Raw genomic sequence first — 111,754 nt, forward strand, 5'->3', positions numbered from 1 at the left:
CTCTTCGCCATGCTCCGAGACGGAACCCTCTACCAGGAGCCGGAACCACGAAACCACCCCGCAGCGGCTTGACGAAAACCATAGAGGCACCCCCCAAGATTCCTTTCCAGCCCCGGAGATTCCCGATGACTTCAACCGTTCTTCCCACCGTCCACCAGGACGATGCAGACCTGACGTCCCTTGGCTACCAGCCCACCCTCCACCGAAAGCTCGGCCGCTACGCTTCCTTTGCCGCCGGCTTTTCCTTCGTTTCCATCCTCACCACCATCTTCCAGCTCTTCGCCTTCGGCTACTCATTCGCAGGTCCCGCGTTCTTCTGGACGTGGCCCGTTGTCCTGGTGGGCCAGCTGCTGGTGGCGCTGAACTTCGCCGAACTCGCCGCCCGCTACCCACTCTCCGGAGCTGTCTACCAGTGGGCCCGGCGCGTCGGAGGAGAAGGCGTAGGCTGGTTCGCCGGCTGGTTCATGGCCATCGCGCAGGTGGTGACCGCCGCCGCGGCCGCCATCGCACTGCAAGTGGTCCTGCCCCAGCTCTGGGACGGGTTCCAGATCATGGGTGGCGACCCGGGACTCAACACCGTGACCGGGGCTTCGAACGCAGTGATCCTGGGCGCAGTCCTGCTCGTGGCCACCACCATCATCAACTCCCTGGGCGTGAAGCTCATGGCGCACGTGAACTCCGTAGGCGTCACCTGCGAAATCGTCGGCGTGGCAGCGGTGATCCTGGCGCTCGTCAGCGCCGCCCAGCGCGGACCGGACGTGGTTGCGGACACCACCGTCCTGCAGGGCTCCGACCTGGGCGCCGTGGGAGCCTTCCTGGTCTCCGGGCTGATGGCCGCCTACGTCATGGTGGGCTTCAACTCCGCCGGCGAACTGTCCGAAGAAACCAAGGACCCGCGCCGCACCGCCCCGCGCACCATCCTCTCCGCCCTGCTCATCTCCGGCATCGGCGGCGCCCTGATGATCATCACCGCCCTGATGGCCGCCCCCAGCCTGGACGACGGCCGCCTCGCCACTGAAGGCCTGCCCTACGTCCTCACCGCGGTCCTGGGCACCTTCTGGGGAAAGGTCCTGCTGGTGGACGTGGCCATCGCCATCTTCGTCTGCACCCTGGCGATCCAGACCGCCGGGTCCCGCCTGGTGTTCTCCATGGCCCGTGACGGCAAGCTCCCGGCCTCCCGCTTCCTCTCCTCCGTCCACCCCAGCCGCGGAACCCCCATGTGGCCCTCCATCGTGATCGGCGCCCTCGCCGTCGCGGTGCTGGCCATCAACGTGGGCAATGCCGCCCTGTTCACTACCCTCTGCAGCGTCTGCATCGTGATGGTCTACATCGCCTACCTACTGGTCACGGTCCCGCAGCTGATCAACCGCCTCCGCGGCGACTGGGCCCGGGTGGGACAGACGATGCCCGCGGACCTCTTCTCGCTGGGCCGCTGGGGCCTTCCAGTCAACATCCTGGCCGTCCTCTACGGCGGTGTGATGGTGGTCAACCTCGCCTGGCCGCGACCCGAGGTATACGACCCCTCCGGCGACAGCGGGCTCCTCCTGTGGTCCGCGCCGCTGATGGTCGTCGCCGTCCTGCTCCTGGGCCTGTGGGTCCGGCGCCGGAACCTGGCAGCCAGCAAGGCCTGACGGGCCGCCCCAGCTTTCCCAAGAACTTCCACGACAGCCAGGACTGACATGACACAGACCATCGAAACACCAGCCACCGGTACCGCCACCACGGCCGGCGCCCGCGCCCACGCCCGGAAGCAGCACGGAAAGACAGCGGAGACCATGCGCTTCGTCCCGGCCTCCTCCGCGCCGGGCCGCCTGCTGGCAGGAATGCCCGACGACGTGTCCCCCACATGGGTGGAGTCCCTCGCCTTTGGCCGCTACACCACCATGGCGCTGGCGCGCGGCACCCGGATCCGGCTCACCGACACCGAAGGCGATGCCTGCGTCCACACCCTCCTTTACCGGACGGGAGCCGTGCACGAACGCCTCAACACCGCCGACACCGTCAAGGTCCCCTGGCAGGCATACCCCGGCGCCGGCCACCCGCTGCTGTCCGATGCAGGCCGCCTGATGGCCACCATCATCACGGACACATCCTCCCGCCATGACGCCCTGACCGGTGCCACCACCCTCGCTGGCAACACCGCTAAATACGGGGCCGGGACCGTCCACAGCGCCTCACCAGCCGCCCGTGAACTGCTCACGCTCGGCGCCCTGAAGAACGGCCTGGGCACCCGGGACGTGGCACCGTCGCTGTCCCTCTTCAAGGGCATCGCCGTGGACCCGGCCGGAAGCATCACCTTCACCGGAAGCGCCGGGCCGGGTGCCGCCGTCGAACTCCTGCTCCAGATGGACGCAGTGCTGGTCCTGGCCAACACCGCGCACCCGCTGGACCCCCGCCCGGACTTCACCGGGACCGCCGTGGATATCGTCGCCTGGCATGCGCCGCAGGACCTCGGCGGACTCGAATCAGGCCGCCTGGTTGGCCAACTCAGCCCGGAACACCTGCAGGCCCTCCGCAACACCGAACACGACCTCACCGCAAGGAACATCCGATGAACGCCACCATTAATACCCGCCAGGACGCCGCAGACACCGCGCTCGCCGGCGGCACCGTGATCCTGGATGAATTCGTCGAGGCCCGCGGTCCCTGGTCGGCCGTGGTGGCCGCCGGGGACGTGCTGACCATCGTGGACCTGGAAGGCAACCAGGCCGTGGACTGCCTGCTCTACGCCGCGGCGGACACCACCGTCCGCTACTCGGCCCCCGCAACCATTGCCGCCCAGCGGTCGATTGTCCTCACCACGGGCTCCGTTCTGCGGGCGGACACCGGAGCGCCCCTGATGACCGTGATCGCTGACGAAGTGGGCGTCCACGACACTATCGGCGGTGCCTGCTCGCAGGAATCCAACACCCTCCGCTACGGCCAGCACACCCGCGAACAGCACGCCTGCGTGGAGAACTTCCTGGTCGAGGGCTCGCGCTGGGGCCTGGGCAAGCGGGACTTGGTGTCCAACATCAACTGGTTCATGAACGTTCCGGTGGACCCGGACGGAGCCCTGGGCATCGTGGACGGACTGTCCGCCCCCGGAAAGCGCGTCGCGTTGCGGGCCGAAGTGGACACCTTGGTGCTCGTCTCCAACTGCCCGCAGATCAACAACCCCTGCAACGGCTTCAACCCCACTCCCGTCCGCATGATCGTCACCCGGCCGGAGGCTGCGCTGTGAGCAACAACCTGAACACCTTCGACACCCTGCTGGTCGCCAACCGGGGCGAGATCGCCTGCAGGATCATCGCCTCAGCGAGGAAGCTGGGCCTGCGCACCGTTGCTGTCTTCTCCGAGGCTGACCGGGGCGCCAAGCACGTCCGCCTCGCCGACGAAGCGGTGCTCCTGGGCCCCGCCCCGGCCAAGGAGTCCTACCTGCGGATCGACGCCATCCTGGGCGCCGCCAAGGCAACCGGCGCAGGTGCCATCCACCCCGGCTGCGGCTTCCTTTCGGAGGACGCCGCCTTCGCTGAGGCTGTGGAAGCCGCAGGTCTCGTCTTTGTTGGCCCCACGCCCGAGCAGCTGCGCATCTTCGGCACCAAGCACACAGCGCGCGACGCCGCCCGGGGGGCCGGGGTGCCCATGATCGCCGGTTCCGGGCTGCTTGAGGATGTGGAAGCCGCCGTCGAAGCTGGCAGGACGATCGGGTTCCCGCTCATGCTCAAGGCCACCGGCGGTGGCGGCGGCATCGGCATGACGGTCTGCCGTTCCGAAGCCGAGCTCGCGGAAAGCTTCCCGCGGGTGGCGCGGCTTGCCGGCGCCAGCTTCGGCACCGCCGGCGTCTTCGCCGAGCGGTACGTCGAGAATGCTCGTCACGTCGAGGTCCAGGTCTTTGGCGACGGCGAAGGGCGGGTTGTGAGCCTGGGCGACCGCGACTGCTCGCTGCAGCGGCGCCACCAGAAGGTCCTGGAGGAAGCCCCGGCGCCAGACCTGCCCGAAGAACTCCGCGCGGAGCTCCACCGCACCTCCCGCGCACTCTGCGCCTCGCTTAACTACCGCTCCGCCGGCACGGTCGAGTTCGTCTACGACTCCGGGCGCCAGGAAGCCTCCTTCCTGGAAGTCAACGCCCGGTTGCAGGTGGAACACCCGGTCACCGAGGCCGTCACCGGCGTGGACCTGGTGGAATGGATGCTCCGCCTGGCCCAGGGCGGCCAGGAAGCGCAGGCGGTCCTCGCAGAGGTACCGGACGCACTTCCCGTGGCTGGCCATGCCGTAGAGGCCCGCGTCTACGCCGAGGACCCGGCCCGCGGCTTCCAGCCCAGCGCCGGAACTGTCACCAACGCGGCCTACCCCGGGGCGGGAGAAGCGCGGGTTGACGCCTGGGTGGAAACCGGCACGGAAGTCTCCACCAACTACGATCCCCTCCTGGGTAAGATCATCACCTCCGGGGCCAACCGCGCAGAGGCCTTTGACCGCCTGGCCGCAGCCCTGGAGAACACCCGCATCGACGGCATTGAGACCAACCTGGGCATGCTCCGTGCCGTCGGCGGCATGGGTGTGGTCCGCAGCGTGCAGCACTCCACCAGCACCCTGGACTCCGTGGGCGACCCGGAACCGCGCATCACGGTGAACCGCCCCGGCCTGCAGACCAGCGTGCAGGACTGGCCGGGCCGGACCGGCCTTTGGCAGATCGGTGTCCCGCCCAGCGGCCCCATGGACGACCTGTCCTTCCGGCTCGGCAACACCGCCCTGGGTAACCCGGAGGGCGCTCCGGGCCTGGAGTTCACCGTGACCGGCCCCAGCCTGACCTTCACACACGCCACCACCGTCTGCGTCACCGGCGCTGAAGTGACAGTGACCGTTGACGGTACGGAGGTGCCCGCATGGACGCCCGTGACAGTCCCGGCTGGGGGAACGCTCGACGTCGGCACGGCAGCCGGCAAGGGCCTGCGCGGCTACATCCTCTTCCAGGGCGGCCTGGACATCCCGGAGTACCTGGGCAGCGCCTCCACCTTCACGCTGGGCCAGTTTGGCGGCCACGCAGGGCGGGTCCTCCGGGCAGGCGACGTGCTCCGCGCCGTCAAGGGCCCCGCGGGTCAAGCCACGGAAACCGCAGTACCCCTGGACAGCCGTCCCGCAGTCACCTCCACCTGGGAACTGGCCGTGGCCGAAGGTCCGCACGGTGCCCCGGAGTTCTTCCAGCGCGAAGACATCGACGAGCTGTACAGCGCGGAGTACGAGGTGCACTTCAACTCCGCCCGCACCGGCGTCCGCCTCATCGGCCCCAAACCCCGCTGGGCACGGACCGACGGCGGCGAGGCAGGCCTGCACCCGTCCAACATCCACGACACCGCCTATTCGGTAGGCGCCCTGGACTTCACCGGCGACACCCCCATCCTGCTCGGCCCGGACGGACCCAGCCTGGGCGGATTCGTCTGCCCCGTCACGGTGGTGACGGCCGAGCGCTGGAAGCTGGGCCAGCTCCGTCCGGGGGACAAGGTCCGGTTCGTGCCCATCAAAGCCAGCCAGGCGCCGTCGTCCAAGGATCTGGGACCCGGGCGGCAACTGGCGCTGCCCGGCGGCGCCGGATGGTCGGCGAACCCAAGTGCGGCGGCTCCCGCTGTTGGGGCGGGCCGGCTCCGCGGGGATGGCGACGACGGCGTACTGGGCCGGGTGCCGGAAGGTTCCGGGCGGCCCGCGGTCACCTACCGCCGGTCCGGCGATGACAACCTGTTGGTCGAATACGGCGACATGGTGCTGGACCTTGGCCTGCGGTCCCGCGTCCACGCCCTGCATCAGCACATCGAGGCGCTCCGCGTGCCCGGCGTCGTGGACTTGACCCCAGGGATCCGGTCGCTGCAGATCAAGGTGGATCCGTCCGTCCTGTCCACCACGCGGCTGCTGGACCTGGTCCGGGAAGTCGAAGCCGCACTGCCCGCAAGCTCCGAACTGGTGGTGCCCAGCCGCACCGTCCGCCTGCCGCTGTCCTGGGACGATCCCGCTACCCGGGAGGCAATCGAACGGTACATGGCAGGCGTCCGGGACGACGCGCCCTGGTGCCCGTGGAACATCGAGTTCATCCGCAGGATCAACGGTCTGGACTCCGTCCACGATGTGTTTGACACCGTCTTCAACGCCGAATACCTTGTCCTTGGCCTGGGCGACGTCTACCTGGGTGCGCCGGTGGCCACCCCCCTGGACCCGCGGCACCGCCTGGTAACCACCAAGTACAACCCCGCCCGTACCTGGACGCCGGAGAACGCGGTGGGCATCGGCGGCGCGTACATGTGCATCTACGGCATGGAAGGCCCCGGCGGCTACCAGTTCGTGGGCCGCACCACCCAGGTGTGGTCGCGCTACGCGGATTCCGCCCCATTCGAGCCAGGATCGCCGTGGCTGCTCCGCTTCTTCGACCGGATCTCCTGGTACCCCGTCAGCCCCGAGGAACTCCTGGACCTGCGTGCCGACATGGCCGCTGGACGCGGCCGGGGCGTGGAGATCGAGGACGGCACCTTCTCGCTGGCCGAGCACGAGGCATTCCTGGCGGAGAACAGTGGGTCGATCGAGCTGTTCCGGGAAAAGCAGGGCGCCGCCTTCGCCGTGGAACGGCAGGCCTGGGCCGACGCCGGCGAGTTCGACCGGGCGGAGGCGCTCGCCGCCGTCGTGGCCCCGGCGGTGGACGACGTGGAGGTCCCGGAAGATGGTTTCCTCGTCTCCGCACCCTTCGCCGCCAGCGTCTGGAAGGTGGACGTGGCGGCCGGCGACCGGGTGGCCAAGGGCCAGCCGCTGGTGTCGCTGGAGGCCATGAAGATGGAGACCGTCCTGGAAGCACCCTGCGACGGCGTGGTACTCCGCGTCCTGCCGACGGCAGGTTCGCAGGTGGTTTCCGGTGAGGCAGTGGTGGTCCTGGGCGCCGCCGACCCCGATCCCGCTGGGCTGGACACACTGGAACTGGAAGGGGCAACAGTATGAGCACCACAAGCACCGGCAACGCCACCCGGCGCGTGAAGGCAGCGCTCGCCGCCATCGACGCAGTGGACCGGCCCGAAATCTGGATCACCCTGCGCGGCGCGGACGATCTCCTGGCCGAGGCAGCCGCCATCGACGCTGCGGTTGCCGGTGGCGCCGACCTCCCGCTGGCCGGACTCCTGCTCGCGGTCAAGAACAACGTGGACGTGGCAGGCATCCCCACCACGGCAGCTTGCCCCGCCTTTGCTTACGTCCCTAACAAGGACGCCGAAGCCGTGGCCCGGCTGCGGGCCGCAGGTGCCCTGGTCCTGGGGGCCACCAACCTGGACCAGTTCGCCACCGGGCTGGTCGGCACGCGGAGCCCCTATGGAGCTGTCCGCGACTCCCGCCGCCCGGACCACATCTCGGGCGGGTCCAGTTCCGGGTCAGCCGTGGCCGTGGCACTGGGCCTGGTGGACATCGCGATTGGTACTGACACGGCCGGCTCCGGCCGCGTGCCTGCCGGGCTGCAGGGCATCGTGGGCATCAAAGCCACCCTGAACGTGGTCTCCACGGCCGGGGTAGTGCCCGCCTGCCGGTCCTGGGACGCCGTCACCATCTTTGCCCGGCACCTGGACACCGCCGAACTCGCCATGGGTGTCATGGCAGGCAACTCCCGGGCGTGGCCCGCGGACGTCCGGCTGGCCGCGCCATCAACCCCCCGGGTGGCGTATCCGACCACCCTGCCGGCCCTTCCGCCGGCATGGGCGGCCGAGTTTGGCCGGCAGGTCGACCGGCTCACTGCCTCCGGCGTGGAAGCAGCCCCCATCGAGTTCGACGACTTCCTCCAGGCAGCACGGCTGCTGTACGACGGCGGCCTGGTTGCTGAACGCCACGCCGCCGTGGGCGGCTTCCTTGCGGCGTACGACGCCGGCGCGGAAAGCCAGGCAGGGATTGATCCCACAGTGGGACGCATCATCCGTGCGGCCGGCACGGTGCCGGCGCACCGGTATGTTGCCGACACGGCCCGGCTTGAGGAGCTCAAGGCCCAGGCCATGGCCCGACTGGAGGGTTTCGACGCCTTGCTGGTTCCCACGGCACCGTTCCACCCGACGCTGGCCGAGGTCGCCGGGGACCCGGTGGGCGTGAACTCCGTGCTGGGCACCTATACCAACTTCTGCAACCTGTTCGATCTCTGCGCCGTGGCAGTCCCTGCCGGGGAAGTGGACGGCGCCCAGTTCGGACTCACGGTGGTGGGCCGGACCTTCGATGACGCCCTGGCCGCTGACATCGCCCGCCGCATCGAAGCGACTCCGGCCCCGCCGGCGCTCTTCGCCGCCGCGGCAGTGCCGGGCGGTGCAGGACCGGAGGCAACCGCAGCGGCCGGCCAGCCGTCGTCGTCCATCCCCTGGCCCCTGGCCGCGGGGGCTGGTGCCGTACCTCTGGTGGTGGTGGGTGCGCACCGCAAGGGGCAGCCGCTGGCGCCGCAACTGGAGGAGCTCGGCGCATTCTGGGATGGCCCGGTCCGGACGGCTCCGCGCTACCGGATGGTGGCCCTGGACACGGTGCCGCCCAAGCCGGGCGTGTACCGGTCCGACGACGGCGCCGAGCTGGTGGGGGAGCGGTGGCTGCTGTCCCCGGCCGCCCTGGGGACGTTCCTGGCAGCACTCCCCGAACCCATGCTGCTGGGGTCCGTTGAGCTCGCTGATGGTTCCACCGCTGTCGGGTTCGCCTGCGACGCCGTTGCCGCCCGGCACGGGGAAGACATCACCGCATGGGGCGATTGGCTGGCCGACCGCAGTGTGGCACCGAACCCGCGGACTGTGTGGCGGGGCCTCGGAGAGGTTGCGCTCGCCGGGTTCAGCCGCGGGGAACGGGGATAGCGTCAGGGGCGTCCGGGCGGGGATTCCCGCCCGGACCTTCGTCCTTGAAGTACGCCGAGATGTCCGCCACCAGTTCCTTGACGGCAGCCGGAATGGAACCGTGGACGCATTTGGGGGACAACTGGAAGGTACTCCCAGGGACCGCTGCGTGGAGCCGTTCCGCCGTCGCCTTGTAGTAGCTGGGGCTTTTTCCGCCAGCCATGAAGTGGGTGCCGGGAGGCAGCACGCTGAAGTCCCTTGCGTGGTCCTTCTCGTCGTACGCGGCCCTCAGCTCGCCCACGCCGCTGGGCATGACCTGGCGGAACATCCTGTTGACCTTGGTGCGGGAAAGTACCGCCATCAGGCCCGCCAGGACCGGTTCCGGGATCCTGGCCATGGCGGATCCCGCGCTGGTTGCCTTTTTCATGTGGGCCAGTGCGTGGCCCACCCTGCCGTTGTTCACGGCATCCTCGAAACCGTCCAGCCACCTGGTGTCGATGCTGCCGTCAATGTTCACCGCCGCGTCATAGACCGCCAGCTTGTCCGGTACAAAGCCGCTCCCGGTGAACTCCTGCACCGCGTTCAGCGCCACGGATCCGCCCAGGCTGTGGCCCAGGATGTTCCGTGCGCCGGTGGCGGCGAGGACGGTCCGGACATCCTCGATTTCCGTCGCCATGGAATAGTCCGGGGGCTGTTCGGTCGAATTGCCGCGGCCCCGGCGGTCATAGACGTCAACCGCCCAGCCTTCACCCAGGCCCTTCGCCAGCTCGATCGAGAACGGACGGTAGATCAGGGCCGTAAGGAACGCGCCGCCGATCAGCAGCACCCGCTGTTCCCCGGGCGCATCCTCCGTGCCGTAGCTGTATAAAGCCAGCCTGCCGCCGTCGTGCGTTGGAAGTAGCCGTTCTTTCACCCGCCCAATCGTAGGGCCCCAGCCTGCGGGGCAGCTGGGAATCCGGGTTTTGAAGTCCCGGTAAACTTGATGATTGTGACTTCCCAAAACACCCCCGCGCCCAAGAACGCCCCAGAGCCCGTAGACGCCAGCGAGCAGATGCGGATCCGCATGGAAAAGCGCGCCAAACTTCTTGAGCGCGGCGCGGAGGCGTACCCCGTGGGAGTGGAGCGGACGCATTCCCTCGCCGAGATCCGGGAAAAGTACGCCCACCTCGAGGCGGACGACACCACCGGGGACATCGTGGGCGTCACCGGCCGTGTGGTCTTTGTCCGCAACACCGGCAAGCTCTGCTTCGCCACCCTGCAGGAGGGCGGCACCGACGGCAAGGGAACGCGCCTGCAGGCCATGCTCAGCCTGGCCAACATCGGCGAGGAAGCCCTCGCCGACTGGAAGGCCCTGGTTGACCTTGGCGACCACGTTTTCATCAAGGGTGAGGTCATTTCCTCCCGCCGCGGCGAGCTGTCCATCATGGCCGACTCCTGGTCCATGGCCTCGAAGGCCCTTCGCCCGCTGCCGGTGCTGCACGCGGACCTCAACGAGGAAACCCGCGTCCGGCAGCGCTACGTGGACCTGATGGTCCGCGATGAGGCGCGCGAAATGGTCTACACCCGCGCCGCGATCACCCGCTCCATCCGCGAAACCCTGTTCCGCCACCGCTACGTGGAGGTGGAAACCCCCATCCTGCAGCTGGTGCACGGCGGCGCGCTGGCGCGTCCGTTCGAGACCCACATGAACGCCTTCGACCAGAAGATGACCCTGCGCATCGCCACCGAGCTGTACCTCAAGCGTGCAGTGGTGGGCGGCATCGACCGCGTCTACGACATGGGCCGCGTATTCCGCAACGAGGGCGTGGACTCCACCCACAGCCCGGAGTTCACCACCCTTGAGTGCTACGAGGCCTGGGCCGACCAGTTCATCATGGCCGAGCGGATCAAGGAGATCATCCTCGACGCCGCCGACGCCGTGGGTGCGGGGCGCGTCCTGCAGACCGAGGCGGGGGAGATCAACCTCGACGGCGACTGGGCCTGGCTGCCGGTCTACCCCGGACTGTCCGACGCCGTGGGGCTGGAGATCACGCCGGACACCTCCGCTGAGGTGCTTCGGGAGATCGCAGCCAAGCACGACGTCAAGGTGGATCCCAAGTGGGACGCCGAGAAGCTGGTGGTGGAACTCTTCGGCGAAATCGTGGAGCCCACCCTGCTCAACCCCACCTTCGTCTACGACTACCCGCCCTCCGCCCAGCCGCTGGCCCGCCCGCACCGTGAGGATGGGCGCCTGATCGAGGCCTGGGACCTGATCATCGGCGGCATGGAGCGCGGCACCGCCTTCTCCGAGCTGATCGACCCCGTCATCCAGCGCGAGCGGCTCACCGAGCAGTCCCTGCACGCGGCCGCCGGCGACGTGGAGGCCATGCAGCTTGACGAGGACTTCCTGCGCGCCCTGGAGTACGGCGCTCCTCCCATGGGCGGCATCGGCCTGGGCATCGACCGGCTGGTGATGCTGTTCACCGGCGCCGGCATCCGCGAAACCATCCTGTTCCCCCTCCTGAAGCCCGAAGGGCACTGACCATGGAATACGTAGCAGTCATCCTTCCCTCCCTGGTGGTGGGCCTGCTGTTCTGGTTCGCCATGAAGGCGATCTTCAACGCGGACAAGGCCGAGCGGCAGGCGGAGGCCGCTGCCCAGGCCGAAGCAGATGCCCGTCCGGTGCCTCCCGCGGACCGGCCGGACCCCGAATCCAAATAACAAAACCCCCTGTTTCCACGGTTTATCCCCAGGGAACCATTAGGCGCTTTGACGCGTTGCCAAGATAAGAGTCATACTTTTTTTGGGAAACATCCTGCTTTTCTGAAAACCGACTTTCCAGCAAGAGGAAGACCTTAATGGCACAGAAAGTAAACATCATCCTCGTTGATGATTTGGATGGGGGATCCGCGGACGAGAATGTTAAGTTTGGCCTCGACGGGGTCAACTACGAGATTGACCTGTCGGCAGCCAATGCCGCTGAACTTCGGTCTTCACTGGAGAGGTTCATCAACGCAGCACGCAAGGCGTCCGGCGGCGGCCGTGCGCAGCGGGCAAAGGCACCAGCCGGTGGCCGCAGCCACGATTCGGCGCAAATCCGGCAATGGGCGCGGGATAACGGCTACACCGTTAACAGCCGCGGCCGAATTCAAGCCGAAATCCAGGAAGCCTACCAAAAGGCAAATTCCTAGGGCTGCCTTCGGCTCCACTGAAACCCCGCTTACCGCCGCAAGGCGGGGCGGGGTTTTCAATTTTGATATGGGAAGCTGCACGTGCAACCGGCGGTTGTTCATAATGACGCCATTCGGGCGTTTCCCGGCTGTCCAAACCCCGCAGCCCTATTCCATGCGGTGCGCGGTTCAATAGCTGCCCTGCCCTGCTATTTTCTGCGCCTGCGGGCCCGGTCCGCCGTGCTGCAGCTTCCTGCGGCCGGTATTCCCGCAAGACGCCCGGTTTCCCCTGTGGCGAACACGCTCCACAACTCAGGACCGGCCACGTAGCATCAAAGTACGTCGTAGCTAGGAGTGTGGCGAAATGTTTGAGCGATTTACGGACCGTGCCCGTCGCGTAGTTGTGCTTGCCCAAGAAGAGGCACGCATGCTGAACCACAATTACATCGGTACCGAACACATCCTCTTGGGTCTGATCCATGAGGGTGAGGGTGTTGCCGCCAAAGCTCTTGAGTCTTTGAGCATTTCGCTCGACGGCGTTCGCGAGCAGGTGCAGGAGATCATCGGGCAGGGCCAGCAGGCTCCCTCCGGCCACATCCCCTTCACCCCACGTGCCAAGAAGGTACTGGAGCTCTCGCTGCGCGAAGCCCTCCAGCTGGGCCATAACTACATCGGCACGGAGCACATCCTGCTCGGCCTGATCCGCGAAGGTGAAGGCGTTGCCGCCCAGGTGCTGGTCAAGCTCGGCGCCGACCTCAACCGGGTCCGCCAGCAGGTCATCCAGCTCCTCTCCGGCTACCAGGGCAAGGAAACCACCGGCGCAGGCGTAGGCGGCGGACAGCCCGAGGGCGCACCCGCCGGCTCCGTGGTCCTGGACCAGTTCGGCCGCAACCTGACCCAGGCTGCGCGCGAGAACAAGCTGGACCCGGTCATCGGCCGCGAGCAGGAAATGGAACGCGTCATGCAGGTCCTTTCCCGCCGCACCAAGAACAACCCTGTCCTCATCGGTGAGCCCGGCGTCGGCAAGACCGCCGTCGTCGAAGGCCTTGCCCAGGCGATCGTACGCGGCGACGTTCCGGAGACCATCCGGGACAAGCAGCTCTACACCCTGGACCTTGGTTCGCTGGTGGCAGGTTCCCGTTACCGCGGTGACTTCGAAGAGCGCCTGAAGAAGGTACTCAAGGAGATCCGCACCCGCGGCGACATCATCCTGTTCATCGACGAGATCCACACCCTTGTGGGTGCCGGTGCCGCCGAAGGCGCCATCGATGCAGCCTCGATCCTGAAGCCCATGCTGGCCCGCGGCGAGCTGCAGACCATTGGCGCCACCACCCTGGACGAGTACCGCAAGCACATCGAAAAGGACGCCGCCCTGGAGCGCCGCTTCCAGCCGATCCAGGTCAAGGAACCCTCCGTGGCGCACGCCATTGAGATCCTCAAGGGCCTGCGCGACCGGTACGAGGCACACCACCGCGTCACCATCACCGACGGCGCCCTGGCCTCCGCCGCCAGCCTCGCCGAGCGCTACATCTCGGACCGCTTCCTGCCGGACAAGGCGATCGACCTGATCGACGAAGCCGGCGCCCGGCTGCGCATCCGCCGCATGACCGCTCCGCCGGAGCTCAAGGCAATGGACGAGCGGATCTCCAAGCTGAAGATGGAGAAGGAATCCGCCATCGACGCCCAGGACTTCGAAGGTGCAGCTTCGCTCCGCGACAAGGAGCAGAAGATGATCTCCGAGCGCGCGGAGAAGGAACGCCAGTGGAAGTCCGGCGGCATGGACGACATCTCGGAAGTGGATGAGGACCTCATCGCCGAAGTGCTGGCCAACTCCACCGGCATCCCTGTCTTCAAGCTGACCGAGGAAGAATCCTCGCGCCTGCTCAAGATGGAAGAGGAACTGCACAAGCGCGTTGTGGGCCAGGACGAGGCCATCAAGGCACTCTCCCAGGCCATCCGCCGTACCCGTGCAGGCCTCAAGGACCCCAAGCGCCCCGGTGGCTCGTTCATCTTCGCCGGCCCCACCGGCGTCGGCAAGACCGAACTGGCAAAGGCACTCGCGGAATTCCTGTTCGGTGAAGAGGATGCCCTCATCACGCTGGACATGTCCGAATACTCCGAGAAGCACACCGTTTCGCGGCTCTTCGGTGCCCCTCCGGGCTACGTCGGCTACGAAGAGGGTGGCCAGCTGACCGAGAAGGTCCGCCGCCGTCCGTTCTCCGTGGTGCTGTTCGACGAAGTGGAAAAGGCCCACGCGGACCTCTTCAACTCGCTGCTGCAGATCCTCGAGGACGGCCGCCTGACCGACTCCCAGGGCCGCGTGGTGGACTTCAAGAACACCGTGATCATCATGACCACCAACCTGGGTACCCGGGACATCTCCAAGAGCGTCGCCACAGGCTTCCAGTCCGGCACCGACACGCAGACCGGCTACAACCGCATGCGTGCCCGTGTCACCGAGGAGCTCAAGCAGCACTTCCGCCCCGAGTTCCTGAACCGTGTTGACGACGTCGTGGTGTTCCCGCAGCTCACCCAGGACGAGATCATCGAGATCGTGGACCTGTTTGTGACCCGCCTCGAGAAGCGCCTCAAGGACAAGGACATGGGCATCGAGCTGACTAAGGCCGCCAAGGTGCTCCTGGCAACCCGCGGCTACGACCCCGCCATGGGCGCCCGGCCGCTGCGCCGCACCATCCAGCGCGAGATCGAGGACCAGCTCTCGGAGAAGATCCTGTTCGGCGAGATCCACCCCGGCGACATCGTCGTGGTGGATGTCGAAGGCGAAGGCGACGACGCGAAGTTCACCTTCGCCGGCAACGCCAAGCCCCGCATCCCGGAAATCGCCCCCAGCGTCTAAGCGCCACACTCGAAGGCCCCGCCACTCCACATGAACTGGTCCCCGATTGTTGGACTCACAAATGTGTGATGTTCACTTTAGCGACTAGCGTGGGCTCTTCACGGAAGTTCCCCGCCCCCACCTTGGGGCGGGGAACTTCTTTGTTACTGAGAAACTTAGAACGTCACCACATGCTCGTCGACCAGGGGCTACAAAACGTCGGGCGACCTTTCCTTGACTGAACCTTGTAAATGTAACGGTGCATTGATACATTGCGTGTCAATTGGTTGATACATACGGAGGTCGCCGTGCAGCAGTGGAGAATCACCCTACTGGAGTTGTCACCGCTGCTCCTGGCCGCCGTTTTGTCTATTGGTATATGGCTGGCGACACGGAAAGACCGGACCGTGCTGAGGGGCCGCGCGGGTGTGCTCGCAGCCAGCGGCGGCCTGCTTCCGGTGGTAGTCAGCTTTCTATACTCGGTGGTGGCAATCACGCCGCAGCTTCTCGCATGGACGGGAACGGATGTGAGCATTGGTCTTCAGGACGCCAGATTCTCCATGCCATTGGTTGCCGGGCTGGTCGCGTTGGCCATACTCTCTGTCCCTTGTCCTCGGAAGCCTCCCGGATCGACGACCGCAGGCATCACCCGGAGGACAGCTTTGACTTTCCTCTCCGCAGGCTGGACGGTCGCCCTGATCGCAGTAGTTGGCGTTACGATTGCCCTCTCACTGGCGGCAGGGCTGGCATCCGCCCCAGACGAAACAGGCCGTTACGCCATGTTCAATTTCAAGATCGGCACTATGAGCGTGAGCTCTACGATCTACGGCTGGTACTACTCGGTTCCGGCGATGCTCCTCCTGATACTTCTGATCACCACCGCGTGGGTAGGCCTGGCACTTGTTGCCCGCCGGCCGCTGAGTGAGCCCAGAGAACAGGACGCTGTTGTGCGACGAGTCAAGAGCCGCAACATTATCGCGGTGACCACCGGTGCTTTACTCTTCCACCTAGCTGCGATCCTCGGCTCGTTGGCTGGAACATCCAGGGTGGGAGGTTCGCTCCCCACAGATACCGCCGGAATAATCAGCGTCGGGTCCCCCTTCGCCGCCCTGGGCCCCTTTCTCAACTCCAGCAGTTTTGTGGCAACGTGCCTTGGCGCGGCGGTCTGCCTCAGCGTTGTCCTCACGGCCGTTCCTTGGACCGCCAGGGTCCGACAGTCCACCATCAAAACCGCGCCATGATCATCGCCCTTTCCACCACTGGCGGGACGCCAGCAGAACAGATACACGACCAGATTCGCGGGCTCATCACCACGGGGGCACTTGCTGCAAACGAACGGCTCCCGTCTGTCCGGCAGCTTGCCGCGGATCTTCGCGTCGCCCCCGGCACGATCGCGAAGGTCTACAAGCAGCTAGAAGAAGAACAGTTCGTTGAAACTCGAGTCGGAGCCGGCACACGCGTCAGCCCGCACGCGGCGGCCGTCTCCAAGGACGTCGCTCGAGCTGCCAGAAAGCTAACGGACATATGCAAGCGCGACAACCTCGAACTCAACGAAGTCCTTCAAGTCATCCGTGCTACCTGGTAGAGGACGGTGCCATGCCGGCAGAAGGACCGGTAACGGCCGCTGGGCGTTCAGCCATCAGAAAGCTGTGAATGCGTCGGGTCGCCTGACCAGAGTCAGAGGAGGGACACCGCAGACCGACACCGGGCGGAAAGCTATGACGCGAGCATCTGAGCCCGGTACTGAACCGGGCTCCTCCCTTTGAGCGTGGTGGAGATTCTTTCGGTGTTGTACCAGTGGATGTACTCGTCGAGTGCTGCTGTTAGGGCTTCGGTGCTGAGGAAACGGACACGGTGGAAGAGTTCCTCCTTGAGGTGCCCAAAGAAGTTTTCCATCACCGCGTTGTCGTAGCAGTTGGCTTTGCGGGACATTGATTGGACCGCACCGGCCTGCCCCAAGAGAGTGCGCCAGGATACGTGCTGGTACTGGAACCCCTGGTCTGAATGCACGAGTGGCTGCTGCCCAGGCTCCAAGCATTCCAAGGCTGCACGCAAGGAGTCGTTAGTTAGATCCAGGTTCGGGGAAGTGCTGATGCTGTGAGAGATGATTTGCCGGTCGAAGAGGTCCATGACCGGCGAGAGATAGAGCTTGCGGTCTCCGACGCTGAACTCGGTCACATCCGTGACCCACTTCTGGTTGGGTGCAGTGGCATCGAACTTCCTGTTCAGGAGGTTCGGCGCGATCATGCCTTGCTCGCCTTGGTAGGAGCTGTAGCGCTTCCTGCGTCGGACCTTGCAGAACAGGCCGAGTGCCCGCATCAACTTCAGCACAGTCTTTTTTGCAACGGTCCAGCCAAGATTGAGCAGCTCCCTGTGCACCCGCCGGTGCCCGTACCGGCCATGGTTCTTCTTGAAGATGTCCCTGATGGAGGCCTTGAGCTCCTCTTGGGCGTCAGGGGCTTGAAGGCGCGCCTGGTGATAGAAAAACGTGGATCGCGCCAAGCCCGAGACCTGAAGAAGAAGCGGAAGCGGGAAGTCAGCCTTGAGGGCGATGAGGGCCTGGACCTTCACCTTTGTTTTTGAGCCCTCAAGGCTCGCAATTTTCCCAGATACGCGACTTCGGCCCGCAGACGTTCGTTCTCCCGCCGTAGCCGTTCCAGCTCGGATACTTCTGCAGGCGGTGGGGAGTCCGGCTTCCGGGGTCTGCCCTTGGGCTTGGGGCGTAAGGCGTCCACGCCTTCACGACGGTAGGCACGCACCCACGACTTGAGAAGCACGGCCGAAGATAAGCCGGCCTCTTCCGCCAAGGCCGGTGCAGTCTCACCAGCAAGGAACCGTTGCACCAGGGCGAGCTTGAATTCGAACGTGTACGACTGAGCAGGCTTCGTCACCAGCGCACCTTGACCATGGATCCTCCACCGCCGATACAGCCTCTTAACAGGCCCACTAGACTCACGAGACACACCCAGCATGGTGGCTGTCGCCGTGTAAGCAAGGCCTTTCTCAAACCACGCTACAGCCGTTGCGCGCTGATCGGCCGACAAAGAACTACTTGAACGCAAAACTGCTCCCCGGAAGTCGAAACTGAATTTTCAGTCCAACTTCCGGGGAGCAGTTCAACAAGGAGCGGCGGGGCTTTCGCGTTGCCACGTCACTCCCGTGGCTGCCTGGACCGCAGAGGCGCGTGGCGGCTGTGACGGGCGGCACAAGCCGTGTTGAATCGGGGCATGGCTAATCAGAATCCGGCGATCCCGGACGAGCAACCACTGACCCCTTTCCACGACCTCGACCACTACCTGTCCATCCCGCGGGTAAGCGGCCTGGCCCTCAGCCCGGACGGTTCGCGTTTGGTGACCACCGTCGCCACCCTGAACGGCAAGGGCACCGAGTTTGCCACTGCCCTGTGGGAGCTGGACCCGGCCGGGCAGAAGCGCGCGCGGCGCATCACCCGCAGCGCCAAAGGCGAGGCGGGTGCGGCTTTCGCCGCGAACGGCGACGTCTACTTCACGTCCGCGCGTCCCGACCCGGACAGCCCGGACGAATAGCCGGTCAACGCACTTTGGCTCCTTCCCGCGGATGGCGGCGAAGCCCGGGTGGTGCTCAGCCGTCCGGGCGGCGTCAGCAAGGTGATGACGGCCAGGGATGCCGATGCGGCGTTCGTGACGGCCGAGGTACTGGCCGGGTCCGCCGACGAGGAAGACGAGGCCGCGCGGCGCAGGTCCCGCAAGGACATGAAGGTCTCGGCCATCCTGCACAGCGAGTACCCGGTCCGTTTTTGGGACGCCGACCTGGGCCCGGGCCAGCCCCGGATCTTTGCGGTGGAGCAAGGGGAAGACAAAGGTGCCGGCAGGCCGCCGACTGTTGACGCCACCGCGCCGTTGGTACTGCGCAATCTCACGCCGGACGCCGGTCCGCGGCTGAGGGAGGCAGAGACGGTGGTCAGCCCGGACGGTAAAACGATCTACAGCAGCTATACGAAACCCCTGGCCAGGGCGGACAGCCGTTCCATCCTGGTGGCGATTGATGTGGCATCAGGCAGCCGCAAGGTCCTGCTCGACCACGAAGGAATGAGCTACTTCCCCGGCCCGGTCAGCCCGGACGGCAGGACCCTTGTGGTTGTCAGCGAGAGCGATTCCACGCCCCGGCGGGCCCCTGAAATCAAGATGCACCTGCTGGACGTCTCCGGGGCCGCCGGGAATGCCAGCGGCCTGCAGCCACTGGCCCACGACTGGGACCGCTGGCCAAAACCGGCGGCATGGCTTCCGGACGGCTCCGGCATCCTGGTCACAGCGGACGACGACGGCGCGTCACCGGTTTTCCGGATCAGCGTTCCGTCGGCTGCCGCTGAAGTAGGCGTCACCCGCCTGACGCAGGACGCCGCGGCATATTCCGACGTCGTAGCCTCGCCTGAGGGACGCAGTGCCTATGCCTTGCGCAGCTCCTACCAATTCCCCGCCGAAGCCGTGAAGATCGATCTCGCCACAGGGGAAACCACCCGACTTCCTGCCCCCGCTGAACGACCGTCCTGCCCCGGCCGGTTGGAACGGATCGCGGCCACGGCCCGGGACGGCTCCCGGGTCCCCGCCTACCTCGCCCTCCCCGGGGGCGCATCGGCAGACAATCCGGCGCCCCTGCTCCTGTGGATCCACGGCGGTCCGCTGGGGTCATGGAACGCCTGGACCTGGCGCTGGAACCCTTGGCTCCTCACAGCAAAGGGATACGCCGTGCTGCTGCCGGATCCTGCGCTGTCCACCGGTTACGGGCAGTCCCATATCCAGCGCGGCTGGGGCTCCTGGGGCAAGGCGCCGTTCACGGACCTCATGGCCGTTACCGATGCGGCCGTCGCACGGCCGGACATCGATGAGACCAGGACTGCCGCGATGGGCGGCTCCTTCGGCGGGTACATGGCCAACTGGGTGGCGGGCAACACCGACCGGTTCAAAGCGGTTGTCACCCACGCCAGCCTGTGGGCGTTGGACCAGTTCGGCCCCACCACTGATGCCTCGCAGTACTGGCTGAAGGAAATGACCGAGGAAATGGCGCTGGAAAACTCGCCGCACCTGCATGTCGGGAACATCAGCACCCCCATGTTGGTGATCCATGGGGACAAGGATTACCGCGTTCCCATCGGGGAAGGCCTGCGGCTCTGGTACGAGCTGCTGTCCAAGTCCCGCCTCGCGGCTGACCAGGACGGGCAGACGCCCCACCGCTTCCTTTATTTCCCCGACGAAAACCACTGGGTCCTGCAGCCGCAGCACGCCAAGGTTTGGTATCAGGTGGTGGAGTGGTTCCTGGCCAGGAACGTTCTGGGCCAAGAGACCGACCTGCCGGCCGAACTAGGCATCTAGATTCATGGTCATCGCGCCATCGGCCGAGACATTTGCCGGCGCCTGCACGGTCCTCGCTTTGACGGCGCCTACACAAATGCCTGACCGCCGACGCTTGAGGGCGGACCACCATTAGCGAAGTGAGGGCGCCGGTGCTATTTGTGTAGCTTGCGTCAGAGCGACGAAGGAGCAGCAAGCTGCAAATGGCGCCGGTACCCGGATGCCCCAGCCCGTCCGCAACCAATAGCAGCCGTCGCGCCTCGTAGGATGGCTTTGTGACCGACTCCTTCCACATCCGCCCAGCACGCACCAGCGACGTCCCTGCCATCAAGAGGCTGGTGGCGCCCCTGGCCGAGGAGCGCATCCTGATGGCGAAGGAGACGGTGGCCTATTACGAGAGCCTGCAGGAATTCCGCATCGCAGAGTCCAGCGACGGCGAAATGATCGGTTGCGGGGCGCTGCACGTCATGTGGGAGGACCTCGCCGAAATCCGCACCTTGGCAGCATCCGGGGAGTGGCGCGGCAAGGGCGTGGGACATGTCCTGGTGGAGAGCCTGCTGGAGGAAGCGCGTGCGCTGGGAGTCTCACGGGTCTTCTGCCTCACCTTTGAAGTGGACTTCTTCAAGCGCCATGGGTTCGAAGTAATGGCGGACCAGTCGGCGGTGGACCCTGAGGTCTACTCCGAGCTTCTTCGCTCCCATGACGAAGGCGTAGCGGAATTCCTGGACCTGGCACGCGTCAAGCCGAACACTCTCGGCAACACCCGGATGATCCGGACCCTCTAGCAAGGTGTAGTGTCCACTTCCTGCGGACGCCTCTTGGTTTTATTCGATTTGATGGATAAACTGGCCGAGTCCGATATGTGGGGGGCCTCAGGAAAGGGACAGTCATTGGGGGCTGTCCCTTTCCTGCGTCCGGCCCAGCGCTCCACTCTTGCAGGCGAAAAACCCGGGCTGACCGAACCTACCGCCCGTGGTGACCCCGGTAGTAGGGTCGGAGACACATCCTTCAGGAGCACAGCCAGGAGCACCGCCATGAAGAAACTCATCAACGATCCAAAAGCCGTCGTCCAGGAAACCGTCCAGGGCTTTGGCCTGGCGCACGCAGGGCTGGTGAATGTCAGTGAAGACCCCATTTACATCACACGCAAGGACGCGCCTGTGGCCGGCAAGGTGGGGCTGGTTTCCGGTGGCGGCAGCGGGCACGAGCCGCTGCACGCCGGTTACGTTGGACGGGGTATGCTCGACGCCGCCGTGCCGGGGGCTGTATTCACCTCACCTACGCCGGACCAGATCCTTCCGGCCACCCTCGCGGTGAACTCGGGCGCCGGGGTGGTGCATATCGTCAAGAACTACACCGGGGACGTCCTGAATTTCGAAACGGCCGCCGAGCTGGCGGAGGCGGAGGGCGTCAGCGTCCGCACCGTCCTGGTCAATGACGACGTAGCGGTGGAGGATTCGCTGTACACGGCAGGCCGCCGCGGCGTGGGCGGTACCGTGCTGGTGGAAAAGATCGCCGGCGCCGCCGCCGAGCGCGGTGACGATCTCGACGCCGTTGCCGCCGTCGGTGAACGGGTCAACGCCAACGTCAGGACCATGGGTGTCGCCTTGTCTGCCTGCACGGTTCCGCACGCGGGGAAGCCGAGTTTTGACCTGGCCGAGGACGAAATCGAGATAGGCATCGGTATCCACGGTGAGCCGGGGAGGCACCGGATCGCCATGGAAAACGCGGACAGCATCACCAACCGCCTGCTGGAACCCGTCCTGGCGGACCTGAAGATCGCATCCGGCGACAAGGTCCTGCTGTTCGTCAACGGCATGGGCGGCACCCCGCTCAGCGAGCTCTACATCGTATACCGCAGGGCCGTGCAGGTACTGGCCGACGCCGGCGCCACGGTGGAACGTTCGCTGGTGGGCAACTACATCACCGCGCTGGAGATGCAGGGCTGCTCCATCTCGGTGCTCAGGCTCGACGACGAGCTCACGGAACTCTGGGATGCGCCCGTGCACACCGCGGCGCTGCGCTGGGGCGTGTAACCATGCACCTGGACGTCAATTGGGCGGTGAAGTGGCTTACCCTGTGCGCGCAGGCCATGGCTGAGCACCGTGTTGAACTCATTGAACTGGACCGGGCCATCGGGGATTCGGACCACGGCGAGAATATGGACCGCGGCTTCCAGGCCGTCCTGGCCAAGCTTGGTGAATCCACTCCGGAGACGCCGGGGGCGGCGCTGAAGATGACCGCCATGACGCTGATGTCCAAGGTCGGCGGGGCAGCCGGCCCCCTTTATGGCACCGCGTTCCTTCGCGCCGCCACCGCCCTTGGGGATTCTGCCGAGATCGATGCCGCAGCGCTGGCAGCTGCCCTTGCTGCCGCGCGCGATGGCATCGTGGCGCGCGGAAAAGCGGAGTCCGGGGACAAGACCATGGTGGACGCGTGGACCCCGGCCGTTGACGCTGCACGGGCAGCGGCCGACGGCGGCAGCACCAACGTCCTCGGCGTCCTGGTTGCGGCCGCCGAGGCTGCCGAAGCAGGGGCAGTATCAACCGATCCCATGGTGGCCCGCAAGGGCCGCGCCAGCTACCTGGGTGAACGCAGCGCCGGCCACCGGGACCCTGGTGCTGTCTCCAGTGCGCTGATCCTGCGCGCGGCCGTCGGGGCGGCTGCGTGACCGTCAGCATCGTCGTGGTGTCCCACAGCGAAAAAATTGCCGACGGAGTGGTGGAGCTTGCCGCCCAAATGGCGCCCGACGTCGTCATCCTGCCCGCCGGAGGCACCGATGACGGCAGGATCGGCACCAGCCTGGAGAAAGTCCTTGCTGCCCTGGAACAGGCAGGCACCAGCGGGGACGGGACCGGGACGACCGGGATGGGTGCAACCGGGACAGTGGTCCTGACCGACCTGGGCTCGGCCGTGATGACCGCCGAATCGGCGCTGGAGTTCCTGGAAAACCCCGCCGGCGTCCTGCTTGCCGACGCGCCGCTGGTGGAAGGACTGGTGGCGGCGGCCGTCGCCGCCCAGGGCGGGGCGGACGTGCATGCCGTCAGGAAAGCGGCTGAAGCGGCGCGGGGTGCGGCGGCCCAGCCGGGGCCGGGAGGGGCGGACTCGGGGACGGAGCCTGTCAGCAGCGCAGCCCCCGACTGTACGGGGGACTTTGAACTGGTGAACCAGGCGGGCATGCATGCGCGGCCTGCCGCAAAGGTGGCAGGAGGCCTGGCCTCCCTTGACGCCGAGGTCACCATCAACGGCGTTGACGGCGCCTCCATGACCGGACTGATGACCCTTGGCGCAGGCAAGGGCACAGTGCTGCATGTGGAAGCGTGGGGGGCGGACGCGGAACGTGCCGTGGAGTACGTGGGCGGCCTGGTGGAGGCCGGCTTCGGCGAGCCATAGGCTCCCCGGCCGTCCCTGGGAATAAGCTCGATGGCATGGAACGGCCGTTTACAGAGAACTCCCAGGAAATTGAAGTGCTGGACGGCCAAATCTCCGTGGAGGAACTGCTCGCGGAACTGGGCTTCGACTGGAGTGCTGAAAAGGCGGCCAGCGGCGGGGCGCTTGAAAATCCAGACGGCGAAACTTTCACCCAGCCGGCGCTCTTCTAGCCCTGCGTCTTCCGGGAGGCCTTGGCCTAGCCCAGCGGGAAGACGCCGATGAACCAGAACGAGGCGACGGCAAACACGGCGAAGAACGCAATCAGGCATCCCATTGCCGTGCGCGGCTCGGATGAAACCTGGAGTGACTCGTTGGGGTTAGCCGGGTTGTAGGCCACTTCGATCAGCGATCCGGGCAACGGCTGCTTCACGCCGGAAATCTCCGACTTGCCCATGAAGAGGGTGCCTTGTGGATCCGTGAACTGGTACGTGGGGTAGTAGCGGAGATTCCGGCTGGCGCCGCCCACGCCGCCGGTCCAGCCGGTGGTGCTGCCGGTGACTGTGGCCTGCGCCTTGGGCCATTGAGCCATCAACCGTGCCTGACGCCTGGTCCGCCGCCCCGCATAGACCAGCGAAAAAATCGCGGCAGCAATGAACAGCGCCCACACGATGTACAGAATGGTTTTCATGGTTCCCCCGGCTCCGGTCACCAAGAAGTATGCCATCCCGGCCCGCGCGGCCGGCCGGTCAGGCTGGGAGGCGGAAGCCGCCGTCGTGCATTTCCGCCAACCCGTCCGCCAGCAGCCCCGCCAGCGCCCGCTCCAGCTGCTCCGGGGCGGAGTTGAGCCGGTGCAGCGCGGCGAGGGGCACGCCTATCCCTTCCGCGGCGTGGCCAAGGTCGGCAGGTTCACGCTGGAACATATCCGGGTGCACCGGTGCCTCAGCCAGCCGCAGCACGGCCATGACCGCGCCCCGCACCTGCCGGTCCGTGCCGTGCCAGGACTGGCCCTTGGGAACGTACGACGGCGGCGGCTCGCCCGCCGCGAGCCAGGCACAGGAATCCTTCACCGGGCAGGCAGCGCACTTGGGTGCCCGGGCAGTACACAACAGCGCTCCCAGTTCCATGACTGCTGCGTTCCAACGCACTGAGGTTTCGTCGTCGTCCGGCAACAGGGCCGCCGCCAGGCGCATCTCCGCTGCCGTCAGGGCCGGAGCCGGAAGCGCGGCGCCGGAAACCAGCCGGGCGTGCACCCGGCGGATGTTGGTGTCCACCACCGTTTCCCGGCGGCCGTAGGCGAAGGCTGCAACGGCTGCAGCCGTGTAGCTGCCCACCCCGGGAAGGGCCAGCAACTCCGTATAGGTGTCCGGAACCTTGCCGCCGTGGTCCTGCACGATGGCAGTTGCCGCGGCGTGCAGCCGAAGCGCTCTCCGGGGGTACCCCAGCCGGCCCCAGGAGCGCACAGCCTCTCCGGCCGGTTCTCCCGCGAGGGCGGAGGGGGTGGGCCAGCGTTCCAGCCACTGGTGCCAGACCGGAAGCACGCGCACCACAGGGGTCTGCTGCAGCATGATTTCGCTGACCAGCACGCCCCAGGGGGAGCAGTCCGGCTCGCGCCAGGGCAGGTCGCGTGCGATGCCGTCGAACCAGGAGGTGACCCGGCGGTGGAGCACCTGCAGGTCTGCATGGCCCGTTGCGGCATCCGCGGCAGCGGTGGAGGGGGAGGTTTGAGTGTCGATGCCAACACTGTAATGGAAGGGCTCCGCCGCGCCGCAAACCGGGTGTGACCAGAGCAATGGGCGCGCGGCGGCGTGGTGGCAGTGCAGAACCGGCGGGTTTCCCTAGCCTAGGAGGATGGGCAGGCAAGGCAATTCACCAGCACGCGGCACGGCAACGGGTTCCAGCACCGTCCGGAAGCCGAGCGCCGCGGTCTACCGCCGCCGCCGGCTGGTTGTTGGCGGCGCCCTGTTGCTGGTGATCGTGCTGCTGGTCAGCGGGTTTGCGCTGGCGGGTGCCTTCACTGGCGGCTCGCGGCAGGCATCATCCACGCAGCCTTCTTCGCCCGACCCTGCTGCCACCGGCGCAGCCACCCCCTCTGCTGCCGCCGCGCCTTCCGCTTCAGTATCGGCAGCACCTTCCGCAACGCCGTCGCCCACCGCTTCCGCAACCGCCACCTGCAACCAGAACCAGGTCACGGTGGCCGCTTCCACGGACAAGCCGGCCTACGGCCCCGGCGAAAACCCCATGCTCACGCTGAAGGTGACCAACGGCGGGACCGTCCCCTGCGAGGTCAACATCGGAACGTCGCAAATGGAATTCCTGGTGACCAGCGGCTCGGACCGGATCTTCTCGTCAAAGGACTGCCAGGCCTCCAGCGAGGACCTGGTGAAGGTGATTGCTCCCGGCGCAAGCGAGACCGCAAACTTCCCCTGGGGCCGGAACCGCAGCACGGACGGCTGCAAGGCAGTGGCAGCAGCTCCCGGCGGCGGGGGTGCCTACTACATCTTCACCGCGAAGCTGGGCTCCCGTGCAAGCCCAAAGGCCGTCTTCCAGCTGAACTGACTTTCGCACCCCATCGATTGCTCCGTAGTTGTCGTTGTGGGGGCTGAAAACGACAACTAGTCAGCAATCGATGTGGTTTAGCCGTGGCGCTGGGCTGGTGCTGCAGGGGACCGGACCAGCATGGTCCTGGGTTCGGCCGCGCAGGGCTTAGAGGAAGCGGTCCAGGAGGCTGGCCTCGGCCATCCGGCTCAGGCCCTCCCGCACCGTGCGGGCACGTTGGTCGCCGATTCCGTCCACTGTCATGAGGTCGTCGATCGTGGCGGCCATGAGGTACTGCAAACCACCGAAATGGTCCACCAGGCGGTCCGCCACCGCCTTGGGAACTGCCTTGAGCCCTGACAACAGGCGGTAGCCACGGGGCTGGACCACCGCATCCAGGTTTGCTTCACCACCGGCGAACCCTACGATCGCCGAGATCTTCCCCAGGTCAATAAGCTCCGTGGGACCCAGGCTGACCAGTTCATGGACGGCTTTCTCGATGTCCTCCGCGGAGGCATTGGGGCTGGCATAGTCGCGGATGATCACGTCACTGCCCGGGCCCCGGCCCACGGTGAGCTCGTCGAGCTGGAGGGAGAGGAGCCGGCCGTCTTCGCCCAGTTCCAGGACGTACTGTGAAATTTCCTCGGAAATGCGGCGGACCATTTCCTGCCGCTGGAGGGTCACGGCCACATCCCGCACCGTCACCATTGCCTCGATTTCGAGGGCAGACAGCGAACTGGTCACCTGGTCCAGGCGGGCGCGGTAGCGCTCCAGGGTGGCGAGAGCCTGGTTGGCACGGGCAAGGACGTTTTCTGACCCCTCCAGGACATGCCGCAGGCCGTTGACGTACAGGGCGATGATCTGCATGGACTGGCTTACGGAGATAACGGGGACACCGGTTTGCTTGGCCACCCGTTCGGCGGTGCGATGGCGGGTACCCGATTCCTGCGTCTCGATGCTCGAATCAGGCACCAGCTGGACCGCGGCGCGCAGGATGTTGCCCGCGTCCTTGTCGCAAATGATGGCACCGTCCATCTTGGCCAGTTCGCGCAGCCGGGTGGGCGAGAATTCGATGCCAATATCGAATCCGCCGGAGCAAATGGAGTCGATGGTGCGGTCCGAGCCCAGGACGATCAGGGCGCCGGTACGTCCCCGGAGGATGCGTTCCAGGCCGTCGCGAAGGGGAGTTCCGGGGGCGACCCTGCCCAGAGTTGCCCTCAGCGATTCTTCGGGGCTCCGCGCCATAGGTGTTTCCCTTCAAAGGTGCGGACCGCCGCCCGCAGGAATGCCGGCTTCTGCAGTTGGCCGGCAGGATCGAAAAATGCTCTGATTCCCGCAAGCTCAATGATAGGGGTAAGAAACCCAAGTTCCGCACGGGCAAGCCCCAAAGTGCCCCATTAGGGGGTACCCGGAACCGCCGGCAAAACGCAGTTTTCATACCGGGCCGGACAGGCACTTTTGTCCCTCTCAAGTCCGGATGCAGCGGCACGTGCCCGGATGCCCAGGCGTAGGTTTACAGCGGAGTGACCGTCCTGGTGCTGCTGTCCCAAAGACGCGCGGCCGTGCACTGTCCTTCAACGCGCAGGTCCAGCAACTCCATGGCTGTTCCCAGTTGCCCGGCCGGGATGCGCCGGGAAAGAGTGACGTGCGGCGTCCAGCCTCCCGGAAGCGTCAGCGGCAACGCGCCGGTCAGATTGAAGTGGACCTGCCGGTGCAGTTGCAGCAGGGGAGTGCTCAGCAGTACCGACCTGGCCAGGACGTACTTGCCTGGGCCCGCTGGAAAAACGATCACTCCCGAGAATGCGATGTCCAGGGGAAGCGCCTGCCACGGACCGCCCTCCTTGAATTCCAGCTCCCCGCCGGCGGCAAGCGTGATGTGCGGACTGTTGCTGGGGGAGGTGTGGGCTGCCAGGCTGGGCACGCCCGCGGCCTGGAGCCGCACCCAGTCCGCCCTGATGAGGGAATCGGTGGGGTCGTCAAAGACCAACTCGACGCTGCGCATGGACCCATCATGCCGTTACCCGGGGTTTGGTACGCCGGAGAAGGTGCCGGCGGGCAGGATCAGCGGCGGTGCTCCCTGAGCATCCGCTCCAGGTCCCTGCTGACTTTCGAAAGGGACGCTGCCCTCAGCGCCCTGTGTTCCGCGGGCGTCTGGACCCCGGGCTTTCCCGTGCCAACTGATGATGCGCCGGAGGAGGAGCCCTGGCTGCCAGCCGGGCGGGGACCGTTGGCCAGGTTGGTGGCCAGGGGATCGAAGAAAAGGTTGCCGGAGAAGGTGGCGCCATGGATCATGCGCACACGCTATCCGGCCTGCATTTCGCAGCCTTGAACGTCCCGTTTCGCCCGCGTTAAGCGGAACCGGTCCCGTTTGCGGCCCTGCGATAAACTTGTACTTTGGCCGTTTGCCAATGACATTCCCGCCCTCGAGTCGCACACCGCCCCGGGCAGAAACAACCGCAGCGAAAGTAGCACCGTGTCCCAAGATGTCCTGACCCCCGCCCGGATCTCCGCGATTCACAAGGAAGCGGGCCGTCGCAGGACCTTTGCCGTTATTTCGCACCCGGACGCCGGAAAGTCCACTCTCACCGAAGCGCTGGCCCTGCATGCAAAAGTGATCGGTACGGCGGGTGCCTCCAGCGGCAAGGCCAACCGCAAGGAAACTGTCTCCGACTGGATGCAGATGGAAAAGGACCGCGGCATCTCCATCAGCTCGGCCGCCCTGCAGTTCTCCTACCGCGACACTGTCATCAACCTCCTGGACACCCCCGGACACGCCGACTTCTCGGAAGATACCTACCGCGTGCTCGCCGCCGTCGACTGCGCCGTGATGCTCGTGGACGCCGCCAAAGGCCTGGAAACCCAGACCATGAAGCTCTTCGAGGTCTGCAAGCAGCGCAACCTGCCCATCATCACCGTCATTAACAAGTGGGACCGCCCGGGCCTGGATGCCCTGGCACTGATGGACGAAATCACCGAACGCACCGGCCTGCAGCCCATGCCGCTGACGTGGGCCGTGGGCATCTCCGGCGACTTCCGCGGCGTCTGGGACCTGCGCAACGACCGCTTCGCCCGGTTCCAGCGCAACAACGCCGGGGCACAGATCGCCATCACCGAGTACTTCACTCCCGAGGAAGCCGCGGAGGACCAGGGCAGCAACTGGTCCGACGCCGTGGACGAAGCCGGTTTGGTAGTCGAGTCCAACCTTGAGTTCGACGTGGAGGCGTTCCACGCGGGCCAGGCAACCCCCATCCTGTTCAGCTCGGCCGCACTGAACTTCGGTGTGAAGGAACTGCTGGACGCGCTGGTGGACTTTGCCCCGCCGGCCGCACCCCGGCCGGACATCGACGGCAACCCCCGCCCGGTCGAGTCCCCGTTCTCCGGCTTCGTGTTCAAGGTCCAGGCCGGCATGAACAAGGCCCACCGCGACCACGTGGCCTTCATCCGGGTCTGCTCCGGCGTCTTCGAACGGGGCATGGTGGTCACCCAGACCCGGACGGGCAAGTCGTTCGCCACCAAATACGCACAGCAGGTGTTCGGCCGCGAACGCGAAGTCATCGACGAGGCCTACCCCGGGGACGTTGTGGGCCTGGTCAACGCCTCATCGCTGCGTGTAGGGGACAGCCTCTTCCTTGACGAAGCCGTGGAGTACCCGGCCATCCCGCTGTTCGCCCCCGAGCACTTCCAGGTGGCACGCTCCAAGGACCCCAGCAAGTTCAAGCAGTTCCGCCGCGGCATCGAGCAACTGGAACACGAGGGCGTCATCCAGCTGCTCCGCTCCGACCTCCGCGGGGACCAGGCGCCGGTGCTTGCCGCCGTCGGGCCCATGCAGTTCGAGGTGGTGGAGGACCGCATGGCGCATGACTTCAGCGCCCCCATGCGCCTGGAGCGGCTGCCCTACTCCCTGGCCAGGATTACGACGGCGGATGCCATGCCGGCGTTGGCAAACGTACCGGGCGCGGAGGTACTTTTGCGGTCCGACGGCGAGTACCTTGCGTTGTTCAACGACGTGTGGGCGCTGCGCCGGATCGAGAAGAACCACCCGGACCTGACCCTCGTGCCCATCGGCACCCACAACCCCGCTAAGTAAGGCACCGTGAACACTCCCGCACCCCGCGCCGTCGTCACCGGTGCCGGCACCATCAACCCCATCGGTGCCGGCGTCAAGGAAACATGGGAGGCCCTGCTGGACGGGCGCTCCGGTATAGGCAACCTTGGGCAGGACTGGGCGGAACAGCTGCCGGTGAAGATCGCGGGGCAGGTCAGGGCGGATCTGTCGGCCCACCTCAGCACCCGCGAAATGAAGCGCATGGACCGCTGCGGGCAACTGGCCCTGATCGCTGCGCGCGAGGCCTGGTCCCAGGCAGGCGCACCGGAAGTGGATCCCGAGCGGTTCGCCGTGGTGATTGGCTCAGCGTACGGCGGCCTGGGGTCCACCATTGAGCAGGACCGCACGCTGAACCAGTCCGGTCCGCGCAAGGTCTCGCCGCACACCCTGACCCGGCTCATGGCCAACGGCCCCGCCGCGTGGGTGTCCATCGACCTCGGAGCCCGCGGCGGTGCCCGCACCCCCGTCAGTGCCTGCGCCTCCGGGGCGGAAGCGATTGTCCAGGCAGCCGAGCTGATCCGGTCCGGCGCCGCCGACGTCGTGATTGCCGGTGGCGTGGATGCCTCGGTGAATGACCTGGTGATCAGCGGGTTTTCACAGATCCGGGCTTTGTCCACCCGCTCCGGCGACCCGCAGCTTGCGTCGCGTCCGTTCGACGCCGGCCGGGACGGCTTTGTGCTGGCCGAGGGTGCCGCCGTGGTGGTGCTGGAGAGCGAAGCGCACGCCCGTTCCCGCGGCGCAGCAGTGTTGGGGGCCGTCGCCGGTGGTGCGGTGACCTCCGACGCCAACGACATCGTGGCCGCCGATCCCGCCATGCAGCGCCGCGTCATGCAGAAAGCGCTGGCCTCTGCAGGCCTGCAGCCGGGGGACGTCGGATTCGTCCATGCGCATGCCACCTCCACGCCCGTGGGAGACCGGCTGGAGGGCCAGGCCATCAGCGACGTCTTCGGGGCCTCCGTTCCGGTGACGTCCACAAAGGGGCATACAGGCCACCTGCTGGGCGGCGCAGGTGCGCTGGCCGCCGTCGTGGCTCTGGAAGCCCTGCGCACGGGCCGGCTTCCCGGCACGCTGAACGTTGACGCGCTGGACCCGGAGGTGGACCTCAACGTCATCACCGCGGCCACCCACGAGCTCCCGCCGGGTTATGCACCGGCAGGGCTGGTGAATGCCTTCGGCTTCGGCGGCCACAGCGTGGCCCTGGTCCTCACCGCTGGTTAGCCAAAACGCCGACAACGCCGGTACGGTGCGGGAACGCCGGTACGGTCCGGCGTCCCGGCACCGATCCGGCGATCCGGATGCAGCAGGGCTTCCAAGCGGGTGAACTAGTTGTCCGCCATGTCCTCAACCAGTGCCTCGAGGACGGGCAGCTGGCCTTTCACGAGCTTCAGCCGGGCCTCCTGCTCCGGAAACCAGCGGGCGTCGTCAATCTCGGGGTAGTGCTGGATCCGGCCGGACCCTTTGGGCCACTCCAGCGGAAAGGTGTTGCTGCTGATCACCTCGGGGGCGAAATCGGCCTCCGCCGTGTAGACGGTGATGAGCTTCCCGGAGGATTGCCGGAACTCGCCCAGCAGCCGGTAGGCGGCTTCGGGGGCGGCAGTTCCCATCTCCTCTGCGAACTCGCGCAGTGCGGCGGCCAGGGGGTCCTCGCCGTCGGCATACTCGCCCTTGGGGATGGACCAGGCGTGCACGTCCTTACGGGCCCAGAACGGGCCGCCCATGTGCGCTATCCACACCTCCAGCGCGTCCCGCGTGCCGCCGGGGCCGGCCACGTCCTGCCTGTACAGCAGCAAGCCTGCGCTTCGAACGGGCATCGATCCTCCAAACGGGTCACTTCGCAGACGAAGTGCAGTTGCCTTCCGCCGTTAACGTGGCGTTCACGGCGCTGCTCTAGGTTATTCCCTCAGGCACATTGCCAGGCACTCTGCTCGAAAGGGACGGGACCACCCATGGCCAACATTGCTGAAGTTTTGGGCCGGCTGACGCCGGAAGAAGTGGATGAGCTCCGCAACCTTGGTCCGCAGGGCCACCTGCCGCGGCATCTGGTTGATGCCCTGGACCGGGCGGCAGGGGGAGCCGGTTCGGGCCGCGGGTACTACGTCTCGAACGGAAACGTCAGCGCCACCGGGGGACCGCTGCTGGTGCTGCGCAGCGACGTCTCCCGCTGGCTGGCGGCCCCGGGCTCCTGACTGCTGCCCGGCCCCGGCCCGGACCCGGGTTGCTGCGGCGTGAGCTGGCGGACGCGGTCAGGATCCAGGCAGCGTAAAGGTAGCCTTGGTGCCCACCCCGGGCTTACTCTCCAGGCTGATTGAGCCACCGTGGCCTTCCACGATGGTCTTGCTGACCGGCAGTCCCAGGCCTGCGCCGGGAATGGCTGTTTCCCTGGACCGTGCCGAACGGAAGAACTTGGTGAACGCCTGTTCCTGCTCTTCGGCGGTCATTCCCAGGCCGGTGTCCGTGATGGAGCACGCCAGGCCCGCCTTGGTTTTGGCGGCACTGGCTGTGATCAGGCCGCCGTTGGGGGAGTACTTGATTGCATTAGAGAGCAGGTTTCGGATCACCTGGCTGATTCGCCGCGTATCCATCCTTGCCGGCAGTGGCTGCTCCACGTCCAGCACCAGCTGCAGGCCGTTGCTGGCTGCCTTGGGTAAGGCCCCGTCAACCTCAAGGGTGAGCAGCCGGGCCAGATCAGCCTCCTCCTGGGAGAGGTCCACGCGCTCCGACGCAACAGCGATCAGGTCATTGACCAGGTTCAGCAGATGCTCCGCGTTGCGGCGCACCACCAGAAGCTCATACTGGATGTCCTCATGCCCCGGTTCCTCCAGGACCAGTTCCAGGTACCCGAGGATGGAAGTCAGCGGGGTCCGCAGCTCGTGCGACACCGTAGCGACGAAGTTGTCCTTTGCCGCCAGTGCTGCGATCAGGCTGGTCACGTCCACGAACGTTATGACGGCACCTCCTTCCTGGCCGCCCGCCGGTGGGAATCCATGCGAACTGACCGAGTAGGCGCGCTGGTTGTCGGCTGGGCCAGCCCAGTACAACTCGTCCGTGAACGTTTCCCCTGCGGCAGCGCGGGCTGCGGGAAGCAGACCTGCCGGTACCGGGGTTGAGCGGTCCGCAGACAGCAGCAGCTGCTGGCCTCTTGCCGACCCGCTGACGCCGGCCAGGACCGGGTCCCCCCGCATGGCCTTGTTTGCGAGCACTGTGTTGCCCTTTGGGTCCACCACCCATACGCCTACCCCAACGGCTTTGAGGACAGCATCGAGCAGGTTCTGGCGGCGGACGCTTTCACCAAGGGTTCGTGCCAGGTCATGCTCGTTTTCGACCAGGCTGAGGCGTTGGCGGCGGATGGTGGTGGCCACCACATGCGCGGTCACCGCAATGACGGACATGACCAAGGGAAGGATCAGGGTCCGGATCATCGAACCCCCGGCGGGCGGCGACCCCTGCACGGCCGCGGGAACAACGATGCTGAGGATGGTGCCGGCAATGGCAAGGGCAGGCATGAGGGAGCGGACCTGCGCAGAGAGCCAGATGACGGGAAACACCAGCATTACGCTCATCACACTGAAGGTGGGGCCACCCGCCTGCCGGGTGAGACCGATGGCAATGCAATCCATAAGCGGGATCACGGCAAACGCCTCTGCCGGGAGCCGGGCCCAGGGTATGGCCAAACACAAGGTGGCGATGACCAGATGGAACAGCAGCGCGGCCGTGAACAGGTTGCTGCTGAGGGTCTCCGGGCTGAAAACGGCCGTGGCAACCACTACGAGGACCATGGCCAACGTGACCGGCGATTGGCTTGCTGCCACGCGCCTCCTGGCGCTCAGGCTGCCGAAGAGCCCATCGAGCCGGTCGGACACCACCGGCTGTAACGGCGCCCTGCGCCCATGGTCAACCGCGCGGGCGGTTTCCTGCTCTTCCCCAATTACCACGCTGCCCCCGGCACAGAAGTGTAAGCCTCCGTCTGCGAGAAGGTTCTGGACCTACATTACCCTGCAGGGGCGGGCCTGCCGGGGCCCGGACATCCCCTGGCGCCAACACGACGCCGATGCTAGCCGATCAGGAGGCTGAGGGCTTCCGTCAGGTGCTCCACTTCGCGCACGGAAAACCCTGCAGGCACCGGTCCGGGGCCTGCATGGCTGGCGGGAACCACCGCATGGGTGAATCCCAACCGGTGGGCCTCCTGTATGCGTTGGTTGATGCCTGGGACGGGGCGGACCTCCCCGGCCAGCCCCACCTCACCGAAGGCAATAAGCCGGATGGGCAGTGGTTTGCGGGCCTTGGCGGAGGCTACCGCAAGGGCAACGGCAAGGTCTGTTGCCGGTTCACTGAGCTTCACCCCGCCCACGGTGGCAACGTAGGAGTCGTCCTTGTGCAACAGGGTCCCCGCACGCTGCTGCAGTACGGCCAACAGCATGGAGACGCGCGAACTGTCCAGGCCGCTGGTGGCCCGCCGGGGCTGCGCGTTTGGGCTTTCGGCGAGCAGGGACTGCACTTCCGCCAGCAGGGGGCGGCGGCCCTCCATGGTGACGGTGATGCAGGTGCCCGACACCGGGTCCTTGGTGCGGCTTACGAATAGCCCGCTGGGATCAGCCAGGCCTTCGATGCCGTTCTCATTCAGGTCGAAGCAGCCGACATCATCGGTGGGCCCGTACCGGTTCTTGACGGCCCGGAGCAGACGCAGCCGCGAATGCCGTTCACCCTCGAACTGGCACACCACGTCCACCAGGTGCTCCAGTAGCCGCGGGCCAGCGATGGAACCGTCCTTGGTCACATGGCCCACCAACAGCGTTGTCATGTTGCGTCGCTTGGCTGCGGCAATGATGGAGGCCGCCACCTCCCTGACCTGGGACACGCCTCCTGCGCTGCCGTCCACATCAGCACTGCTGAGCGTCTGCACTGAGTCAACGATCAGCAGCCGCGGTTCGATCTTCTCCACCTGCCCCAGTGCCTGGCCCAGGTCGGTCTCGGCGGACAGATAGAGGGATTCCGCGACGGCGTCGATCCGCTCCGCGCGCAGTTTCACCTGGGCGGCCGACTCTTCCCCTGTGACATAGAGGACGTCCCGGGCAGTCCGCGCGAATTTGGCCGCCACGTCAAGCAGCAGGGTGGACTTGCCCACGCCGGGCTCGCCTGCCAGCAGGATGACGGCGCCGGGAACCAGGCCGCCGCCCAGTACCCGGTCCAGTTCGTCAACGCCGGTGGGGAGGAACGCCGCCGTGGTGGCATCGACGTCCGCGATCTTCCGCGCAGGCTCCGCCACGGTTGTGGCCGCCGTCGTCCGTGCCACCGCGGTGCCTGTTTCCTCAACGGTGCCCCAGGCCTGGCACTCGCCGCAGCGTCCCACCCACTTGACCGTGGTCCAGCCGCATTCGGCGCATTTGTACGCGGGCGCCTTGGACGCCCGGGAAGTCTTTATTGCCATGCGTTCAACCCTAGTGGCGGGCACTGACACTACAGTGCCGGCAGCACGTCCCTGGCCTCGTCCGCGTCCATGCCCGTGGCCTCCAGGAGGTCAACCATCAGCGGACGGAACAGCATGACCACCGTTTCGCCTTCCAGCCGCTGCACCTCCAGCAGCTTCGGGTGCAGGCGCAGGGCGATCTCACTCAAGTCCATGCGGGCCGTGCGCAGGTGGGCGCGGCGGACGCCGTCGTGCGATTCCGCAAGGCCCAGCGACAGCTCGTCGATTGCGGCAGCGGTCTCCTGGAGCACCCCGGCGATGCTGTCCGTCGCCTCGTCCGAGAGGGCCGCATGGTTGATGGCACTGGTCAGCCGCCGGGCGAAGACGCGGCTGTTGCGCAGCGCCAGGTCGATGAAATCCAGCGACTGCTTCAGCCGCTCCAGTTCATCACGGTGCCGCCGGTAGGCAGGTGCCAGGGTAGCCACCTCCCCGGACGCGCGGAGCGACTGGCGCATGGCGTCCACCAGGGGCTGGCAGTTCCTGCCGCGGATCAGCGCGTGCCAGGCCTGCGTGGAGTCGCTGTTGGCCAGGGCTCCCGCACACTCGCGCAGCACCTCGGCCAGTTCATGCAGCAGCTTCTGGACATCGCGGCGCGGCTCGCGGCGCGGATCCTTGGGCATGAGGATGGTCACCAGCAACGCGCACAGGCCGCCCACCACGGCATCGATACTGCGGGTGAAAGGGCCGCCCGACGGCGCCGGCAGCAGCACCACCAGCAGCGACTGGAGTGCCAGCTGGGTGGTGAAGATGTTGCCGCTGTCCAGGAACCTGGCCAGAAGGATGGAAAAAAGAAGGACGACGGCGGCCTGCCAGATTCCGCTGCCCAGCCAGTGCAGGAGCAGGTCGCCGACGGCTATTCCTAGGGTGCAGCCGAGGCCCACCTCCACCACGCGCCGCAGCCGCGGCTCCCGCGAGAAGCCAAGGGCGATGAGGGACGAGGTGGCCGCGAACAGGGGTCCGGTGTGGCCCAGGACGTACTCTGCGAACGCATAGGCGGCCACGGCGCAGATCGTCATCTGGATGGCCGGAACCAGGGAATTGCGGCTCCGGATGAGTCCGGTGCGGATACGGCCGTGCAGGAACCGCCTGCCTGCTGAGAGTCCTGCTGCTGGAGCCATGCCGTTCAGTCTATTTGCTGCCAGGTCTTTCCAGATCCGTGTCCCCACTACGGCCGGACATGTGATCCGCGCAATGGTGACCCGGCATTTGTAAGCCAAAATCCCGCCGTCGTTAATCCTCCGTTCACCTTCCACAGCCCATCCCGTTACCTGCGGCCCATACCTTTCTTGAAGGTACAAAACGTACGCATCGCGCTGCAGGGTTCTCCGTCCCTGTCCGCACCTGAATAACCCTGGAAGGGGTACATCTAGTGAAGGCACTCCGCTTTGGCCGCCACGCGGCTATCGCTGTTATCGCAGCCGGCGCTCTCGCGCTCAGCGCCTGCGGTTCAGACAACGCCACCGGCACGTCGCCTGCCGCCGGCCAGTCCGCCTCCGGCCCCAAGGTCACCGGCACGCTGACCGGCATCGGCTCTTCCGCCCAGGGCGCCGCCATGGACGCGTGGAAGACCAACTTCGCCTCCGCCAACCCCGGCGCCAGTGTCCAGTACTCCCCGGACGGCTCCGGCGCCGGCCGTAAAGCCATCCTCGACGGCTCGGCCCAGTTCGCAGGGTCCGACGCCTACCTGAAGGATGACGAGTACGCCTCCTCCAAGTCCGTCTGCGGCCCCGAGGGCGCCATCAACGTTCCCGTCTACATCTCCCCGATCGCCGTGGCCTTCAACGTTCCCGGCGTCACGGACCTGAAGCTGGACGCCAACACTGTGGCCAAGATCTTCCGCGGCCAGATCGCCAAGTGGAACGATCCCGCCATCGCCGCCCTGAACGCAGGCGTCTCGCTGCCCGACCTGAAGGTCACCCCGGTGAACCGCTCCGACGACTCGGGCACCACGCAGAACTTCACCGACTACCTGTCCGCCGCAGCCTCCGACGTCTGGACCGACAAGGCAGCCGGTGTCTGGCCCTCCAGCCTCCAGGGCGAAAACGCCAAGGGTACCTCCGGCGTGGTCAAGACCGTCACCGACACCCCCGGTGCCGTGACCTACGCTGACGACTCCGCCGTGAGCGGCAAGCTGGGTGTCGCGCAGATCAAGGTTGGCGACTCCTTCACCAAGATCTCCGCCGATGCCGCGGCCAAGGCAGTGGACGCCGGCAAGCCCGTTGACGGCCGCGCCGCCAACGACCTCTCCATCAAGCTGGACCGCAAGACCACCATCGCCGGTGCCTACCCGATCGTCCTGGTGTCCTTCCACGTCCTGTGCACCACGTACGACAAGCAGGAGACCGTTGACCTGGTCAAGGCCTTCGAGCACTACGTAGTTTCCTCTGACGGCCAGAAGGCTGCAGCCGATTCGGCCAAGTCCGCTCCGCTGTCCTCTGACCTCGCAGCCAAGGCCGCCAAGGCCATTGACTCGATCAAGGTCAAGTCCTAGCAGACACTGTAAAACCGGGTTCCCCGCCTGCCGGAAGGCAGTGCGGGGAACTTGGCTTTTGCACCCCGCCTCCTCAACCAAGCAACGAACCGAAGGGCCGTCGAATGACCGCCACCACGCTGACCAGTACCCAGGGCGCCGGGCGCGCCGGGGATAAAGTCTTTTCCGGTGCCGCACTGGCAGCCGGGTGCCTGATCCTCGCCGTCCTCTTCGGCGTCGCGCTTTTCCTGGTAGTCCAGGCAGTACCGGCGCTTACCGCACCCGCCGACAAGATCCAGGGCGGCCAGGGCTTCTTCGCCTACATCTGGCCCATCGTGATTGGCACGCTGTTTGCCGCGGTTATTGCGCTGGTCATCGCCACCCCCATCGCCATCGGAGTGGCACTGTTCATTTCCCATTTCGCGCCGCGCGGGCTGGCCTCAGGACTGGGCTACGTAGTGGACCTCCTCGCCGCCATCCCGTCCGTTGTCTACGGCGCGTGGGGCGCAGCCTTCCTGGCCAAGGAGATCTCACCGGCATACGGCTGGCTGGCCGCAAACATGGGCTGGCTGCCCATCTTCGAGGGCCCGGCCTCCACCACCGGCAAGACCATCCTCACCGCGGGCATCGTCCTTGCCGTCATGGTCCTGCCGATCATCACGTCGCTGTCCCGCGAGATCTTCCTGCAGACCCCCAAGCTGCACGAGGAAGCCGCATTGGCCCTTGGTGCCACCCGCTGGGAAATGATCAAGATGGCCGTGCTGCCCTTCGCCCGGCCGGGCATCATCAGCGCCATCATGCTGGGCCTGGGCCGCGCGCTGGGCGAGACCATGGCCGTTGCCCTGGTGCTCTCCTCCGGCGCCCTGACCGCCAGCCTCATCCAGTCCGGAAACCAGACCATCGCTGCCGAGATCGCCCTGAACTTCCCGGAAGCCAGCGGCCTCAAGGTCAGCACCCTGATCGCTGCCGGCCTGGTGCTGTTCGTCATCACCCTGGCCGTGAACATGATCGCCCGCTGGGTCATTACCCGGCACAAGGACTTCTCGGGAGCCAACTAAATGACCTCCACCCTCACCCCGGTCCGCAGCAAGCGGTCTGCCCTCACCAAGGGCCAGCTGCCCAAGTACGCGCCCTATGCGGTGCTCGCTGGAGCCCTGATCCTCGGTGCCGCCGTCCTTGCCCTGATCGGCTTCAATCCGTTTGGCTGGGGGCTGGTCTCCGCGATCCTGTTCGCCGTGGGCCTGGTTTCCTGGAGCGCAGCCGTGGAAGGCTCCCGCAAGGCCAAGGACAAGCTGGCCACCTGCCTGGTGGTCGGCTCGTTCCTGGTGGCGCTGCTGCCCCTGGTCTCGGTCATCTGGACCGTTTTGGTCAACGGCATTCCCGGGCTCCTCGACCCCGGGTTCCTTACCACTTCCATGAACGGCGTGACGGGCGCCTTCGACAACAAGGCCGTGGAGAGCGGGGGCCCCGTGATGGGCGGCATCTACCACGCCCTCCTGGGGACCGTGCAGATCACCCTTCTGGCCACCGTGATCTCCGTGCCCGTCGGGCTGCTCACCGCCATCTACCTGGTGGAGTACGGCCACGACGGACGCCTTGCCAAGGCCATCACGTTCTTCGTGGACGTCATGACCGGCATCCCCTCCATCGTGGCCGGCCTTTTCGCTGCTGCGTTCTTCTTCGCGGTGGTGGGCCCGGGCACCAAAACCGGCGCCGTGGCCGCCGTCGCGCTCTCAGTGCTGATGATCCCCGTGGTGGTCCGTTCCAGCGAGGAAATGCTCAAGATCGTCCCCAACGAACTCCGCGAGGCCGCCTACGCCCTGGGCGTCCGCAAGTGGCGGACCATCCTCAAGGTGGTCATTCCGACGGCGATTTCCGGCATTGCCTCCGGCGTCACTTTGGCGATCGCCCGGGTCATCGGCGAGACGGCCCCCATCCTGGTCACCGCCGGCTTCGCCACCAGCATCAACTCGAACGTGTTCGGCGGCTGGATGGCCTCGCTGCCCACCTTCATCTACACCCAGATCCTCAACCCCACCTCGCCTTCCAACCCCGGTCCGTCATCGCAGCGGGCATGGGGTGCGGCGCTGGTGCTGATCATCCTGGTCATGGTCCTGAACCTGGTGGCACGACTGATCGCACGGATCTTCGCCCCCAAAAAAGGCCGGTAACCCGCGAGCCTGCGGCACCTCCTTCCGCCCAGCCGCGGCGGATCCTAGACTTCATCCCATACCCAGTAAGTGAAGGAACACCATGTCTAAGCGCATCGACGTCAAGGACCTGAACGTGTACTACGGCGACTTCCTCGCCGTGGAGGACGTCAGCATCAACATCGAGGCCAAGTCCGTCACCGCGTTCATCGGGCCGTCCGGCTGCGGAAAGTCCACCTTCCTCCGCACCCTGAACCGCATGCACGAGGTCATCCCCGGCGCCCGTGTGGAGGGGGAGGTCCTGCTCGACGGCGACAACCTGTACGGCCCCGGCGTTGACCCCGTGACCGTCCGCTCGCAGATCGGCATGGTCTTCCAGCGCCCCAACCCCTTCCCCACCATGTCCATCCGGGACAACGTGCTGGCGGGCGTGAAGCTGAACAACAAGAAGATCTCCAAGGGCGAGGCCGATGTCCTGGTGGAGCGCTCGCTCAAGGGCGCAAACCTGTGGAACGAGGTCAAGGACCGGCTGGCGAAGCCCGGCTCCGGGCTCTCCGGCGGCCAGCAGCAGCGGCTCTGCATTGCCCGCGCCATTGCGGTGGAGCCGCAGGTGATCCTCATGGACGAGCCCTGCTCCGCCCTGGACCCCATCTCCACCCTGGCCATCGAGGACCTCATCAATGAGCTCAAGGACCAGTACACGGTGGTCATCGTGACCCACAACATGCAGCAGGCGGCTCGCGTGTCGGACAAGACCGCGTTCTTCAACATCGCCGGCACGGGCAAGCCCGGCAAGCTGATCGAATACGGCGACACCCACACCATCTTCAGCAACCCGGTCCAGAAGGCCACCGAAGACTACGTCTCCGGACGCTTCGGATAAACACCGCTCCCGTTGGCTATCTGCCAACCCGTTTAGTACGCTGAACTAGATACTTTCGGGACTAGTAGTAAGCCAGCTTAAGGAGTTTTGCCATGACGCAGACGGCCAGCAGCCCCCTGGGCCCGCCGCTTACGGTGTCCCTGCCTGGAGCGGGCGCAGGTGCAGCGGCACAGGATGCCGTACTGCAGGACTCAGTGCTGTCGGATCCCGTGCTGCCGGCGGAGGGTTTTGCCGCGGCAGCCAGTTTGGCGGGACCCCTGGCGGCAGGTCCCTTGGCCCCGGAACTCGAACCCCACCTTGCGGTGGCGGCAGCCGCTGCGGAGGAGGACGTCCTGTCAGTGGTCTGGCGGGCCAGTTCGCTCCTTGAAAGCATGCAGTGGGAACTGGACAACGCCCAGGAGTCCCTGCGGCAGGCGGTCCGGAACGCCTCCGCTTCCGGAATCGCGCACGTTGAGCTCTGCGCGGCTGCGAACCTGTCACCTGACGAGCTTGCAACCGTCCTCATGGCCGCGCCGGGTGGAACAGAGGGCATTCAGCTGTAGCCTGTAGCCGGGCTGGGCGGTTCACTCCGGTACTTCGAGCTGGAACCCGCAGTGGCAGCGCAGGACCCGGGTGGGCAGGGACACCGCGTTGAGTCCGCTGCCCGTGTTGCTGCTGCGGTAGCAGAGCCGCTCCACCTCGAACTCCGCTTCCTCCATGGGGAACCCGCAGTGGATGTAGTCGTCCCCGAAGAGGACCACCTTGGCCATCCAGCGGACCTGGTTCAGAGCAGCTGCCACGTCCGTGGCGTAAGCGGTGTGTTCCTGGAAGAGGCTGCAGTCGTTGCAGGTGTAGGAGACCGTGACCAAATCCCCTCCGGCAGCGCCGATCGCCGTGATGGCGTGGATGGTCAGCTGGTTCTCGGTTCCGCAGGCCTCGCATTGGAGCTGCCGGGGCTGGGGCAGCGGACCTCGGGAATACGGGAGAGACATGGTGCCTGCTCTTTTCCGCGATGTGCATCCAAGCCGCCGTGTTGCTGCAGCGGCGCCCGTCCACAGCCCTGCACATGGCGCGGACGGCCAGTCCCCGGCACCGTGGCCGGGACGCACTTTCGAATCTACGTCACGGCTTTGGGCCTGTATAGGGGAACTGCACCCCGGGTTGCCCGGACTAGATGGAGACGGGGGACAATGCCAGCGCCAGCACGAAGGCCAGTGCGCAAGTGGCCAGGGGCGTGAGGGCCCAGTACCACAGGATCCGGATGACAAGCTTGCGGTTGGTCACCGAAAAATGCTGGTTCTCTCCGGCGCCCAGCGCTCCCGCCGTGACGGTGTGCGTGGTGGACAGCGGCCAGTGGAGCCCGATGGCGCCCACGAAGAGCATCAGCGCGCTGAAGGTCTGGGCCACGGAGCCGCGCAGGGGATCAATCCTGGTGATCTTGTAGCCGATGGTGTGCGAAATGCGCCACCCGCCGAACAGTGTGCCGGCCGTCATCATCACGGCGGAGAGCGCTGCCACCCACGGCGGAATCCCGCCGTCGGAATGTCCGGCCGCCAGGAGGGCCAGCAGGAGTACCGCGCTGACGCGCTGTCCGTCCTGCAGGCCGTGGCCGAAGGCTACCGCCCCTGCCGCCACCGCCTGGCCCCGGCGGAAGCGCTGGTTCACCACGTTGGGCTGCGTGTAGCGGGCCACCCACGTGGCCGGGTAGACCAGGAGGAACGAACCGCTGTAGGCCACAAGCGGAGACAGCACCAGCGGCAGCACCACCTGGAACAGGAGCGACTGGTCCACGCCGGCCACTCCCGGGCCGCCGACGGCCAGGCTTGCCAGGCCTGCTCCGGCAAGGCCACCCACCAGGGCATGGGTGGAGGACGCCGGGATCCCCCGGTGCCATGTCAGCAGGCCCCAGGCGCAGGCGCTCGCGAGTCCGGCCACCAGGATGGAGAGCCCGTCACTTCCGGCCGGAAGGCTGATCCAGGTCTGGCTGGCCGCGACCGCCAGCATGGCGCTCAGGAGGGCGCCGACGAAGTTGAAGAACGTGGCGAGCAGTATGCCCACACTGGGAGTGAGGGCCCTGTTCCGCACGGCCAGGGCCACTGAGGTGGATGCATCCCGGAAGCCGTTCAGGAAGGCAAAGACCGCCGCCAGCACGACCACTGCGGCGAAGATGACCCCCGACACCTCAGGATTCCTTGACGATGATGCTGCCTACCTGGGTGGCCACCCGGCGCATGTCTTTGGTGACCTCCACCAACTGGTTGGCGATGTCCCTGTTGCGGGAGTACTGGGCCCACTTCATGTCCGCGATCATGTCCGCCACCCAGACCCGGTGGGTCCGCTCGGCCCGCTTGGCAAGGTGCAGGATCTCGATCCAGTAGTCCTCGAGGTCATCAAGGTCATTGAGCCGGCGCATGGCGTCGACCGTCAGTTCGGCCTGGCGGCTGATGATTTCCAGCTGGTCCGCCGCGCGCTTGGGTAACCGGTCAAGCCTGTACAGGGCCACCAGTTCCGCGGCGGCATCCATCTTTTCCATGGCCTCGTTGAGGTACCGCGACAGGGCGTACATGTCTTCGCGGGGGAGGGGGTTCACGAAGCTGGTGCGCATGTGGGTCAGGAGAGCAAAGTGCAGCTCGGCGGACTTGGCCTCGATGTTGTGCATGTCTTCCACGAGGCCGCCGTGCTCGTCCGCAGGTACGCCAAGGATCTCGGCCAGGGTGGCGCTGGCCAGCACGATTTGGTGTGCCATCTGAGAGAGCAGGTTCAGCCCTGCGGGCTCCTGGGGAAAAAGGCGCAGCTTCACGTGTTTACCGGTCTCCGGGGACTTATCAGGGCGGGGGCTGCTGCCGTGTGACTTGACTCCGGCGGGCAGCTGTCGCCTACTCTACCGGCCCTTAACTGCACCCTCTGAATCGGCCCCTGGAAGAGGGCAGAAAAATGGTGCCGAACCGGATACGCCTCTCGGCGGTAGGCCGCTCTAGGCGGCTAATTGTTGAAGCCCGGGGGTTTCGCGGTTCGGCACCGGTTTCAGTCTTCTACTTCACCCCGTGCAAGTCAATCTTGACAGCGGAGGCCCGGTTTGTCCGGAAGGAAGCGGTCTTTGCCCCCGCCGGGGTCAGTCCAGTTCGCCAAGGCGCCACGCGTTGGCGGCGTGCTCCAGGTCCTCCGCGGTCTTCACCAGCTGGTGGGAGTTGCGGGTGAGTTTGCTGGCGTGTGCTTCGTTGGCGTGCTCGGCGCCGTCGGCGAGGGTGGCCTGGCCGAGGGCCACCACGCGGCAGAACGCGGCGGAACGTTCCAGCGCGACGTCGAAGTCGCCATCGAACGCGCCGGAGAGGATGGCGTCCGCCATGCTGCGCATTTCATCGGCGCCAGGGGGCTCGGCAGCACCGGCCACCACGTTGGAGACCTGCGCTGTGTCCTTGCCGGCGCGGAAATAGACCGAGATGCGTTCGGGGTCCTGGACGGTGGCCGCGCGCAGGGCGTACAGCCGCCACAGTGCGCCGGGAAGGGATCGGGCGGGGCTCTCGGCCCACATCTCGGCGATGGCTTCCAGGCCCTGCTCGTCGGCGAGCCGCACCAGGCGTTCGGTCACCTGGGGATCGTCGCTGTCACGGCCATGGCGTACCAGGGCCTGGGCGGCGAGGTGGGCGGCCTCCGAGACGCGGGCGGGGTCGGCGCCGCCTGCGAAGGGCTCGAAGTCCATCGGCGCGAATGGCTTGGGCTTGTGGTGCCGGTTGCTGCCGCCGTACGGACTGGTTCCTGCTTGCTCGCTCATGCCCCCACGCTACTCCTGTGCGCCGATGGAAATCGAGCATCCGGACGCCCGGCCAACACCGGCGGTAGGAGCCGCGGCCGGGTGGTTAAAGCGGCCGACGGCGGCGTCCGGAGCATGTGCGAAGACGCCGGAACCATGGGTTAGAGTATTAACGTCCAGAAATGGATTGGGCCGGACGGGCGGACACAGCGTGTTTGACTGACCGGCAGGGGCCTTTAGCTCAGTTGGTAGAGCATCGGACTTTTAATCCGTGGGTCGTGGGTTCGAGCCCCACAGGGCCCACCCACAGTGACTTCGGGAGTCCGCCGCGTACGACGGCGGACTTTCCGCTTTAAGCGGTTGAACGCCGGTTGTGGTGAAATCCCCCTCTTAGGCGGAGACAATCGTCCCGTTCCGCGGCAGTCCGCCGGGGAACGAGATGCGGACGGCGGAAGCCCGCCCCGGATCCACCGAGTCCATGGCCTGGATGTGCAGATGAGGCTCGGTGCTGTTGCCGGAATTGCCGCAGGCGCCGATCGCGTCCCCAACCCCGACGAGTTGGCCCGGGCGGACGCAGACGCTCCCACGCTTCAGGTGGCACAGGGCGATGAACACCCCTTCGCCCTCGATGATCACGTGGTTGCCGGCCAGCCCCATCCACCCCTCCCGCGCCCGCCACGCCTGGGTTGCCGCATACCTGACCGAGGGCAGGCCACGGAAGGCAGCGTGGTCAGGCCCGCCGTCCCGGGCGGCGCGGACCACCCCTGAAACCGGTGCCGTGACAGGCCTGCCGAATCCTGCAAAGCGTTCCGGCGGCTCCGGCCGGAAGAATGCTGCAAGGCTGATCGGGGCGGACCGCCCGCTGCCATCCACCGGGGTGAAATCGATGGCCCAGCTTGTACCGAAGGGCTCTGTTCCATGGCTGGGCACCCGGTCCGCGGGCGAGTTCTGAACCAACCAGCGGCCGGCAAACGGATACTCCAGGTCCACCTGCCCTGCTTCCACTAGCTGGCGGGATCGTACTGGAAGGCGCGCACCTCCTGCGCGCAGCGGCAGGCGGCGGCGATCTTGGCGGCCCAGTGCAGTGCGGCGTCGTAGGTGGGCAGTTCCAGCACGGTGTAACCGCCCTCGATGTGCGCCGTCTGGGGATAGGTCCCTTCACTTACGGTTCCGTTGCCGCTGACCATGACGGGCGGGACGCTCTCATCGATGCCGCCGCCGAAGACCCAGACGCCGGCGTCCTTTGCCTCCCGGACCACTGCGTGCGCTGCGTCCGTAACCTCCTGCAGGCCGCCGTCGGGAATGTCCATGGCCGCGCTGGGGAAAGAGATCAGGTACTTGGTCATTCCACCGGCTCCTTCTGTGCAAACGGGGGTGCCTTCATCCTTCTCCGGGTGCCCGTGCCGCGCAAGGATTCCGCCGCATTCCGGCCGCGGCCATGTACCACGGGAGAAGCGCCGCCGAGCAGGCACAATAGGCACATGGCAAATACCAGCAAGGGCCGGATGCCGCGCCTGGAAGACGTGGCCAAAGTGGCGGGCGTCTCCCACCAGACCGTCTCCCGTGTGGTGAACAACCATCCCAGCGTCAGCAAGTCGACTCGGGAAAAGGTGGAGGCCGCCATTGCGGAGCTGGGGTACCGGCGCAACACCGCGGCCCGGAGCCTGGTCACGCGGCGCTCGCAGACCATCGGGGTGCTGGCCAGCGAACTTTCCCAGTACGGCCCGGCCAACACCCTGCTGGGGGTTGAACATGCCGCCCGCAATGCGGGCTACTTTGTCAGCATCGCTGCCCTGCGGGAGGTCAGCAGGGATGCGATCTCCAATGCCGTGGGCCACTTCATGGACCAGGCGGTGGACGGGATCGCGGTGCTGGTACCGCACTCGGACACCCTCGCCGTGCTGGAGCAGATGAACCTTCCCGTCCCGGTGGTGGCTGTGGGCTCTGCCGGCAGCGCGAAGGTCAGCGGGGCGATGGTGGACCAGCGCGCGGGTGCCAGGCTCGCCGTCGAACACCTTGTCAGGGAGGGGCACCGGCAGATCGGACATATTGCAGGTCCGCCCGACTGGACGGACGGTGCCGAGCGCGCGGAGGGATGGCGTGCCGTGCTCCGGGAAGCAGGCCTGGACGAGTCCCTGCTGGTGGAAGGGGACTGGAGCGCTGGCAGCGGCTACGCAATCGGCCGCAGGCTTGCTTCCAGGCTCACCGCCACGGCCATTTTCGTGGGGAACGACCAGATGGCACTGGGCGTGCTGCGCGCCTTCACCGAGGCGGGGGTCAGGGTGCCCGACGACGTCTCCGTGGTGGGCTTCGACGACCAGCCGGAAGCGGGCTACTTCACGCCCCCGCTGACCACCGTCCGCCAGGACTTCGAAGAACTGGGCCGCCGCTGCATGGACATCATGCTCAAGGAAATCGAGTCCGGCGCCCCGGTGAGCTCCACAGTGGTCCCGCCCGAACTCGTGGTCCGTGCCAGTACTGCGCCGCCAGCTCCCGCCTAGGCCACGCGCTTTACGCCGGCGCCCAGTGGAGCGGCCGCGGGGCCCGGCAGTCAGTGGCCGAAGTGTGAGTGCGGCGCACCATCCGGCAGCTTATCCAGGATGTCTTCGGCCACCTTGCGCACCTTGATATTCCGGTGGCTCGACGCCTTCGCGAGGATGGTGAACGCCTCCTGGTAGGAGCATCTGTTCTGCGCCATGATCACGCCGCAGGCCACGTTGATGGAGGTGCGGCTGTCCAGGGCCGAGCGCAGGTCGGTGGCCAGCGAACGCGCGGTGTGCATATTGATGGCCATCTGGAGGCTCTTGGTTGCCAGGACTGCGAAAGTGCGGGCTTCGGCAATGACCTGGAGCGGGAAGGCTTTTGCGTCGTGTGCAAAGAAGGCGAGGGCGGCACTGGACTGCCCCAGCCCGCTGTGGCCGGGAAGGCCGTCATCCGCCGGCACCCCTGCATCCAGGCGGAGCCGCACGGCCAGGGAACTGCCATAGCCGGCCGACTGCAGCTGGTCCGAATAGTGCTGCCAGCGGAAGTCACCGTTTCTCTGGAGCACCGCGACGGGGTGTCCGCCGGCCATGACATCGGTGACCGGCCCCTCGGCTGCGTCCCGTTCCCACTCCAGCATTCGGACCACGTCGCCGGTGGTGCCCGCAATGGCAAGACTCCGCCTGGGCTGGTGCAGCACCAGGCCGCAGCCAACTTCCAGGCCCGCGGTCCGCATCACATGTCCTGCCGAAGCAGCAACCAGAAGGTCCAGCGAGTCGGCCAGTGAGTGGGCGCCGTTGACAAGGTCGAGCAAAAGGGCCGGGGTCCCGGCTGCGGCCTGCCCCTGGGTGCCGGCCTGCACGGGTGCATGGCCGGTGCGGGCTCTCTGGCGGTCAAAAGGGCCGGCGACGGCTGGGGGAGAGTCCTTGGTCTCGAAGGACTCCTCGTCGCCGGCCCCGCCTACTACCCGCGTCCGGTGGACCGGGAAGCCTGGGCCTACCTGTCGTACGTGCATTTCCAGTCTCACACCCCCTAGTGAGCCAAGTACCGAGAGCCAGAACAGGTCTTCTTGTCTCTGGGAAAAACCTAGTTGGCACAGAGGCCCCGGCGAATGCGTAACCGGTACCTGTTTTTCCCGGCAGGCATTACTTGGAAACCCGGGCGCGGGCGGCATGCGCGGCATCAGTGCAGGCCAAGCCGGGGTGCGTGGCCCGGCCGCTGCAAATGGTTAGTGGAGGACGCCGGAAAATTCTTGACGCGTGGAACGGAGCCCTCAAGAATAGGAGTTCTATAACGTTGTAAAAAAGAAGCCGAGGATATTCCGTGACCCAGCCTGGACCCGCCGCAGCAAAAATCACCGTCGATCCCTCCTTCACTGTTGGGCCCGTCCGCCGTCGTACTTTCGGTGCCTTCGTGGAGCATCTTGGCCGGTGCGTCTATACCGGTATCTTCGAGCCGGGCCACCCGGACGCCGACGTGGACGGCTTCCGCAAGGACGTCCTGGAGCTGACCCGCGAGCTGGGCGTCTCCACGGTCCGCTACCCGGGCGGCAACTTCGTATCCGGCTACCGGTGGGAGGACGGCGTGGGTCCGGCAGGCCGGCGTCCAGTCCGGCTGGACCTGGCCTGGCACTCCACGGATCCCAACACCGTGGGTGTGGACGAGTTCGCCAAGTGGTCAGCCAAGGCCGGTGTGGAGCCCATGATGGCCGTCAACCTCGGTACCCGGGGACTCCAGGAGGCGCTGGACCTCCTGGAGTACTGCAACATCGACGGCGGCACGGCCCTTTCGGAACAGCGCCGGGCCAACGGGGCCGCTGACGGATACGGGATCAGGATGTGGTGCCTGGGCAATGAGATGGACGGTCCCTGGCAGATCGGGCACAAAGACGCCCTGGAGTACGGCCGCCTTGCCGCTGATACGGCACGGGGGATGCGCATGATCGACCCAGGCTTGGAACTGGTGGCCTGCGGCAGCTCCGGACCCACCATGCCAACTTTTGGCGAGTGGGAGCGCGTTGTCCTGTCCGAAACCTATGAGCTGGTGGACCTGGTCTCGGCGCACCAGTACTTTGAGGACTTCGGCGACCTGCAGGAACACCTCACCGCCGGGCACAGGATGGAGGCCTTCATCCGCGACCTGGTGAGCCACATCGACCATGTGAAGTCCGTGAAGAAGTCGACCAAGCAGGTGAACATCTCCTTCGACGAATGGAACGTGTGGCACATGAGCCGCGACGAGTCCAAGGTGCCCACCGGCAATGACTGGCCCGTGGCCCCCGTCCTGCTGGAGGATACCTATACCGTGGCGGACGCCGTGGTGGTGGGGGACCTCCTGGTAACGCTGCTCCGGAACACCGGCCGCGTCCATTCGGCAAGCCTGGCGCAGCTGGTCAACGTCATCGCGCCGATCATGACCGAGCCCGGCGGCAGGTCCTGGAAACAAACCACGTTCCACCCGTTCGCGCTCACGTCCCGCCACGCCTCCGGTACCGTCCTGCAGCTCGCCGTCGAATCCCCGCTGGTCAGCGGTGGCACGACGGCGGACATCGCGGCGCTCTCCGCCGTCGCCACCTTTGATGCGGAAAAGGGCGAGGCGGTGGTGTTCGCCGTGAACCGATCCGCCACCGACGCCCTCACCCTGGATGCCGCGGTAGCCGCGCTGGGCAACGTCCGGGTGGTGGAGGCCCTCACCTATGCCAACAAGGACCCCTACTGGCAGGCCAGTGCCGATGATTCAACTTCCGTCCTGCCGTCCGAAAACGGCACCGCCCGCGTGGCCGGCGGCCAGCTCACGGCAGAGCTCCCCGCCGTGTCCTGGTCCATGATCCGGCTGGCAATGGACGCCTGATCCGGGAGAAAGACGACGGCGGCCCGCAGGTGGGAGGATGGACGGCATGGAACTGCACATCACAGGGGACCCTGCCGCGGACAAGTTGCTGAGTGAGGACGCCTTCGCCCTGCTGACCGGCATGCTGCTGGACCAGCAGGTCACCATGGAGTCCGCGTTTGCCGGCCCGGAGAAGATCAGGTCCAGGATCGGCTCACTGAAGCCGGAGGCCATCGCTCGGCAGGATCCCGCTGCGTTCGTCGAAGTGTTCAAGGAGCGGCCGGCCGTCCACCGTTTCCCCGGTTCCATGGCTGCCCGCGTGCAGGCGCTCGCCGAGGCGGTGCAGAACGAGTGGGACGGCGATGCCGCCGCGATCTGGACCAAGGGTTCGCCGGACGGCGCGGAGGTGCTGCGCAGGCTCAAGGCCCTGCCCGGTTTTGGGGATCAGAAGGCCAAAATCTTCCTGGCGCTCCTGGGCAAGCAGCGCGGCCTCGACGCGCCAGGGTGGCGTGAAGCAGCGGGCCACTACGGTGAAGAGGGCAGCTACCTTTCGGTGGCGGACATCGTGGACCCGGAATCCCTGGCCAAGGTACGCGCCAGCAAGCAGGCCGCCAAGGCAGCCGCGAAGGCTGGAAAAGAGCGTTAATGGCCGTCACTATGAACGATGTGGCGAGGGCGGCAGGCGTCTCCCTTAAAACGGTTTCCAACGTCCTGAACGACTACGAATTCATTCGTCCGGCCACCAAGCAGCGGGTGCAGGACGCCATCGCCGAGCTGGGCTACGAAGCAAACCTCACTGCCCGCAGCCTCCGGTCCGGCAAGACCTCCATGCTGGGCCTTGTCCTCTCGGACCTCTCCGCGCCCTACTACGCGGAGCTGGCGTCCAAGCTGATGAAGGCCGCTGCCCGTCGCGGCTACCGCGTCATCGTGGAGCAGTCCGACGCAGGGGCTGCCGCCGAGCTCGGGGCCCTGCAGGGGACTTTCCGGCAGCTCACGGATGGCCTGCTGTTCACGCCGCTGGTTGCGGATGCGGACGCCATCGCGGCCCGGGCGGGCAGGAAACCGCTGGTGATGCTGGGCGAGCACGTCATGGACCCGCGCTTCGACTTGGTGACCATGAAGAACGGGGAGGCCGCGGCTGCCCTCACCCGGCACCTGCTGGCCGGCGGCCGCCGTCGGATTGCCGTGATCGGAGCCCGGCCGGACGAGTCCGCCGGAAGCGCCGGGCTGCGGTTGAACGGGTACCGGAAGGCGCTGGAAGATGCGGGCATCGCGTTCGACGCCGGACTGGTCGCCCCCGCCGCATGGCGCCGTGACGCCGGTGCTGCCGCCGTTGCCGGCCTCCTGGAAGCAGGGGTTGAGTTCGATGCCGTATTCGGGCTGAACGACGTCCTGGCACTGGGCGCTTTGCACGAACTGCTGATCCGCGGCGTCAAGGTGCCGGGGGAGGTTGCAGTGGCCGGCTTCGACGACATCGACGAGGCCCGCTTTGCATCACCCTCGCTAACCACGGTGTCGCCGGGGATGGAGGAGATCGCGGAGCGGTCCGTCGGCCTGCTGCTGGACCGGATCGGCGCCCGGGAAACAGCCGCACAGGGCGTGCACGTGGCGGCCGGATTCGAGTTGAAGATCCGGGAATCGGCACCCTGAACCCGCCTTCCGGAGCCCCTTGTTCCGGCAGGTGCACGTTTTGTCCGGATATGGACGGGTACTTTTCCCGAACCGGTTCAATGAGGAAAGGTGCCCACATGATTGCCCTCCTGGTCATCGACATGCAGAACGCATTCTTCGAGACGCCCGAACTGGCAGCCCAGCAGGAGCGGGTGGTCGGTGAGTGCAACCGGCTGCTGGAAGGGTTCAAGGCGGCCGGACACAAAGCGCTCCTGGTGGGCACCGAGCACGAGCGGGACAAGTCCACCTGGACGCTCAGCATGCTCGACGATGACCAGGGGTTCATCTTCCGCGGCAGCGAGCAGGCCCAGTTGGTACCGGGCCTCATCACCGAGGACCTTCCACAGCTGAACAAGACCAGGGACAGCGGCTTTGTGGGCACCAACCTGTTGGCGCGGCTGCGGAACTGGGACGCCGGGGAAGTGGTACTCGCCGGCGTTTCGACCCACAACTGCATCGCCCAAACCGCCGCTGACGCGTTCGCGCACAACATCCGCGTCACGTACGCCAAGGACGCCATGGCCTCCGAAGCCCACCAGGATGCCGCCGATATGCTCCGCATCCTCTCCGCCACCTATCGCCAGCCCATCCAGTCCAGCGATGAAATCCTGGGGCGCCTCAGCGAGGCGAACCAGCAGGCGGACAGCCTCCACTGACACTCCTGAAACCTGGTGGAAACGTGACACGCTTACTCTGGCAGCACGCCCCAGGCCGTCGAAGGGAACCCCATGCATCTGATGCCGCGTGAGCAGGAAAAACTCCTGATCGTGGTGGCCGCCGACCTTGCCCGGCGCAGGCAGTCCCGCGGCCTCAAACTCAATTACCCCGAAGCCGTGGCCATCATCAGCTACGAGCTGATCGAAGGGGCCCGGGACGGCAGGAGCGTTGCCGACCTGATGAGCTTCGGCACCACGCTGCTCACCCGCGACGATGTGATGGAAGGCGTCCCGGAGATGATCCACGACGTCCAGATCGAGGCAACCTTCCCGGACGGCACCAAGCTGGTCACCGTCCACAACCCCATCCGCTGAGGAGCGCAGCCATGATTCCAGGCGAATACGTCCTGCGGCCGGATCCCGTGACCGCGAACGCCGGCAGGGAGGCAATCGAGGTTGCCGTGACCAACACCGGCGACCGGCCCGTCCAAGTGGGCTCCCACTTCCACTTCGCCGAGGCCAACGCCGCCCTGTCCTTTGACCGGCAGGCTGCGTACGGGCGGCGGCTGGACATCCCGGCAGGAACGGCAGCCCGGTTCGAACCCGGCGACTCCCGCAGCGTCCGGCTCATCGAACTGGCAGGCGCCCGCGAGGTGTATGGACTCAGCAACGCTGTCAACGGAAAGCTCGACGGCGGCACCCACCAGGGTGCGGCCGTTGCGGAAGGGAATGGCAAGTGAGCTTCGAGATTCCACGCCGGCAGTACGCAGACCTCTACGGGCCCACCACCGGTGACAAAATCCGCCTTGCGGACACCGACCTTTTCCTCGAGATCGAGCAGGACCGCACCGTGTACGGCGAGGAAGTGGTGTTCGGCGGCGGCAAGGTGATCCGCGACGGCATGGGCCAAAACGGCCAGGCCACCCGCGAAGAGGACATTCCGGACACCGTCATCACCAACGCCGTCATCCTTGACTACACCGGCATCTACAAAGCCGACCTAGCCCTGAAGGACGGACATATCTTCCGCATCGGCAAGGCCGGCAACCCGCAGATCACCGACGGCGTGGACATCGTGATCGGCTCCAGTACGGAGATCATCGCAGGGGAGCGGAAAATCCTCACCGCCGGGGGCATCGACACCCACATCCACTTCATCTCCCCGGAGCAGGTCCCCACCGCCCTGGCCAGCGGCGTCACCACCATGATCGGCGGCGGCACCGGCCCTGCCGAGGGCACGAAAGCCACCACGGTCACCCCCGGGAAGTGGCACATCCAACGGATGCTGCAGGCAGCCGAGGGGCTGCCCATGAACATCGGCCTGTTCGGCAAGGGCCACGCGTCCGCCGTCGAACCCCTCGCCGAGCAGATCCGCGCCGGTGCCATCGGGCTGAAAGTCCATGAAGACTGGGGCGCCACCACCTCCTCCATCGACACCTCGCTGAGGGTGGCCGACGAGTACGACGTCCAGGTGGCCATCCACACCGACACCCTGAATGAGTGCGGGTTCGTGGAGGACACCATCCGCGCCATCGACGGCCGCGTGATCCACACCTTCCACACGGAGGGCGCGGGCGGCGGCCACGCCCCGGACATCATCAGGATCGCGGGCATGCCCAACGTCCTGCCTGCCTCCACCAACCCCACCCTGCCGTACACGCGCAACACCATCGAAGAGCACCTGGACATGCTGATGGTGTGCCACCACCTCAACCCGGACATTCCCGAGGACGTGGCCTTCGCCGATTCCCGCATCCGCGCCGAGACCATCGCCGCCGAGGACGTCCTGCAGGACCTGGGCATCTTCTCCATCACCTCCTCCGACTCCCAGGCCATGGGCCGGGTGGGCGAGGTCATCACCCGCACCTGGCAGGTGGCCGACAAGATGAAGAGGCAGCGCGGGGTGCTGGAAGATTCCGACGGCGGCACGCACGGCAGCTCGGACAGCGACAACTTCCGCCTCAAGCGCTACGTGGCCAAGTACACCATCAACCCGGCCATCGCCCAGGGCATCGCCGACTCCGTGGGGTCCGTGGAAGTGGGCAAGTTCGCCGACCTGGTGCTGTGGGATCCGGCGTTCTTCGGCGTCAAACCCGAACTGGTGCTCAAGGGCGGCCAGATCGCCTACGCCCTGATGGGTGACTCCAACGGGTCCATCCCCACCCCGCAGCCACGGACCATGCGGCCCATGTTCGCCACCTTCGGCAAGGCCGTGCACCAGTCCTCCATCACCTTCCTGTCCAAGGCCGCGATCGAGGCCGGCGTCCCTGAGGAACTGGGGCTCGAGAAGGTGATCCGGCCCGTCGCCGGCATCCGGCATCTCACCAAAGCCGACCTCAAATACAACGACGCCACCCCCGACATCCAGGTGGACCCGGAAACGTACCAAGTAACGGTCGACGGCGAGGACGTCACCTGCGAGCCGTCCGACGTGCTCCCCATGGCGCAGCGCTACTTCCTTTTCTAGAACCTCGAAAGAATCCCCATGATCATCGACAAAGTCCTCGGCAACCTGCACGACCTGCCCGAGACCGAAGCCGCCGCCTACGCTGGGCTGCACCGCGAAAAAGTCATCCTGCCCAGCGCCTCCCTGGTCAAACGCATCCAGCGCGCCACCACCGACCACGGCAAGGAAATCGGCATCCGCCTCCCCTCCGGCTGCGGCGACCTGCGCGACGGCGACATCCTCCACGTCGAAGCAACAAACATGATCGTGGTATCCGTCCTGCCCACCGACGTCCTGGTCATCGCGCCACAGACCATCCACGAAATGGGCGTCACCGCACACTCCCTCGGCAACCGGCACCTCCAGGCACAGTTCTTCGACGCGTCGAGCGAGTATGGAGCCGACGTCATGGTGTGCGCCTACGACCACACCGTCGAGGACTACCTCCGCCACAACTCCGTGCCCTACACCCGCCAGGAACGCGTGCTCCCTGTGCCTTTCCGCCATGCTGAACACTCGCACTGACTCCGCGCCTTCGGCTCCTTCGGTGGGTGCCGGCGCGGGGGCTTCGGCGGGTGATAGGGGCCGTGCCCGCTTCGCGGTGCCCACCACGCCGCGGCCCCTATCACCCGCCCCCGCCGAGTTGGGCGCGTACGTCGCCTTGGGGGCGCGGTTATGAGTTATCAGCTTGCTCTTCAGCAGCTCACTGATTCTGCGCTTCCTACTGGGGCATTTGCTCACTCGCTCGGGTTCGAGACATATGTCGACGCCGGTGTGGTCGCTGATGAGGCTTCTTTTAGTGGATGGTTGTCCGCTTTCATCTCGCAGCAGCTCACTTACTCGGATGGTCTTGCCATTCGGCTTTTGTATGAGGGCGGTGAGCTGGGGGAACTCGATTCGCTTTTGTCTGCTTCCCTTTTGCCGCGGCAGGTTCGGGAGGCGAGCTGCAAGATGGGGCTTCGGTTGCTGGAAATCGGGGCGGAGGTGTTTCCCTCGCCTGCGCTGGAACGGTACCGGGGCCTGGTGGCCGCCGGCCGGGCCGCCGGGCACCAGCCGTTGGCGTTCGCCGTCGTCGCCCATTCCCTCGGGGTGCCGCTGCAGGAAGCGCTCGCCGCCTACCTCTTCGCCACCGTTACGTCCCTCACCCAGAACGCCGTCCGGGCCATCCCGGTCGGCCAGAACGCCGGGCAGCGGGTGCTGCGGAAAGCGCACGACGACGTCGCTGCCGCCACCGACACGATCGCCCGCCTCACGCCGGACGACCTTGGGGCCGTCAGCCCCGGACTGGAAATTTCGCAAATGCGGCACGAACGCCAACGTGCCCGCATGTTCATGAGCTAGCAGGAGGAACACCATGACTGAGCCCATCAAAATCGGCATCGGCGGACCCGTCGGAGCAGGCAAGACCCAGCTCGTGGAACGGCTCACCCGGCACATGAGCGGCGACATCTCCATGGCCGCCATCACCAACGACATCTACACCATCGAGGACGCCAAAATCCTCGCCGCCAACGGCATCCTCCCCGTGGACCGGATCATCGGCGTCGAAACCGGTGGCTGCCCGCACACCGCCATCCGCGAAGACACCTCCATGAACACCGCCGCCATCGAGGAACTCAAGGCCCGGCACCCGGACCTGCAGGTCATATTTGTCGAATCCGGCGGCGACAACCTCTCCGCCACCTTCAGCCCCGAACTCGTCGACTTCTCCATCTACATCATCGACGTGGCCCAAGGCGAGAAGATCCCCCGCAAAGCCGGCCAGGGCATGATCAAGTCCGACCTCTTCATCATCAACAAAACCGACCTCGCACCCCACGTCGGCGCGGACCTCGCCGTCATGGAACGGGACTCCAAAGAGTTCCGCGGCAACAAGCCGTTCTGCTTCACGAACCTCAAGACTGACGAGGGGCTCAACAAGGTCATCGAATGGATCCGGCACGACGTCCTGATGCTCGATTTGGCATGAGCACGACGGCGGTCGGATCACCTCAAGAAGGCACCTCACCGGGGCTTCCACCCGCGGGTGAGTCCGCTTCCGGCGCTTCGCCGGGGATAGGGGGCCGTGCCCGTCCCCAGGCGCTCCCAACCCTCGCAAGCTCGGGTCGGGGCCCTCGCGCCAGTGGGCCCCCCACGAGGCCCGCCACGCCGCGGCCCCCTATCCCCGACTCCGCTCGCGCTGAGAAGTCACCGATGGGGCGGCTTGAGTTGGGCGTCAGTTTGCGGCACGGCAGGTCGGTTGCCTCGCACCAGTTTCATCAAGGGGCGCTTCGGGTGCTTCGGCCTCATTACCTGGATGACTCCGGGCAGGTTTGCTACGTCGTTGTGAATCCCGGCGGGGCTTATCTTGGGGCGGACCTCTTTCTCATTGATGTTGAGGTGGAGGACTCTGCTTCCCTGCTGCTGACTACCCAGTCCGCGACGAAGGTTTATCGGACCCCCGGGTCTTTTGCCGAGCAGTGCATGACCGTGCGGCTGGGGGAGGGGGCGCGGCTGGAACTCATGCCCGATCAGCTCATCGCCTACCGGGAAGCCAGCTACCGGCAACGGACCTCGGTGACCCTGCGGCCGTCGTCGTCGCTGGTTATGGCCGAGGTGGTGACTCCCGGCTGGTCGCCCGACGGAGCCGCCTTCCGATACCAGGAGGTCCGGCTGCGCAACGAGATCCGGGTTGAATCAGGCCATGGCACGCAACTGCTGGCGCTGGACAACCTGCTGATCCGGCCGCCGCTCGGCGACGTCGCAGGGCTTGGTTTCATGGAGGGGTACAGCCATCTGGGCTCGCTGGTGGTGGTGGACGCAAGGGTGGACCAGGCGCTCGCCGACGAACTGCACCGGCTCACCGCCGGCTTCGACGCGCTGACCGGCATATCGCTGACCCGGACCGTCGGAGGAACTACCGGCCTGGTGCTTCGCGCCCTGTCCAACAGCACCGGTGGACTGAACCGCCTGCTCGGCACCTGCGCCAACCTCCTCCGGGAGCGCTGGTACGGCCAGGGAGCGCTGGACCTGAGGAAGCACTGACGACCAGCATCGGCGCCCTCTGCCGGGACCGGGACGCCCTGCCGCTGCGGACCCGGGTGCTGTGCACTTCCGGTGCGGTGGCCGCGCCGCACGCTGCCGCCGTCGTACTCCTGCCCGCAGGCAACGCCGGGCCACGCGCCAAGGGCGGCTCAGGCGGCCAGCCCGCCCTTCGCCTTGCGGTGCGGCCGGTGCTTTGCCCGTGCCAGGCGTGAGTGTGCCCCGGCAAGCATCTCGCTGCCGTCCGGCACCCTGCTGTCGGTATCCAGGTGGACACCATGCTCTATCAGGACGCTCGAACCGATCCTTGAGTGGCTGCCAATGTGCACGCGGTTGCCGATGACCGTGCCCCGGCCGATATGCACGCCGTCGCCGATAACGGTCCGGTCACCGATGGTGGCGTCCCGGTCGATCCAGCTGCCGTGTCCAATCCGGCAGCCGGCGCCCACCTGGGCGCCGTGTTCGATGTAGGTCATGGGACCAATCCGGGCGCTGTCTGCCACCCTGGCTCCCGGAGCAATGAGCCCGCCGCCGTTGTCATGGCGGGCATACCGGGTGACCTTGCCGGCGTCGTCCTCAAATGACACAAACTTTGCGGTCATACCATCCCTCGTTAACGCCGCGGTTATTTACCGCGCAGTAAGTTAACGGCCGGGACCGCGCAGGGATTCCCGGCTGTCAAGAGGGGTCAGGCAACCAGGTTGGCCGCGGCCGTGTCCATGTGCTCCAGGATGGTTTTGCGTGCCAGGGTGGCGTCGCCGGTGTCGATGGCGGCCACGATGTCCTTGTGGCGGTCCACACTCATGTTGCTGACGCCCTTTTCCAGGCCCGCGAACATGATGGACATGCGAATGGAGCCCTCCAAGGATTCCCAGGAATGCAGGAGGGTTTCGTTGCCGGTGAGGCGGCAGAGGGTGCGGTGGAACTCGAGATCGGATTCGATGCGTTCCTCAAGGCTTCCGCCGGTTGCCGCGGTCATCGCGTCGATGGCCTGGTGGAGCGATTCGGTGACGTGCTGCCGGTCCGGCAGCTCGCACAGGGTCCGGGCCGCCAGGGACTCCAGGGCAGCACGGACGGCGTAGATGTCCCGGATTTCTTTCTCATCCAGGTGCCGGACGGAGAGGCGGCCGCGGGGCCCGGCGGACAGGAGGCCTTCCTGTTCCAGCTGGCGCAGGGCCTCGCGAAGGGTGCCGCGGCTGATCTGCAGCATTTCGGACAGTTCGGTTTCCACCAAGTGCCGGCCGGGTTCCAGTTCGCCGCTGGTGATGGCGGTCCTCAGCGCCGAGAGCGCCTGCTCGCGCAGGCTTTTCTTTTCCAGTCCCAGCAGCGGGGCGGTCAGTCCGGCCATGGCTTCTGTCCTCAATGTCATAAGTCGACTGTTTACAGTCGGTAGTGGTTTCGATAGTACGGCAGAAAGCACGGCTCCGGCGTAGGACCGGTGCCGTGCTTTCTGCATTGGATACTGCCTTAGCCGAGTTCCGCGAGGACCTTGGCCACGATGCGGTCCACCGCCAGTCCGTAACGGTCGTGCAGCGTGGGCAGGGCACCGGCGTCCAGGAACTGGTCCGGCAGAGCCACGGGCACCACGCGCTTGCCCAGGCCGGCCGTCACGACGGCGGAGGCGACGGTTTCGAACAGGCCGCCCACCACGGAGTGGTTTTCCAAGGTGACGGCCAGGCGGTCCGTGTTGACCTCCCTGAGGACGGTTTCGGCGTCGAACGGCTTGATGGTGGGGGTGTGCACGACGGCGACGTCCACGTTGTGTGCTTCAAGCGCATTGGCTGCCTGGAGGGCGCGCATGGTCATCAGCCCGGAGGAGATGAACACGACGTCGTTGCCGCCGCGAAGGACCTTGGCCTTGCCGAGTTCGAACGTGTAGCCGTACTCGTCCAGGACCGTGGGCACATTGCCGCGCAGCAGGCGCAGGTAGGTGGGACCTTCTGAGGCAGCAAGCTGCGGGACGGCCTGTTCGATGTCCACCGAGTCGCAGGGGTCCACGATGGTCAGGTTGGGCATGCCGCGGAAGATCGCCATGTCCTCGGTGGCCTGGTGGCTGGGGCCATAGCCTGTGGTCAAGCCGGGCAGTCCGCCCACAATGTTGACGTTCAGGTCCGGTTCGGCTGCGTCCAGGCAGAGGAAGTCGTAGGCGCGGCGCGCGGCGAACACCGAGTAGGTGGACGCGAACGGCACCAGGCCGGACTCGGCCAGGCCGGCGGCGGCCCCGAAGAGCAGCTGCTCCGCCATGCCCATCTGGAAGAACCGTTCCGGGAAGGCCTTGGCGAAAATGTGCATGTCCGTGTACTTGCCCAGGTCTGCGGTCAGCCCAACGATCTTGTCGTTTTCCTGCGCGGCCTTGACCAGCGCGTGCCCGAACGGCGCGGAGGAGGTCTTCTGGCCGGGGTCGGCGAACGATGCGATCATCGCCGAGGTCTTCAGCTTTGGCTTGGCCGCCGCTGCGGTGTCCGGGGCCTCGGTGGTGGTGCTCATGCTGAAGCCTTTCCTTCATAGCCGGCAGTGAGCTGCTCGCGGCAGATCTGCCATTCGTTCTCTTCGATGCGCATGAAGTGCGCCTTTTCGCGGTTTTCGAGGAGCGGGACGCCGCGGCCCACCTTGGTGTCGCACAGGATTACGGAGGGACGTCCGACGGCGGCCGCCTGGGAAGCTGCGTTGTCAAACGCCGCCAGCAGCGCGGCGACGTCGTTCCCGTCCACCCGCTGGGTGTACCAGCCGAACGATTCCCACTTCTCCGTCACAGGCTCGGTGCGCAGCACGGTGTCGGTCTTGCCGTCCGCCTGCAGGGCGTTGATGTCCACCATGGCGGTCAGGTTGCCCAGCTGGTGGTGGTGCGCGCCCATGGCGGCCTCCCACGTGGAGCCCTCGTCCAGCTCGCCGTCGGAGAGGAAGTTGAACACCCGGGCACCGGAGCCCTGGTAGCGCAGGCCCAATGCCATCCCGACGGCGATGGTCAGGCCGTGGCCCAGCGAACCGCCGGAAATTTCCATGCCGGGCGTGTAGGTGGACATCCCGGACATCGGCAGCCGCGAGTTATCCGAGCCGTAGGTTTCCAGTTCCTCCACCGGGACGATGCCGGCTTCGGCCAATGCCGCGTAGTGGCCGATGGCGTAGTGGCCGGTGGAGAGCAGGAAGCGGTCGCGGGCTTCCCAGTGCGGATCTTCTGCGCGGAACCGCAGCTGGTCCCCGTACACCGTGGCGAGCATGTCGGCGGCGCCGAGCGCCTGGCCCACATACCCCTGGCCCTGTACCTCGCCCATGTTCAGGGCGTGGTGCCGAATCCGGTACGCGGCGGCGCTGATCTTGTCCACCCGCTCCTGGGTCACTGCGGTCTGCAGTGCGGTGTCCTGGACGGTATCTGTAGGCATTGCTGGCTCCGTGGTCGTTTTGTACGTGGTGATCATTCAGGCGTTGACCGTGTTCGGGGTGCTTTTGGTGGCTTCATCCGCCAGTTCGCGTTCCCGCTTGCCCCAGGTTTCCCTGGTGGCGACGGCGGCCCAGAGGCCGATCAGGGCGTAGGCGCCGAAGAGCAGCGCCGGGCCCATCCAGCCGAAGCTGACGAACAGCAGGGTGGTGATGAAGGGGGTAAAGCCGGACACCATGGCGGAGATCTGGTAAGCCAGGCTGGCACCGGAGGCGCGGGTCTTGGCCTGGAAGAGCTCGGGGAACCAGGCACCCTGGGCGCCGGCCAGGGAGTTCTGGCAGACCGCGTAGGAGATCACGATGGTGAGGATGATGGCGATGAACAGGCCGGTGTTGACCAGCAGGAACATGGGGATCGCGAACAGGGCTGCGAACGCGGTGGACCACACGTAGAGGGGACGGCGTCCGATGCGGTCCGTCAGCGCAGCCCAGGCCTGGGTGGCGAAGATGCCGATGGCGGAGGCGATGCAGAGGGCGATCAGGGTCTGGGTCTTGTCCGCCAGGTGCTGGCTGTTGAGGTAGGAAATCATGTAGGTGATGGATACGGCGTAGCCGGCGGTCTCGGCGATACGGAGGCCGATGCCCTTGACGATGTTGCGCCAGTCCGTCTTGATGACCTCGACGATGGGTGCCTTGACGATGGTGCCGGTGTCCTTGACCTCGTCGAAGACCGGGGACTCCGGGACCTTGGACCGGATGATCAGGCCGACGATGACCAGCACGATGCTGGCCAGGAACGGGACGCGCCAGGCAAGCTCACCGCCAAGGCCGGTGCTTGCCAGGAAGGTCAGGTTGGCCAGCAGCAGGCCCACGGGGAAGCCGGCCTGGACGATGCCGGTGTACTTGCCCTTGGTCTTCCACGGGGCGTGCTCGTAGCTCATGAGGATGGCGCCGCCCCACTCCGCGCCGAAGGCCAGGCCCTGGACAATGCGGACGAACACGAGCAGTGCGGGGGCCAGCAGTCCAACCGCCGCGTAGGTGGGGAGCAGGCCGATGGCGAAAGTGGCCAGGCCCATCAGGATCAGGGAGGCGACCAGGACGGGCTTGCGGCCCACCTTGTCACCGAGGTGTCCGCCGATGATGCCGCCCAGGGGGCGGGCGGCGAAGCCGACGCCGAGGGTGGCGAAGGACGCGAGGGTGCCCGTAACCGGATCGCTTCCGGGGAAGAATGCGGTGCCGAAGTACAGCGCGGCAGCGGTGCCGAAGCCGATGAAGTCATACGTCTCGATTACGGCCCCCACGCCGGACCCGATGGCGACTCGCCTGGCGTCCTTGGTGCCGTGGACCGGACCGCGCATGGTCAGAGCATCTTTGCTCATGGTGGTTCCCTTTCGAAAAGCGGCTGAAGGAAGTCCGCCGCTGTCGACTGTTAACAAATGATATGCCCCAGTGTGACCCACATCATCTCCACTGTCAACAGTCGACTTTCGGAGTTGACTGTTGACAGTTAACGAAGCTATTGTGGTCCCCATCACTAAAGCTCGGCACGAACCAGAGGATCAACGATGTTCCATTCCAGACTCGGGTGCTCATCCATCAGCTTCCGGCACCAGGACCTGGCCAGTGCGTTGCGCACCATGAAAGGCCTGGGCTTCGACGAAATCGACCTTGGCGCACTTCCCGGCGTTTGCGACCACGTTCCCTATGAACTGGACGCCGCCGCCGTGGAAGCCGTATCCGCCGAGGTCAACGCCGCCGGCGTCCGGGTCCGTTCGGTCAACGGGGACATTGGGGACCTCAACAGGGTGCTCGACGTTGATGCCCGGGCAGCGCGGCAGCGCCACCTTGACGCCCTGCTCACGCTCGCTGCCAACACAGGTGCGAAGGCACTGGTCCTTCCCTGCGGCGCCCTGGACCACACCCCGGTCCGCAGCGTCGAAGAGGACCTGGACCTCGTTGCCGCCCAGCTCGTTGCCGCCGGACGGCGCGCGGCCGGGTTCGGCGTCGAACTTTGGACCGAATCCCTGCACTTCCTGCGGTTCTGCTGGAACCTGGACCGCGCGGGGCGGCTCGCAGACCGGCTGGCCGGGTCCGGCGTGGGAATCGTCATGGACTTCAGCCACATCGTGGCGTCCGGCGAGGACATCCAGGCTTACCTGGACCGGCACCGGGGCCGCATCAGCCATGTCCACCTTCGCGACGCCGTGCCCGGGAACATCAACCTCAGCATCGGCAACGGCGTCGCCGACTTTGCCGGCGGCCTTAAACGGCTCTCAGCCGAGGGGTACACCGGCCACTTTTCGCTCGAACTGGAAACCCGGGACGTCACCAACGACGAACGGCCTGCAGCCGCCGCGAAGGCAGCCAGCTTCATCACCGACCTCATCTGACCTGAACCCTCATCGATTGCTCCGTAAACGTCGTTTTGACGCCTCATAACGACAAATACGGAGCAATCGATCCACAAATAACAATTCAAGGAGCACCACCATGGCCACCATCCAGCGCACCGCCGTCCTCACCGGAGCAACCTCGGACCGCGGCATCGGCATCACCACCGCCCGCCGCTACGCCCGCGACGGCTGGGGCATTGCCATCCTGGACCTCGACGGCGAGAAGTCAGCCAAGGTCGCAGCTGAAATCGGCAACGAATTCAACGTCCCCGCCTTCGGCCACGAGATCGATGTCGCCAACGAGGCCTCCGTCACCGCCGCCCAGGCCGCCGTCGCCGCCGAAGTGGCCGCTGGCAACCTCCCGCCCGTCGGCGCCCTGGCCAACATCGCCGGGATCACCTCGCCCATCCCGTTCCTGGAGACCACCCTCGAGCTGTGGCACAAGGTCATGGACGTCAACGCCACCGGCACTTACCTGGTGACCAAGGCATTCCTGCCGGACATGATCGCCAACGGCTGGGGCCGGATCGTCAACATGTCCTCCGTGTCCGCCCAGCGCGGCGGCGGCGTCTTCGGCAAGGTCCCGTACTCAGCCGCCAAGGCAGCCATCCTCGGCTTCACCAAGGCCCTGGCCCGTGAACTCGGCACCACCGGCGTCACCGTCAACGCCATTACTCCCGGCGCCGTGGACACCAACATCCGCGTCGGCAGCACCGAAGAGCAGGAAGCAGCCATCAACGCCGGGATCCCGCTTGGCCGCAACGCCACCACCGAGGAAGTGGCCTCCGTGATCGCCTTCCTGTCCTCCGAGGAGTCGGCCTACCTCACCGGCACCACCATCGACATCAACGGCGGCAGCCACATCCACTAGCAGCCACTGACAGCCCCAGCACTGACAGCACCCCGGACGGCGGAGAATCCACCATGACCAAAATCTTCAACGACCCCTCAGAGTTCGCCGAGGAGGCCCTGGCAGGCTTCTGCGACGTTTACTCGGACCTGGTCCGCCAGGTCCCCGGCGGCGCCGTCCGCCGCTACCGGCCAGCGCAGCCCAAGGTTGCCGTCCTGGCCGGGGGTGGCTCCGGCCACTACCCCGCCTTCGCCGGCCTGATCGGCACCGGCTTCGCGGATGGCGCGGTGGTGGGCAACATCTTTACCTCACCTTCCGCCCATCAGGCTTACTCCGTGGCCAAAGCCGCCGAGTCGGGTGCCGGCGTCGTCTTCACCTACGGCAACTACGCCGGGGACGTGATGAACTTCGGCATGGCCAGCGAGCGGCTCACCGCCGAGGGCATCGCCGTGGAGAACGTCCTGGTGACGGACGACATCGCCAGCGCCGCGCCGTCGGAATCCGCCAAGCGCCGCGGCATCGCCGGTGACTTCACCGTCTTCAAGGTGATGGGCGCCGCCGCCGAAAACGGTGCTGACCTCGCCGAGGTGGTCCGCCTGGGCCGCAAGGCCAACGGCCTGACCCGCACCATTGGGAGTGCCTTCGCCGGCTGCACCTTCCCGGGCGCCGACGCCCCGCTGTTCACCCTGCCGGAAGGGCAAATGGGCCTGGGCCTTGGCATCCACGGCGAACCGGGCGTGCACGACACCGGCCTGCCCTCCGCCAAGGAACTGGGCCAGGAGCTGGTGGCCCGCGTGCTCTCCGAGACCCCGGCCAACGCGGGCCAGCGGATCGCGGTCATCCTGAACGGGCTTGGCTCCACCAAACATGAGGAGCTGTTCGTCCTCTGGGGGACCGTGGCGCCGCTGTTGCGCGCCGCCGGCTACACCCTGGTCATGCCGGAAGTGGGCGAACTGGTCACCAGCCTGGACATGGCCGGCGTCTCGCTGACCGTTACTTGGCTTGATGAGGAACTGGAGCCGCTGTGGGTTGCCCCCGCGGAGACCCCGGCGTACCGGCGGGGTGCCGTCCCGGCCCAGACGGGCACTTCCGCCGAAGAAGAAGCGGCCGACGGCGGCGCCTCCGCGGCCGCGTTCGTCGCCACGGACGCCTCCCGTGAGTACGCCGCCGCCTGCGTCGAGGCCATTGCTGCCGCCCGGGAGTCGCTGCACGGGGCCGAGGAACGGCTGGGCCGGATGGATGCGATTGCCGGCGACGGCGACCACGGCCGCGGCATGGTCCGGGGCGTAGACGCCGCAGCCGCGGCAGCATCGGATGCTGTCGGTCAAGGCGCCGGAGCGGGCGATGTCCTCGCCGCTGCAGGCGATGCCTGGGCGGACAAGGCCGGCGGAACCTCCGGGGTGCTGTGGGGTGCCGGGCTGCGCGCCTTCGGTGAGACCGTGGGGAATGCCTCCGCGCCCGAAGCTGCCGTCCTCGCGGCCGCAGTGACCGCGTTCGCGGACCGCATTGTCCAGCTGGGCAAGGCCGAAATCGGGGACAAGACCATGGTGGACGCACTGCTGCCCTTCGCGTCCACATTCGGCCATGCCGTGGCCGGCGGGGCGGACCCGGGCGAAGCCTGGCAGGACGCTGCACGCGAAGCTGCTTGCGCGGCGGAGGCAACAGCCGACCTGCTGCCCCTGAAGGGCCGCGCCCGCCCCCTGGCGGAGAAGAGCCTGGGCACGCCGGACCCCGGCGCCACCTCCCTGGCGATGGTGTTCGCCGTGATGGGCCCACACTTCACCGCAAGCACAACCGCTGCCCAGGCAGGAGCCAAGTAATGACGACGGAGGAAACCACCATGGGGCTGAGGCTCATTGTCGGCGCGGACGAAGCCGGCGTCGACTACAAGGACAAGGTCCTGGCGGATCTGCGCAACGATCCGCGCGTCTCTGAGGTCATCGACATCGGCGTCAACCGGACCGATGCACCCAACGACTTCACGAGGCCCTACCCCTATGTGGGCATTGCAGCCGGCGAGATGATCCGGGACGGCAAAGCGGACCGGGCCATCCTCTTCTGCGGGACGGGCATCGGCGTGGCCATCGCCGCGAACAAGGTGGAAGGCATCCGCGCTGCCGCCGCGCACGACTCTTTCTCCGTCGAACGGTCCATCCTGTCCAACGACTGCCAGGTCCTCACCATGGGCCAGCGCGTGGTGGGCGTCGAACTCGCCCGCCGGCTTGCCAAGGAATGGATTGGTTACACCTTCGACCCGTCGTCGGCCTCCGCGGGCAAGGTAAAGGTCCTCACTGACTTCGAGTCCTGCTAGCCGGAAGCATCAGGGGACGCCATGAAGCCCTACCCCTCCCACGATTGGGCCCGGTTGATCGGTGTTCCCGTGGAAATCCGAAAGGACTCAGAGGTGGTCCGCGCCGGCGTGGTGGATGATGCCATGCCGTTCCCGGCCGCCCTGTGGCTCGCCGCCGACGCGTCCGGTGGCCGGGCGTTGTTCACCGCCGCCGAAGGCTACGAGGCATGGATCAGGCCGCAGGCGCTTGGCGGCAGGCTCTGCTACAAAATGGCTGCCGCCCAGTTGCATCCTGCTCCTACACTGGGACGATGATCACAGTCACCGGAAGTGTGGAAACCAATCTGTCCGCGGAGAAGGCCTTTGCCTTCCTGAGTGAGTTTGAAAACACCAGCGAGTGGGACCCCAACACCCCTGTCATGGACAAGATCACCCCGGGGCCGGTGGCGGTGGGGCACAAGTATCACGCGGAGTCCGAGTTTCGGGGAAAGCGCCAGTCCCTGGAATACGAAGTCATAGAGCTGACCGCCAATCACATCAAGCTGCGCGGCGAAAACAAGACCGTTACCTCGTTCGATTCCATTGACGTCAGCCCCAATGGGACAGGTTCGGTCGTGAAGTACACGGCCGAGTTCAGCATCCACGGGCCGGCCAGGATCATCCAGCCGCTCCTGAAGCCTGCCTTCAATTCCCTGCGCGATCCCGCACTGAACGGGATCCGGGACAAGCTCAATTCGCTGGCAGCGGCCTGACCCACTCGAAGAACTCCCGGATCTCCCGGCGCGGATCATCCTCAAGCCGGGTGTCGGCGTCGAGCACCATGGTGGTGCGCTGCTCCCCGTACCCGGGCCACTCAAGCCCCGGGACGCCTGGCCTTCCCGTGCGCGCGAAGGCGGCCCAGGCGCCGCTCATGGCGTCGCTCAGGGCGTGGGGTGCCTTGCCTCTGGTGAGGAAGGCGGCTTCGGGCGCATCCAGGTGCCGGAACACGAAGGGGATGTCCAGCGCGTGGCAGGCGCCGAGTTTTCCGCCCATGGCCGGGCTGCGCCACGTGAACAAGTAGGCGAAAGTGTGTCCGGCAGCGCTGTTTTCCACAGCCAGGTGGCGGGTGGCCAGGAGCCGGTTGCTGGGCTGGCGGTAGATGGAATCGGCAATGGCGGCCTCCAGGAGTTCCTTTCCTGATGGCTCGCGCTTCAGCACCTGTGCAAGAGCCGACGCGTAGCCGGGTGCTTCGGTGGCGGGGATCCCTGAGTCTGCGAGCACGGCTGCAGCACGCTCCGGGTAGGCCGGGTCACCGGCAGCAGCCGGCCGCATCTCGACGGCGAAGGAGCCCTCATTGAGGTTGGTCCCGATCAGCAGGTCCACGCCGCCGTTGAGCCCGTTGCGGATGCTGTCCAGCGGCGGGGCCGGCAGCGATGGTGTGCCCACCGTTGGCTGGAACGGCAACGGAACCGCGAAGGATTCAGCTGCAATGCGCCGTTCCAGCTTTTGCTGGGCGTCCAGCAGTTGCTCCACGGGGAGGGCGGGCAGTTCCCTGGCGGAGGAGGTCCCAAGCCCGCACAGTTCCAGGAACAGGGAAGTGACCCGGGCGGAGTCCGCCGGCGGGCGGAACCGTTCCGCGGTGCCGCTTTGCATGATGGCGCGGCGGAACAGCCCTTCCGACGCCGGCATGCCCAGCAGGGTGCCGACCGCTGCGGCGCCGGCGGACTCGCCGAAAACGGTGACGTTGTCCGGGTCGCCGCCAAACGCGCCGATGTTCCGGCGCACCCAGCGGAGGGCCTCCAGCTGGTCCAGCAGGCCAAGGTTGGACGAGTCCTCATACGCGGCGCCCAGCAGGTCGGCCAGGTGCAGGAAACCCAGGGCGCCAAGGCGGTAGTTGACCGACACCAGCACCACGCCCGCCGAGGCGGCGAGCCGGGCGCCGTCGTACATTCCGTCAGCGTTGCCGCCCACAAGGAACGCGCCGCCATGGATCCACACCATCACCGGCCTGGCGGCAGCATCCGTCCCCGGCGTCCAGATGTTGAGGTTGAGGCAGCCTCCCTCGTTCCAGCGTCGGGGCTCGGTCCCGGGAGGCGCAGGGGACTCGGGGTTCTGGGGCGCAGCGGGGCCGGGTGCCAGGCAATCCAGGACTTCGGTCCAGGGGACGACCGGGACAGGAGGCCTGAAGCGGCTGGCTCCCGACGGCGGCCCGGCGTAGGGAATGCCAAGGAACCGGTGGATGGTGGTCCCCTCAGTTTCCAGGTGGCTCCCGCGGACAGGCCCACTGGGCGTGGAGAGGCGCGTCATGGTTGACAGATTACGGCCTCACCAGGGGTAGGCTGTCATCACCGTTCGGCAGTGTGCGGCCACAGTGCTGTTGCTTTAACTACTGTCCGGGAGGTAAGACCGTGCCCAACGCCGGCGTCCCCGAACGCGGGGACTTCGCAGACGTTGCCCTGCATCTCCAGGAGTCGTTCCTGCAGAACCCTGAGGTTGAGGCATTCCTCCGGGACCTTGCCGCGTATGCCGCGTTCAGGCTGGCTCCACCGGACCATGAATGCTTCTGCGAGATTACGGTGCTGCGGCCCAAGAAACCCGCAGCAACTGCCGGAAGCAACACCGGTGCAGCGCTGCTGAGCCCGCTGGAATCCGAACACGGTGACGGACCGGGCCTGCTGGCCATACGGACCGCCAGTACTGTCCTGGTGGCAGACCTGCGGCGGGAACAGCGTTGGCCGGAGTACGTCCGCGCGCTCCGTAGGCAGGGCATCCTTTCGGTGCTGAGCATTCCCGCGATGCTTGAGGGTGATGCCCGGGGCGTGCTGACGTTCTACTGCGCACAGCCTGTCGACATCAGGGACGAAATCCATGTTGCCGAGGCCTTTGTGCGGCAGGCGTCCAAGGGGCTCAAGCTGGCCCTGCGCATGCTGAAGCTTGAGGAGATCAAGGAAGGCATGAGCGCTGCAATGCAGACGCGTACCGTGATCGACCTTGCGACAGGGGCCATCATGGCGCAGAACCGCTGCAGCCAGGCCGCAGCATTCAAGCTGCTCCGGGACGCGTCCAACAGCAGGAACATGAAGCTCCGCGAGGTTGCCGCGGCGGTGGTCGCCTCGGTGGCCGGCGCCGCAGACACCTTCACCTACTTTGACGAGTAGGGGTCCTGCCGCTTCGGCTGGCAGAGGAACAGGGCGGAGCTGCTGAGGGGAGCCCGCAGCGGCAGCCCCTCCGCGGCGCAGTGTTCATTAACGGCCTGCGCCAGTGCGTCCCTCTCCTTCGTGGAGAGGCCGGCTTCACCCGCGCAATAATCCCGGAGAAGCTGTTCGGAGGCGTCCCCGCCCAGCCCCACAAATTCCAGCCACAGCTGCGCCAGATCCAGCCGGTGTTCCTTGATGACAGCACCGGTCAGGGCCTGCTGGTCCAAGGCATCCATTGTCCCGTCCTAGCGTTGGTTGTACTCCGTCAATTGGGTTTCGAAGCCAGCCGCCCGGCGGATGGGCGGGATCCGAAAAATTTCTTCTGGGAAACCACCTTCTGGCAGACCCGTCCTGCCCAGTGCGGATGCCGTGGGACCTTCGCCCCTAGGCAGGAAACCCGCCCGCGCAGTCAACTTGAGTGTCTGGAGCAGGCGAGTACAACAGGAGGCAGGACCATGGGCGCATGTGATGTCTGCGGCAGCAGCGAGGGCCGCATGTTCACCGTCAGTATGGGGAACCAGACCGGCACGTTCGACAGCTTTGAGTGCGCCATTCATATGATGGCTCCCGCGTGCGAGCACTGCGGCTGCCGCATCCTGGGGCACCCGGTCCAGAGCGAAGCCGGAGTCTATTGTTGCCTGCACTGCGCCAGGGAAGCAGGCAACCCCCACAAGGCAGCTGCGGCGGAACACTCGACAGTGGCCGTGCCGGCGCAAGGCCCATCAACGGGCCAGGGATAGCCCCGATCCCATCGGCGCAGGAGGAAAAGGAAAACTGTGGCTGGCAGCGGAAGTTTCAAAATCGTGGTGGGCGTGGACGGCTCCGACCAGTCCAAGGCGGCCATGGATTGGGCGGTGGAGGAGTCCAGGCTGCGCAAGGGTGAGGTGCAGGCAATAACCGCCTGGAGCTTCCCCTATGTCAGCGACGCCATGGGCACAGCCTGGGACTACGAAATCTTCCAGAAGGACGCGCAGGCCATCCTCGAAGCGGAACTCGAACGCGTCAAAGACCGCGGCGTGCCCCTCACGGGCCGCATTGTGGAGGGCAATCCGGCCGCGGCGCTCATCGATGCTTCAAGGGACGCCGACCTTGTGGCAGTGGGATCACGCGGCCACGGCGGATTCACCGGGATGCTGCTCGGCTCCGTATCCCACCAGACAATCCACCACGCGCACTGCCCGGTGCTGGTGATCCGGGAGCCAGGCACAGACTAGCTGCGGCATGGGGCTGCGTCTGGAAGGATGGGCGAAAAACCATCCCCAGGAGGACCGATGCCGTACACCGTGGATTTCAAAAACGTGTCCACCGCCGGATTGGAATCATCGCCGGTGGCGGACGCGCTGGCCGGCCTGCGGGCCAACGAGGCGCGGTACTACAAGAACAAGTACGGCCACGATTTCACTGTAGTCCCGGCGGCCGAGGCTCCCGAGGTGTTGGACTACGTGAACACCATCCTGTCCACCGAGCGGAACCTGGTCATCGCATCAAAGCCGCTTGAGGTATCCGCCTTCGAAGTGGACGGGCTGCGGATGGCCTACGTGTTCTACGTATCCGGGCTGGCCATCAACGTCATGTACGCGATCGACGAGGGCGGCAAGCGGGCCGTGGGTTTTAAGCTCTCCGATGGGATGGAAGTCCCGGAAGAGCTGGCCGCCAGCTTCAAGTTCGCCCGCCAGAAATCCAAGCTCGCCGGCACCATCCGCGGCTCCTACTTCGTGATCAAGGGCGAGTACTGAAACGTTCGGCTTCCCCGGTGCAGGCCGAACTTACAGGGGACAGGCCGCCCCAGGCGGTTCAATGACGGCAAGCTGGCCTGTTGTCTCGGGCACGCCCGGAAGCTGCACCGGCGCCGTCTCATCAACAGCAGATACCCGGGCAGCCCGCATGCGGAAAAGTGCCGTGGCGGAAATAAGGAACCAGGCGACATTGCTGACCACCGACGGCCACGCCTCGTGGAAGGCGCCGTTGACGATAAAGGCGCAGGACCCCAAAAGATTGGCGGTTTGGAAGCCCTTGCCGGCTTTGAGCCATCCCATCGAAACGGCCAGGTAGGCGCTGAGAATCGCAACCGCACCGGCCCAACCGGAAATTTCCCATACCAGTTCCATGCGTTGCCTCCCGACGCGAATTCTCCTTCGGCCTTCAGTCCGGTCATGGCCATTATTGGCTCCGTAATTCATTTAGTTCAATTGCTTTCTTCTGAAGCTATGGTTTAGAACTACTTAACATGGACATCGATCCGCGCCGCGTGCGCGTCCTTCTCGCGGTTGCCCGGAACGGCGGCGTCCTGGCGGCCGCCGAGGAACTGAGAATCACCCCCTCGGCTGTGTCCCAGCAACTCAGCAAGCTGGAGGACGAAACCGGTCATGCCCTGGTGCTGCGCACGCCGAAGGGCTCAGTGCTGACGCCGGCGGGCGTGGCGATAGCAGAAGCCGGTGAAGAGATCGAACGCGCGCTCAGCGCTGCCCTGGCCCGGATGGAAGGAGGGGCCAAGGTGGCAGGGGTGGTGCGCGTGGGCGGATTTACCAGCTTCGTGCGGACCGTCGTGATCCCGCGGCTGCCGGCATGGCGCACCCAGTACCCGCAGTTACAGATCCACATTGTGGAAGACGACTTTCCCGTCCTCATGCGGCTGCTGCGCCAGCGCGAGCTTGACGCCGTCGTGGTGGAGCTTGATTCGACGGCGGCCGGGCAGCGTGCGCCTGGGGCGGGACTGATTGAGGAGCCACTCCTGGATGAGCCGTGGAAACTGGTGGTGCCGTCCGGCTCCCTGCTCACCACCGAGAACATCGACCTCGGGCGCCTGCCGCTTCCATGGCTGGGAGTGGAACCTTCGGCAGCCAACGTTTCCGTGCTCAGCCGGCTGGGCCGCGCCGCGGGAATGCAGATGGAAACGGTCCACCAGTACCTGGACACCCTGACGGCGCTCGCCCTCGTCGCCGCGGGCGAAGGCGTCGCAATCGTCCCCACCCTTGCCCTGACCGGCGTGGTCCAGGACGGGGTGGAGGTCCTGGACGTTCCCGGGCTGGGTACGCGGCGCATCGTCCTGCGGCGGTTCGGCGGACGCCGCCGGCGCAGCAGCCTGCCCGTGGATACCGTGGCACGGCTGCTGCGCGAATCAGCGGCGGCGTTCGACACGCGGTCGGCATCCTGACCTGCCTGCAGGCCTGCCAGCCCCGTTGACCGAAGGCGGCGGCATGAGTACTGTGGCCGCACCAGCCGTCCGCCGGGCGCCGGCAAAAAGGAGGCAGGTGTCGTTCTTCCAGCTTTCCCTGATCGCCGCCGTCGCGCTCCTCGGACCTTTGCTGGCATTCCCCCGGACATGGCACCTTCCCATGGTGCTCGGGCAACTGCTGGCCGGCATCGCCATCGGACGGACCGGCCTGGGGCTGGTGGATTCCGCAGATCCGACGTTCACGTTCGTCGCCGACGTGGGATTCGCCCTCATCATGTTCGTCGCCGGAACGCATGTGCCGGTACGGGACCGTGCCATCCGACCAGCGCTGGGCGGCGGCGCTTTGCGTGCTGCCATCGCCGCGGCCCTTGCGGCCGCCGTAGGAACCATCATTGCGTTTGTCTTCAGCACCGGACATGCCCCGCTCTACGTCGTCCTGCTGGCATCCTCGTCAGCGGCACTGGTCCTGCCGATTGTCGACTCCCTGCGCTTGGAGGGACCGAAAGTCCTTACGACGACGGCACAGGTGGCGGTGGCGGACATCGCCTGCATTGTGGCCCTTCCGCTGGCCGTGGACCCGCCCAACGCTCCGAGGGCAGCAGCAGGGGCGGCCGCCGTCGCGGCATGTTCCGTGGTGTTGTTCTTCGGGCTCCGGTGGCTGGAGCGCAGCGGCACCCGCGGGCGGGTGCATGACGTGTCCGAGGAACGGAAGTTCGCCCTGGAACTGCGCATCCAGCTTGCCTTGCTCTTCGCGCTTTCCGGCATCGCCGTTGCAGGGCACGTGTCGGTCATGCTCGCCGGGTTCTCGTTTGGACTGGTGGTGGCGGCAGTGGGTGAGCCCCGGCGCCTGGCGCACCAGCTCTTCGCGGTCAGTGATGGTTTCCTCGGGCCTGTGTTCTTCGTCTGGCTCGGCGCATCGCTGGACCTCCGCGCGCTCGCCGGCACTCCAGGAATGGTGCTTCTCGGCATTTGCCTTGGAGCGGGGACCCTCCTGGTCCACGGAAGCCTGCGCCTGCTCGGCCAACCGCTCCCGCTCGCGGTGCTTTCGGCCTCCCAGCTGGGCGTGCCGGTTGCGGCGGCCGCCATCGGGTCCCAGACGGATCTGCTGAAGCCGGGTGAAGCCTCGGCCTTGATCCTGGGTGCCCTCATCACCATCGGGGCAAGCGCCGCGGCTGGCTCAGGTGCTGCCCGTTCATTCGCACGGGAGGCCCCGGCGCCGGCGGGGTAGCAGGTTCCTCCGCGCTATGTGCCTGCGGTGACGCCCTCCGACGGGCCGCCATCCGTATCCGACGCGTGGCTGCTTGACCAGATGTCGCCCATTTCCTCCGTGGACTGCTCCACGATCCGGCTCATGGCCGCGTGGGCGGCGCCGGCATCACGGTGTTGGATGGCGCTGGCCACGTCCACATGCATCTGCAATGCCTCATGGTCCGGAAGGTGGGGCATCAGGCCGTGCTGGGTGCGGCCTGCCAGCACTTCGGCCACGAGTTTATGGAGCTGCGAAAACATCAGATTGCCGGAGGCGTTGAGGACTGCGGCGTGGAACTCGATGTCCAGGCGCAGGAATTCATCCTGGTCCCCCCGCTGGCCCGCAGCCCAAAGCCGCGCGGCCATGGACACGAGGTCGCTGGCCTGGTCCAGGGAGGCGCGTTCGGCTGCGAGGCGGGCAGCCTGTGGCTCGATGGCCCCGCGCAGTTCGTTCAAGGCCCGCAGCTGCTCGAGCCGCTTGGCCGATGCCAGCCGCCACCGGATCACCTGGGGGTCGTAGAGGTTCCAGCTTGCCTCAGGCCGGACCACTGTTCCCAGGCGCCGGCGGGACTCAAGCATCCCCATGGAGGAGAGGACCCGGGTGGCTTCCCGGATTACGGAGCGGGACACCTTGTGCTGCGCCTCCAGCTCATCCAGCCGCAGGATGGAATTCGGTGCCAGCGTTCCCTCGGCAATGGCGAGCCCCAGGTTCTCGACCAGCGACGAGTGCAGGTCCGGGGCCAATGCCGCCTTTGGGATTGTCATGAATAAATCATATGGGGCTACCGCAAGCCCTTGTATATGTCTGCCTTATTTGTTTATGCTCGCAGAACACAGCAGACGTAAAGAGGCGTTTGCATCCGGCCCGCGAAGTTGCGGGCCCTGAAGGCAAAGGGAGTCGTAATGAAGCGGCGTTCGATTGTGAAGTACGCGGCAGTGGCCGCGGCCATGTCGCTGGGGCTGACCGCCTGCGGTGGCGGCGGAGGTGGCAGCGACCAGGCGAAGCAGTCCGGGACTGTCCGCGTTACCCTGGCCAACCATGTCTGGACCGACGGCATCAAGGCCGCCATCCCGGAGTTCGAAAAGTCCACGGGCCTGAAGGTTGAGCTCACCCAGCTGGGCGAGGACCAGCTTTCGGACCAGTACAACGTCAAACTCAACGCCGGCAGCGATGAAATCGACGTGATGATGTACCGCCCGCTGCAGGAAGGCAAGGCCTTCGCCAAGAACGGCTACCTCGCCGACCTGACCAAGAATGTCTCCGCAGACCCCAACTGGGACTGGAAGGACTACCAGGAGGGCCCGGTCAAGGCCACCACCGCTGACGGCAAGGTGGTTGGCGTTCCGATCATCACCGAGCGCGAGGTCCTGTACTACCGCAAGGACCTGCTGCAGGCCGCAGGGCTCCAGGTCCCCAAGACCATGGATGAACTGGAAGCGGCGGCGAAGACCATCAAGGCATCGAACCCGGGCACCGCCGGCTTTGTGGCCCGCACCAACAAATCTGCCGCAGTTACCCAGTTTTCCAGCTTCCTGTACAGCTTCGGCGGCGACTTCGTCGACTCCAACGGCAAGGCTTCCGTCAACACCGATGCAGCCAAGAAGGCCTACTCCTTCTACGGCGGTTTGATCCGCAACTACGGCCCCGCCAACGTCAGCACCGACATGAGCTGGCCGGAGGCAATGGCCATCTTCACCCAGGGCGGCGCGGCCTTCTACACCGAGGCTGATTCGCTCTACAAGAACGCCACCGACCCCGCCAAGTCCAAGGTGGCTGACAAGGTGGGCTTCGCCCCGCTGCCCGCCGGCCCGGCCGGTTCCAAACCGTACAACATCCCTTCCTGGGCCCTCGGCGTGAACCAGAACTCCAGCAACCAGGAGAACGCCTGGAAGTTCATCCAGTGGGCAACCAGCAAGGAGCGCACGCTGGAAGCCCAGAAGGCAGGCGTCCCCGGCCCGCGCACATCCGTTTGGGCCAACCCCGACGCAACCTCCACCTACCCGAAGGACCTCGCGGACGCGATTTCCACCAGCGCCAAGAACGGGGTGGGCCATGACCGCCCTGAGGTTGTCACGGTAGGCAAGGCACGCGAAATCGTGGGAGCTCCGATCGTGTCCACCATCACCGGATCGGACCCTGCCGCCGCTGCCAACGACGCCCAGACCGCTTTCCAGAGCTTCCTGGACAGCGAAAAGAAGTAGGCGACAGGCGCCCCCTGCGCCACATCCCGCGCCGGGACGGCTCCACGGCCGTCCCGGCGCGGCCCACTTCACCCCCAAACTCCTTAGGTGAACCATGTCTGTATTGAACCCGCCCCGCAGCGCCGGCACCCGCCGGACCGGTGGCCCCGCCCGTTCCGGGGGCAGCTTTTCCGCCTGGGCCAACCGGCACCGCAAGTGGCTGTTCGCCGCGCCGGCCATGATCTTTGTCGGCGTCCTGATCGTCTTCCCCCTCGCCTGGACCCTGTACCTCAGCCTCACCGATTCCCAGGGCTCTGTCCGGGCCGCGACCGAGTTCATCGGGCTGCAGAACTACCTCACGGTCCTCAGTGACACCGAGCGTTTCTGGCCTGCCGTGGGACGCACCCTCTCCTTCACCGGCGTCGCGCTGGCCTTTGAAGTGGTGCTGGGAATGGGCGTCGCGCTGCTCCTGTGGCGGCCCTTCCGGGGCGAAAAGTGGGTCCGCGTTGCCATCCTGCTGCCGCTGGTGGCCACCCCCGTCGCCGTCGGCATGATGTGGCGCCTGATCTTCGATCCCAACATCGGCTTCGCCAACCAGCTCCTGGGCATGGTGGGCATCCCGCCCCAGCCGTGGCTCTCCGGACAGGACACCGCCCTGGGCACCACCATCTTCATGGACGTATGGCAGTGGACTCCCATGGTGGTCCTGATCCTCCTGGCCGGCCTGACCTCGCTGTCCGACGAACCGGACGAGGCCGCCCGCGTGGACGGCGCCAACGCCTTCCAGCGGTTCTTCTACATCACCCTGCCGCTCATGATGCCCACCGTGATCGTGGCCATCCTGCTGCGCGGCATCGATGCCCTGAAGACCTTCGACATCCTCTACGCCACCAAGGGCAAGGGCGGCGGCTCCTTCCACGAAGTGGAGACGCTGAACGTCTACGCCTACGGCCTGAGCTTCGACTACAACCAGTACGGGCTCTCCTCCGCGGTGCTGATCCTGTTCTTCATGATCATCATCGGCTCCATGTGGCTGCTCACCATGCGCAAGAAAGCGGTAAGCAAATGACCGTCATGACAGATTCCCCCGCACCCACCACCAACAGGGCCCCGCGCCGCCGCAAGCCCCTGGGCACCCGCGCCTACAAGGTCTTCCGGGTGGTGGCGCTCATCGTGGTGGTGCTGTTCCTGCTCGCCCCGCTGTTCTGGATGCTCCTGGCCTCGCTGAAGACCAATGTGGACATCTACGACACCGCCAAGGCCTTGGTGTTCTCGCCCACCTTCGAGAACTACGCCAACGTGCTGCAGCGCAACAACTACTTCGTCTTCGTGGTCAACAGCTTCTGGGTGGCGTTCGTTTCCACCGCGCTGTCCATCGTCCTGGGCGTCCCTGCCGCGTACGCGATGAGCCGGTTCACCATGCACCGCTCCGCGCTGGTGGTCCTCATGGCCCGCGTCATCCCCGGGGTTTCGCTCCTGGTGCCCTGGTACTACGTGTTCTCCAACCTGCGCATGGTGGGCAAGTTCGAAGTCCTGATCCTCAGCCACATGTTCGTGGCGCTGCCGCTGATCGTGTACATCATGATGAGCTACTTCGACTCGCTGCCCCTGGAGCTGGAGGAATCGGCGGAGGTGGACGGCCTCACGCCCATCGGCGCGTTCCGGCTGATCACGCTTCCGCTGGCTGTTTCCGGCATCGCAACCGCCGGAATCCTGTCCTTTATCTTCTCGTGGAACAACTTCATGTTCGCGCTGGTGCTCTCCGGGGCGAAGACCAAGACCCTGCCGGTGGCGATCTTCGACTTCGTCTCCTACGCCAGCATCGACTGGGGCGGCCTGATGGCGGCGGCAACCGTCGTGACCATCCCCATCATGATCATTGCGCTCTTCACGCAGAAGTACATCGTCTCCGGCCTGACCGCCGGCGCCACCAAGGGTTAGGAACCACCGCGTGACCGTCATCAGCCGGACCGAAACATTCCTCGTTCCACCCCGCTGGCTTTTTGTCCGGGTCGAAACCGAAAGCGGCATCGTGGGGTGGGGCGAGGCAACCTGCGAGGGCCGCAGCGAGACGGTGCGCGCCGCCGTCGGACAACTTTCCGAACTGCTCGTCGGCAGGGACGCCCTCCGGATCGAAGACCACTGGCAGGTCATGACCAAGGGGTCCTTCTACCGCGGCGGCCCCATCCTGGCCAGCGCCGTCTCCGGCCTGGACCAGGCGCTGTGGGACATCGCGGGCAAGCACTTCAACACCCCCGTGCACCAGCTCCTTGGCGGCCATGTCCGCGACCGCATCCGGATGTACGGCTGGGTGGGCGGCGACGAACCGAACGAGGTGGCCGACCAGATCAGCGCCCAGCTGGAAGTGGGGCTCACCGCGGTCAAAATGAACGCCAGCGGCAAGATGAGCCCGGTGGCCTCGGTGGCGGAGATCGACGGCGTCATCCGCCGTGTCGCCGCGGCCCGCCAAGTGCTGGGCGACCACCGGGACGTGGCAGTGGACTTCCACGGCCGGTTCAGCCTGGCCAACGCCAGGCGGGTAGCGCCGCTGCTGGAGCCGTTCCGGCCCTTCTTCCTCGAAGAGCCGGTGGTTCCGGAAAACACCCACCTGCTGCGGGAATTTACCTCATCCACCACCACTCCCGTATCCACGGGGGAGCGGCTCTACAGCCGGCAGGAGTTCCTCCCTGCACTGCAGGCAGGCATCGCCGTGGCCCAGCCGGACCTCTCGCATGCCGGCGGCATCACCGAGGTGCGCAAGATCGCCGCACTGGCCGAGGTCTACGAAGTCCAGCTCGCCCCGCACTGCCCGCTCGGCCCCCTGGCGCTCGCGGCCTGCCTGCAGGTCGGCTTTGCCACGCCGAACTTCCTCATCCAGGAACAGAGCATCGGGATCCACTACAACCAGGGCGCTGAAGTCCTGGACTACGTGGTTGACAAGACGCCTTTCAAATTCGTGAACGGCCACATCGAGCGGCTCACCGGGCCCGGGCTCGGCGTCGACATCGACGAGGCCGTGGTCCGTGCAGCGGACAAGCGCGGCCATGCCTGGCGCGGACCGGTGTGGCGCCACCCCGACGGATCCTTCGCAGAATGGTGAACCCCATGACATCCCCGAATTCAGCTGTCACCCCGGCCGGCCTCCTGGACGGCATCAGGCAGGCCCGGCTTGTGGGCATCGTCCGCGGGAACGACGGCGGTGCTGCCGCCAAGGCCGCGCTGGCCGCGATGGAGGAAGGCTTCCGCTACGTGGAGATCGCGCTCACCACGCCCAACGCGCTGGAGGCAATCCGCGAAGTCCGTGCGGCTGCCCCGGCCGGCTGCCTGGTGGGCGCCGGCACCGTCCTGAGCCAGGCCGACGTCGAACACGTCACGGCTGCCGGCGGCCAGTTCATCGTGACCCCCTCCCTGGCCCCGTCCATCAGCGAGGCGGCCGGCGCCGGCATCCCAGTCCTGGCGGGCGCCCTGACCCCCAGCGAGGCCTACGAGGCGATGGAGCGCGGCGCCACCGCCATCAAGCTTTTCCCCGCATCCATCGGCGGCCCCGGCTATTTGAAAGCCGTCCGCGATCCGTTCCCGGACATTCCCTTCATCGCCGTGGGCGGCGTGGGCCTCGATGAAGCCGCCGGGTACTGGGAAGCCGGGGCCATCGCCGTCGGCCTCGGTGGTCCGCTCTTCGGCAAGGCAGCATCCGGCGGCGACCTCACGGACATGCGGGACCGGGCCCGGAGCTTCCTGGGCCTCGCTGCCGAATTCGCAGCCCGTACCGGGACCCCTTCATGACTGTGGACCTGCTGACCTTCGGCGAGTCCATGGTCTCGCTCCGGTCCACCGGCCCGCTGGCCTCCGGCGGAACACTGAACATGCAGGTGGCCGGCGCGGAATCGAACGTTGCCATCGGTGTTGCACGGCTTGGCCACACGGCGTCCTGGGCCGGCTCCGTGGGAGCGGATCCGCACGGTGAATTCATTCTGAAGCAATTGCGCGGAGAGGGCGTCCACCTGCACCTCAGCGTCCACCCGGAGCGCAGCACGGGCGTGATGTTCCTGGAACAGCGCACCGCAGACCTCAGCAGGGCCTATTACTACCGTGCCGGATCGGCCGGAGCCGCCATCGCACGCAGCCAGGTTGCGGCTGCCATGGACTGCGGGGCCCGGATCCTGCACCTGACCGGCATCACCGCGGCGCTCAGCGCGGAGGCGCGGGACGCGGTGGAGTACGCGGCCGAACGGGCTGCCGGTGACGGGATGGTGGTCAGCCTCGACGTGAACTACCGCAGCAAGCTGTGGTCCCGGGACCAGGCGCGGTCGGTGCTTGGTCCTTTGGCGCGGCACGCCACCATTGTCATTGCGTCCGACGACGAACTCGACCTGATTGCCCCACCCCAGGCGGGTAGCGGGGCGGCAGGGGCTGCTGGTGGCGAAGCTGCCGCTGCCAGCCGGCTGCTGGAGGCCGGAGTCCGGGAAGTGGTGGTGAAGCGCGGCGCAGCGGGCGCTGCGGTGTACACCGCTGACGCCGTCATTGAGGCCCCGGCCATCGCCGTGACCTGTGTGGACACCGTTGGAGCAGGCGACGCGTTCACCGCCGGCTACCTTTCAGCACTGCTCGACGGCGACGGTGTCCCCGCCCGCCTGCGCCGCGGCGTCCTGGCCGGAGCCTTCGCCGTCAGCACCCGCGGCGACTGGGAGGGCCTGCCCCGACTCGACGAACTTGCCCTGCTCGACGCCGTCCGGGGCAGCACCCTTCGCTGACCTAAGGCCGTCGTTCCCCGAACTTCCGCACTCTCCCAACCAACCCGACCCGAAAGCCAGCCATGAAGATCATTGCCGCCGAAGTGTTCGTTACCAGCCCCACCCGCAACTTCGTGACCCTGCGGATCACCACGGACGAGGGTGTGACGGGTATTGGTGATGCGACGCTGAATGGTCGTGAGTTGGCTGTTGCGGCGTATTTGCGGGAGCATGTGGCGCAGTTGCTGATCGGGAAGGATCCGCACCGGATTGAGGATACGTGGCAGTTCCTGTACCGGAGTGCGTATTGGCGGCGGGGTCCGGTGACGATGGCGGCGATCGCTGCGGTGGATATGGCGTTGTGGGATATCAAGGGCAAGCTGGCGGGAATGCCGGTGTATCAGTTGCTCGGTGGTGCGTCGCGGAACGGGTTGCGGGCGTACGGGCACGCGTCGGGGTCCGATATTGAGTCGTTGTTTGATTCGGTCCGGGAGCATTTGGAGTTGGGCTATAAGTCGATCCGGATCCAGACGGCGGTGCCCGGGATCAAGGCTGTCTACGGTGTGGCGGCGCAGGCGCAGGCGTCGGGGGAGCGGTATGACTACGAGCCGGCGGGGCGGGGTGCGTTCCCGCAGGAAGAAGACTGGGACACCCGCGCGTACCTGCGGCACCTGCCCACGGTGTTCGAAGCCGTGCGGAATGAGTTTGGTCCGGAGATCCCGTTGCTGCATGACGGGCATCACCGGATGACGCCGATCCAGGCCGCGAAGCTGGGCAAGGCGTTGGAGCCGTATGACTTGTTCTGGTTGGAGGACTGCACCCCGGCGGAGAACCAGGAGGGCCTGCGGCTGGTGCGGCAGCACACCACGACGCCGTTGGCGATCGGGGAGATCTTCAACACCGTGTGGGATTACCAGACGCTGATCAAGGAGCAGCTGATCGATTATGTGCGGGCCGCGTCGACGCATTTTGGCGGGATTTCCCCGTTGAAGAAGGTGATGGATTTCGCGGCGCAGTACCAGATCAAGTCCGGGTTCCATGGGCCGACGGATATTTCGCCGGTGGGGTTCGCGGCGCAGCTGCATGTGGGGTTGGCGATCCATAATTACGGGATCCAGGAGTACATGCAGCACTCGGCCCGGACGAACGAGGTCTTTGAGCAGTCCATGACGTTCGTGGACGGGTATCTGCACCCGGGCAACAACCCCGGGATCGGGGTTGAGTTCAACGAGGAAGCCGCCAAGACTTACCCCTACCAGCAGGCCTACCTGCCCTACAACCGCCTCGTCGACGGCACCGTCCACGACTGGTAACACCCGCCACGACAGGCAGGAGCGATTCCCGTTGACGCTGCGGTAAGCCGGTGTGAGGATGGCGCCATGAATCAGGTTTCGGCTTTCTACACCGGCCCCGGGCAACTTTTGGCTGCCATCAGTTCTGCCCTGGACGCGGCCGGCGTGGACCGCACATCGCTGCGGCCGGCCGACCTCGCTGCTGTTGACGAATTCCACATCCGCGGCCGCAGGGCAACTCTGGAAATCATGGCGGCACTCGCCCTCACTCCCGACTCCCATGTGCTTGACCTTGGGAGCGGATTGGGCGGCCCCGCCCGGACGCTCGCCGAGTTGACCGGGTGCACGGTCACGGGTGTCGATCTCACTCCGGAGTTCTGCCAGGTGGCGACGGCGCTCTCGGAATGGACAGGCCTGTCGGACCTGACCCGCTTCCAGGTTGGCGACGCAACAGCCACCGGCCTTCCCAACGAGTCCGTGGACGCGGCGATGACCGTGCACGTGGCCATGAACATCCCCGACAAGCACGCGCTGTACGCGGAAGCCTACCGGGTCCTCCGGCCGGGCGGCACGTTTGTGGTTTACGACGTCCTGCAGGGTGAAGGCGGCGAGGTGTACTACCCGGTGCCGTGGGCCGATGACTCCTCGACCAGCTTTCCCGCGACCCTGGAAGACATGCGCGGACTCCTGCCGTTGGCGGGTTTCGAGGTCATCTCGGAAATCGACTCCTCGGACGAAAGCCTTGCCTGGTTCCAGCACATGCGTGCCAAAATCCAGCGGGAGGGGCCACCGCCGGTGACCTTCGCGACCTTCCTCGGCGACAGCTTCGCGCAGATGACTGCGAATCAGGTGGCGAACCTCGCCGAGCGACGCATCCGGACCGTCATGTTTGCCTGCTCAAAGCCGTCCTGATCGCCGGAGCCAGCCCCGGCACCCTCCGCGGCCCTGACGCGCATGCCGGGCAGGGGCATAGACCCCGACTACTCCGCCGCGCCCCACAGTGCCTTGCGCAGCAGCCGCTTCAACTCCTGCGACTCCTCCCCTGACAGCACGGCCAGCTGATTCAGTTCCGCTGCGTCCATGGCAGCGCGGGCCTTGGCGTGCATCTTCCGCCCCTCCGCGGTGGAGACGATGATCTTGGCGCGCCGGTCCTGCTTTCCCTGTGCGCGCTCCACCAGGCCGCGGTGCTCCAGGTCGTCCACCAGGGTGACCACCTGGCTGGGGTCGAGGCTGAGGAAGTCCGCCAGCTCCCGCTGGGTAGGCTCCAGCCCGCTGCACGCCAGCGTGAGGACAGAAAACGAGCGCTCCCTGAGGCCGAAGTCGGCCAGGGCCTTGTTGTTCAACACCGAGCCGGCGGCATGCAGCTTGGCGAGCAGCAAGCCCACATCGCTGCCAATCCTTGCTGCCGCAAGGCGGGGGGTCTGAACTTCCGTGCCCAAGGTGGCCATCACAACTCCGGTGTAAAAAACAATCGTTGACTTTTTCAATGATCCGTAATTTCATTGAATCCAACAAGGATCTCACACCGCAGTGGGACCACCCCAACGGCTTCGGCCGGCGCATGCGAAGGAGCAGGGCCATGAGCTTGAACGGCAAGGTTGCAATCGTTACCGGCAGCGGGCAGGGACTCGGCTTCGCTTACACAAGGGAACTGGCCCGCCAGGGCGCCGCCGTCGTCATTAACGACGTCAACGCTGACACCGCCGCGCAGGCCGTCGCGCAGATCGAGGCCGACGGCGGCCGGGCCACCGCCGTGGTGGTTCCGGTGGGAACCACCGACGCCGCCAAGGCCCTGGTCGCCGGAGCCGTGGACACCTTCGGCCGCCTGGACATCCTGGTCACCAACGCCGGCATCCTGCGCGACAAGTCCCTTCTGAAGATGACGGACGAGGACTTCGACCTGGTCATCAACGTCCATCTCAGGGGCACCTTCACCTGCGTCCGCGAGGCCTACGCGTACTTCAAGGAACACAACGTACGGGGCCGCATCATCACCATCGGTTCCCCCACCGGCCAGCGCGGCAACTTCGGCCAGACCAACTACGCCGCCGCCAAGGCCGGCATCGTGGGCATGGTCCGCACCTGGGCGCTGGAAATGAAAAGGGCCGGCGTGACAGTCAACAGCGTCATCCCGGTTGCAGCCACTGCCATGACCAAGACCGTGCCCTACTTCCAGAAGGCCGTGGAGGCGGACGAGCGCGGCGAGGCGATGCCGGCCTTCTTCCGCCACGACCTGGGCTTTGGCACGGCCGACGACGTCTCCGGGCTGGTTGCCTACCTCGCCTCCGACGAGGCAGCCAGCATCACCGGACAGGCCATCGGTGCCGGCGGTGACCGTCTGCAGGTCTGGACGCACCCAGAGGCGGCCACCACCGAGTACCGCGAGGGCGGCTGGAGCTACGAGGCACTGCAGGAAAATGCGGGGACGCTGTTCACCGCGGAAACCCTCCAAAGCTACGGTGAGGAATTCCTGCCTTTGCCCGAGGACCTGAAGCCCGCTCAGGCCGCCGAGGCCCGCTGACCATGGCCGACCGTTACGAACTGGGCGTCGACCCCACCAAGCTCGACGCCATCGACATGCACGTCCACCTCGAGGTGGACAGCTGCGGCCACGGCTCCCTGCCGGAGGAACTGACCGAAGCCTCGGCCAAGTACTTCAAAGCCGAGGACCGGACCCCGTCCCTGGACCGGATCGCGGACATCTACCGCGAACTGAACATGGCCGCCGTCGTCTTTACCGTGGACGCCCGCACCCAGCTCAGGCACGAGCCCAACAGCATTCCGGAACTCATCGCCGGCGCCGCCCGGAACAACGACGTCCTGATTCCGTTCGGCAGCGTGGACCCGCGCACCGGCGAGGACGCCATCGCCGGGGCCAAGCACCAGGCCATCGAACTGGGAGCCCGCGGCTTCAAGTTCCACCCGTCACTGCAGGGCTTCGACCCGTCCAGCGAGCGCTTCTACCCGCTGTGGGAGACGCTCCAGGAACTGGGCCTGCCCGCCGTCTTCCACACCGGACAGAACGGCATGGGTGCGGGCCTTCCGGGCGGCTACGGCATCAAGCTCGCCTACTCCAACCCGCTCCTGCTGGACGCCGTGGCCGCTGACTTCCCCGGCCTGCAGATCATCATGGCCCACCCGTCCGTGCCGTGGCAGGACGAGGCCAACTCCATCGCCACGCACAAGGCCAATGTTTTCATCGACCTCTCCGGCTGGTCGCCCAAGTACTTCCCGGAATCCCTGGTGAAGGCCGCCAACTCCTACCTTCAGGACAAGGTGCTGTTCGGCACCGACTTCCCGCTGCTCACCCCACAGAAATGGCTCGGGGCGTTTGGCGACCTGCCGCTGAAGGATGAGGTCCGGCCCAAGATCCTCAAGGACAACGCGGTCCGCCTCCTCGGGCTGGGGGACTGACATGGGAAGCACGACGGCGGAGGCCGCCCTGGGTGCCCGCCTGTACGAAGCGGCGGATTGGTATGACGCCGAGTCCCTCCTCACGCCCGAAGAGCGCCAGGTCCTGGCCCGGCTGCGGTCCTTCCTGGACACGGAGGCCAAGCCGCTCCTGGCCGAGTACTGGGAACGCGGCGAGTTTCCGGAGCAGCTGGCCCGGCCGCTGATCGACCTGGACCTGATGGAACCGGCCGAACTCGCGGGCGCCCCCGGTGCAGGACACGGCCCGGCCCGCGGCATCTACCAGGGCTTCCGGATCTTCGAGCTTGCCCGCACCGACGCGTCGCTGGCCACTTGGTACACCGCCCAGGCCGGCCTGTTCCGCACGGCCATCCGCGTGGGTGCCTCGGCGGAACAGCAGGCCGAATGGATGCCCAAAGTCATCGACTTCTCGCTCAAGGGCGTCTTCTCCCTGACCGAGCCCGAACATGGCTCGGACATCGCCGGGGGCTTGTCCACCACCGCCGGGCGGCAGCCCGACGGCAGCTGGATCCTTGACGGCACCAAACGCTGGATCGGCGGTGCCTCCACCGCGGACGTCCTCGCAGTATTCGCCCGGGACGCCGCGGACGGGCAGGTCAAGGCCTTCCTGGTGGACCGGACAGCCGACGGCGTTACCCTGGACAAAATCCACGGCAAGACCGCCCTGCGCATGATGCAGAACGCCCACATCACGCTGGAATGTGTCCGCGTGCCGGAGGCCATGCGGCTGCAGAACGTCAACTCCTTCAAGGACGTTGCCGCGATGCTCCGGGCCATGCGCTCGGACGTTGCCTGGATCGCCACCGGCATCGCCGCCGGCGCGTTCCAGGCCGCCCTCGGCTATGTCAACCAGCGCCAACAGTTCGGCCGCACCCTCGGATCCTTCCAGCTGGTCCAGGAAAAATTGGCCCGCATGCTGGGAAATGTCACCGCCAGCCTCTCCCTCGTCGTCAGGCTCACGGAACAACAGGCAAGAGGCATCTACCGCGACCAGGACTCCGCACTGGCCAAGATGCAAACCTCCCTGTTCATGCGCGACACCGTCGCCCTGGCCCGCGAAGTGGTGGGCGGCAACGGCATCACCCTCGCGGCCGACGTCGCCCGTTTCCATGCCGACGCCGAGGCCGTCTACTCCTACGAAGGCACCCACGACATTAACGCCCTCATCATCGGCCGCGCCCTCACCGGCGAAAGTGCCTTCACCCGCTGAACCACTACTTCCTCACGCAACAAACAACTGCCAGGAGGCAACGATGCCCAATCTCGTCGTCGATTTCGACACCCTTCTCACCCTGTCCGGCAAGGACCTCGGCACCACGGACTACCGCCAGATCACCCAGGAACAGATCAACCTGTTCGCCGACGCTACCGATGATCACCAGTGGATCCACACCGACCCCGAACGCGCCAAGGACGGCCCGTTCGGTGCACCCATCGCACACGGCTTCCTCACCCTCTCCCTGATCATCCCGTTCTGGGGCGAGCTGTTCGACGTTGAGGGCGTCACCACCAAGGTCAACTACGGCCTGGACAAGGTCCGCTTCACCTCCCCGGTGACGGTGGGCTCCAAGGTCCGCATGCAGGCCGCTATCGCTGAGGTGACCGAGGTCAAGGGCGGTGCCCAGATCAAGGTCAACGCCACCATCGAGATCGAAGGCCAGGAACGCCCGGCCGTCGTCGCCGAATTCCTGGCACGTTTCTACAAGTAGGCCGCTTCCTCACGTAACAGCAGTCCCACGCCACAGGCGGCGCCCCGGCGGCACCGCCTCCCCAGGCAACCCCAAAGCCTTACCTTCACACCCCATTCCTCCGTCTTTAGGAACAGCCATGTCCGGACACACCACGCTCGCACCCGCGGGCACGGCCGCCAAGCGCAAGGAAGCGCGTACGGTCATCCTGTCCAGCTATCTGGGCAGCACCATCGAGTTCTACGACTTCCTGCTCTACGCCACGGCCGCAGCAGTAGCCTTTCCCAAGGTCTTCTTCGCCGCAACCGATGAATGGGTGGGAGTCGTCGCCGCCTACGCCACTTTTGCCGCCGGGTACGTTGCCCGGCCGCTGGGCGGGATGATCTTCGGCCACTTCGGCGACAAGGTGGGCCGCAAGGGCATGCTGATCATTTCCATGGCCATGATGGGCGTCGCGTCCACCCTTATCGGCGTGATTCCGGGTGCCGGCGTGATCGGACCGTGGGGAGCCGTGCTGCTGGTGCTGCTGCGGGTCTGCCAGGGCGTCGCCGTCGGCGGTGAATGGGGCGGTGCCGCGCTGATGGCGCTGGAGCACGCAGATCCCAAGCGCCGCGGCTTCGCCGCCTCCTTCGTCAACGCCGGCGCCCCCACCGGCGCCGTGCTGGGCACGGTGGTGATGGGCATGTTCTCCGCCCTGCCTCAGGACGCATTCCTGGCCTGGGGATGGCGGGTGCCGTTCCTGCTGTCCTTCGTGCTCCTGATCGTGGGCATGTTTGTCCGCCTGCGGGTCTCCGAAAGCCCCATCTTCGCCGAGGCCGTGGCCAAGGAAAGCGAACAGGGCACCAAGCGCAAAATCCCGCTGCTGGACGTCCTCCGCCGGCCCAAGGCGCTGATCATGATCATGTTCGCCGGTGCGGCCGGGTTCGGCCTCCAGGTGGTGCTGCCCACCTTCTCCGTGACTTACGCCGTGTCCAAGGGCGCACCGCAGCAGGGCGTGCTGTACGCCTTCGCGGGAGCCTCGGCCATCTCCATCATTTTCGTCCTGCTGGGCGGCCGCCTGTCCGACCGCTTCGGCCGCCGTCCAGTGATGATTACCGGCCTGGCCCTCTTCATTGCCTACCTGTTCCCCATGTTCGGCATGCTCGGCTCCGGCAGCGTGGGCCTGGTCTTCCTGGCCTTCACCGTGGCGCTCATCCTGCACTCCTCCCTGTATGGACCGCTGGCGGCGTTCGTCTCAGAGCAGTTCGGCACCACCTCCCGCTATACCGGTGCCGCGGTGGGCTACCAGCTGGCCACGCTCATCGGCGCAGGGTTCACCCCGGGCCTCGTCGCAGGACTCTACAAGGACTCCGGCCAGGACATCCTCCCGGTGGTGGTGTTCCTGTCAGTCATGGCCCTCGTCTCGATTGTCTTCATCGCCCTGACGCGGGAATCTAAGAACAACGACCTCACCACGGTCCGTTAGGAGAACCATGGACAACAACGGAGTTGGCTCCTGGCTGCACCGCCGCCGCCGGAAGTCGGGGGCCAGGACGGCACTTCTTTTCGCTGCCGGTACGGCAGCCGGCACGCTCACCTACGAAGAGCTCGCCGACCGGACCGACCGCCTGGCCAACGCACTCCGTGTCAGGGGAGTGGCAAAGGGCGACCGGGTGGCCTACCTGGGGGAGAACCATCCCTCCTTCGTGGAGACCTTCTTCGCGTGCGGCCTCCTGGGCGCCATCTTCGTCCCGCTCAACACCCGGCTGGCGCCGCCCGAGCTGCAGTTTCAGCTGCAGGATTCCGGTGCCCGGCTCCTGGTCAACGCCAGTTCCCTCGAGCCCTCCGCCTCCGCCGCCGTGGAAGCCACCGGGGTGACCCACCGCCTTGTCATCGCCGACGACGGCGGGACGGAACCTTCCGCCGCTGAGCCGCCTGCCGCCGTCGGACACTCCGTCACGGTGGAGCACTACGGGGAGGCGCTGCAGGCAGCAACTCCGGACCACCCGGACGTGGCCGTGGGCCATGACGATGGCGCCATGATCCTGTACACCTCCGGAACCACGGGCAAGCCCAAGGGCGCCCTGCTGACCCACGGGAACATTACGTGGAACTGCATCAACACAGTCGTGGACATGGACATCAACCGCAACGACGTGGCGCTGATGATCTCGCCGCTGTTCCACGTGGCGTCGCTGGACATGGGTTTGCTGCCAATGCTCCTCAAGGGTGCCACGGTGGTGCTCGAGGCCAAGTTCGATCCCGCCCGCGTCCTGGAACTGATCCGGGAGCACAAGGTGACCACCCTGAACGGAGTGCCCACCACGTTCCAGCTGCTCTGCGAGGACCGAGGATGGGACACCGCAGATCTCAGCTCCCTGGACAAGCTAACCTGCGGCGGCTCCGCCATTCCCCAGAGGGTCCTGGACGCGTACGAGGACCGCGGCATCGGCTTCACCAGCTGCTACGGCATGACGGAGACGGCTCCCGGCGTCACCATGCTTCCCGTGGACCGGTCCAGGGACAAGGCCGGCTCGGCGGGCCTGCCGCACTTCTTCACGGACGTCCGGATCGCCGATCCCCTGGGCGGCGTGGTGGCACCGGGGGAGGTGGGGGAAATCCAGATCTCCGGCCCCAACGTCATTATGGAGTACTGGAACCGGCCCGAAGCCACCGCGGCAAGCTACTCGGACGGGGACTGGTTCCGCTCCGGTGACATGGGCTACCGGGATGGGGAAGGCTTCTTGTTCGTCTCGGACCGTCTCAAGGACATGATCATTTCCGGCGGGGAGAACATCTACCCGGCGGAGGTGGAGGCTGTCATTTCAGAGCACCGTGCCGTGGGGAGCGTGGCTGTCATCGGCGTCCCGGATGACAAGTGGGGCGAGGTCCCCCAGGCGATCGTGACCCTGCGCGAGGGTGAATCGCTGACCGCGGAGCAACTGCGCGGATTCCTTGACGGGCGGCTTGCCCGCTACAAGATCCCCAAAACGCTGGTGGTGGTCGACGACATGCCACGCACAGCCAGCGGCAAGATCCGGAAAATGGAGCTTCGCAAGCAGCTTTGACGTTCGCTGTACAACGCCCGCCCCGGTGTCCCGGGGCGGGCGTTTCGGTTTAAGGCAGCGGGCCCTGTCAGGCGGCCTTTCCAAGGGCGGCTACCTGGACGGTGACTCCGAGATCGCGGATGTTCTCCTGCATCTCCTGCGGCAGCTGGTCATCGGTGACGACGCCGTCCAGCTTTTCAAGGGGGGCCACGTTGAAACGCGACACCGTGCCGAACTTGGTGCTGTCCGCCAGGAGGAAGCACGACGACGAGGCCTCCAGGGCGGCCAGCTTCACCTCGACTTTGTCCATGACGGGCGTGGTGATGCCCCGGGCCATGTTCCACGTGCCTGTGCTCAGGAAACACAGGTCGATGTTGATGGACTTCACCACGTCAGCGGCGATTTTTCCGCAGCTCGAGGCACTGGACGGATCCACAGCCCCGCCGGTGTGGATCGTCTCGATGTGCGGGTACGTGAACAGGCTGGTGACCACGTAGAAATCGTTTGTCACCACGGTAAGGCCCTGGCGCCCGGCGAGGTAGGGCACCACCGACTGGCAGGTGGTGCCGGCGTCGAGGAATACCACCATGCCGTCTTCCACTGAACCGGCAGCAAGCTCGGCAATGGCCTGCTTGCGCGGGAGTTCCAGCTGTGCGCGGAACTCGCGCTCCCGCGGGGGTTCCTGGCTGGTCCAGTCCGCGAGCCGCACTCCGCCTTGCACTGATATCACTTGTCCCTGATCCTCCAGGGCCGTGATGTCCCGCCGGACCGTCATGTGGGACACGTTCATGTAGTCGGTGAGGCTGCGGATACTGAGGACGCCCTCCCGGCGCAACAGGCGCAGGATTTCCTGGTGGCGCTGCTCGGGGATCAGGGGACGGGCTGTCGGGCTCAAAGACGTTTCTCCTTTGAATGAAGTAGCTCCAGCTTAACAAGTTTTCACAGGGTGTTCCGCTTTGTGAATCTTTGGTCTAATCTCTTAAGCGATGTTAAATAAATTTGAAACCCAGGAAACGATCATCCGCACCGGAGCCCTGCTCATTGCGCGGCTGGATTCTGCTGATGAGGCCTACCGTGTGGCTGAAGCTGCCATCGAGGGCGGGATCCGCGCCGTGGAAGTTCCACTGACCGTTCCGGGCGCCCTGGGCGTCATTGGGCGCCTGGCCGACAAGTACGGCGACCAGGGGATCGTGGTTGGAGCAGGGACCGTACTCGACGCCGAAGCCGCCTATGCCTCTATTTCCGCGGGGGCGCGGCTGCTGGTCAGCCCGCAGCTGAATCCGAAGATGATCGCCACTGCCAACCGCTACCAGGTGGTCACCGCCAGCGGCGCGTTCACGCCCACGGAGGTGCTCAACACCCTCGAAGCTGGCGCGGGCATCGTCAAGCTGTTCCCGGCCGAGCTCGGCGGCCCTGCCTACGTCAAGACCATCCTGGCGCCGTTGCCCCAGGCGCCCGTGATGCCTTCCGGGGGCGTGAGCCCGGCCAACGTTGAAGCGTGGTTCGCGGCTGGCGTCACCGCCGTCGGGGTCGGCAGCTTCGTCACCAAGGCCGCCCAGGAGGACGGCGATTATGGCCGGGTTGCGAAGGCTGCCCGCACCTTCCTCGCAGCAATAGAAGACGCCCGCCGCTAAGGCCGGGCACCCCCCAGACCGGCACCCGTGCCGTCAGAACACAAAGGAGTGAGCTGCATGAGCCAAGCTTCAGCAGAAATAGGTACCGCCCCGGACCAGCCAGTCAAGAACGTGCGGGTCAGGTGGTACTTGATCGCCCTGCTCGTCATTGGCGGCATCATCAACTACATGGACCGCAACAACCTGAGTATTGCGAACACCACCATCGCCAAGGAGTTCGGCCTCAACGCCCTGCAGATGGGCCTGCTGCTGTCCGCGTTCTCCTGGCCTTACGCCATCGCGAATCTTCCCGCCGGCTACCTGGTGGACCGGTTTGGCCCCAAGAAGATGTTTGCCTGGGCCGCCGGCCTCTGGTCGATTGTGTCCATGCTGTCCTCAATGGCCAACTCCTTCGGGTTCCTCTACGCGGCCCGGGTTGCACTGGGCGTTGCAGAGTCGCCGTTCTTTACGTCCGGGCTCAAGGTTGCGGATAAGTGGTTCAACAAGACCGAACGTGCCCTCCCGGTCTCGATCGTTAACACGGGTTCACAGATTGCCAACGCGATCGCCCCGCCGCTGCTGACGTTCCTCATGCTCACCATGAGCTGGCGCGGGATGTTCCTGGTGATCGGCGCCCTGGGCATTGTCATCGCCCTGGTCTGGCTCCGCGTCTACCGCGACCCCACGCTGAAGGAGCAGTTCATCATCAAGGGTGCAGAGTTCGAGGAACAGCTTCAGCCTAAGGAGAAGCAGGCCGGCTGGGGCGAACTCCTCACCAAGAAGAACACCTGGTTCATGGTCATCGGAGCCTTCGGCATCTTCTACACCGTCTGGGTCTACCTCACCTGGCTGCCCAGCTACCTGCAGACCGCACGCGGATTCAGCCTCAGCCAGATCGGCTGGCTGGCAGGGCTGCCTTTCCTCTGTGGCATCCTCGGCGTGCTCGCGGGCGGCATCTTCTCAGGCAAGGCAATAGCCCGCGGCGTGCCCGTGGTACGCGCCCGCAAGATCCCGATTGTGGGCGGCGCGCTCCTCGCGGCGGCAGCCGTGCTGCCCGTTGCCTATGTGGAGAACACGGCCCTGGCAATCGTCCTGCTGTCCCTTGGCTACTTCGCGGCGCAGGTGCCCATCGGCGTGCTGTGGACCCTGGCCTCGGACATTGCCGAGCCCAACCAGGTGGCATCCCTCGGTGCCATCCAGAACTTCGGCGGATTCCTGGGAGCGGCAGTGGCCCCGATCGTCACCGGTCTTATCCTTGATTCGACCGGCGGCAACTACACCATGGTGTTCCTGATCGGCGGCCTGCTTCTGATCGTGGGCGCTGTTTCCTACGGCTTGTTCGTCAAGGACCGCCGCACCCTCGCCGCCGCGTAGCCGGACCCTTGGTAACCCAGGCCCGTCAGTTCAAGGAAGAACAAGCAGTTGACCAGTACCATCCCCAGAGTGTTCTTTGTGATCGGCCCGGCAGGTTCGGGAAAATCAAGCGTCAGCCGGCACCTTGCGGAGCGGTTTGGCGCGGCTCACATCGACAAGGACACCGCAACCATCCGCTTCACGGAGCTGCTGTTGAAGCTCAATGGCTCGGATCCCAACGAGCGGGACAACAATGAGTTCTACCAGAACACCATAATGCCGCTGGAGTACGGGGCCATCCTTGACCTCAGCCGCGACAACCTGAGGGCGGGCAACTCTGTGGTGCTCGACGCCCCCTTCGGTAAGTTCTTCTCCGACGACGACTATCTGGCGAAGGTCAAGGACCGGCACCAGTGGCCGGAGGCTGAACTCATTGTGGTCCACGTCCGGCTCGCCGGGGACGCATTGCGCCAGCGGCTGCTTGCCAGAGGCTATCCGCGGGACGAGTGGAAGCTTGCCAACTGGGAAACGTTCTGGGCGGGGGCCCAGGGCGACTCCTGCCGGTGGAAGCAGGCGCGCCACCTCGATTTCGACAACAGCGGTGCATCCGTGGATGTCAACGACTTCGCAACCCAGGTGACCGCAGGGGCTGCGTAGGGTCACGAGCACCCCGGCTGACGACGGCGGGACGAACTGCCGTCGTCAGCCGGGGTGCTGTTTCATGTACCGGTGCGCTGGGGCGTTCCGCTGGATTGGCGTGGGATGAGTGTGGGCATGGCTCGGCGGATGAGGGGTTCGGTACCTGGATTGACGATGAGATCGATGGCGGTGGCTGCTATCTGGTCCAGGGGAACGTGCACCGAGGTTAGGGGCGTCGGCAGCCGGGCGGACAGCGGGGTGTCGTTGTATCCGACCAATGCCAGATGGTCGGGGATGCTGACCCCGTGGCGGTGGGCCGCCGCCATTACACCCATGGCGATGTTGTCATTGGCGGCGAAGATGGCTGTCGGGCGGGATTGCGGTGTTCCTGCGAGGAGCGTTTCGCCGGCCGTGTAGCCATTTTCGATGCCGTACCCGGCAGCGATAAGCCATTCTTCGCGCGGCTGGATGCCTGCTTCATGGAGTGCTTTGCGTGCCCCTGCCAAGCGTGCAGTTCCGGTGGAGGTGAAGGCGGGGCCGGTGACGACAGCAATGTTGCGATGGCCCAGGTCGATGAGGTGGCGTGTGGCGAGGTAGCCGCCAACCTCGTCGTCTCCGAGCGCCGAGGGGCTGATGCCGTCAGTTCGGAGCACTAGCGCATGCGCTACACGGCGCTCGCGCAGCAGCCGGGGCAGTTCGTCATCGAGTCGCGCCGTGGCCAGAATCAGCCCGTCGACGTTTCTATCGAGGAGTGTTTCGGCCGCCCTGCGCTCATCCACGGGATCATCTCCGCTGGTGGCGACCATCGCAAAGTAGCCCCGGGAGGACGCTGCCTTTTCGAGTTCTTCGAACATCAGCGCCATAACCGTGTCGCTCAGACGCGGGACAAGGACACCAAGGGTTCGGGTCTCACCACGCCGCAAGCTTGAAGCAAAAGAGTTCCGGCGGTACCCGAGTTCCTCCGCGATCTTACGGACATGGGCTGCCGCCGCGGATCTGGAGGTTGTGCGTTCATCCAGGGCACGGCTGGCCGTGGAGATGCTCACGCCGCTGGCAGCGGCAACGTCCTTCAGGGTAACGATAGCTGCGGGTAAGGCCTGCTCCATCGCGGTTCTCCTCTTCAGCAAGGGTGTAACAGCCACTCTATTCCTCCTTCTTGCAAACGTTCTCTTGACAGTGAGCTGCGACACGTGCAAACTTGAAAACGTTCCCGCAAACGTTCTCATCATAGCGGGACTACCGAACATCAAAGAAGACAAGAAGGTAGCTGCAATGGCACTCGATCTCCGGGGACTTAACCCCGCACCTGTCACCCCGTTCACCGAAGATGGCGCTGTCGACTTCGCTGCAATCCAGCGCCTGGGTTCGTGGCTCGGATCGATTGAGGGCGTGAAGAGCCTCGTCGTTCTGGGGCACGCCGGCGAAGGCACGTTCCTCACCGAAGAGGAGCAGCTGGACGTGATCCGCGCGTTCGTGGCATCGACCGACGGCCGGGTACCGGTTGTGGCTGGCATTACGAAGGAGGGCAACAAGACGGCGGCCCTCGAAGCCAGGAAGGCCGTCGAGGCCGGCGCGTCAGCTGGTCTCGTCTACCCCTCGCACGGGTGGCTGCGCTTCGGCTACCAGAAGGGCGCGCCCCAGTCGCGCTATCAGGAGATCTACGACGAATCCGGTCTGCCGCTGATCCTGTTCCAGTACCCGGACAACACCAAGGCAAGCTACGACCTCGACACCCAGCTGGAAATCGCCGGCCAGGAGGGAGTCTTTGCGACGAAGAACGGTGTCCGGAACATGCGCCGGTGGTACACCGAGATCCCCGCGCTCCGCGCCGCGTACCCCGAGCTGCAGGTGCTGTCCTGCCATGATGAGTACCTGCTGCCGACCATGTTCGATGTCGATGGTCTGCTCGTTGGCTACGGCAACATTGCTGCCGAACTGCTCGTTGAACTGATCGAAGCCGGCAAGGCGCAGGACTACCCGCGTGCCCACGCCATTCATGAGCGGCTGCTGCCGGTAACCAAGAACGTTTACCACCGAGGGTCCCACATGGAGGGTACCGTCGCCCTGAAGTGGGGCCTCGTGAACCGCGGCATTCTGGACCACGCCACAGTGCGCACACCCCTCCTGCCCCTGCCCGAGGGCGCAGACACCGAGATTGCGGAAGCCTTCGCCGCCGCAAACATCGGCAAGGTCACCGTCAGCGCCTGATCCACGGATCCTGAGGATGGCGGGAGCAACTCCCGCCATCCTCCCCTAAGCTTTAGCCATCTCCACTCTTGGTCAATGAGGACCCCAGCATCGCTGCTGGAGAAGGAGGACTCGCCATGCGCGAGCCGAACAACACCAAAACCATGGCCGGCGGCCCCAATGCCGCCAGGATCAATGCCGAGCTTGTAGCCCGACTCGAACGGCTCCCGCTCACCCGCCGCCTGACCCTGATCCGCGTGGTCATCGGGTCAGCCACATTCTTCGACGCCTACACCGTCCTGGCAATCGCCTTCGCGATGCCCCAACTGTCCTCGGAATGGCACCTGAATGCCGGGGAAATCGGAATGATCCTTTCCGCCGGGTACGTCGGCCAGATCTTCGGGTCCCTCTTCTTCGGGCACCTCGCCGAAAGAATCGGGCGACTGCCCGTCCTGCTCTTTACGATCCTGCTCTTCGTCTCCATGGACATCGCCTGCCTGTTCGCCTGGGGCGCCACGTCCATGATCATCTTCCGCTTCATCCAAGGCATCGGCACCGGCGGCGAAGTACCGGTCGCCAGCGCCTACATCAACGAATTCGTCGGGGCGAGGAAGCGCGGCAGGTTCTTCCTCCTCTACGAGGTGATCTTCCCGGTCGGGCTGATGTTTGCCGGCATCGCCGGCTACTTCCTGGTCCCTGTCGTGGGCTGGAAAGCCATGTTCATCGTCGGCATCGTGCCGGCCCTGCTCACAATCCCCATGCGCTGGCTGATGCCTGAATCACCGCGCTGGCTCGCATCCAGGGGTCACGTCCACAAGGCCGAGACGGTCGTCGCCATGCTCGAAAAGGAAGCAGTCAAGGCAGGACATACACTCTCCGAACCCGTGGTGCGGCCCGTTGACCCCAAGGCCACGGCCCGCACCGACTGGCGCGAACTGTTCTCCGGGATATACAAAAAGCGCACCTTCATGATCTGGATGCTCTGGATCTGCGTCTACATGGTCAACAACGGTCTGGTCACCTGGCTGCCGACACTCTACAAGCAAACCTTCAACCTGCCCCTGCAAACCAGCCTCGCCTACGGCTGGGTCACGTCCGCCGTCGGCGTTGTGGCCTCCGCCCTCTGCGCGCTGCTCATCGACCGCGTAGGCCGTAAACGCTGGTACACCGTCGCCTTCCTGGCCGCGACCGTCCCGCTCGTCATTCTCACCGCCCTCGGCGCCGTCTCAGCAACCCAGGTGGTCGTGTTCGCCAGCATCGCCTACGCCATCCTGCAGACCATCTCCTTCTCGCTCTACCTCTACTCCGCCGAGCTGTACCCCACCCGGCTCCGCGCCATCGGCACCGGCTTCGGCAGCGCCTGGCTCCGGGCAGGCTCCGCCATCGGCCCCATCCTGGTCGGCTGGATCGTGGACAACTACGGAATCAGCCTCGTATTCACCGTCTTCGCAGCCGTCGCCCTCATCGGTGGCCTGGTGACTGTCTTCTTCGCCATCGAAACTAAAGGCCGGGTCCTTGAGGAACTCTCGCCCTAACTCCGTCGAACCCGCCTCAATAGCAGCGCCACGCACCAACTCCGGTCCGTGGCGCTGCCGTTGTCAGTCAAGGACTACGCCCGGAACATGGCTTCCCGGTCTGCCCTGATCGCAAGTGCGAGCATCGCAGGGTCGGCCCTGGCCTACTGGCTGAATCGATACGGCGGGCGCTCGCGCTGCTCCCAGACGGGCAAAACGTCGACCTCAAAGGCGCAGGGCTGCAGGTGAGGCCGCTTATGACCCGTCACGGTCATCGATTGGCAGAATCCTATAGGCGGGTGCCACCATTATTGGATGCTTGAGGCAACTAAACCCCAGAAGTCCCCGGACGGAACAACACCCGTCAACCCCGCTCTCGAAGTAGAAAGCAGGATTGCCCGCATCGCGGTGACGGTATTCCCCATCCTGGTGGTCGTCGCAGGTATCCTCGGTTTCCTCCTCCCCGGAGTCTTCAAGCCCATGGGGCCGGGCGTTCCCTACCTGCTGGGCATCATTATGTTCTGCATGGGCCTGACCCTGACCCCGCCGGATTTCGCTGCCGTGGCCAAGCGGCCGTGGGCAGTGGCGCTGGGCATCGTTGCCCACTACGTCATCATGCCCGGCGCCGGCTGGCTGATCGCGGGTGCCCTCAACCTCAGCCCGGAACTGGCCGTCGGCGTGATCCTGGTGGGCTGTGCTCCCTCCGGCACGGCCTCGAACGTGATGGCCTTCCTGGCCAAGGGCGACGTTGCCCTGTCAGTGGCAGTCGCATCGGTGTCCACCCTGATAGCCCCGATCGTCACCCCGCTGCTGGTCCTCTTCCTGGCTGGCTCATACCTGCAGATCGACGCCGCCGGCATGGTCCTGGACATCGTCAAGACCGTGCTGCTGCCGGTGGTCGCCGGACTCCTGGCCCGGCTGTTCCTCAAGAAGCTCGTAGCCAAGGTGCTGCCGGCACTGCCGTGGGCCTCCGCCGTCGTGATCTCCCTGATCGTGGCCATCGTGGTGGCCGGGAGCGCCAGCAAGATCATCGACGCCGGCGCCATCGTGTTCCTCGCCGTGGTGCTGCACAACGGCTTCGGCCTGGGCCTGGGCTACCTTGCGGGCAAACTCGGCCGCCTGGATGACAAAGCCCGCCGCGCCCTTGCCTTCGAAGTGGGCATGCAGAACTCCGGCCTTGCATCGACCCTCGCCATCGCCCACTTCACGCCGCTGGCCGCACTGCCGTCCGCCGTCTTCTCCCTGTGGCACAACATCTCCGGCGCCATCGTGGCTGCCTGGCTGGCCCGGCGTCCGCTGCAGGACAAGCAGGCCTAAGCAGCACGTTTCCAGCAGGCCATTTCGGGTACAGGAACCGGTAGGGGCAGCGCCGTCGACGCTGCCCGCCGGTTCCTGCGAGGAGATGGACAGATGGCTCGGATTGACCGAATAGCTGAACCATGGGGGACACGGACGCCATACGCCAGCGGCGGTGAATGGCCGGTCAGGGTGGACACGCACCTGGCCGAGGGGGTGGCCGCGGAGGACGTGGACCGGTGGGTCCAGACGGCGTCGCTCCTTCACTCAAACGGCGATGCCATGGACATCGCCGTCAAGGACAACCGGATCGTCGGCGTGCGCGGGCGGGCCTCGGACCGGGTCAACCACGGCCGGCTTGGACCGAAGGACCTGTACGGCTGGCAGGCGAACGCCTCCCCGGACCGGCTCACCAAACCCCTGATCCGCGAGGGCGGGAAACTGGTGGAAACGGACTGGGACACCGCCATGCAGCGCATCCTGGACCGGTCCAAGGCGCTGCTCGCGGAGCAGGGCCCCAGCGCCCTCGGTTTCTACACCACCGGCCAGCTCTTCTCCGAGGAGTACTACACCCTGGGCACGCTGGCGCATGGGGGCATCGGCACCAACCACGTGGACGGCAACACCCGGCTCTGCACCGCGACGGCGGGGGAGGCGCTGAAGGAGTCCTTTGGCTGCGACGGCCAGCCCGGCTCCTACACGGACGTGGACTACGCCGATGTGATCGCACTCTACGGGCACAATGTGGCCGAGACCCAGACGGTCCTCTGGACCCGGATGCTGGACCGGCTGGCCGGTCCCAACCCGCCCAAAATCATCTGCGTGGACCCGCGCATGACCCCCGTGGCCAAGGCCGCCACCGTGCACCTCGCTCCGCGGCCAGGCACCAACGTGGCCCTCATGAACGGCATCCTGCACGAGATCATCACCAACGGCTGGGTGGACCAGGAGTACATCCAGGCGCACACCGTGGGGTTCTCCGAGCTGGAAAAAGAGGCCAAGAACTATCCGCCGGCCCTGGTGGCGCAGATCTGCGGCGTCCCTGCGGAGCAAATCCAGGAGGCCGCCGGCATTATCGGCCACGCCGAGCGGCTGCTGTCCACGGTGCTGCAGGGCTTCTACCAGTCCAACCAGGCCACCGCTGCCGCCGTGCAGGTCAACAACGTCAACATCATCCGCGGCATGCTGGGCAAACCCGGCTGCGGCATCCTGCAGATGAACGGCCAGCCCACCGCGGAAAACACCCGCGAATGCGGAGCCGACGGCGACCTGGCCGCCTTCCGGAACTGGTCCAACGACGCACACGTCCAGGACCTGGCCCGGGTCTGGAACATCGACCCCATGGCCATCCCGCACTACTCCCCGCCCACGCATGTGATGCAGATGATGCGGTACGCGGAGGACGGCTCCATCCGAATGCTGTGGGTCAGCGGAACGAATCCCGCCGTCTCGCTCCCCGAACTGGCACGCATCCGCAGCATCCTGGAGCAGGACCGCCTGTTCCTGGTGGTGCAGGACATCTTCCTGTCCGAGACCGCCCAGCTGGCCGACGTCGTCCTTCCCGCCGCAACCTGGGGCGAAAAGACGGGCACCTTCACCAACGTGGACCGCACCGTCCATCTTTCGGAGAAGGCCGTGGACCCGCCCGGCGAGGCCAAGCCGGACCTGGAGATCTTCATCGATTACGCGCACCGGATGGGCCTCCAGGACAAGGACGGGCAGCCCCTGATCAAGTGGCACGATCCCGAGTCCGCCTTCGAAGCCTGGAAGGAATGCACCCGGGGACGCCCTTGCGACTACACCGGCATCACCTATGACAAACTGCGCGGCGGTTCCGGCATCCAGTGGCCGTGCAACGAGGAGAACCCGGACGGCACCGAGCGGATCTACGCGGACGGGAAGTTCTGGGCGCACCCGGAGTACTGCGAAACCTATGGCCGTGACCTCATCACCGGCGCGCCCGTGGAGCCGAAGGAGTACAAGGCCCTGAACCCCGAGGGTAAAGCCATCATCAAGGCCGCCGAATACATGCCGCCGCACGAGCTGCCCAGCCAGGACTTCCCACTCCAGCTCATCACAGGGCGCACGCTTTACCAGTTCCACACGCGCACCAAGACCGGCCGGGCGCCGGAGCTGCAGGCAGCGGCGCCTGACGTCTGGGTTGAGTTGTCGGCGGACGACGCCGGCGCGTACGGGATTGCCGAGGGCGACCTTGCGGAGGTGGAGACACCCCGCGGTTCGGTCCGTGCCAAGGTGCGGATCAGCGGCATCCGGAACGGCGTGCTGTTCCTGCCGTTCCATTACGGCTACTGGGACACTGACGGCGGACACCAGCCGGACGGTGCAGGCAGGGCGGCGAACGAACTGACCATCACCGGTTGGGATGCCGCGTCCAAGCAGCCCATCTTCAAGACGGCGGCGGCAAGGATTACCAGGGTTGCCGGTGGTGACGGCCCGTCCCCGGCGCCCACCACCACAGCGTCGGCGCCGGCCGGCGACTTCCCGGACGACGCGAGGACCAGGGGAATAGCCACAGCCTTGGCCGATGAAGCCACTGAAACGGCAGGAGGGGAACGATGAAATTCGGGCTGGTACTGGAGGAGATGCACCGCTCCGAAAACGACTTGGCGCACCACCTGCTGGTCATCTCGGAGCGGCACAAGGTGGACCACGAGATCTACCACCTGGCCCGGGACCTGGCCCGCTGGTCCCAGCAGCACGTGCGGGAGATCGCGGACATCGCCGGGAACTACGGACAGGACCTGGACCCGGAGCCCCGGGGCGAAATGGGGCTGATGGAAACTGTCCGGGAGAAAGGCAGCGAGATGGTGGGACGGCGCCCCGAAACCGGCATGCTGCTGCTCCGGGACCTGCGCGAACTCTACCTGAAGGCCTGCGGAGTCTCTGCCGACTGGGAACTGCTGGCTCAGGCCGCGCAGGGCATGAAGGACAAGAACCTGCTGGCCCTGGCCGAGAGATGCCATCCGCAGACAATCCGCCAGATGAAGTGGGCAAACGGCAAGTTGAAGGAGTCCGCCACCCAGGTCCTGGTCAGTTAGGGGTATCTCCAACCTTGTTGATCGATCCGGCCACGAGTATGGATTCCAATAGTTGAAACCCGACCGTGGCCGGCCTTCGCCCCCTGCTATCCCTCACATTCCTTGCAGTACTTCTTACCGTCTTTCTCGCGGGCCAACTGGCTGCGGTGATGGACCAGGAAGCAGGACATACAGGTGAATTCGTCTGCCTGTACCGGGACCACCTGGATGAGGAGCTCCTCGTTGGAGAGGTCGGCGCCGGGCAGCTCAAAGCTGTCCGCGAGGTCCGTCTCGTCCAGGTCCGGGGCGGCCTCCCGGCGGCCGGACTTGTCGGACTTCAGCTCCTCCAAAGCGACGTTCGGCTCTTCCTCGGGAGTCACCCGCGGAGCGTCGTAGTCAACTGACATGTGGTGTGTTCTCCTGTCCAGCTGCTGGTGTCCGGATTGTTCCGGACAGATCGACAACGCCGGACGGGGACAACAAATTCCCGCGAGGGCCAGGGTTGTTTCCGCGCAGGGCGCGCGCCGCCTGGACCAGGGCCAGCGGACCCCATACGCATACCAGGTCCCGCGCCCGCCATGCCGTAGTCGGCAATGGGCCGGGGCAGCCAGCCCTCCCGCAAACGGGTGGCACTCCGGGCTGGTGACCATCCATGACATCGTCAACGCCCCGATGACGCGATTGAGACCCCGCCGCACGTAAATGTTGGCATGCTTGGACCCAAGCCCACGTTCCAGGTTCCGGGCGGCCCGACCTTCAGCCGTCGCGGGCCAGCCCCGTGACTCCCGTACGTCAACCATCAACCGATAGGCCCGCCCATGCAGCACGTTCACACCGTTAGTTTCCCGGATCCCCAGCTCTTGGCCGACCTCTCGCCACTCCCCGAAGGGCTGCGGGGCGTGGTGTGGGACATGAAGGACGCTCCGGGGGAGGAGCTGGGTGGCATCGACGGCGTCATCCTGCCCTACATAAACGCCGGGGAAGTGCTGGGGAACCTTGGCAGGGTCCCGGGACTGAAGTTCGTGCAGACACAGTCAACGGGGTACGACGGCGTGTGCGAGGCTGCCGGGCGGGGCGCCGCGGTGGCAAACGCCTCGGGCGTCCATGCAGCTGCCACCGCCGAGCTGGCAGTGGGGCTCATCCTCGCGAAACTGCGGGGCATCGACCAGGCCGTCAAGGACCAGCAGATTGAAAGCTGGAAGCCCCAGCGCCGCCAGTCCCTGGCCGACCGCAAGGTCCTGCTGCTGGGCATCGGCGGGATCGGCAAGGAACTCGCCCGCCGGCTGGAACCCTTTGAAGTCACCGTGACCCGGATGGGAAGCGCAGCCCGCACGGACGCTGGCGGGCAGGTCCACGGCCCGGACGAACTTGTGGCCCTCGCCGCGGACCACGACATCCTCGTCTCCGTCCTGCCCCTGAACGACAAGACCCACCACCTGGTGGGCCGGGATGTCCTGGCTGCCCTGCCCGGTGGTGCGCTGGTGGTGAACGTGGGCCGCGGCGCAGTGGTGGACACCGACGCCCTGACCCGGGAAGTGGTCTCGGGGCGCCTGCAGTGCGCCATCGACGTCGTCGATCCCGAACCGCTGCCCGCCGGCCACCCGCTGTGGTCAGCGGAGAACGCACTCATCACCCCACACATTGGCGGCAATGCCTCCGCTTTCGAACCACGGATCCTCAAGCTCCTGAAGCGCCAGCTGGAAGCCCTGGCCGCCGGCCAAACCCCCGCCAACCTCGTCCAGCAGGGACCCTTCGCATGAGCGCGCTGTTTGACCTGACGGGCCGTGTTGCCCTGGTGACGGGTTCCAGCAGGGGTATCGGTTCGGCCCTTGCGCGGGCGTTGGCGGACGCCGGAGCAACAGTGGTGCTCAACGGCGTCAACGAGGAACGGCTGAAGGACGCCGCCGCGGCCATGGCGGCTGATTTCCCGCCGGGCCGGGTCCACAGCATTGCCTTTGATGTGACCGACGACGTCGCCGCCGCCCGCAGCGTCCGCTGGATCGAGGAGAACGTGGGCCCGCTGGAGATCCTGGTGAACAACGCCGGGATCCAGCACCGGGTGCCCATGCTGGATTTGGACGTGGCGGACTGGGAACGGGTGCTCTCCACGGACTTGACCAGTGCATTCCTGGTGGGCCGGGAGGCGGCCCGGCACATGATTCCGCGCGGGCACGGCAAGATCATCAACATCTGTTCCGTGCAGGCTGACCTGGCCCGTCCCACCATCGCCCCGTACATCGCGGCGAAGGGCGGGCTGCGGAACCTCACCCGCGCCATGACCGCCGAGTGGGCCGCTTCGGGGCTGCAGATCAACGCCGTGGCACCCGGGTACATCCACACGGAGATGACGCAGAACCTGGTGGACGATGAGGAGTTTAACGCCTGGATCCTGGGCCGGACGCCCGCGCACCGCTGGGGCACCGTTGAGGACCTCGCCGGTCCTGTGGTGTGGCTGGCCTCGGACGGCTCCAACTTCGTGAACGGACAGACCATCTTCATCGATGGCGGAATGACGGTGGTGGTCTGATGACGCTGAATACTGAGAGCCTCCCTGCCTTCGGGCCGGCCCTGGTGGCCCATGCGGCCGGGGACCTGCGCATCGACGAGGTCCCGCTGCCCCAGCCCGCACCGAACGAAGCCGTGGTCGAGGTCGCGTTCGGCGGCATCTGCGGCTCGGACCTGCACTACTGGCTGCACGGGGCCGCGGGGGAGTCCATCCTGAAGGCTCCGCTGGTCCTGGGCCACGAAATCTCCGGCGTGGTGGTGCGCCCGGCAGCGGACGGGTCAGGCCCGGAGGCCGGGACCGCCGTCGCCGTCCACCCCGCCACCCCGGGCCCGGGCGCCGCAAGATACCCGGCGGACCGGCCGAACCTGTCCCCGGGCTGCACGTACCTGGGCAGCGCAGCCCGCTACCCGCACACCGACGGCGCCTTCAGCCGGTACGTCACCCTGCCGGTGCGGATGCTCCGGCCCCTCCCACTGGGCATGAGCCTGCGCACCGCGGCCCTGATCGAACCGGCGTCCGTCGCCTGGCATGCCGTGTCCAGGGCGGGGGATGTCCGGGGAAAGACCGCGCTGGTCGTCGGCTCCGGGCCCATCGGGGCCCTCGCCGTCGCCGTCCTGAAGCGTGCCGGCGCCGCCCGCATCACCGCCGTCGACCTCCATCCCAAGCCCCTGGAGATCGCCACGGCCGTCGGCGCGGATGACGTGATCAACGCCGCGGACACCGAAGCCATCGCCGCCGTCGAGGCCGACGTCGTGATCGAATCCTCCGGCAACCACCTCGGCCTTGCCTCCGCCATCAATGGCGCGGTGCGCGGCGGGACCGTGGTCATGGTCGGTTTGCTGCCCACCGGCATGCAACCGGTCCCCATCTCACTGGCCATCACCCGCGAACTGGACCTCAAGGGCTCCTTCCGCTTCAACAACGAAATCGACCACGTCATCGCCGCCCTCGCAGACGGCTCCCTCCACATCGAGCCCGTCATCACGCACCAGTTCCCGCTGGCCGACGCACTGCACGCCTTCGAAGTAGCGAAGGACTCCACAGCCTCCGGCAAGGTCCTCCTCAGCTTCGGCGCACCGGGGGAAGGCCAGTGAGCGGCAAGCTGCCACCACTGGTGGTGATGGGCGTTTCCGGGTGCGGCAAATCCACTGTCGAGGGTGCCATGGCCAGGGCAGGCCTGGAAGGACACGACGCCCCGCTCAAGGAGGCCAGGGTCATCGCCGCTGAAATCCTGGATGCCTTGTGAACCCTGCCCCAACCCACCGGAAGGCCCAACTGCGGGGAGCGCTGGCGGTTGTGGCTGCGTCCGTGCTCTGGGGGACCACCGGAACCGCCGCCACCTTCGCCGCCGGCGTGAGCCCGCTGGCCATCGGCGCCGCTGCGATGGGCCTGGGCGGGTTGTTCCAGGCGCTGTACGCTGCGCGCCACATCGCCATCCAAAAGGGCAGCCTGCTCGAACAGTGGCGCCTGGTCTTGCTCGGCGCCATGGCCGTCGCCGTATACCCACTGGCCTTCTACAGCTCAATGCACCTCTCCGGCGTGGCCGTGGGAACCGTAGTCTCCATCGGCTCCGCCCCCGTGGCGGCTGCCCTCATCGAACGGTTCGCGGACAGGAAACCGCTGGGCCGCCAATGGATCCTCGGGGCGCTTCTGGGAGTAGGCGGCGCCGCCCTGCTGTCCTTCGCCGGGCACGCTCCGGCAGCGGCGATGCAAACCGGAGGCTTGCCGGGCGCAGGTCTGCCCCCCGATGGCTGGAGTTCGACGGCGGGAATCCTCCTTGGGCTGCTGGCAGGCACCACCTATGCCTTGTATTCCTGGGCCGCTCACCGCCTGACCGGGCAGGGCCTGTCTTCCAGGGCTGCCATGGGCGCCGTCTTCGGAACGGGCGGGCTCCTCCTCCTGCCGGTCCTGGCCGTTACCGGCGCCCCGCTGATGGAGTCCTGGGGCAATGCCGCCGTGGGCGTGTACATGGCTGCGGTGCCCATGTTTGCCGGTTATCTTCTATTCGGCTGGGGCCTGGTCCGGGTGGGAGCGAGTACGGCCACGGGCATCTCCCTGCTGGAGACAGTGGTTGCTGCCGTTCTGGCCGTGTTGGTGGTGGGCGAGAGGCTCCCTGCACTCGGCTGGCTTGGCGCCGCCGTCGTACTGGCCAGCCTTTTCATCCTGACGCCGGGGCCGCGCCGGCCGCGCGAAGTACCAGGACGAGGCAGGGGACGCCAGCGGTCAGCCGGTGGGCTGCCGTCCCGCGCTTCGGGCCAGGACGGTGGAGCCCAGCAACAGGCAGGCGCCCAGCCCCAGCAGCAGAATCCCTAAGACCACCGCGCCAGGGGCGGGGATACCTGCCCCTGCAAGGACCAGCACCAGGCCGATCAGCGCGGCCGCAATCCCCGGGAACAGGCCGGCGGGGAAGCGGCGCGTGGGGTAGCCGGACAGCAGTTCCATGGCCAGGTGGGGATCGTCTGCAATCAGCCCCAGTTCCAGCTCCTTGAGCAGGCGTCGCTCCTCATCGGACATCGGCATGGCGGGCCCCTGTTTCCCCTGGGAGGCGGTATTCGGTATCGACCGTAGGAGTCTTCTACCGGTTAGTCAATAGCGCCGCCAACCGCCGGTCACTCCGGAACGTCGTAGCGCAGTTGGGTGCCCAGCACCCGCACCCCCTTGGTGGGAACGTGTGGAACCGCTTTGTTCGGCGGCATCAGGTGTTCAACCGGCAGGCCGGCCAGCAGGACGCAGTGGTCGGAGATCAGCCTGCGGTGGCAGCGCCACCAGAGGGTTTCGCTGCACATGATGGCCGTCCGGGCCGCTTGGGATCCGGCAACCAGTTCGGCAACGGCCGCCGTAAAGTCTTCGCTGCGCATGTACGCGGCATAGGCGCGGAAGGAGTCATTGCGCAGGGCCGTATCAGGGGAGTCCGGAGGCAGTTTCCGGAAGCCGCCCAGCCGCCGCTCCCAGCGGTAGCTGATGCCGGCGGCGGGCAGCCATTCGGCCATGCGGTCCTTACCGAAATGGGGATACTTGCGGCTGCCCGGCCCAATCCGGACGTCCACCAGCGACGCCACCCCTGCGCCGCTGAGCAGGCTGGTGAAATCCTCCTGGGACGCGGTGCCGTGACCTACGGTGAACAGGGCCTTCATCGAAGCCATCATAGGCATCGGACCGTGCAGCTCTGCCGGCGGACATCAGAACGTACGACGGCGGCACTGGCCTTCCCGGGGTACGGCACCTTGGGGCGTGGCGGGCGGATGCCTGCTACCGCCGTCGTAATTCCGCGAACTCGATGGAGGGCACGATGGCGCCCGCGTCCCGCTCCACGAAGTTGGTGCCCGGCGGCACCAGGTCGTCAATCGCGTCGAGGACCGTCTCGCCAAGCTGGACATCTGCCGCTCGGAGGTAGGCCTGGAGGTGTTCGCCGCTGCGGGGCCCGATGATCACGCTGCTGATGGCGGGGTGGGTAAGTGCAAAGCCGACGGCCAGGTCCACCAGCGACAGCTCCAGCTTGTCTGCCAGACGGGCCAGTGCATCCGCCGCCAGCAGCTTCCGCTCACTCGAAGGCCCGGAGATGTCGTACCGGCCGGGCAGGGTGTGGACCCGTGTGGGTGGCCTGCCGGACTCAAGGACGAAGCTGCCGGAGAGCCAGCCACCTGCCAGGGGTCCGTATGCCAGGACGCCCAGGCCGTACTGCTGGGCGATGGGCAGGACATCGCGCTCGTTGCCGCGGACCAGCATGGAGTACGGGACCTGGTTACCCACCGGCGGGATGAGGTGGTTGGTGGTGGCCAGCCACTGCGCTTCCACCAGCTGCGCCGGAGTGAACACTGAGGTTCCGTAATACAGGATCTTTCCCTGGCGGATCAGGTCGTTGAGGGTGGTGATGGTTTCCAGGAGGTCGGTGTTGTAGTCCGGCCGGTGGGCCTGGTACAGGTCGATGCGGTCCGTCTGCAGCCGCCGGAGGCTGCCCTCCACGGCCTGCGTGATCCAGCGCCTGGAGTTTCCGGAGTGTGCCGGGTTGAGGCTCATCTGGCCGTGGAACTTGGTGGCCAGGAAGACGTCGTCCCGGCGGCCGCGCAGCGCACGGCCCACCACCTGCTCGGATTCTCCCTGGGAGTAGACATCCGCCGTATCGATCGCGGTGATGCCGGCATCCAGTGCCGCGTGGATGATGCGGATGCTCTCATCCGCTCCCGTCGGGGCGCTGTGCGGGCCGCCGGCACCCTCGCCGAAATTCATGGTGCCAAGGGTGAGCGGACTGATAGGCGTCCCCGACCGTCCGAACAACCGCAGTTCGCTAAGGCTCATTTCCGGTCTCCTCCATGTAATCGCCGTGCCCTGGATCGTCATGAGGCTACACAGATTTGAAGGGCCGCCCCAGACTTCCGCCTTAGTCCTTCTCTTTTCGTCGCGCGGAGTAACCGGGGCCGTCCGAATGACGTTTTGTGGCGCGCACACAGCAGGCAAGAGCGCCTATATTGAGGCATGGGCAACCCTAAGAGCGATGATCAGTTCGTCCAGCTGCACGACCTCGTCATCGGCAGCAGCAACGTGGCTGACCTCGTTGCTGAGCTTTCCGCGGTGGCCGCTGCAAACCTCAGCGATGCGGCTGGCGTCTTGATCGAATGCGGCGTCACGCTCCGCCGCCGCAAACGCAGCACCACGATCGCCGGCAGCAGCGAACGTGCGGCGCTCCTCGACAAGCTGGAGCAGGCCCTGGGGGACGGTCCCTGCATAGCATCGCTGGAAGCCATGAAGCCGGTGGTCCTTCCTGACGTGAAAACCGACACCCGGTGGCCCGACTACCAGAAGGTGCTGGCCGAAAACGGCTGCCGCAGCGTGCTGGGTGTTCCCCTCGCCCTGGACGAGAACCAGGCGGCGGCACTGAATTTCTTCGCCTCAGAACCCAACGTCTTTGCCCCCGACGTCATCGGCCGTGCGGAGGGGTTCGCGGACCTGGCCGGACGGGCGCTCAGGCTGGCGCTCCGGATCGCCGACGCCCAAACCCTGGCGGAGGACCTGAAGTCTGCCATGGCCAACCGCACCGCAATCGACGTGGCCTGCGGGGTGATCATGGCGCAGAACCGGTGTACCCAGGATGAGGCAATGGCCATGCTCACCAAGGCGTCCAGCCACCGGAACCAGAAGCTGCGGGACCTCGCGGGGGAGGTCATCGGCCGGGTCAGTGACGGAACGGTGACCACGCACTTCGATCCCTAGAAACGGCCGCCGCCTCCATTCCGGTCCTGCCCCGGACATATACCGCGCCGGTTTCGCCACCACGCCGCCCTGCAATAATCTGAACCAACGGATGTGCACGGGGGTGTCAGCGCCCGGGTACAACAGCAGCACTGTAAGTTCCGGGACCATCACAGACGAGGCGGACACCCATGACGGCTTCAGACCAGCAGCACGCACCACGGCCAGCTTTGCCCGCAGACCCTCCCGCCGCTGCCCCTGAGCCGGTGAATTCCCACCTCCTGCACCAGCTTGCCGACGCGCATGGTGTCGGGACATCCTTCCAGGGCTGGGACGGGCTGCCACACTCCGTTTCCCAGGAGACCCTGGTTAAGGTGCTGGCCGCCCTGGGCGTGGATGCACGCACCAACCAGGACATTGAAGCTGCATTGGCGGAGGCAGACCTGGCGCCCTGGCGGCAGGTGCTGCCGCCCGCCGTCGTCATCAAACAGGGTGAGCCCGCCCAGGTGCCGGTCCATGTCCGGGATGGTGCCACCGCACGCCTGACCATTGCCCTTGAGGGGGGAGTTGGATCCCGGGAGGCCGTCCAGCAGGATGTCTGGGTCCAGCCCAGGGACGTGGACGGCGTCTCCACCGGCCGTGCCACGTTCTCCCTTCCCGCCGACCTGCCGTTGGGCTGGCATGCCCTTCATGCAGAGTCGGAGGGCCGCACGGCCACTGCCACGCTGGTGGTGACGCCGGCGCGGCTGGCCACCGCCAAGCCGCTGGAGGAGCGTCGCGGCTGGGGACTGGCCACGCAGCTGTATTCGGTCCGGTCAAAGAGGTCATGGGGCATCGGCGACTTTGCCGACCTGGCAGACCTGGCGGCCATCAGCGGAGCCCGCGGCGCCGATTACGTGCTGGTGAACCCGCTGCACGCCGCGGAGCCTGTTCCGCCGGTCCAGCCCTCGCCGTACTCGCCGTCCACCCGCCGGTTCTTCAACCCGCTGTACATCCGCATCGAGGCCATCCCGGAACTGGCCTACCTCCGGCCGCGCAAACGCGCGGCGCTGGAAAAGCTGCACGAGGAAGTTGCGGGCCTTAACAGGGAAGGCGGACACCTGGACCGGGACGCCGTGTATGCCGCCAAGCTGCAGGCCCTGGAAATGCTGTACCACACGCGCCGGTCGCCCGCCCGGCAGGCCGCCTTCGACGAGTTCTGCCGCATCTCCGGCAAGGGGCTGGAGGATTTTTCGCTCTGGTCCGCCATCCGCGAGGACCTGGCCCCCGGCGATCCCTTGTGGAAGGACCCGGCCTATGCCATTGGGACGCCGGAGGTGGAGGCGCTCCGGGAAAAGCTGGCTGACCGGATTGGCTTCCACCGCTGGCTGCAGTGGATCTGCGACGAGCAACTGGAGAACGCCCAGCGGGCTGCCCTGCGGTCCGGGATGCGGCTCGGAGTGGTGCACGACCTCGCCGTCGGCGTGGATCACAGCAGCGCCGACGCCTGGACACTGCGGGGAGTCCTGGCCCCGAACACCAGCGTGGGCGCGCCGCCGGACATGTACAACCAGCAGGGCCAGGACTGGGGCCAGCCGCCATGGCACCCCCGCCGGCTGGCAGAGGCGGGTTACGAGCCGTTCCGCAAAATGCTGGCCAACGTCCTCCG

112 protein-coding genes, 1 tRNA gene and 1 pseudogene (1 of these 114 cut by a window edge) are annotated in these 111,754 nt (G+C 66.2%); 79 read left to right on the forward strand and 35 right to left on the reverse strand.

Annotated elements, in window-relative coordinates:
* Positions 1-125 precede the first annotated feature (125 nt).
* Genes J2X98_RS14800 through atzF form a run of 5 tightly spaced genes read left to right on the forward strand, consistent with a single transcriptional unit; the run spans position 126 to position 8,813 of the window.
* Positions 126-1,631: an amino acid permease gene (locus J2X98_RS14800; protein ID WP_307309541.1), complete on the forward strand. Its 1,506-nt coding sequence runs from the start codon at positions 126-128 to the stop codon at positions 1,629-1,631.
* Between the two features lie 48 nt (positions 1,632-1,679).
* Positions 1,680-2,555, forward strand: a complete 876-nt coding sequence (locus tag J2X98_RS14805) for an urea amidolyase associated protein UAAP1 (RefSeq protein WP_307309544.1) — start codon at positions 1,680-1,682, stop codon at positions 2,553-2,555.
* Positions 2,552-3,223 carry an urea amidolyase associated protein UAAP2 gene (locus J2X98_RS14810; RefSeq protein ID WP_307309547.1) on the forward strand — a complete coding sequence of 224 codons (672 nt, stop codon included), beginning with the start codon at positions 2,552-2,554 and terminating at the stop codon, positions 3,221-3,223. The genes J2X98_RS14805 and J2X98_RS14810 overlap by 4 nt, the downstream gene beginning before the upstream one ends.
* A gap of 8 nt (positions 3,224-3,231) precedes the next feature.
* On the forward strand, positions 3,232-6,954 hold the full coding sequence (gene uca / locus J2X98_RS14815) for an urea carboxylase (protein ID WP_307309766.1): 3,723 nt from the start codon (positions 3,232-3,234) through the stop codon (positions 6,952-6,954).
* Complete coding sequence (gene atzF / locus J2X98_RS14820; RefSeq protein WP_307309550.1) at positions 6,951-8,813, forward strand: allophanate hydrolase; 1,863 nt, start codon at positions 6,951-6,953, stop codon at positions 8,811-8,813. Before uca ends, atzF begins: the two co-directional genes overlap by 4 nt.
* Here atzF and J2X98_RS14825 read toward each other — a convergent pair.
* Positions 8,791-9,705 (reverse strand): alpha/beta fold hydrolase, encoded by a 915-nt coding sequence (locus J2X98_RS14825; protein WP_307309553.1) that lies wholly within the window; start codon positions 9,703-9,705, stop codon positions 8,791-8,793. The genes atzF and J2X98_RS14825 overlap by 23 nt on opposite strands.
* A gap of 69 nt (positions 9,706-9,774) precedes the next feature.
* On the opposite strand from J2X98_RS14825, the gene lysS reads away from it, so the two are divergent.
* The 6 genes from lysS (at position 9,775) to J2X98_RS14855 (ending at position 16,362) form a co-directional block, all read left to right on the forward strand.
* On the forward strand, positions 9,775-11,313 hold the full coding sequence (gene lysS / locus J2X98_RS14830) for a lysine--tRNA ligase (protein WP_307309555.1): 1,539 nt from the start codon (positions 9,775-9,777) through the stop codon (positions 11,311-11,313).
* Between the two features lie 2 nt (positions 11,314-11,315).
* Complete coding sequence (locus J2X98_RS14835) at positions 11,316-11,492, forward strand: hypothetical protein (protein WP_307309557.1); 177 nt, start codon at positions 11,316-11,318, stop codon at positions 11,490-11,492.
* A gap of 137 nt (positions 11,493-11,629) precedes the next feature.
* Complete coding sequence (locus J2X98_RS14840) at positions 11,630-11,962, forward strand: histone-like nucleoid-structuring protein Lsr2 (protein ID WP_141944448.1); 333 nt, start codon at positions 11,630-11,632, stop codon at positions 11,960-11,962.
* A gap of 343 nt (positions 11,963-12,305) precedes the next feature.
* Entirely contained in the window at positions 12,306-14,798 is a 2,493-nt protein-coding gene (locus J2X98_RS14845) for an ATP-dependent Clp protease ATP-binding subunit (RefSeq protein WP_141944445.1), read from the forward strand.
* A 287-nt stretch (positions 14,799-15,085) separates the two neighbouring features.
* Entirely contained in the window at positions 15,086-16,018 is a 933-nt protein-coding gene (locus J2X98_RS14850) for a hypothetical protein (protein WP_307309562.1), read from the forward strand.
* Complete coding sequence (locus J2X98_RS14855) at positions 16,015-16,362, forward strand: GntR family transcriptional regulator (protein WP_307309565.1); 348 nt, start codon at positions 16,015-16,017, stop codon at positions 16,360-16,362. The genes J2X98_RS14850 and J2X98_RS14855 overlap by 4 nt, the downstream gene beginning before the upstream one ends.
* Before the next feature lie 131 nt (positions 16,363-16,493).
* Here the strand turns inward: J2X98_RS14855 and J2X98_RS14860 are convergent, their stop codons facing one another.
* Both J2X98_RS14860 and J2X98_RS22250 read right to left on the reverse strand, forming a co-directional pair.
* Positions 16,494-17,348 carry an IS3 family transposase gene (locus tag J2X98_RS14860; protein ID WP_373460896.1) on the reverse strand — a complete coding sequence of 285 codons (855 nt, stop codon included), beginning with the start codon at positions 17,346-17,348 and terminating at the stop codon, positions 16,494-16,496.
* On the reverse strand, positions 17,345-17,668 hold the full coding sequence (locus J2X98_RS22250; RefSeq protein ID WP_373460897.1) for a helix-turn-helix domain-containing protein: 324 nt from the start codon (positions 17,666-17,668) through the stop codon (positions 17,345-17,347). Before J2X98_RS22250 ends, J2X98_RS14860 begins: the two co-directional genes overlap by 4 nt.
* A gap of 336 nt (positions 17,669-18,004) precedes the next feature.
* Here J2X98_RS22250 and J2X98_RS14865 point away from each other — a divergent pair.
* From J2X98_RS14865 to J2X98_RS14890, 6 genes and pseudogenes are all read left to right on the forward strand, one after another.
* A pseudogene (locus J2X98_RS14865) lies at positions 18,005-20,125 on the forward strand (prolyl oligopeptidase family serine peptidase).
* 254 nt (positions 20,126-20,379) lie between these two features.
* Positions 20,380-20,889 carry an amino-acid N-acetyltransferase gene (locus tag J2X98_RS14870; protein ID WP_141944441.1) on the forward strand — a complete coding sequence of 170 codons (510 nt, stop codon included), beginning with the start codon at positions 20,380-20,382 and terminating at the stop codon, positions 20,887-20,889.
* Between the two features lie 249 nt (positions 20,890-21,138).
* Positions 21,139-22,140 carry a dihydroxyacetone kinase subunit DhaK gene (dhaK, locus tag J2X98_RS14875; protein WP_307309568.1) on the forward strand — a complete coding sequence of 334 codons (1,002 nt, stop codon included), beginning with the start codon at positions 21,139-21,141 and terminating at the stop codon, positions 22,138-22,140.
* A 2-nt stretch (positions 22,141-22,142) separates the two neighbouring features.
* Positions 22,143-22,775, forward strand: a complete 633-nt coding sequence (gene dhaL / locus J2X98_RS14880) for a dihydroxyacetone kinase subunit DhaL (RefSeq protein WP_307309570.1) — start codon at positions 22,143-22,145, stop codon at positions 22,773-22,775.
* Positions 22,772-23,497 carry a dihydroxyacetone kinase phosphoryl donor subunit DhaM gene (gene dhaM, locus J2X98_RS14885; protein ID WP_307309572.1) on the forward strand — a complete coding sequence of 242 codons (726 nt, stop codon included), beginning with the start codon at positions 22,772-22,774 and terminating at the stop codon, positions 23,495-23,497. Before dhaL ends, dhaM begins: the two co-directional genes overlap by 4 nt.
* Positions 23,498-23,532: 35 nt before the next feature.
* On the forward strand, positions 23,533-23,706 hold the full coding sequence (locus J2X98_RS14890) for a hypothetical protein (RefSeq protein WP_174237547.1): 174 nt from the start codon (positions 23,533-23,535) through the stop codon (positions 23,704-23,706).
* Positions 23,707-23,732: 26 nt separating this feature from the next.
* On the opposite strand, the gene J2X98_RS14895 is transcribed toward J2X98_RS14890, so the two are convergent.
* The gene (locus tag J2X98_RS14895; protein ID WP_141944434.1) at positions 23,733-24,164 is read right to left on the reverse strand and encodes a DUF3592 domain-containing protein; all 432 of its coding nucleotides are present in this window, start codon (positions 24,162-24,164) and stop codon (positions 23,733-23,735) included.
* A 58-nt stretch (positions 24,165-24,222) separates the two neighbouring features.
* Positions 24,223-25,149 (reverse strand): A/G-specific adenine glycosylase, encoded by a 927-nt coding sequence (locus J2X98_RS14900; protein ID WP_307309771.1) that lies wholly within the window; start codon positions 25,147-25,149, stop codon positions 24,223-24,225.
* A 175-nt stretch (positions 25,150-25,324) separates the two neighbouring features.
* Between J2X98_RS14900 and J2X98_RS14905 the strand changes: the two genes are divergently transcribed.
* Positions 25,325-26,032, forward strand: a complete 708-nt coding sequence (locus J2X98_RS14905; protein ID WP_307309578.1) for a hypothetical protein — start codon at positions 25,325-25,327, stop codon at positions 26,030-26,032.
* Between the two features lie 147 nt (positions 26,033-26,179).
* On the opposite strand, the gene disA is transcribed toward J2X98_RS14905, so the two are convergent.
* The 3 genes from disA to J2X98_RS14920 all read right to left on the reverse strand — a co-directional run bounded on the left by disA (position 26,180) and on the right by J2X98_RS14920 (position 28,303).
* Positions 26,180-27,256, reverse strand: a complete 1,077-nt coding sequence (gene disA, locus J2X98_RS14910) for a DNA integrity scanning diadenylate cyclase DisA (protein ID WP_141944430.1) — start codon at positions 27,254-27,256, stop codon at positions 26,180-26,182.
* A 268-nt stretch (positions 27,257-27,524) separates the two neighbouring features.
* Positions 27,525-28,013, reverse strand: coding sequence for a 2'-5' RNA ligase family protein (locus J2X98_RS14915; RefSeq protein WP_307309582.1), 489 nt, complete (start codon positions 28,011-28,013; stop codon positions 27,525-27,527).
* A 59-nt stretch (positions 28,014-28,072) separates the two neighbouring features.
* Entirely contained in the window at positions 28,073-28,303 is a 231-nt protein-coding gene (locus J2X98_RS14920) for a hypothetical protein (RefSeq protein ID WP_307309584.1), read from the reverse strand.
* 181 nt (positions 28,304-28,484) lie between these two features.
* Between J2X98_RS14920 and J2X98_RS14925 the strand changes: the two genes are divergently transcribed.
* Positions 28,485-30,098: a peptide chain release factor 3 gene (locus J2X98_RS14925; protein WP_141944424.1), complete on the forward strand. Its 1,614-nt coding sequence runs from the start codon at positions 28,485-28,487 to the stop codon at positions 30,096-30,098.
* 6 nt (positions 30,099-30,104) lie between these two features.
* On the forward strand, positions 30,105-31,334 hold the full coding sequence (locus J2X98_RS14930) for a beta-ketoacyl-[acyl-carrier-protein] synthase family protein (RefSeq protein ID WP_307309586.1): 1,230 nt from the start codon (positions 30,105-30,107) through the stop codon (positions 31,332-31,334).
* A gap of 104 nt (positions 31,335-31,438) precedes the next feature.
* Here J2X98_RS14930 and J2X98_RS14935 read toward each other — a convergent pair whose 3' ends face one another.
* Complete coding sequence (locus J2X98_RS14935) at positions 31,439-31,927, reverse strand: NUDIX domain-containing protein (RefSeq protein WP_307309589.1); 489 nt, start codon at positions 31,925-31,927, stop codon at positions 31,439-31,441.
* Positions 31,928-32,062: 135 nt separating this feature from the next.
* Here J2X98_RS14935 and J2X98_RS14940 point away from each other — a divergent pair, with 135 nt between their 5' ends.
* Positions 32,063-32,302 (forward strand): hypothetical protein, encoded by a 240-nt coding sequence (locus J2X98_RS14940; RefSeq protein ID WP_141944418.1) that lies wholly within the window; start codon positions 32,063-32,065, stop codon positions 32,300-32,302.
* Between the two features lie 57 nt (positions 32,303-32,359).
* Here J2X98_RS14940 and J2X98_RS14945 read toward each other — a convergent pair whose 3' ends face one another.
* The 3 genes from J2X98_RS14945 to J2X98_RS14955 form a co-directional block, all read right to left on the reverse strand.
* Positions 32,360-33,925: a sensor histidine kinase gene (locus J2X98_RS14945; RefSeq protein WP_307309594.1), complete on the reverse strand. Its 1,566-nt coding sequence runs from the start codon at positions 33,923-33,925 to the stop codon at positions 32,360-32,362.
* 242 nt (positions 33,926-34,167) lie between these two features.
* The gene (radA, locus tag J2X98_RS14950; protein WP_307309596.1) at positions 34,168-35,541 is read right to left on the reverse strand and encodes a DNA repair protein RadA; all 1,374 of its coding nucleotides are present in this window, start codon (positions 35,539-35,541) and stop codon (positions 34,168-34,170) included.
* 29 nt (positions 35,542-35,570) lie between these two features.
* Positions 35,571-36,698 carry an FUSC family protein gene (locus J2X98_RS14955; protein ID WP_141944412.1) on the reverse strand — a complete coding sequence of 376 codons (1,128 nt, stop codon included), beginning with the start codon at positions 36,696-36,698 and terminating at the stop codon, positions 35,571-35,573.
* Positions 36,699-36,949: 251 nt separating this feature from the next.
* Between J2X98_RS14955 and pstS the strand changes: the two genes are divergently transcribed.
* The 5 genes from pstS to J2X98_RS14980 all read left to right on the forward strand — a co-directional run bounded on the left by pstS (position 36,950) and on the right by J2X98_RS14980 (position 41,625).
* Positions 36,950-38,071, forward strand: coding sequence for a phosphate ABC transporter substrate-binding protein PstS (pstS, locus tag J2X98_RS14960; RefSeq protein WP_307309598.1), 1,122 nt, complete (start codon positions 36,950-36,952; stop codon positions 38,069-38,071).
* 104 nt (positions 38,072-38,175) lie between these two features.
* Complete coding sequence (pstC, locus tag J2X98_RS14965; protein ID WP_307309601.1) at positions 38,176-39,108, forward strand: phosphate ABC transporter permease subunit PstC; 933 nt, start codon at positions 38,176-38,178, stop codon at positions 39,106-39,108.
* Positions 39,109-40,221, forward strand: a complete 1,113-nt coding sequence (gene pstA / locus J2X98_RS14970; RefSeq protein WP_141944406.1) for a phosphate ABC transporter permease PstA — start codon at positions 39,109-39,111, stop codon at positions 40,219-40,221.
* An 82-nt stretch (positions 40,222-40,303) separates the two neighbouring features.
* Positions 40,304-41,083 (forward strand): phosphate ABC transporter ATP-binding protein PstB, encoded by a 780-nt coding sequence (gene pstB / locus J2X98_RS14975; RefSeq protein ID WP_307309605.1) that lies wholly within the window; start codon positions 40,304-40,306, stop codon positions 41,081-41,083.
* Between the two features lie 92 nt (positions 41,084-41,175).
* A complete protein-coding gene (locus J2X98_RS14980) occupies positions 41,176-41,625 on the forward strand; it encodes a hypothetical protein (protein ID WP_307309608.1) in 450 nt (149 codons plus the stop codon).
* Positions 41,626-41,646: 21 nt separating this feature from the next.
* Here J2X98_RS14980 and J2X98_RS14985 read toward each other — a convergent pair whose 3' ends face one another.
* The 4 genes from J2X98_RS14985 to J2X98_RS15000 form a co-directional block, all read right to left on the reverse strand.
* Entirely contained in the window at positions 41,647-42,054 is a 408-nt protein-coding gene (locus J2X98_RS14985; protein WP_307309611.1) for a hypothetical protein, read from the reverse strand.
* A 178-nt stretch (positions 42,055-42,232) separates the two neighbouring features.
* Positions 42,233-43,243: an inorganic phosphate transporter gene (locus J2X98_RS14990; protein WP_141944399.1), complete on the reverse strand. Its 1,011-nt coding sequence runs from the start codon at positions 43,241-43,243 to the stop codon at positions 42,233-42,235.
* Between the two features lies 1 nt (position 43,244).
* Positions 43,245-43,862: a DUF47 domain-containing protein gene (locus J2X98_RS14995; RefSeq protein ID WP_307309614.1), complete on the reverse strand. Its 618-nt coding sequence runs from the start codon at positions 43,860-43,862 to the stop codon at positions 43,245-43,247.
* 312 nt (positions 43,863-44,174) lie between these two features.
* Positions 44,175-44,834 carry a hypothetical protein gene (locus J2X98_RS15000; RefSeq protein ID WP_141944395.1) on the reverse strand — a complete coding sequence of 220 codons (660 nt, stop codon included), beginning with the start codon at positions 44,832-44,834 and terminating at the stop codon, positions 44,175-44,177.
* Between the two features lie 209 nt (positions 44,835-45,043).
* On the opposite strand from J2X98_RS15000, the gene J2X98_RS15005 reads away from it, so the two are divergent.
* Positions 45,044-45,116, forward strand: a tRNA-Lys gene (locus tag J2X98_RS15005).
* A gap of 87 nt (positions 45,117-45,203) precedes the next feature.
* On the opposite strand, the gene J2X98_RS15010 is transcribed toward J2X98_RS15005, so the two are convergent.
* Together J2X98_RS15010 and J2X98_RS15015 are read right to left on the reverse strand one after the other, a co-directional pair.
* Positions 45,204-45,818 carry a M23 family metallopeptidase gene (locus J2X98_RS15010; protein ID WP_307309617.1) on the reverse strand — a complete coding sequence of 205 codons (615 nt, stop codon included), beginning with the start codon at positions 45,816-45,818 and terminating at the stop codon, positions 45,204-45,206.
* A complete protein-coding gene (locus tag J2X98_RS15015; RefSeq protein WP_141944391.1) occupies positions 45,818-46,159 on the reverse strand; it encodes a YciI family protein in 342 nt (113 codons plus the stop codon). Before J2X98_RS15015 ends, J2X98_RS15010 begins: the two co-directional genes overlap by 1 nt.
* Before the next feature lie 135 nt (positions 46,160-46,294).
* On the opposite strand from J2X98_RS15015, the gene J2X98_RS15020 reads away from it, so the two are divergent.
* A complete protein-coding gene (locus tag J2X98_RS15020) occupies positions 46,295-47,314 on the forward strand; it encodes a LacI family DNA-binding transcriptional regulator (protein ID WP_141944389.1) in 1,020 nt (339 codons plus the stop codon).
* 50 nt (positions 47,315-47,364) lie between these two features.
* Here J2X98_RS15020 and J2X98_RS15025 read toward each other — a convergent pair whose 3' ends face one another.
* Complete coding sequence (locus tag J2X98_RS15025; RefSeq protein ID WP_141944387.1) at positions 47,365-48,309, reverse strand: GAF and ANTAR domain-containing protein; 945 nt, start codon at positions 48,307-48,309, stop codon at positions 47,365-47,367.
* 308 nt (positions 48,310-48,617) lie between these two features.
* Here J2X98_RS15025 and arfA point away from each other — a divergent pair, with 308 nt between their 5' ends.
* The 11 genes from arfA to J2X98_RS15080 all read left to right on the forward strand — a co-directional run bounded on the left by arfA (position 48,618) and on the right by J2X98_RS15080 (position 57,920).
* Positions 48,618-50,144 carry an arabinosylfuranosidase ArfA gene (gene arfA / locus J2X98_RS15030; protein ID WP_307309621.1) on the forward strand — a complete coding sequence of 509 codons (1,527 nt, stop codon included), beginning with the start codon at positions 48,618-48,620 and terminating at the stop codon, positions 50,142-50,144.
* 37 nt (positions 50,145-50,181) lie between these two features.
* The gene (locus J2X98_RS15035; protein WP_307309623.1) at positions 50,182-50,769 is read left to right on the forward strand and encodes an HhH-GPD-type base excision DNA repair protein; all 588 of its coding nucleotides are present in this window, start codon (positions 50,182-50,184) and stop codon (positions 50,767-50,769) included.
* A complete protein-coding gene (locus J2X98_RS15040) occupies positions 50,769-51,773 on the forward strand; it encodes a LacI family DNA-binding transcriptional regulator (protein ID WP_307309625.1) in 1,005 nt (334 codons plus the stop codon). Before J2X98_RS15035 ends, J2X98_RS15040 begins: the two co-directional genes overlap by 1 nt.
* A gap of 98 nt (positions 51,774-51,871) precedes the next feature.
* Entirely contained in the window at positions 51,872-52,450 is a 579-nt protein-coding gene (locus tag J2X98_RS15045; RefSeq protein ID WP_141944378.1) for a cysteine hydrolase family protein, read from the forward strand.
* A 72-nt stretch (positions 52,451-52,522) separates the two neighbouring features.
* Complete coding sequence (locus J2X98_RS15050) at positions 52,523-52,825, forward strand: urease subunit gamma (protein ID WP_141944377.1); 303 nt, start codon at positions 52,523-52,525, stop codon at positions 52,823-52,825.
* Between the two features lie 11 nt (positions 52,826-52,836).
* Positions 52,837-53,190 carry an urease subunit beta gene (locus tag J2X98_RS15055; RefSeq protein WP_141944375.1) on the forward strand — a complete coding sequence of 118 codons (354 nt, stop codon included), beginning with the start codon at positions 52,837-52,839 and terminating at the stop codon, positions 53,188-53,190.
* Positions 53,187-54,917, forward strand: coding sequence for an urease subunit alpha (ureC, locus tag J2X98_RS15060; RefSeq protein WP_307309632.1), 1,731 nt, complete (start codon positions 53,187-53,189; stop codon positions 54,915-54,917). Before J2X98_RS15055 ends, ureC begins: the two co-directional genes overlap by 4 nt.
* A gap of 18 nt (positions 54,918-54,935) precedes the next feature.
* The gene (ureE, locus tag J2X98_RS15065) at positions 54,936-55,421 is read left to right on the forward strand and encodes an urease accessory protein UreE (RefSeq protein WP_307309633.1); all 486 of its coding nucleotides are present in this window, start codon (positions 54,936-54,938) and stop codon (positions 55,419-55,421) included.
* A gap of 150 nt (positions 55,422-55,571) precedes the next feature.
* Positions 55,572-56,237 carry an urease accessory protein UreF gene (locus tag J2X98_RS15070; RefSeq protein WP_307309636.1) on the forward strand — a complete coding sequence of 222 codons (666 nt, stop codon included), beginning with the start codon at positions 55,572-55,574 and terminating at the stop codon, positions 56,235-56,237.
* Positions 56,238-56,250: 13 nt separating this feature from the next.
* Positions 56,251-56,865, forward strand: coding sequence for an urease accessory protein UreG (ureG, locus tag J2X98_RS15075; RefSeq protein ID WP_141944367.1), 615 nt, complete (start codon positions 56,251-56,253; stop codon positions 56,863-56,865).
* A gap of 224 nt (positions 56,866-57,089) precedes the next feature.
* Positions 57,090-57,920, forward strand: coding sequence for an urease accessory protein UreD (locus J2X98_RS15080; protein WP_307309640.1), 831 nt, complete (start codon positions 57,090-57,092; stop codon positions 57,918-57,920).
* Between the two features lie 149 nt (positions 57,921-58,069).
* On the opposite strand, the gene J2X98_RS15085 is transcribed toward J2X98_RS15080, so the two are convergent.
* From J2X98_RS15085 to J2X98_RS15105, 5 genes are all read right to left on the reverse strand, one after another.
* Positions 58,070-58,519: a DapH/DapD/GlmU-related protein gene (locus J2X98_RS15085; RefSeq protein WP_141944363.1), complete on the reverse strand. Its 450-nt coding sequence runs from the start codon at positions 58,517-58,519 to the stop codon at positions 58,070-58,072.
* A gap of 86 nt (positions 58,520-58,605) precedes the next feature.
* On the reverse strand, positions 58,606-59,265 hold the full coding sequence (locus J2X98_RS15090; RefSeq protein WP_141946618.1) for a GntR family transcriptional regulator: 660 nt from the start codon (positions 59,263-59,265) through the stop codon (positions 58,606-58,608).
* 119 nt (positions 59,266-59,384) lie between these two features.
* Complete coding sequence (locus tag J2X98_RS15095; RefSeq protein ID WP_307309643.1) at positions 59,385-60,404, reverse strand: transketolase family protein; 1,020 nt, start codon at positions 60,402-60,404, stop codon at positions 59,385-59,387.
* Positions 60,401-61,297, reverse strand: coding sequence for a transketolase (locus J2X98_RS15100; protein ID WP_307309645.1), 897 nt, complete (start codon positions 61,295-61,297; stop codon positions 60,401-60,403). Before J2X98_RS15100 ends, J2X98_RS15095 begins: the two co-directional genes overlap by 4 nt.
* A 36-nt stretch (positions 61,298-61,333) precedes the next feature.
* Positions 61,334-62,671, reverse strand: coding sequence for an MFS transporter (locus J2X98_RS15105; protein WP_307309648.1), 1,338 nt, complete (start codon positions 62,669-62,671; stop codon positions 61,334-61,336).
* A gap of 186 nt (positions 62,672-62,857) precedes the next feature.
* On the opposite strand from J2X98_RS15105, the gene J2X98_RS15110 reads away from it, so the two are divergent.
* The 6 genes from J2X98_RS15110 to J2X98_RS15135 all read left to right on the forward strand — a co-directional run bounded on the left by J2X98_RS15110 (position 62,858) and on the right by J2X98_RS15135 (position 67,577).
* Complete coding sequence (locus tag J2X98_RS15110; protein ID WP_307309650.1) at positions 62,858-63,682, forward strand: sugar phosphate isomerase/epimerase family protein; 825 nt, start codon at positions 62,858-62,860, stop codon at positions 63,680-63,682.
* 100 nt (positions 63,683-63,782) lie between these two features.
* Positions 63,783-64,556, forward strand: a complete 774-nt coding sequence (locus J2X98_RS15115) for an SDR family NAD(P)-dependent oxidoreductase (RefSeq protein ID WP_307309653.1) — start codon at positions 63,783-63,785, stop codon at positions 64,554-64,556.
* Positions 64,557-64,609: 53 nt separating this feature from the next.
* Complete coding sequence (locus J2X98_RS15120) at positions 64,610-66,355, forward strand: dihydroxyacetone kinase family protein (protein WP_307309655.1); 1,746 nt, start codon at positions 64,610-64,612, stop codon at positions 66,353-66,355.
* A complete protein-coding gene (locus J2X98_RS15125) occupies positions 66,355-66,846 on the forward strand; it encodes an RpiB/LacA/LacB family sugar-phosphate isomerase (RefSeq protein WP_307309658.1) in 492 nt (163 codons plus the stop codon). Before J2X98_RS15120 ends, J2X98_RS15125 begins: the two co-directional genes overlap by 1 nt.
* 21 nt (positions 66,847-66,867) lie before the next feature.
* Entirely contained in the window at positions 66,868-67,140 is a 273-nt protein-coding gene (locus J2X98_RS15130; RefSeq protein WP_141944349.1) for a hypothetical protein, read from the forward strand.
* A complete protein-coding gene (locus J2X98_RS15135; protein WP_141944346.1) occupies positions 67,137-67,577 on the forward strand; it encodes an SRPBCC family protein in 441 nt (146 codons plus the stop codon). The genes J2X98_RS15130 and J2X98_RS15135 overlap by 4 nt, the downstream gene beginning before the upstream one ends.
* Here J2X98_RS15135 and J2X98_RS15140 read toward each other — a convergent pair.
* Entirely contained in the window at positions 67,555-69,111 is a 1,557-nt protein-coding gene (locus tag J2X98_RS15140; protein ID WP_307309662.1) for a carboxylesterase/lipase family protein, read from the reverse strand. The two genes, J2X98_RS15135 and J2X98_RS15140, sit on opposite strands and share 23 nt — an antisense overlap.
* 101 nt (positions 69,112-69,212) lie before the next feature.
* On the opposite strand from J2X98_RS15140, the gene J2X98_RS15145 reads away from it, so the two are divergent.
* Positions 69,213-69,962 carry a GAF and ANTAR domain-containing protein gene (locus tag J2X98_RS15145; RefSeq protein ID WP_307309665.1) on the forward strand — a complete coding sequence of 250 codons (750 nt, stop codon included), beginning with the start codon at positions 69,213-69,215 and terminating at the stop codon, positions 69,960-69,962.
* On the opposite strand, the gene J2X98_RS15150 is transcribed toward J2X98_RS15145, so the two are convergent.
* Positions 69,947-70,237 (reverse strand): hypothetical protein, encoded by a 291-nt coding sequence (locus J2X98_RS15150; RefSeq protein ID WP_307309669.1) that lies wholly within the window; start codon positions 70,235-70,237, stop codon positions 69,947-69,949. The two genes, J2X98_RS15145 and J2X98_RS15150, sit on opposite strands and share 16 nt — an antisense overlap.
* A 540-nt stretch (positions 70,238-70,777) precedes the next feature.
* Between J2X98_RS15150 and J2X98_RS15155 the strand changes: the two genes are divergently transcribed.
* The gene (locus J2X98_RS15155) at positions 70,778-71,215 is read left to right on the forward strand and encodes a universal stress protein (RefSeq protein ID WP_141944331.1); all 438 of its coding nucleotides are present in this window, start codon (positions 70,778-70,780) and stop codon (positions 71,213-71,215) included.
* 57 nt (positions 71,216-71,272) lie between these two features.
* Complete coding sequence (locus J2X98_RS15160) at positions 71,273-71,737, forward strand: phage tail protein (protein WP_307309671.1); 465 nt, start codon at positions 71,273-71,275, stop codon at positions 71,735-71,737.
* A 30-nt stretch (positions 71,738-71,767) separates the two neighbouring features.
* On the opposite strand, the gene J2X98_RS15165 is transcribed toward J2X98_RS15160, so the two are convergent.
* Complete coding sequence (locus tag J2X98_RS15165; RefSeq protein ID WP_307309672.1) at positions 71,768-72,109, reverse strand: CBU_0592 family membrane protein; 342 nt, start codon at positions 72,107-72,109, stop codon at positions 71,768-71,770.
* Between the two features lie 119 nt (positions 72,110-72,228).
* On the opposite strand from J2X98_RS15165, the gene J2X98_RS15170 reads away from it, so the two are divergent.
* The gene (locus J2X98_RS15170; protein WP_307309674.1) at positions 72,229-73,155 is read left to right on the forward strand and encodes a LysR family transcriptional regulator; all 927 of its coding nucleotides are present in this window, start codon (positions 72,229-72,231) and stop codon (positions 73,153-73,155) included.
* A 97-nt stretch (positions 73,156-73,252) separates the two neighbouring features.
* The gene (locus J2X98_RS15175; RefSeq protein ID WP_307309776.1) at positions 73,253-74,404 is read left to right on the forward strand and encodes a cation:proton antiporter; all 1,152 of its coding nucleotides are present in this window, start codon (positions 73,253-73,255) and stop codon (positions 74,402-74,404) included.
* Positions 74,405-74,418: 14 nt separating this feature from the next.
* On the opposite strand, the gene J2X98_RS15180 is transcribed toward J2X98_RS15175, so the two are convergent.
* Complete coding sequence (locus J2X98_RS15180; protein ID WP_141944319.1) at positions 74,419-75,189, reverse strand: FadR/GntR family transcriptional regulator; 771 nt, start codon at positions 75,187-75,189, stop codon at positions 74,419-74,421.
* 138 nt (positions 75,190-75,327) lie between these two features.
* Between J2X98_RS15180 and J2X98_RS15185 the strand changes: the two genes are divergently transcribed.
* From J2X98_RS15185 to J2X98_RS15220, 8 genes are all read left to right on the forward strand, one after another.
* Complete coding sequence (locus J2X98_RS15185) at positions 75,328-76,626, forward strand: ABC transporter substrate-binding protein (protein ID WP_141944317.1); 1,299 nt, start codon at positions 75,328-75,330, stop codon at positions 76,624-76,626.
* Positions 76,627-76,720: 94 nt separating this feature from the next.
* Positions 76,721-77,674 (forward strand): carbohydrate ABC transporter permease, encoded by a 954-nt coding sequence (locus J2X98_RS15190; RefSeq protein ID WP_141944315.1) that lies wholly within the window; start codon positions 76,721-76,723, stop codon positions 77,672-77,674.
* Positions 77,671-78,546 carry a carbohydrate ABC transporter permease gene (locus tag J2X98_RS15195; RefSeq protein WP_307309679.1) on the forward strand — a complete coding sequence of 292 codons (876 nt, stop codon included), beginning with the start codon at positions 77,671-77,673 and terminating at the stop codon, positions 78,544-78,546. Before J2X98_RS15190 ends, J2X98_RS15195 begins: the two co-directional genes overlap by 4 nt.
* 10 nt (positions 78,547-78,556) lie before the next feature.
* On the forward strand, positions 78,557-79,705 hold the full coding sequence (gene dgoD, locus J2X98_RS15200) for a galactonate dehydratase (RefSeq protein ID WP_307309681.1): 1,149 nt from the start codon (positions 78,557-78,559) through the stop codon (positions 79,703-79,705).
* Positions 79,706-79,710: 5 nt separating this feature from the next.
* Positions 79,711-80,388: a bifunctional 4-hydroxy-2-oxoglutarate aldolase/2-dehydro-3-deoxy-phosphogluconate aldolase gene (locus tag J2X98_RS15205; RefSeq protein ID WP_307309684.1), complete on the forward strand. Its 678-nt coding sequence runs from the start codon at positions 79,711-79,713 to the stop codon at positions 80,386-80,388.
* Positions 80,385-81,356: a sugar kinase gene (locus J2X98_RS15210; RefSeq protein ID WP_307309687.1), complete on the forward strand. Its 972-nt coding sequence runs from the start codon at positions 80,385-80,387 to the stop codon at positions 81,354-81,356. The genes J2X98_RS15205 and J2X98_RS15210 overlap by 4 nt, the downstream gene beginning before the upstream one ends.
* A 62-nt stretch (positions 81,357-81,418) precedes the next feature.
* Positions 81,419-82,648, forward strand: coding sequence for a D-mannonate dehydratase ManD (gene manD, locus J2X98_RS15215; RefSeq protein WP_307309690.1), 1,230 nt, complete (start codon positions 81,419-81,421; stop codon positions 82,646-82,648).
* Positions 82,649-82,714: 66 nt separating this feature from the next.
* Complete coding sequence (locus tag J2X98_RS15220) at positions 82,715-83,539, forward strand: class I SAM-dependent methyltransferase (protein WP_307309693.1); 825 nt, start codon at positions 82,715-82,717, stop codon at positions 83,537-83,539.
* A gap of 68 nt (positions 83,540-83,607) precedes the next feature.
* On the opposite strand, the gene J2X98_RS15225 is transcribed toward J2X98_RS15220, so the two are convergent.
* Positions 83,608-84,075, reverse strand: coding sequence for a MarR family winged helix-turn-helix transcriptional regulator (locus J2X98_RS15225; protein WP_307309780.1), 468 nt, complete (start codon positions 84,073-84,075; stop codon positions 83,608-83,610).
* Positions 84,076-84,206: 131 nt separating this feature from the next.
* Here J2X98_RS15225 and J2X98_RS15230 point away from each other — a divergent pair, with 131 nt between their 5' ends.
* The 6 genes from J2X98_RS15230 (at position 84,207) to menE (ending at position 90,794) form a co-directional block, all read left to right on the forward strand.
* Entirely contained in the window at positions 84,207-85,148 is a 942-nt protein-coding gene (locus J2X98_RS15230) for an SDR family NAD(P)-dependent oxidoreductase (RefSeq protein WP_307309694.1), read from the forward strand.
* Positions 85,149-85,150: 2 nt separating this feature from the next.
* Complete coding sequence (locus J2X98_RS15235; protein WP_307309695.1) at positions 85,151-86,041, forward strand: amidohydrolase family protein; 891 nt, start codon at positions 85,151-85,153, stop codon at positions 86,039-86,041.
* Position 86,042: 1 nt separating this feature from the next.
* Positions 86,043-87,269: an acyl-CoA dehydrogenase family protein gene (locus J2X98_RS15240; protein WP_307309697.1), complete on the forward strand. Its 1,227-nt coding sequence runs from the start codon at positions 86,043-86,045 to the stop codon at positions 87,267-87,269.
* Between the two features lie 43 nt (positions 87,270-87,312).
* Positions 87,313-87,768, forward strand: coding sequence for a MaoC family dehydratase (locus J2X98_RS15245; protein WP_141944295.1), 456 nt, complete (start codon positions 87,313-87,315; stop codon positions 87,766-87,768).
* A gap of 118 nt (positions 87,769-87,886) precedes the next feature.
* On the forward strand, positions 87,887-89,212 hold the full coding sequence (locus J2X98_RS15250; protein ID WP_307309703.1) for an MFS transporter: 1,326 nt from the start codon (positions 87,887-87,889) through the stop codon (positions 89,210-89,212).
* Between the two features lie 7 nt (positions 89,213-89,219).
* On the forward strand, positions 89,220-90,794 hold the full coding sequence (gene menE / locus J2X98_RS15255) for an o-succinylbenzoate--CoA ligase (RefSeq protein WP_307309706.1): 1,575 nt from the start codon (positions 89,220-89,222) through the stop codon (positions 90,792-90,794).
* Between the two features lie 67 nt (positions 90,795-90,861).
* Here menE and J2X98_RS15260 read toward each other — a convergent pair whose 3' ends face one another.
* On the reverse strand, positions 90,862-91,668 hold the full coding sequence (locus J2X98_RS15260) for a DeoR/GlpR family DNA-binding transcription regulator (protein ID WP_307309710.1): 807 nt from the start codon (positions 91,666-91,668) through the stop codon (positions 90,862-90,864).
* 91 nt (positions 91,669-91,759) lie between these two features.
* Here J2X98_RS15260 and J2X98_RS15265 point away from each other — a divergent pair, with 91 nt between their 5' ends.
* Genes J2X98_RS15265 through J2X98_RS15275 form a run of 3 tightly spaced genes read left to right on the forward strand, consistent with a single transcriptional unit; the run spans position 91,760 to position 94,396 of the window.
* Positions 91,760-92,407: a bifunctional 4-hydroxy-2-oxoglutarate aldolase/2-dehydro-3-deoxy-phosphogluconate aldolase gene (locus J2X98_RS15265; RefSeq protein ID WP_307309712.1), complete on the forward strand. Its 648-nt coding sequence runs from the start codon at positions 91,760-91,762 to the stop codon at positions 92,405-92,407.
* 57 nt (positions 92,408-92,464) lie between these two features.
* On the forward strand, positions 92,465-93,760 hold the full coding sequence (locus tag J2X98_RS15270; RefSeq protein WP_307309715.1) for an MFS transporter: 1,296 nt from the start codon (positions 92,465-92,467) through the stop codon (positions 93,758-93,760).
* A 48-nt stretch (positions 93,761-93,808) separates the two neighbouring features.
* Positions 93,809-94,396, forward strand: coding sequence for an AAA family ATPase (locus J2X98_RS15275; protein WP_141944284.1), 588 nt, complete (start codon positions 93,809-93,811; stop codon positions 94,394-94,396).
* A gap of 62 nt (positions 94,397-94,458) precedes the next feature.
* On the opposite strand, the gene J2X98_RS15280 is transcribed toward J2X98_RS15275, so the two are convergent.
* Positions 94,459-95,484 carry a LacI family DNA-binding transcriptional regulator gene (locus J2X98_RS15280; RefSeq protein ID WP_307309719.1) on the reverse strand — a complete coding sequence of 342 codons (1,026 nt, stop codon included), beginning with the start codon at positions 95,482-95,484 and terminating at the stop codon, positions 94,459-94,461.
* A 166-nt stretch (positions 95,485-95,650) separates the two neighbouring features.
* On the opposite strand from J2X98_RS15280, the gene J2X98_RS15285 reads away from it, so the two are divergent.
* The 5 genes from J2X98_RS15285 to J2X98_RS15305 all read left to right on the forward strand — a co-directional run bounded on the left by J2X98_RS15285 (position 95,651) and on the right by J2X98_RS15305 (position 102,434).
* Positions 95,651-96,586, forward strand: a complete 936-nt coding sequence (locus tag J2X98_RS15285; protein ID WP_307309720.1) for a dihydrodipicolinate synthase family protein — start codon at positions 95,651-95,653, stop codon at positions 96,584-96,586.
* 116 nt (positions 96,587-96,702) lie between these two features.
* Positions 96,703-98,100, forward strand: coding sequence for an MFS transporter (locus J2X98_RS15290; RefSeq protein ID WP_307309722.1), 1,398 nt, complete (start codon positions 96,703-96,705; stop codon positions 98,098-98,100).
* Positions 98,101-98,394: 294 nt separating this feature from the next.
* A complete protein-coding gene (locus J2X98_RS15295) occupies positions 98,395-99,396 on the forward strand; it encodes a bile acid:sodium symporter family protein (RefSeq protein ID WP_307309725.1) in 1,002 nt (333 codons plus the stop codon).
* Between the two features lie 93 nt (positions 99,397-99,489).
* Positions 99,490-101,955, forward strand: a complete 2,466-nt coding sequence (locus J2X98_RS15300) for a molybdopterin oxidoreductase family protein (protein WP_307309727.1) — start codon at positions 99,490-99,492, stop codon at positions 101,953-101,955.
* Positions 101,952-102,434, forward strand: a complete 483-nt coding sequence (locus tag J2X98_RS15305; RefSeq protein ID WP_141944272.1) for a hypothetical protein — start codon at positions 101,952-101,954, stop codon at positions 102,432-102,434. Before J2X98_RS15300 ends, J2X98_RS15305 begins: the two co-directional genes overlap by 4 nt.
* An 86-nt stretch (positions 102,435-102,520) precedes the next feature.
* On the opposite strand, the gene J2X98_RS15310 is transcribed toward J2X98_RS15305, so the two are convergent.
* The gene (locus J2X98_RS15310) at positions 102,521-102,820 is read right to left on the reverse strand and encodes a DUF4193 domain-containing protein (protein ID WP_141944270.1); all 300 of its coding nucleotides are present in this window, start codon (positions 102,818-102,820) and stop codon (positions 102,521-102,523) included.
* A 411-nt stretch (positions 102,821-103,231) separates the two neighbouring features.
* Here J2X98_RS15310 and J2X98_RS15315 point away from each other — a divergent pair, with 411 nt between their 5' ends.
* Genes J2X98_RS15315 through J2X98_RS15335 form a run of 5 tightly spaced genes read left to right on the forward strand, consistent with a single transcriptional unit; the run spans position 103,232 to position 107,232 of the window.
* On the forward strand, positions 103,232-104,173 hold the full coding sequence (locus J2X98_RS15315; protein WP_307309734.1) for a 2-hydroxyacid dehydrogenase: 942 nt from the start codon (positions 103,232-103,234) through the stop codon (positions 104,171-104,173).
* A complete protein-coding gene (locus J2X98_RS15320; RefSeq protein ID WP_307309736.1) occupies positions 104,170-104,940 on the forward strand; it encodes an SDR family oxidoreductase in 771 nt (256 codons plus the stop codon). The genes J2X98_RS15315 and J2X98_RS15320 overlap by 4 nt, the downstream gene beginning before the upstream one ends.
* Positions 104,940-106,013, forward strand: a complete 1,074-nt coding sequence (locus J2X98_RS15325) for an L-idonate 5-dehydrogenase (RefSeq protein ID WP_307309738.1) — start codon at positions 104,940-104,942, stop codon at positions 106,011-106,013. Before J2X98_RS15320 ends, J2X98_RS15325 begins: the two co-directional genes overlap by 1 nt.
* Positions 106,010-106,165 carry a hypothetical protein gene (locus J2X98_RS15330; RefSeq protein WP_307309740.1) on the forward strand — a complete coding sequence of 52 codons (156 nt, stop codon included), beginning with the start codon at positions 106,010-106,012 and terminating at the stop codon, positions 106,163-106,165. The genes J2X98_RS15325 and J2X98_RS15330 overlap by 4 nt, the downstream gene beginning before the upstream one ends.
* The gene (locus J2X98_RS15335; RefSeq protein ID WP_307309743.1) at positions 106,162-107,232 is read left to right on the forward strand and encodes a DMT family transporter; all 1,071 of its coding nucleotides are present in this window, start codon (positions 106,162-106,164) and stop codon (positions 107,230-107,232) included. Before J2X98_RS15330 ends, J2X98_RS15335 begins: the two co-directional genes overlap by 4 nt.
* Here J2X98_RS15335 and J2X98_RS15340 read toward each other — a convergent pair.
* From J2X98_RS15340 to J2X98_RS15350, 3 genes are all read right to left on the reverse strand, one after another.
* A complete protein-coding gene (locus J2X98_RS15340; RefSeq protein WP_307309745.1) occupies positions 107,143-107,439 on the reverse strand; it encodes a DUF3040 domain-containing protein in 297 nt (98 codons plus the stop codon). The genes J2X98_RS15335 and J2X98_RS15340 overlap by 90 nt on opposite strands.
* A gap of 89 nt (positions 107,440-107,528) precedes the next feature.
* Complete coding sequence (locus tag J2X98_RS15345; protein WP_307309748.1) at positions 107,529-108,053, reverse strand: DUF488 domain-containing protein; 525 nt, start codon at positions 108,051-108,053, stop codon at positions 107,529-107,531.
* Between the two features lie 115 nt (positions 108,054-108,168).
* Positions 108,169-109,215, reverse strand: coding sequence for an aldo/keto reductase (locus J2X98_RS15350; protein ID WP_307309751.1), 1,047 nt, complete (start codon positions 109,213-109,215; stop codon positions 108,169-108,171).
* A 177-nt stretch (positions 109,216-109,392) separates the two neighbouring features.
* Here J2X98_RS15350 and J2X98_RS15355 point away from each other — a divergent pair, with 177 nt between their 5' ends.
* Both J2X98_RS15355 and malQ read left to right on the forward strand, forming a co-directional pair.
* Positions 109,393-110,127 carry a GAF and ANTAR domain-containing protein gene (locus tag J2X98_RS15355; protein ID WP_307309755.1) on the forward strand — a complete coding sequence of 245 codons (735 nt, stop codon included), beginning with the start codon at positions 109,393-109,395 and terminating at the stop codon, positions 110,125-110,127.
* Between the two features lie 170 nt (positions 110,128-110,297).
* Positions 110,298-111,754, forward strand: partial view of a 4-alpha-glucanotransferase gene (gene malQ, locus J2X98_RS15360; RefSeq protein ID WP_307309758.1) — the 5' portion only. It continues 769 nt past the right edge of the window; only the first 1,457 of its 2,226 coding nucleotides appear in the window; the start codon lies at positions 110,298-110,300; its stop codon lies beyond the right edge, outside the window.

Origin of the sequence: Pseudarthrobacter enclensis, from assembly GCF_030811655.1 — a bacterium.
Classification (GTDB): domain Bacteria; phylum Actinomycetota; class Actinomycetes; order Actinomycetales; family Micrococcaceae; genus Arthrobacter; species Arthrobacter enclensis_A.

Coding starts and splice junctions, on each gene's coding strand:
- J2X98_RS15300 (WP_307309727.1), top strand. CDS start 99,490: ATGGCTCGGATTGACCGAATAGCTGAACCATGGGGGACACGGACGCCA.
- J2X98_RS15080 (WP_307309640.1), top strand. CDS start 57,090: ATGGGGCGGCTTGAGTTGGGCGTCAGTTTGCGGCACGGCAGGTCGGTT.
- J2X98_RS15025 (WP_141944387.1), bottom strand. CDS start 48,309: ATGCACGTACGACAGGTAGGCCCAGGCTTCCCGGTCCACCGGACGCGG.
- J2X98_RS15270 (WP_307309715.1), top strand. CDS start 92,465: ATGAGCCAAGCTTCAGCAGAAATAGGTACCGCCCCGGACCAGCCAGTC.
- J2X98_RS15210 (WP_307309687.1), top strand. CDS start 80,385: ATGACTGTGGACCTGCTGACCTTCGGCGAGTCCATGGTCTCGCTCCGG.
- J2X98_RS15265 (WP_307309712.1), top strand. CDS start 91,760: ATGTTAAATAAATTTGAAACCCAGGAAACGATCATCCGCACCGGAGCC.
- J2X98_RS15290 (WP_307309722.1), top strand. CDS start 96,703: ATGCGCGAGCCGAACAACACCAAAACCATGGCCGGCGGCCCCAATGCC.
- J2X98_RS15325 (WP_307309738.1), top strand. CDS start 104,940: ATGACGCTGAATACTGAGAGCCTCCCTGCCTTCGGGCCGGCCCTGGTG.
- J2X98_RS15170 (WP_307309674.1), top strand. CDS start 72,229: ATGGACATCGATCCGCGCCGCGTGCGCGTCCTTCTCGCGGTTGCCCGG.
- J2X98_RS14915 (WP_307309582.1), bottom strand. CDS start 28,013: ATGCGCAGCGTCGAGTTGGTCTTTGACGACCCCACCGATTCCCTCATC.
- J2X98_RS15045 (WP_141944378.1), top strand. CDS start 51,872: ATGATTGCCCTCCTGGTCATCGACATGCAGAACGCATTCTTCGAGACG.
- J2X98_RS15225 (WP_307309780.1), bottom strand. CDS start 84,075: ATGGCCACCTTGGGCACGGAAGTTCAGACCCCCCGCCTTGCGGCAGCA.
- disA (WP_141944430.1), bottom strand. CDS start 27,256: ATGGCGCGGAGCCCCGAAGAATCGCTGAGGGCAACTCTGGGCAGGGTC.
- J2X98_RS15295 (WP_307309725.1), top strand. CDS start 98,395: ATGCTTGAGGCAACTAAACCCCAGAAGTCCCCGGACGGAACAACACCC.
- J2X98_RS15205 (WP_307309684.1), top strand. CDS start 79,711: ATGACATCCCCGAATTCAGCTGTCACCCCGGCCGGCCTCCTGGACGGC.
- J2X98_RS15125 (WP_307309658.1), top strand. CDS start 66,355: ATGACGACGGAGGAAACCACCATGGGGCTGAGGCTCATTGTCGGCGCG.
- atzF (WP_307309550.1), top strand. CDS start 6,951: ATGAGCACCACAAGCACCGGCAACGCCACCCGGCGCGTGAAGGCAGCG.
- J2X98_RS14980 (WP_307309608.1), top strand. CDS start 41,176: ATGACGCAGACGGCCAGCAGCCCCCTGGGCCCGCCGCTTACGGTGTCC.
- pstC (WP_307309601.1), top strand. CDS start 38,176: ATGACCGCCACCACGCTGACCAGTACCCAGGGCGCCGGGCGCGCCGGG.
- J2X98_RS14920 (WP_307309584.1), bottom strand. CDS start 28,303: ATGATCCATGGCGCCACCTTCTCCGGCAACCTTTTCTTCGATCCCCTG.
- J2X98_RS15315 (WP_307309734.1), top strand. CDS start 103,232: ATGCAGCACGTTCACACCGTTAGTTTCCCGGATCCCCAGCTCTTGGCC.
- J2X98_RS15245 (WP_141944295.1), top strand. CDS start 87,313: ATGCCCAATCTCGTCGTCGATTTCGACACCCTTCTCACCCTGTCCGGC.
- J2X98_RS14835 (WP_307309557.1), top strand. CDS start 11,316: ATGGAATACGTAGCAGTCATCCTTCCCTCCCTGGTGGTGGGCCTGCTG.
- J2X98_RS15090 (WP_141946618.1), bottom strand. CDS start 59,265: ATGGCCGGACTGACCGCCCCGCTGCTGGGACTGGAAAAGAAAAGCCTG.
- J2X98_RS15100 (WP_307309645.1), bottom strand. CDS start 61,297: ATGCCTACAGATACCGTCCAGGACACCGCACTGCAGACCGCAGTGACC.
- J2X98_RS15000 (WP_141944395.1), bottom strand. CDS start 44,834: ATGAGCGAGCAAGCAGGAACCAGTCCGTACGGCGGCAGCAACCGGCAC.
- J2X98_RS15140 (WP_307309662.1), bottom strand. CDS start 69,111: ATGACGCGCCTCTCCACGCCCAGTGGGCCTGTCCGCGGGAGCCACCTG.
- ureE (WP_307309633.1), top strand. CDS start 54,936: ATGATCATCGACAAAGTCCTCGGCAACCTGCACGACCTGCCCGAGACC.
- J2X98_RS14935 (WP_307309589.1), bottom strand. CDS start 31,927: ATGCCCGTTCGAAGCGCAGGCTTGCTGCTGTACAGGCAGGACGTGGCC.
- J2X98_RS15285 (WP_307309720.1), top strand. CDS start 95,651: ATGGCACTCGATCTCCGGGGACTTAACCCCGCACCTGTCACCCCGTTC.
- J2X98_RS15070 (WP_307309636.1), top strand. CDS start 55,572: ATGAGTTATCAGCTTGCTCTTCAGCAGCTCACTGATTCTGCGCTTCCT.
- J2X98_RS14940 (WP_141944418.1), top strand. CDS start 32,063: ATGGCCAACATTGCTGAAGTTTTGGGCCGGCTGACGCCGGAAGAAGTG.
- J2X98_RS15120 (WP_307309655.1), top strand. CDS start 64,610: ATGACCAAAATCTTCAACGACCCCTCAGAGTTCGCCGAGGAGGCCCTG.
- J2X98_RS15310 (WP_141944270.1), bottom strand. CDS start 102,820: ATGTCAGTTGACTACGACGCTCCGCGGGTGACTCCCGAGGAAGAGCCG.
- J2X98_RS15135 (WP_141944346.1), top strand. CDS start 67,137: ATGATCACAGTCACCGGAAGTGTGGAAACCAATCTGTCCGCGGAGAAG.
- J2X98_RS15220 (WP_307309693.1), top strand. CDS start 82,715: ATGAATCAGGTTTCGGCTTTCTACACCGGCCCCGGGCAACTTTTGGCT.
- J2X98_RS15050 (WP_141944377.1), top strand. CDS start 52,523: ATGCATCTGATGCCGCGTGAGCAGGAAAAACTCCTGATCGTGGTGGCC.
- pstA (WP_141944406.1), top strand. CDS start 39,109: ATGACCTCCACCCTCACCCCGGTCCGCAGCAAGCGGTCTGCCCTCACC.
- J2X98_RS15190 (WP_141944315.1), top strand. CDS start 76,721: ATGTCTGTATTGAACCCGCCCCGCAGCGCCGGCACCCGCCGGACCGGT.
- J2X98_RS15235 (WP_307309695.1), top strand. CDS start 85,151: ATGGCCGACCGTTACGAACTGGGCGTCGACCCCACCAAGCTCGACGCC.
- J2X98_RS14985 (WP_307309611.1), bottom strand. CDS start 42,054: ATGTCTCTCCCGTATTCCCGAGGTCCGCTGCCCCAGCCCCGGCAGCTC.
- J2X98_RS14855 (WP_307309565.1), top strand. CDS start 16,015: ATGATCATCGCCCTTTCCACCACTGGCGGGACGCCAGCAGAACAGATA.
- J2X98_RS15280 (WP_307309719.1), bottom strand. CDS start 95,484: ATGGAGCAGGCCTTACCCGCAGCTATCGTTACCCTGAAGGACGTTGCC.
- J2X98_RS15085 (WP_141944363.1), bottom strand. CDS start 58,519: ATGACCGCAAAGTTTGTGTCATTTGAGGACGACGCCGGCAAGGTCACC.
- J2X98_RS15165 (WP_307309672.1), bottom strand. CDS start 72,109: ATGGAACTGGTATGGGAAATTTCCGGTTGGGCCGGTGCGGTTGCGATT.
- J2X98_RS15055 (WP_141944375.1), top strand. CDS start 52,837: ATGATTCCAGGCGAATACGTCCTGCGGCCGGATCCCGTGACCGCGAAC.
- J2X98_RS15105 (WP_307309648.1), bottom strand. CDS start 62,671: ATGAGCAAAGATGCTCTGACCATGCGCGGTCCGGTCCACGGCACCAAG.
- J2X98_RS15130 (WP_141944349.1), top strand. CDS start 66,868: ATGAAGCCCTACCCCTCCCACGATTGGGCCCGGTTGATCGGTGTTCCC.
- J2X98_RS15250 (WP_307309703.1), top strand. CDS start 87,887: ATGTCCGGACACACCACGCTCGCACCCGCGGGCACGGCCGCCAAGCGC.
- ureG (WP_141944367.1), top strand. CDS start 56,251: ATGACTGAGCCCATCAAAATCGGCATCGGCGGACCCGTCGGAGCAGGC.
- J2X98_RS15195 (WP_307309679.1), top strand. CDS start 77,671: ATGACCGTCATGACAGATTCCCCCGCACCCACCACCAACAGGGCCCCG.
- J2X98_RS15345 (WP_307309748.1), bottom strand. CDS start 108,053: ATGAAGGCCCTGTTCACCGTAGGTCACGGCACCGCGTCCCAGGAGGAT.
- J2X98_RS15185 (WP_141944317.1), top strand. CDS start 75,328: ATGAAGCGGCGTTCGATTGTGAAGTACGCGGCAGTGGCCGCGGCCATG.
- J2X98_RS15230 (WP_307309694.1), top strand. CDS start 84,207: ATGAGCTTGAACGGCAAGGTTGCAATCGTTACCGGCAGCGGGCAGGGA.
- J2X98_RS15350 (WP_307309751.1), bottom strand. CDS start 109,215: ATGAGCCTTAGCGAACTGCGGTTGTTCGGACGGTCGGGGACGCCTATC.
- J2X98_RS14890 (WP_174237547.1), top strand. CDS start 23,533: ATGGAACGGCCGTTTACAGAGAACTCCCAGGAAATTGAAGTGCTGGAC.
- J2X98_RS15305 (WP_141944272.1), top strand. CDS start 101,952: ATGAAATTCGGGCTGGTACTGGAGGAGATGCACCGCTCCGAAAACGAC.
- menE (WP_307309706.1), top strand. CDS start 89,220: ATGGACAACAACGGAGTTGGCTCCTGGCTGCACCGCCGCCGCCGGAAG.
- J2X98_RS15110 (WP_307309650.1), top strand. CDS start 62,858: ATGTTCCATTCCAGACTCGGGTGCTCATCCATCAGCTTCCGGCACCAG.
- pstB (WP_307309605.1), top strand. CDS start 40,304: ATGTCTAAGCGCATCGACGTCAAGGACCTGAACGTGTACTACGGCGAC.
- J2X98_RS14845 (WP_141944445.1), top strand. CDS start 12,306: ATGTTTGAGCGATTTACGGACCGTGCCCGTCGCGTAGTTGTGCTTGCC.
- J2X98_RS15115 (WP_307309653.1), top strand. CDS start 63,783: ATGGCCACCATCCAGCGCACCGCCGTCCTCACCGGAGCAACCTCGGAC.
- J2X98_RS14895 (WP_141944434.1), bottom strand. CDS start 24,164: ATGAAAACCATTCTGTACATCGTGTGGGCGCTGTTCATTGCTGCCGCG.
- J2X98_RS14810 (WP_307309547.1), top strand. CDS start 2,552: ATGAACGCCACCATTAATACCCGCCAGGACGCCGCAGACACCGCGCTC.
- manD (WP_307309690.1), top strand. CDS start 81,419: ATGAAGATCATTGCCGCCGAAGTGTTCGTTACCAGCCCCACCCGCAAC.
- lysS (WP_307309555.1), top strand. CDS start 9,775: ATGATTGTGACTTCCCAAAACACCCCCGCGCCCAAGAACGCCCCAGAG.
- J2X98_RS14840 (WP_141944448.1), top strand. CDS start 11,630: ATGGCACAGAAAGTAAACATCATCCTCGTTGATGATTTGGATGGGGGA.
- J2X98_RS15095 (WP_307309643.1), bottom strand. CDS start 60,404: ATGAGCACCACCACCGAGGCCCCGGACACCGCAGCGGCGGCCAAGCCA.
- J2X98_RS15035 (WP_307309623.1), top strand. CDS start 50,182: ATGGACGGCATGGAACTGCACATCACAGGGGACCCTGCCGCGGACAAG.
- radA (WP_307309596.1), bottom strand. CDS start 35,541: ATGGCAATAAAGACTTCCCGGGCGTCCAAGGCGCCCGCGTACAAATGC.
- J2X98_RS15160 (WP_307309671.1), top strand. CDS start 71,273: ATGCCGTACACCGTGGATTTCAAAAACGTGTCCACCGCCGGATTGGAA.
- J2X98_RS14905 (WP_307309578.1), top strand. CDS start 25,325: ATGGGCAGGCAAGGCAATTCACCAGCACGCGGCACGGCAACGGGTTCC.
- J2X98_RS14955 (WP_141944412.1), bottom strand. CDS start 36,698: ATGGCTCCAGCAGCAGGACTCTCAGCAGGCAGGCGGTTCCTGCACGGC.
- J2X98_RS15040 (WP_307309625.1), top strand. CDS start 50,769: ATGGCCGTCACTATGAACGATGTGGCGAGGGCGGCAGGCGTCTCCCTT.
- J2X98_RS15320 (WP_307309736.1), top strand. CDS start 104,170: ATGAGCGCGCTGTTTGACCTGACGGGCCGTGTTGCCCTGGTGACGGGT.
- J2X98_RS15180 (WP_141944319.1), bottom strand. CDS start 75,189: ATGACAATCCCAAAGGCGGCATTGGCCCCGGACCTGCACTCGTCGCTG.
- dhaK (WP_307309568.1), top strand. CDS start 21,139: ATGAAGAAACTCATCAACGATCCAAAAGCCGTCGTCCAGGAAACCGTC.
- J2X98_RS15015 (WP_141944391.1), bottom strand. CDS start 46,159: ATGACCAAGTACCTGATCTCTTTCCCCAGCGCGGCCATGGACATTCCC.
- J2X98_RS15355 (WP_307309755.1), top strand. CDS start 109,393: ATGGGCAACCCTAAGAGCGATGATCAGTTCGTCCAGCTGCACGACCTC.
- J2X98_RS14800 (WP_307309541.1), top strand. CDS start 126: ATGACTTCAACCGTTCTTCCCACCGTCCACCAGGACGATGCAGACCTG.
- J2X98_RS15240 (WP_307309697.1), top strand. CDS start 86,043: ATGGGAAGCACGACGGCGGAGGCCGCCCTGGGTGCCCGCCTGTACGAA.
- dhaL (WP_307309570.1), top strand. CDS start 22,143: ATGCACCTGGACGTCAATTGGGCGGTGAAGTGGCTTACCCTGTGCGCG.
- J2X98_RS15020 (WP_141944389.1), top strand. CDS start 46,295: ATGGCAAATACCAGCAAGGGCCGGATGCCGCGCCTGGAAGACGTGGCC.
- J2X98_RS14805 (WP_307309544.1), top strand. CDS start 1,680: ATGACACAGACCATCGAAACACCAGCCACCGGTACCGCCACCACGGCC.
- J2X98_RS15150 (WP_307309669.1), bottom strand. CDS start 70,237: ATGGATGCCTTGGACCAGCAGGCCCTGACCGGTGCTGTCATCAAGGAA.
- J2X98_RS15340 (WP_307309745.1), bottom strand. CDS start 107,439: ATGCCGATGTCCGATGAGGAGCGACGCCTGCTCAAGGAGCTGGAACTG.